This is a genomic window from Marivivens sp. ABH4_498, assembly GCF_056160585.1.
In genome coordinates, this window is sequence record NZ_JBSWXL010000008.1 from 56,356 (window position 1) to 142,164 (window position 85,809).

Sequence of the window (85,809 nt, forward strand, 5' to 3'; positions counted from 1 at the left end):
GATCAGATAACCATTGTTCTAACTGCGGCACGAAACCGTCACTTGCAGGCAATCCGTAGCCTTGGGTCAAACTGTCACCCAGCGCAGCAATCGTTACGGTTTGTGCCTGCGCAGCGCCCGCCAACAAAACGACGCTGGCGATAGCATTGCGAACCAAACGATATGCCCCATATCTGTTTATAACCATTGTACCGAAAGACCTCTTTATGACCGACACAGCCATTTCTTTGGATAATGTTTCATTGCGCCTGCGCGGCAACGCCGGACCCGTAGATATTTTACATGGGATCACATTGGACGTCACGCAAGGTGAGACATTGGGCCTGATTGGGCCCAGTGGATCGGGTAAATCGTCGCTCCTGATGCTTATGGGCGGGTTAGAGACTGCAACTTCGGGCAAAATCACAGCGCTTAGCACTGATATCACGCATTTGAACGAAGACGCATTAGCGCGGTTTCGCCGTGAAAACATGGGGATCGTGTTCCAATCGTTTCACCTGATCCCGACCATGACCGCGCTGGAAAATGTGGCCACACCTTTGGAATTGGCGAATGTGCCCGACGCGTTTGAACGCGCTCAGGCGGAACTGGACGCCGTCGGTTTGGGAACGCGGGCGGGGCATTATCCTTCGCAACTGTCCGGGGGCGAACAACAGCGCGTTGCGCTGGCACGGGCCTCTGCCCCACGTCCGAAACTATTACTAGCGGATGAACCGACGGGAAATTTGGACGAAACAACCGGCGCTGCAATCATGGACCTGCTGTTCAGCCTGCGTGATCGCCACGGCGCGACTTTGATCATGGTCACGCATTCGCCCGAACTGGCGCAGCGCTGCGACCGTACCATTCGCCTGCGTGATGGCCGGATCGAGGCAACAGCATGAGCCTACGCCTATCCTATCAATTTGCCCGCCGCGAACTACGCGGAGGCGTGCGCGGATTTCGCATTTTCATCGCCTGCCTTGCCTTGGGTGTTATGGCGATCGCGGCCGTTGGATCGGTCCGTTCGGCGATCAATGCTGGATTAAAGCGTGAAAGCGCCGCGCTATTGGGCGGTGATGCCGAGGTAGAGCTGACATATCGGTTTGCGAATGAAACCGAAACCGCGTGGATGGACAGCATCGCAACGGCCATATCCGAAACGGTTGATTTTCGATCCATGCTGGTTGTCGACCGCGAAACAACCGAACGCGGACTAACGCAAGTCTTGGCCGTCGATAATGCGTACCCGCTGATCGGCGCGGTGCAATTGGAACCAGACATTCCGCTGGAACAGGCACTTGCAGGATCAAACGGGCGCCCTGGATTGGTCGTTGAACAAATACTGGCCGATCGGCTCGCCATCGGTGTTGGCGACATCGTCAAACTGGGCACACAGGAATTCATCCTATCCGCGATTTTGGCCAAATACCCCGACAATGCGGGCGGCGGTTTCGGATTGGGCCCACGGACAATCGTTCTGACTGACAGTTTGTCAAATTCAGGGTTGTTGGCGGACGGGACGCTGATGGAAACGCAGTACCGATTGCTTTTGCCCGACGGCACTGATCTGGACGCGTTAGAGGCGGAAGCCGAGGAAAAATTCCGCGACACCGGAATGCGATGGACCGACAGCCGAAATGGCGCGCGCGGCGTCGAACGGTTTGTGGATCGTCTGGGATCTTTTTTGGTGTTGATTGGCCTGTCGGGTCTAGCCGTTGGCGGCGTTGGTGTGTCCGCAGCGGTGCGCAGCTATTTGTCCCGCAAAACAGCCACCATCGCGACCTTTAAATCATTGGGCGCGACGCAAAAGACGATCTTTCAAACCTATTTTATTCAAATTGGCATTCTGTCGATCATCGGGATCACGATTGGCGTCATCGCGGGTGCTGCGATCCCCGTTTTATTTGCGCCGATCATTGCAGCGAATTTACCAATACCCGCAGAGTTTTCGATTTACCCCGCCCCATTGTTCGAAGCTGCGATTTATGGCGCTTTGACTGCTGCAATCTTTACACTTTGGCCGCTGGCTAAATCAGAACAGGTCCGCGCAGCTACGTTATTCCGAGGATCATTCGACGATATCGATCAGCGACCCACATGGGGATATCTGATCGTGATTTTCGGGTTGGTTGTTTTGCTGGTTGGCCTATCGGCATGGTTTACGGACGCATTTCGTTTGACCCTCTGGACAGCTGGAGGCATCTGTTTTGCCCTGTCGTTGCTGGTCGTTTCAGCGTGGATCATTCGAAAAACCGCTGGCCGTTTGCGCCTGAAAATCCGCAAACGCCCTGCATTTCGGCTCGCCCTAGCGTCGATCAGTGCGCAGGGCGGCGAAACCACATCGGTGGTGCTGTCGCTTGGTCTGGGGCTGGCCGTACTGGCAGGTGTCGGGCAAATTGACGGAAACCTGCGCAATGCAATTTCGGATGAATTGCCTTCGGTCGCGCCATCCTATTTCTTTGTGGACATCCAGCCCGATCAAATCGACGGATTTATCGCCAGATTAGACCCTGATGCAGGCGTTACAGACTACGAAGCGGCCCCAATGTTGCGGGGGATCATCACGCGGATCAACGGCCAACCCGCATCCGAGGTTTCAGACCACTGGGTCGTCAGGGGCGACCGCGGCATCACCTATGGCGACCAATCCCCAGACGGCACAACCGTGACCCAAGGCGAATGGTGGCCTTTGGGGTATGACGGCCCCCCACAGATCAGCTTTGCCGCCGAAGAGGCAACCGAAATGGGGCTGGTGCTGGGCGACGAAATCACCGTGAATATTCTAGGCCGCGACATCACCGCCACCATCACCAGTTTCCGCGAGGTTGATTTCAGCAACGCGGGCATGGGGTTTGTTATGACGATGAACCCCGCAGCCCTAGCCGGCGCGCCACATAGCTGGATCAGCACCGTTTATGCCGACCCCGCAGCCGAAGCCCAACTGCTGCGCGATTTGGCAGGGGCCTATCCAAACATCACCGCCATCCGCGTGCGTGATGCCATTGATCAGGTCATGACCGTGGTTGCCGGCATCGCCTCGGCCACGCGTTATGGAGCCCTAGCAACCCTAGTCACTGGATTTTTGGTTTTGATCGGCGCCGCAGCATCGGGCGAACGCAGCCGCGCCTATGAAGCCGCAATTCTAAAAACCACGGGCGCGGAACGATCCACGATTTTGTACAGCTTTGCGCTACGGTCGGCGTTGATGGGTTTGGCGGCGGGCGTTGTTGCCCTATGTGCGGGGATTGCAGGCGGGTGGGCAGTAACCCAGTTCGTCATGGACGCGTCATTCACCCCGATTTGGTCGAACGCAGCCATGATTGTTCTGGCAGGCACCATCGTCAATCTGATCGCAGGTCTGGTTTTTGCGGCGCGGCCTCTGTCGGTAAAACCTGCACGACTACTGCGCGCAAACGAATGAAAACGGGGCCCAATCAGGGCCCCGTTTATTATCAACCGATAGGCGTCGGTTTATTTCGTTCTGATTTCTTAATCGAAAGCATCAACATAGCGGGAGTGACGATCAGCGTCAGAATAGTCGCAAACATCAACCCGCCCGCGATGGTGGAACTTAGCTCTAGCCACATTTGCGTTGATGGCGCGCCATAAACGATTTCGCGGTTAAAGAAATCAAGGCTGATACCAAGGACCATGGGCGCAAGGCCCAACGCCGTCGTGCCCGAGGTCAAAATGACAGGGCGCAGACGTTGCGCGCCGGTGCGCAGCGCGGCCTCTAGGGGCGACATACCCATGCGGCGCAAATCATTGAACGTGTCGATCAATACGATGTTGTTGTTCACAACGATCCCCGCCAGCGCGATCACACCGATACCGCCCATGACGATACCAAATGTCCGGCCCGCCAAAGTAAGCCCAAGCAAGACGCCCGCAATCGAAAACACAATCGCGATCATGATGACAAAGGCCTGATAGAAACTGTTGAACTGGATCAATAACACCACCAGCATCAAACCAATCGCAGCGCCAAAAGCCCCGACTAGGAAAATCATCGCATCGGCCTGATCTTCGGCTTCGCCTGCAAAGGACCATGTGACATTGTCCGGCATGTCACTGTCAGCGATCGCTGCGCGCAGCGCGACGATTTGATCATTCACCAACAAACCGGGCGATACATCAGCGGACAACGTTGTTACGCGTTCCTGATCGACCCGCGTGATCGTACCGCTGCGCGGAGCAGGTTCAAACGTCACAAAGTTCGTGATCGGCACCAAACCCGAGGTGGTTGGCACACGGAGATTTTCCAACTCTGCCAAGGACCGTTCATTGGCTGGAAAACGGATACGGATATCAACCGCATCTTCTGCGCTGTCGGGACGATAATCGGCAATCGTGATGCCTTGGGTCAGCAACTGTACCGCCTGCCCCAGCAGGGCAACATCAGCGCCGTACCGTGCGGCTTCGGATCGATTTAGGCGCAGTTCCCATTCAACGCCCGGCAGTGGGGTCGTGTCGGTGACATCCGTAAACCCGCCGATATTATCCATCGCGGTCCGCACGATCGCGATTGCCTCTAGTCGGGCATTCTGATCATTAGAAACCAGTTCTAGGTTTACGGGTTTGCCCGCAGACGGGCCGCCATCCTGCACCTGAACCTGTACGTTGATCCCAGGAATAGTCCGCATTTCTGCGCGGATATCTTCGATGATTTCAACGGCGGGGCGGCGCGTGTCCCATTCTGTCAGCTCTAACTGAACAGAGCCAATCACCTCTTCGCCCGTCATATTGCTGGACCCTGTGCGCGCATAGACGCTGGCCAATTCGGGCATACCTATCAGACGGCTTTCCACCTGACGCACCAATGCATCTTTTTCATAGATCGAAAAATTGTCGCGCGCGCGCACTTCGACCTGAACGAAATCGGGTTCGGATTCAGGGAAAAACGTAATGCCTGTGCCAAACTGACCATAGGCGACGAACGACGAAACCAATGCCAACACCGCAAAGACGACCGTTCTGCGTGGACGCAATAGCGCCCATTGCAACGCACGCACATACAGGCCGCCTGCCCCTGTCATTTTGCGCGGATCACCATATTCGGCCGAATAAATCTGCATCTGCGCTTTGGCCGTTTGCGGCTGGCGTTTGCCAATGATGCCACCCAAAACCGGAATAAAGATCAATGCCATGAACAACGATGCCGTCAGCGTAAAGATCACCGTGATCGGCAAGAATTTCATGAATTGGCCAACCGTCGACGACCAGAACAAAAGCGGGAAAAACACGCTAAGCGTGGTCGCCGTCGATGCGATGATCGGCCACGCCATTCGTTTTGACGCGATTGCATAAGCCTCTTTCGGGGATTTGCCGTCGCTTAGTAAACGGTCTGCCAATTCGACGGTTACAATCGCGCCGTCCACCAACATGCCGACAACCAAGATCAAGCTGAACAGAACAACGATGTTCATGGTGTAACCCATGAAAAACAGGATCGACACACCCGCCAAAAATGCACCCGGAATGGACAAACCAACCAGAATGGATGACCGCAGGCCCAAGGACCAAACAATCACGATCATCACCAACAAAACGGCTGCAATCACATTGGATTCCAAATCCGCCAGCATGGTTTTCACCTGCTTGCTTTCGTCTTGGAGGTAATTGATGCGCACGCTTTCGGGCCATTCAGCCTGAGCCGCTGCAATCGCCTCTTTCACCAGATCAACTGTTTCGATGATGTTTGCACCGCTGCGTTTGGTAATTTCCAACGCAAGCGCCGGTTGGCCATTGATCCGCGCGAAACTGCTGGGGTCTTCGAACGTGTTACGAACTGATGCCACATCGGCAAACGTCACGACGGTATCGCCCGACACTTTGATCGGCATTTCCATTACGTCGGACAGATCTTCGATCAGGCCAGGTACCTTTAACACCATACGGCCTGCGCCGTTTTCAATCGCACCCGCCGCGATCAACAGGTTATTGCGGCTGATCTGGCTGGTCAGTTCACTGAACGACAGATTGTAGGTTTCGAACACCGTGGGGTCGATCAAAACCTCTAACATTTCAACGCGTTCGCCTGCGACGTCGACCTCTAGAACACCGGGCACAGCTTCGATGCGGTCTTTTAGATCGTTGGCCAATGCGTTCAGTGTGCGTTCGGGCACGGCCCCAGAAAGGATACCGGTCAAAACAGGAAACAGCGCTGTGTTCACTTCGGTCACTGTGGGATCGCTGGCATCTGCAGGCAGATTGTTTTTCGCCCGATCGACAGCTTCGCGGACTTTGTCCAGTGCGGTGTCGGGGTCAAACCCCGGATCAAATTCCAATTGAACACTGGCGTGACCTTCGGACCCTGTTCCGGTCATGCTGTTCAAACCCGTCAGGGCCGACAATTCGGTCTCAAGCGGTTTGACCAACAACCGTTCGGCGTCTTCGGGGGAAATACCATCCAACGATGTCGACACATAAACGACAGGGATTTGAACCTCGGGAAAGCTTTCTTTCGGGATCGACCGATAGCTAAGGAACCCGATTAAAAGTGTGCACAGCAGAAATAGGATAACGACCCGAGTTCGGCTAAATGCTGCTTCGATTAAGGCATTCATTCCTGCGCCTCCGCCATGTCGACCGTTACCGGTGCTACAGTTTCACCAGCAGATACAAACCCCTGACCAATCGTGATGATCCGTGCAGTTTCGGGCAAACCACTGACCCAGATGCCGTCTTGTTCAGCCAGTTCGATAACCACTTCGTGGAATTCAACAACGTCGTCTTCGGTCACGGTTTTGATGCCCAAAACGCCTTCTTCGTTTAGCGATAGGATCGCGGGCGATAGGAAATGCGCATTCACATCCCCTGTTGGCACGGTCACTTGGGCCGACAATCCAGATACGATCTGTCCATCAGCGTTCGGCACGGTGATTTCTGCGCGGAAGGTACGCGTATCGGATTCCGCATCGCGGCTGATATAATCAATGGTCCCCGAACGGGTTTCACCAGTGATGAAACTGACCTCTGCGTCGGCACCTTCGCGGATTTGGGCCAACGATTGTTGGGGAATTTGCACCACAACACGCAAGGGATCGGTATCCAGAATATATCCCAATTCGGTCCCTGCCGACACATAGCCGCCCAGTTCCAAATCCAGACTGTCCAACCGCCCGTCAAATGGCGCGCTGACGATCGCATTGTTCAACGCCTCTTCGGCTTGCGCGACGCTTGCTTGGGCCGATGCCAAATCTGCGCGCGCTTGGCGCAATGCGCTGGCCGATGCGATACCGCGATCTGCCAATGATTGCGTGCTGTTAAAATCCTCTTGGACGCGGGCCAAAGTTTCCTGAGCCGATTGCAGAGTCGCCTGTAAATCGCGGGATTCAAATTTGGCAATCACCTCGCCCGCGCTGACCATCGCCCCTTTGGTTAGCGCCAATTCAATCACTTCGCCCGACGTCCGCGCACGCAAAGTGGCACGGCGATCAGGTTCGGTCTGCCCTTCGGCGGTGAATGTTTTTTCGACCACCCCTGCCGTGCTATCGATCACTTGGACAGCGACCAATGGAATATCCGCCGCCCCCGCTGGTTCCGCCGGTTCGGCATCGGGGCCAACCATGCCGCTGCCCATCCAGCCGACCAAACCCAAAGCGAGCAGGCCCGCGACCCATTTCGAACGGGACGATCCGTGTTCGTCGTCAAATTTAATCGGTTGTGGGGTCGTGGTTTCGGTCATTTGAAACTCTCTGGTCTGGGCAAAGGCAAAATTAGGGTGGTCATCAAACAGGGCGTCATATGGTTTCGCTCCGCAAGCTGGACAATATCAATGCGACATGCTGGCGATGCATTTGTTGCACGTCCGGCACCTGAATTCCGTCAAACACTGTACCCCACAGCGACAACATCATCGCAGGCGCCATGATCAGCGTTGGGTCTAGGTCCATTGCTTGGGTTTTCAACTCTCCGCGTTCGACGCCGCGACGTAAAATGCCGCGCACAACGTCAGCGCCGTTTTTGATCACCAAGTCTTCGTATTTTTTCACAAGGTCCGGAAACCGATGTCCTTCGGCTAACAGAACCTTGAGGAATATAAACGAACCGCTATCCACCAGCTGTGCGCGTATGTTTTCAAAATAGCGCAGCAGCATTTCTTCGGAATCGGCGTTGGTGGTGCGCAAGTTGTCAGCGCGTTCCATGGTTTTGGTTGAAATCTGTTCTTCGACCGCTGCTTCGAAAACCGCCTCTTTGGACGGGAAATAACGATAGACGGTGCCTTTTGCGATGCCGGCACCCTTTGCGATGTCCTCTAATCGGGTCGCTGCAAATCCGCGTTCTTTCCACAACTCGACTGCCGCCGCGATGATTTCGGACGGTCTCGCCTCTTTGCGGCGCTGTCTGGGTTTTCGGGTGCATTCAAACACGAGTCGGCCAAAAGCATGGTTAATGACTTTTCGGTCATTAACCATGCAATCGGTCGTATGCAATATTTTAGCGATCAAGGAATCGCGATTTTGACCAATACGTCAGGTCATTTGCATCTAGGCCTTCGATTGGCCGCAAATTCGTGGCCAATAGGTCATTTATTCAGCGTCCGACAAAACAGTTGCCAACCAGCCATAGGCCTCTTGGACATCATAATTGCCGGAATGCGGCGTCATCCAAGGCAAGGTAAAGTTCACGTCCTTCACGCCTTCGGTTCCCGCAACGGCCCGATACAGTGCCAGTTCCACGGCAAAGGACGTATCGCGATCAATCATACCGTGACGAATGTACCAATAGGGCGCGCTGTCCGCGTTGCCCAGTAGGAACGCCTGCGGATCTGTCAGCTTTATTTGGGCAGCAATAGCCTGTCCGGCGTCCGTTTGCAGGAAATCGTCCCATTCCAGACCAGTGTCGTCGGCGCCACTACCGTCACCTGCGACTTCGTTCATGTTCCAGCCAAAGGGCGTGAAATTGCTGTATTCCAGCGCAGCAGCGCCGAACAAACTATTTTCACCGTCAACGCCTTCGTTTCCGGAATTGGCCGTCCGATCAAACGCAGGAACGTCTTTCAATGCGCTTGTCTGGGTCACAAATGTCAGAAAATCCTGCACATCAAATGGCGCAATCACGCCATCAACAATCGATAGCCACGTATTTTCGACCTCAACCGTTTGACCACGGCTGGTGAATTCAAACATCTCACCGATTGCGGGAACGCTGCCGCCTTCGTCGATGTGATCCTGAATTTCTAGGGTCACAATCTGCATCAGAAGATCATTCATATTTTCAGCAGTCAGTGGCGTTCCATCGTCCAACGCAAGGCCCAAGGATTCAAGATACGCAGGGTACTGCGACCGCAAGGTTTGCGAGGCTTCCAGCGACACGCCCGTTAGCTGGTCATCGCGCTGCACCTGATACAGCCATTCATACGCCATATCCGCATACCCCAACGACGTGATCGGGCAGTATGCAATTGTTGCGAAAACATCATCGTTCAGGCTGCTGACGCCATTTGCATCAATACCAGCCGCGCCGATCTCTGCCAGATATGGGAAATAGTCAGCTGCGTTGCCACTGGCAGCGACCGCTGTCGACAGACCGCCACCGCCCGACGTGCCGGTGATGACGATACGTTCTGCCGACCCCGGCAAAAGATCATCGTTCAAACGTAGAAACCGAATAGCCGCTTTGGCGTCCACAATAGCCGCCGGAGCCTTGCCCGCAGCGGTGCCATCAGCAGCGTTAATCCCGCGCCCGCGTGTACCAACATCAACAAATACATAACCAGCCGCAAAAGCCGCGCCGACGTTATCGGTATCCGACGTGGACACGTATTCACCACCGTTTTCCACGCTGGTGCGCAATTCGCTGGCAAACCAACCAGCATTATTCACTGCAAAAATCATCGCTGTCGATTGATCGTCAATCGACGTTTCTGGCACGTAGATCGCCATTTTCTGATAGGTCAATAGATCAGCCAATTCTTGACCTTCGGCAGAGGCAGGGCTGCCGCCCGGACCCATCCGGCGCGCAGGTTGAACCGACGCCATTGCGACGGGATTACCCGCATAAACAGCCTCGTACCGCCGCACGACCAGTGGTTCGCCATCAACAGTTACGGTCAGTGTTTCAAAAACGGCAGGATCGATGCGCAACGCATCGTCATAGGCCCCTTGGGCAACGGCGGTCAGCGCAGTACCGGCCAGCAAAGATGCCGTGCAAAGGATTGGAATAAGTTTCATAGGACTGTCCTTTAGCGTTCAATGCTTATGACGCTAAAACGATCAGCCCTATGACTTCAGTCGCAGCTATACGGTAAATCTATGCAACTTAACAAAAACTTATCGAACGATGGCAGACGCCGCAGCCCTATTTGGGTCTAAACACGCTCTAGCGCCACGGCGATGCCCTGACCAACGCCGATACACATCATCGATAGCGAACGTTGTCCGCCAGTCTTTTGCAATTCGATCGCAGCAGTGCCCGTAATGCGCGCGCCCGACATACCCAACGGGTGCCCCAACGCGATTGCCCCACCATTCGGATTCACACGTGCATCATCATCTGCAATGCCCAAATCACGCAAAGTGGCCAGCCCTTGGGATGCAAACGCTTCATTTAGTTCGATGACATCGAAATCGGTTTGCGACAGACCCAAACGGTTCATCAGCTTTTGGGCCGCAGGCGCGGGGCCAAATCCCATGATACGCGGGGCAACACCTGCGGTCGCGCCACCCGTAACCCGAGCAATCGGCGTAAGCCCATATTTTTTAGCAGCCTCAGCCGACGCGATGATCAAAGCCGCAGCCCCATCATTCACACCAGACGCATTGCCCGCTGTCACTGTGCCATCGGCTTTGACAAAGGTTTTCAGTTTCGACAGCACTTCAATCGTGGTCGCACGCGGATGTTCGTCTGCGTCGACAACGATTGGATCACCTTTGCGCTGCGGGATAACAACTGGCGTAATTTCCGACGCCAACCGCCCATTCGATTGCGCCGCCGCTGCCTTGTCCTGCGACCGAAGGGCAAAGGCATCTTGATCCGCACGATTGATACCGAAATCTTCGGCCACATTTTCCGCAGTTTCAGGCATAGAATCCACGCCGTATTGGGATTTCATCATCGGGTTCACAAAACGCCAACCGATGGTGGTGTCATATACTGCGTTGGATCGGCTAAATGCTGTTTCCGCCTTTGGCATCACGAACGGCGCACGCGACATCGATTCAACACCGCCTGCGATAATAATCTCTGCCTCGCCCGCCATGATCGCGCGCGCGGCCGTGATGACGGCGTCCATACCAGACCCACACAGACGGTTCATCGTCGTTCCCGGAACCTCTATTGGCAGCCCCGCCAACAGGGCCGACATCCGCGCGACGTTGCGATTGTCTTCGCCCGCTTGGTTGGCGCAGCCATAGATCACTTCGTCGATCGCAGCCCAGTCCACACCAGCGTTTCGTTCCATCAGCGCCTTGATCGGAATAGCGCCCAGATCGTCTGCACGCACGGTCGACAGCGCCCCGCCAAACCGCCCAATCGGCGTACGAATGTAATCGCAGATAAATGCTTCGGTCATTTGAAATTCCTTACAGATCTGGAACAATCAGATCGCCCACAGGACCATCCGTATGCAGTACCGCGCCGGTCAATTTTTGCAAATCTTCCATAGAGATAGCGGCGACCTTTTCCCGCAGAACGAAATGTCCGCCTTCGACATCAATAACAGCAAGGGACGTATAAATACGCGTCACGCATCCAACGCCCGTCAAAGGCAAAGAACATTTTTCAACCAACTTTGGCGCGCCCTTTTTGGTGACGTGATCGGTCAGAACAGCAACGCGTTTTGCGCCATGTACCAAATCCATCGCGCCGCCCACTGCGGGCACTCCGCCCGCGCCGGTCGACCAATTCGCCAGATCCCCGTTTTGCGCAATTTCATATGCACCTAGGATCGCGACATCCAAATGGCCGCCACGCACCATAGCAAAGCTATCCGCATGATGGAAAAACGCGGTACCAGGTTTAATGGTGATCGCTTTTTTACCGGCGTTGATACAATCCCAATCTTCTTCGCCCGGCTTTGGTGCCTCGCCAAAGTCCAGCACGCCATTTTCGGTGTGAAAAATCGCCTGACGACCTTTGGGTTGGAATTTGGCGACCATCTCCGGGAAACCAATCCCCAAATTTACATAAGCACCATCTTCGATGTCTTGGGCTGCGCGCCACGCAATTTGCGCGTTAGATAGCTTTATTTCAGTGATATCGATCATGGGTAAACGGCCTCTGCGCGGTTCAGCAGCTCTTCTTGGGCTGGGTTTGGGACCTCGACGATTTGGTTGACGAAAATACCGGGAGTGACGACCTGTTCGGGGTCAATCGACCCGAGCGGCACAACGCGGCTTACTTGCGCAATGGTCGTTTTGGCAGCGGTCGCCATCAACGGGTTAAAGTTCCGCGCCGCCATACGATACGTCAGGTTCCCATGAGCATCACCCTGCTCTGCCTTGATCAGTGCGAAATCGGCCTTTAGCCAACGTTCCTGAACATACATACGGCCATCGAATTCAGCGGTTGGTTTACCGTTGGCCAAATCCGTACCGAAACTGGTCGGTGTGTAAAACGCAGGAATGCCCGCGCCGCCTGCGCGAATACGTTCGGCCAAGGTGCCTTGGGGCACCAATTCCAGTTCGATATCACCCGCCAGATATTGTTCCGTAAACACCCGAGGATCCGCAGAGCGCGGGAACGAACAGATCAATTTGCGAACTTGTTTTTGTTCGATCAGTGCGGCCAGTCCAACATGGCCGTTGCCTGCGTTATTGTTCACAACGGTCAGGTCTTTTGCACCGTGGTCAATCAGCGCGTGTATCAATTCGATTGGCGCACCAGAGCCACCAAAGCCGCCAATCATGACGGTCGCACCGTCAGGAATTTGCGCCACGCCTGCGGCCAATGTTTCGATTTCTTTATCCATGAGGCAGTCCTCCTGCGGCCATCGGTATGCCCGCATCCGATGGTTTGCCAGAAAAACCCTACAGCTGATGAACTTTGTTCAATCTACGAACATCGCTGTTCACAATGCGAACAGATAAGCCAAATTTTCGCCCAAACCGCAAATATAATTGTTTTACATGCGTTCATATATTGAACATATTCCACGCATGGTAAAATCAAAAACCGATATTGTTGGGTCGTTTGTCAAAGGTTTGGCCGTATTGGAATGCTTTGGTGCAGACAAACCAAAACTGACGATTACCGATGTCTCCGAAAAATCAGGGTATGATCGCGCGACGGCGCGGCGTTGTCTTTTAACATTAGAACACGAAGGATACGCCGAATTTGACGGGAAATATTTTACCCTAACGCCGCGCGTTCTACGGCTGGGCATGGCTGCCCTTGCGTCTCTGCCTATGGTGCAAATTGTTCAGCCTTGGTTAGACCAATTATCCGACAATGTTGGCCACAGCTGTTCGGTTGCCATCCTTGACGGTCCTGAAATCGTTTATATCGCCCGCGCAGCACAGCGCCGCGTCGTTGCAATTAACCTGCTTCCAGGATCTCGCCTGCCCGCCCACTGCACGTCACTGGGGCGTGTGTTGCTGGCGAACCTGAACGATACGAACCTATGCCGCGCTATCGAAACTGCGGACCTTAGTCCCAGAACGCCATTTAGCCTGACGGACGCGAACGAACTAATTGAACGCATCCAAAAAGTCCGTGACGATGGCTATGCGATCATCGATCAAGAGGTCGAAGCCGGTCTACGATCAATCGCTGTTCCCCTACAAAACAGCCGCGGAAAAACGGTAGCTGCGTTGAACATTGGCATGGCGGCGACACCAAATCCTGCGTCAGAATTGGCAGAGCTGTATCTGGATCACCTGCGCCGCGTGCAATCAGGGCTGGAACGGCTGCTTTAATCGCGGTCCCATAAAATCCGCCGCTTTTCAGACATACGCATCCGGCGTTCGTTTTCACTGCCTTGCCTAAAAGCGCGTTCGACAAAATCCAAATGGGCTTTGGCTGCTGTTTCAGCTGCAACAGGGTCACCGGCGCATACGGCATCGACCAGATCATGGTGCTGTTTCAACAATTCTTCGCCCGCCGTGTCGATAGACCGCAGAAAATTGCGATTATAAAAAATCCCGCGCCGCGTGAGTTCGTACACAGACCCCATCATATGAATGAGCGTCGAATTATGGCTCGCGTCGACAATGGCCGCGTGCAGGCGCATGTCTGCCTGTTTGGATGCCTCTTGATCACCCGCGTCATGGGCGGCATCCATGCGCGCCAGAATTTTGCGAATTATTTCTTTGTCCGTTTCGGTGGCGCGGGTCGCAGCCAACCGCGCGGCAAAGCTTTCTTGTTCGCGGCGATATTCCAGATAATCGTAAAACGCTTCGGGGTGGCGCGCATACAAATCCAAAAACGCCGGAGTCATCGCGGTGCCTGTCAGCTTTGCCACAAATGATCCTTCGCCGTGGCGCACGATCAGCAAACCGTTCTCTTCTAGCTTTTTCAGGGCCTCGCGCAGTTTTGGGCGCGATACCTCTAACAGCTCCGCCATTTCGCGTTCGGATGGCAGGCGCATTTCCTCTTTTAGGATGCCATTCACGATCATCGCTTCGATCTGATGCACCACAGCATCCGCAACCGAGTCGTGATCGATCGGATCAAAAATCGCCTTCGCCGTCTCCATGACTTCCTCCACGAACCCGAAAATTGGTAATTTTTCTTAGCCAATTGTTGCGCACTTTATGCCCCTGATCACACTGTATTTCAACATTTTATCACGTTTTGTGGCCGACGCATCGCGGCACGACGCTGCAACAGTGGTAAACTTTATTGTTGACTCGATGCAGTGGTTCATTCTTTTTACCACTCCATCAAGGCCCGCGATTGGGAGATCGGGCCGACAGATTGGAGGAGATACCCATGACGAAATTCACGGCCCTAGCAATCGCGACCATCGCGGCGACTGCAACATCCGCCCACGCCGAAGATGACCGCATTTTATTGAAAACACCCGTTGCGTTTTCGACCGAACTGCCCGGACTGGGAACGCCCATTCCACGCGTTGCAGAACAGGTCGAACTGATGTCATCGGGTTCGATCCGCATGCGCGTCTATGAACCAAACGAACTGGTCCCCCCGTTCGAAATCCTAGAGGCCGTATCGACGGGTAAAATCAATTCCGGCTACACCACCGCAGGATATTGGGCAGGCCAAATTCCAGCCGCTCCACTGTTTTCGGCTGTACCGTTCGGTCCCGAAGCCGGCGAATACATGGCGTGGCTGTACTACGGCAACGGCATGGACCTGTATCAGCAGATGTACGACGATGCAGGCTATAACGTCCACGTCCTACCATGCGCTGTCATCGCGCCAGAAACATCCGGCTGGTTCGCCGAAGAAATCAACGCTCCAGAGGACCTGCAAGGGTTGAAAATGCGTTTCTTCGGACTTGGCGGCGAAGTCATGCAGAAACTGGGTGTCGCGACTTCGCTGCTACCGGGCGGAGAGATTTTCTCGGCTCTTGAAAACGGCGCTATCGACGCAACCGAATTTTCGCTGCCCGCCGTTGATACCCGACTGGGGTTCCACAAACTGGTTGAATACAACTATTTCCCTGGCTGGCACCAGCAAGCAACCGTTTTCGAACTGCTGATCAACGGCGACACATGGAACGGCGCATCTGACGCACAGCGCGCAATCATCGAAAACGCGTGCAAGGCATCTATGGCAGACAGTTTCGCCGAAGGTGAATACATGCAGTACAGTGTGATGCTGGACAACGTGGAAAACAATGGCGTCCAAATCCGCAAATGGAACGATGTCATGCTGGATACGTTCCGCGCTGGTTGGGAACAAGTCGCCGAAGAACAAGCCGCTGCCGATCCATTCTTTGCGGCTGTTTTGGCGGACATGAACGAATTCCGCGACGGGTATCAGGTCTGGAAAGAAAACGCGTTCCTGCCGCGTTAATCCCTGATGTCCCAACGGGCGCGCCAGATGTGCGCGCCCGTTTTACATTCATGATCCGCATAAAAGAGTAGTCCCATGTCCAACATCCACGACGATGTGGTTGAAACCTATGAATCCATTTCGGAACATCCCGAACACGACCAACAGACTGCCGCCATCATGTTGGACCGCGTGGTAAAAACGATCGGGTCTGTTGTGATGTGGGCCAATCTTGCCCTTGTGCTTGCGATCGTTTCGCAGGTTTCTTTCCGTTATTTGCTGAACAAAAACTTTCCTCAGCTGGACGAAATCCAGTGGCATTTCTACGGTCTGGTCACGATGATCGGCATTTCCTATGCCATGGTCACCGACAGCCACGTGCGGGTCGATGTTCTGCACATGAACCTTAGCCAGCGGAACAAACGCATCATCGAGGTACTGGGAATTCTGACTCTGTTGTGCCCGTTCATTTATCTGATGATTGATCAGGGATATGACTATTTCTACCAAAGTTTCCGTGTAGATGAACGATCCTCTAGCCCATTGGGCCTGCCCTACCGCTGGGCGTTCAAGGCGATCATTCCGATCAGCTTTGTCTTACTGGGTTTGGCGGCTGTCGCGCGCCTGATACACGATGTACACGCGTTGATGTCCGGCCCCGCCACCGAACGCGCGGGCGGCGGGTTGCGCACGATTTTGATCACAATGGCTGTATTTGTGTGTGTTGCGTACGCGCTGACCTTTGCTGTTCACTATACCGAAGAAAAACTGGTCATCGTGATGTTCCTAACGTTCATCATGCTGCTATTCACAGGATTTCCAGTCGCGTGGACGTTGGCAGGGGTTGGCGTTCTGTTTTGCGGTGTTGCCTATGTATTTGATACCGGCGCGATGGATTGGACGGGTTGGGAATCGACATTCACGGGCCTGGATTATCTGACGTTGGGCGCGACTGTGAACCGTGTCTACGCCACCATGTCGAACCCCGTTTTGGTTGCGCTGCCGATGTTCATTTTCATGGGTCTGATGCTAGACGAAAGCGGGGTGGCAGAGAGATTGATGACATCAATGCAGCGCCTGTTTGGCACTGTGCGCGGCGGCTTGGCGATCACCGTCACCCTAATCGGGATCATCCTTGCAGCCTCAACCGGCATCATTGGCGCGTCTGTTGTTCTGCTGGGCGTTCTGTCGATGCCGACCATGATGCAGCAGAACTATAGCCCGCGTTTGGCGGCCGGCGTTGTCAGCGCATCCGGCACATTGGGCATTCTAATTCCGCCATCGATCATGCTTGTGATAATGGCCGACCAAATGGCCCTATCTGTGGGCGACCTGTTTATGGCGGCGGTGTTTCCGGGCGTCATTATCGGGTGTTTGTACCTGACCTATATCTTTATCATCGCGTTGATCAAACGGGATGTCGCCCCAGTTCCAGAAGGCGCCAAAGCCCCCGATTGGGCCGCTGTCAAAGACGTGTTGATCGCCGTCTTGCCAACACTGGCGCTGATTTTATCGGTTTTGGGGTCTATCTTTGCAGGGCTTACAACCCCGACCGAAGCCTCTGGCGTCGGCGCATTGGGGGCGACTTTGCTGGCGTTGCTTTATCGTAAACTTACCCTGCGAAAATTGGTCAATGTTTTGAAATCGACCTTCAACACGACCGCCTATATCTTTGCCATCTTTTTGGGTGCGACCGTATTTTCCTATGTTCTGCGTGAACTGGGCGGCGATGAATTGATCGAAGACATGATCAAAGGCGCTGGCCTAGGTCCGCAAGGCACGATCATGCTGATCCTGTTCCTTGTGTTCCTGCTGGGCTTTGTTTTGGACTGGATCGAAATCACGCTCATCGTCTTGCCGCTGATGCGCCCGATTATCAATTCTCTGGGGTTGGATATCCCCGGATTTGGCGAAATCGATGAACCTGCGCTTTTGTGGTTTGTCATCATGGTCGCTGTGACGCTGCAAACCAGTTTTCTGACGCCGCCGGTTGGCTTTGCGTTGTTCTATCTCAAAGGCGTCTGCCCACCTCAGATCAAACTCACCGACATTTACAAAGGCATTATTCCCTTTGTCCTTTTGCAGCTTACCGGTCTGGCGCTGGTATATGCATGGCCCGCGCTGGCCACGTGGTTGCCATCGGTCGCCTATTGATTGGGGGCAAGCGCTATGAAACTGAAACACTGCCACAACTATCACGATTTTCGCGAACTTGCCCGTCGCCGCCTGCCCGGCCCGATATTTAACTATATCGACGGCGCGGCTGACGACGAAGTCACTTATCGCGAAAATTCGGCCTCGTTTGATCGGTGCGATCTGTTGCCATCCGTTTTGACTGGCGTGTCCGATGTCGACATGTCGGTCACTGTGATGGGGCAAAAACTGGATATGCCGATCTATTGTTCGCCGACAGCGTTGCAACGGTTGTTTCACCACCGCGGAGAACGCGCCGTCGCGGCGGCTGCGGAAAAATACGGAACGATGTTCGGCGTGTCATCTTTGGGAACCGTCAGCCTAGAGGAGCTGCGCCAGAAACACAAAAATCCGCAGGTTTATCAGTTCTATTTTCACAAAGACCGGGGTCTGAACCGCGCGATGATGCAACGCGCCAAAGACGCCGGAGTCGAAGTGATGATGTTAACTGTAGACAGTATCACAGGCGGCAACCGTGAACGTGATTTGCGTACAGGGTTTTCGATCCCATTTCGCCTGACGTTGCGCGGAATGTATGAATTTGCACGAAAACCTGCTTGGGGTATCAACTACGTCACCCATGAAAAATTCAGCCTACCGCAACTGGATGAATTCGTGAACATGGGCGGCGGCGCATCATCGATCGGCAATTATTTCACCAACATGCTGGACCCATCTATGAATTGGGACGATGTCGCCGAAATGGTGTCAGAATGGGACGGCCAGTTCTGTCTAAAGGGCATCATGACAGCCGCCGACGCGCGGCGCGCTGTTGATATAGGCTGTACGGGAATTATCCTATCGAACCACGGCGGTCGGCAACTGGACGGATCGCGCGCACCGTTTGATCAGCTAAAGGAAATCGTTGATGCTGTGGGCGACGATATCGATGTGATAATGGATAGCGGCATCCAACGCGGCACCCATGTGATCAAAGCGCTATCGCTGGGGGCCAAGGCCGTTGGCGGCGGACGGTTCTATCTGTACCCTCTTGCTGCTGCGGGTCAGGCGGGCGTTGAACGTGCGTTGGGCCTGATACGTGCAGAAATTGAACGCGGGATGAAATTGATGGGCGTCACATCCGTTGACCAACTTGGCCCTGAAAATCTACGGTTTCGGTGATAGGAAACGCAATGAACGACGCAACCTGCATAAACCGCCTGAAATCCATTGTCGGACGGCGCCATACATTCACTGCCGATCGGGCAACGAAACGGTTCCGCAAAGGATTCCGATCGGGCGAAGGCGACGTTTTGGCCGTTGTTCAACCTGCGACCCTGATCGAATATTGGAAGGTATTGGAAACCTGCGTTGCGGCCGACAAAATCGTAATCATGCAGGCGGCCAATACCGGCCTGACCGAAGGGTCGACCCCGAACGGGGTCTATGATCGTGATGTTGTGCTGATCAATACCCGCCGCATGAACAAACTTTGCCTGATAAAAGACGGCAAACAGGTCATCAGTTTCCCAGGCGCTACATTATTTACGTTAGAAAAAATGCTGGCGCCTTTGGGGCGGCAACCCCATTCCGTGATCGGGTCGTCCTGTATTGGCGCATCCGTCGTGGGCGGGGTCTGCAATAATTCGGGCGGGTCTTTGGTTGAACGCGGACCAGCCTATACGGAAATGGCGCTGTTTGCCCAAATTGACGAACAGGGGCAGCTTTCTTTGGTTAATCATTTGGGGATCGACCTAGGGAACGATCCCATTGAGATCCTGAACAATCTGGAAAACGGTCACTATGGGCCCATTGCGGATTCTAACCAAAAAGGGTCGGACAGCGATTACCGCGCGCGAGTCCGCGATGTTGATGCGCCAACCCCTGCCCGATTTAACGCCGACAAACGCCGCCTATACGAAGCATCCGGCTGCGCGGGAAAATTGGCCGTCTTTGCGGTGCGATTGGATACCTTTGAAAAGAACGACACTGAAATGACGTTCTATATCGGCGCGGATACCATTGGGCCGCTGACCGAATTGCGGCGGCGCATTTTGCGCGATTTCAAAAACCTACCCGTCAGCGCCGAATATCTACATGAGGACGTGTTCGATATCTCTGACCAATACGGCAAAGACACGATGGTGATGATCGACAAACTGGGCACTGACCGTTTGCCCACGTTTTTCGCGATCAAAGGCTGGGTCGACGCGCGTTTGGAAAACATCGCGCCTTTACGTCATTTCACTGATCGTTTCATGCAAGTGCTTTCGCGGGTATGGCCCGATGTTCTGCCCCGCCGTTTGCGGGATTATCGCGCACAACATCCACATCATCTGATCCTGAAAATGCACGGCGCAGGAATAGGTGAAGCCCGCGATTTATTGACCGAAATGGCCCAAAATAAAGCGCTATCCTTTTTCGAATGCACACCCCGAGAAGCAAAAATGGCCGGCCTTTTGCGTTTTGCTGCCGCAGGGGCCGCTATTCGCTATGCCGCCGTTCATTCGGACACCTGTCAGGATATCATCGCACTAGATATCGCCTTGCGGCGCAACGACTCTGAATTTCTAGAAACACTACCGAACGAGATTTCCCAGCACCTATCGCACGCGCTATATTACGGGCACTTTATGTGTCACGTTATGCATCAGGATTACATTGTCAAAAAAGGTGCCGACCCCAAAGCGATCAAAGCACAAATGCTAAAACTGCTAGACGCCCGCGGCGCAGAATATCCAGCAGAGCATAACGTCGGCCATCTATATGCGGCAAAACCTGATCTGGCGAATTTTTACAAATCCATTGATCCCACAAACAGTTTGAACCCAGGCATCGGCAAAATGTCCAAGCGCCGCAACTATGGATAACTGTAGACGCACTATTTACATGGCTTGATGCCATTGTCAGGTTAGGCCCAGTTATTTCAGGGCGTTACCATGCGATTTATTCATTGCGCTGACCTTCATCTGGGCAAACCTTTTGGACGGTTCGACGAAGATACCCGTGTCGAATTGCGCGGCGCGCGTTTGCGGGCATTGGACACGATTGGCCAAATCGCAACGACCCATGATGCGCCCTATGTCCTGATCGCAGGCGACACGTTTGATGCCGAAACGCCTCCTACAAAACTGGTGCGTCGCGCATTGGATGCAATGGCAAAATACGACGCTGTTACGTGGATTCTCATGCCGGGAAATCACGATTCACTGGCCGCAAGCGATCTATGGGACCGTATCGCACGGGACTGTCCACATAATGTCATCCTTGCCTTGGACCCCGCCCCGATCGATCTAGGAAACACGGTTGTTTTACCCGCCCCGCCCACGAACCGAAGCGCAGGTTTTGACCTAACAGAATGGATGGTCGCAGCGCAGTCGGATGATAAAATCCGCATCGGTTTGGCACATGGTGGCGTCACAAATTTCGGGTCAGAAGACGGCGGATTAGACACTATTCCACCCGATCGCGCAAAGACGGCTGATCTGGATTACCTTGCTTTGGGTGATTGGCACGGCCAGATGCAGATTTCTGATCGCTGCTGGTATTCAGGGACGCCTGAACCCGATGGATACAAACACACCAATGCGTCCGGTGTATTGTTGGTCGAAATCAATCATCGCGGCGACCAGCCGGTTGTCACCCCGATCCCGACAGGCAAATACATTTGGAAACGGATCGACGTTGATTTTTTCGCGGGCAATGATCCGATCGAGGTTCTTTCCAACACGTTTCCCGACAAAGACCGTTCAAACCATATCCTGCGCTTTATGGGCACTGGGCGATTGCGTCTGCTGGAACTGGCAGACCTTCGAAATGCGCTGTCTGCAATGGTAGACGAATTTCACCATATGGAATTCGACCTGTCGCGCATTGATGTGGAACAGAACATTGATGATCTGAACCTGATCGCGGAAACGGGCGCGCTGCGGGTCGCGGCGGAAACACTTTCCGCGCAGACATCGACGGATGGCCGCACAGCAGAGGACGCACAGATTGCGAAATTGGCTTTGTCCCACCTGTTCCATTTGGCACAAGAGGTGGGATCATGAAACTACGGCACCTCACGCTGACGAACGTTCGCCGCTTTGCTGGCCGAACCGCGACCATCGGGCCGTTCGGCGATGGGCTAACGACCATCACCGCCGAAAACGAAAGCGGCAAAAGCACCTTTTTCGACGCGCTGCATCACCTAATTTTCACCGACCACGGTTCGTCGCGCAAAGATATCCGCGATATGCAGCCCTATTCTGGCGGCCCGATTCAGATCGCAGCCGAAGTTGAAATCGACAATGCGCGGTATCGCATCGAAAAAACCTTTGCTTTGAAAAAGGCGGGATCATCCGCGGTCATAACCGACCTGACTACGGGCACGATCATCAAACAATCGGATGATGCGGAAAAATGGATTTACGACCGCATTATTTCAACACATCAGGGACCTGCGGGATTGCTATGGGTTCGACAAGGCACCGTGACCGTTGATCCCGACAAATCCGAAGCCGCCGGAATTGATACCCGCCGTGACCTGATGTCCAGCGTCAGAGGCCAAATTGATGCCGTCACTGGCGGTCGCCGCATGGACGCTATTTTGCAGAAATGCCATGCCGAATTAGACGAAATCAGCACAAAACAAGGCAAACCCAAAGCTGGCAGTAAATGGAAAGCCGCCGAAGATCGTGTTCAGGAGCTAGACCAGCTTTACACAGATTTGGCAGAAAAGGTGCAGCATCTTAGCCGCGACCTTGATCTGAAAAAGCGTACCAAAAAACGGCTAAAGGATCTGAACGACCCACAGCTGCGCCAAGAACGCAAAGATAAAATCACAGCTACCTTAGCGCAGTTGGACGCGGCCAAAGAACATGACCGCAGACTGCAAGACGCGGCCAAAGACGTGACGATCAATGAAAATCAACTGCGCGAAATTCAGCGCGGGATTTCCGAAATCGAAACAGCCCGCGCAAAACGAACCGCGCTAAAGGCCGAGATCACGCAAACCCTGTCGGCATCCCAAGCGGCCGAAAAACTGATGTCCTACAAGGCCATTAAAATCGAAGAGGTTCAGTCCCGCATCCAGCTGCTGGACCAAGAAAGAAAAACAAAACAAGCCGAAGCGCTAAAAATCAGACAACAAGAACGGCTGTTTCAATCGCACAGACGGTTGTACCAATTGTTCGATTTGATCAGTCAGATTGACCCAATTGAAAAACGTATCAGTGATGCAAAGCAGGCTCTGAATAGGCCCAAAATCACGACAGCGGATGTTAATCAGCTACGTGATTTGGAACGCCGACATGACATTGCGATTGAACGCCGCAAAGCGCGGTTTGGCAGCTATACCATGCGCGCCGATGATGCGTTGGCTACGATCGATGGGGCGACTGTTCCGAACGGAGTCCCCCAGATTGTCGACGCAAAACGGGATATCAAATTACCCGGTTTCGGGCATATCACGTTGGAACCCGCAACGGTTCAATCCCATGACATCGACGATCCAACGCAGTTGGCGGCAGAACTGGAAGCGCAACTAGCGGATTGGGAGCAACCGTCGATCAACGACCTTGAACGCGCATTGACCGTCCAAACCGCGGCCGAAAACGCTCTGGCGGCGGCAACAACCGAACTGCGGACAATTGCCCCTGATGGCGCGTCGACGTTGCGGGATGAATATCGCCAACTTGCCGATCAGTTGAACCATCCAGTTGGTGAAAAGCCTACATTGCCGGATGCAACGGATGTGCGTTCGGACAAGATTGACGCCGATATCGACGCGATTGAACGCCAGATTGATACAGAGCGTGAACTATTGAAAGCAGCGACGCTCGACCACAGCGAAACCTCTAGCACAGCGGCAGAACACCGTGCGATCCTGAACCGTCTTCGGTCCGACCTTGATGCAATCACGATCGCGCCAGATGAAGCCGACGAGTTTGACCGACTGAACGAACAGCTGTCCACACAAACCGCTAATCTAAAATTGGCCGAAAATCGCTATACAGAACTGCAAAGCAAGGCTCCTAATCTGCCGGCTTTGGAAACGGAATATGAACGGGCCAAATCAGCCGACGCAAATGAGATTCAGGAAATTCAGAAACTGGAACACGACCTGATCCGCCTGAATACGGTCATCGAAACCCATGCGGAAAACGCGATCGAAGAAAAGTTAGAGGAAACCGCAGGCCGATTAGAGCGCGCAAAACAACGCGCCCAGCAATTCGAACAACATGCGAAATCGCTGACCTTATTGATCGAACACCTAGAGGCCGCCCGCGCCCAAGCGCAAGACGCCTATTTTGAACCGATCCGCGCAGAACTATTGCCGTTGTTGCGCCAATTGCACGTCAATTCCGATTTTCAGATCAATCCCGACAACCTGCTGGTCGATACGATCACACGCAACGGCGTCGTCGATCACGTAGATAGATTATCGGGCGGCGCCTATGAACAGATCGCTATTCTAACCCGACTGGCATTTGCCAAACTGTTTTCCAAACAGGGTCACCATGTCCCGATCATTCTGGATGACGCATTAATTCATACCGATGACGAACGGATTTCGACCATGTTCAACCTGCTGGCCCAGATCGCATCGGACCAACAGGTCATCGTACTAACTTGCCGAACACGTGCGTTTTCGGATTTGGGCGGCGCACGCGCCTACATCGAAGAAACTGTTTAACCTTTGGCCAACAGGCGTTCGATGTGCGCGGGGCCTTTAGGGCGGATACCGTTGGGGTTTAGCGCCTTGATCGAATAGTAGCCGCGCGTGATGTGATCCATGTTGACGGTTTTCGACACACCCGGCGTTAGGTACATGCGCTCCATCAAATTGGATAGCTTTGGATAATCGGCGATTTGACGAAGGTTGGTTTTGAACAATCCATGATATGCCGCGTCAAACCGAATAAGCGTCACAAACAAACGAATGTCCGCTTCGGTCATGTCGGATCCGAACAGAAAGTCCCCTGTTAGTCTTTGCTCTAGGTCGTCCAGCATGGCGAACACACCATCGACCGCTTCGTCGTAAGCCTCTTGGCTGGTGGCGAACCCCGCTTTGTAAACACCGTTGTTTAATTGGTCATAAATCTGCGCGTTCAGCGCATCGATATCATCACCCAATTCTGTTGGATAAAGACGCACTTCCGAAGGTACGATGTGTTCAAATACAGTGTCTAACATACGCAGAATGTCGGCACTTTCGTTATTGACCATGACATCCTGTTTCATGTCCCACAGCACCGGCACGGTTGCGCGACCCGTAAAATGCGGATCAGCGCGCGTATAAATTTCGTGCATGTATTTTGCACCGAACAGCGGATCATCGTCTGCCTGATCATAACCGCCGAATTGCCACCCCTGATCGGACAAGCTGGGGTTCACGACCGTTACGGAAATGATGTCCTCTAATCCTTTGACGGCCCGCGCGATCAAGGTGCGCGACGCCCACGGACAAATATACGCAACATACAGCCGATAGCGGTTTGGTTCCGCCTTGAAACCTGCCTCTCCGGTTGGACCGGCAGACCCATCTGGAGTAATCCAATTGCGAAAACTGGATACCTGACGGACAAACCGGCCCTTGTCGTCGGATTTCTGAACGGGCTGCCAATTATCAGTCCATTTGCCATCAACTAACATGTCTGGCTCCTACTATCGTGCGTGAAAAACAAAGGACCGCATCGACACGGACCCCAGATCAATCGAATCCGTCATGAACGTCAGATCGTCTCCATCGTTTGCGGCACCAGCGATCGTAAGTGCGGGCAAATAGTGATCGACCGACGGATGGGCCATTGTCAAAAGCGACCCAAGCTTTTTCCGATCCGCCAAAGTCGCAAAATCACGATCAATCAACCGATCCGCAAAGATTTGGTCGAATTCAATTGCGAAATCTTGAGGTCGGCCGTTGAACCGCAGCGCACGAAGGTTGTGAACCACATTACCCGATCCCAAAATCAACACGCCACGATCACGCAAATCGGACAGCAGTTGACCAATCTCTAACTGGTACGACAGGTCTTTGGACATATCGATAGACACCTGAAACACCGGGACATCCGCATTCGGATACAGGTATTTCAGAACCGTCCACGCGCCATGGTCCAATCCCCATGTGTCGTCTTCTTCGGCGTGGTGGCTTGCCAATAGGGTTGTCACCTCTTTGGCTAATTCAGGCGCACCTTGGGCGGGATATTGTTGCGCAAACAATTCGTCAGGAAATCCATAAAAATCGTGAATGGTGCGCGGCAAGGCAGACACGTCAACCAACGTCGTCCCGCGCGTCATCCAGTGGGCGGATACGACCAAGATCGCTTTGGGGCGCGGCAGTTGCGCACCCAGATCAGTCCAAGCGCGGCTATAGCTACTGTCTTCGATTGCATTCATCGGGCTGCCGTGACCCAGAAACACCAAAGGCATCTTATCGGTTTTTTCAAACCGATCGCGCAAGGATTGCAGTGATTGAACCGTTGTCATTGTGACATTCCTTTCGTCTGGGCAAATCAGTGGGCCCGTTGCGATAGGAACCTAATGGCATCTATTTCGAATGATAATGGCGAATAAGCGGAATGACTATGAACATAATGTTCGCAATAAAGTAAATTTGATCATCACGTTTCACGAAAAAAACAGAATTGGTTATCATTCTGACCACAACCCGACGTATCAGATATATCACTGCCGTTTTTAAGAGAGTTCACCTGTCATGTGCCACCTATGTATGATCGCGCTACAACAAACGACCAGCGAAATTTCAGCGGATCAAAACGCGATCTATGGCACAATAGGTAGTTATGTCGATGAAACCAGCGATGCTGCCGCTTCGACCGATACATCGTTTTCCATCGACGATGGTGAATTTTTCTACGGCACTCTTACAACCGGCGATTCAGATTGGATCGAGGTCACCCTGACAGCGGGCGAAACCTATGCTTTCGGCCTGACCGGCCTAGGTGCAGCCGAAGGTGGCGTCGAAGATACCTACCTTCGCCTTTACAACGGCTCTGGCGTTTCGGTCACGCTGGATGACGATAGTGGTCCGGGGCTTTTCAGTGAAATTACCTATACCCCGACAACAACGGGCACCTATTTCATTGCGGCATCGGCTTATTCAGGGTCCGATACGGGCACCTATGGGCTGAGCTTTAGTACCGGAACCATTCCGACCTATTCCGTCGATATGATTGTCGCCACTCTGCTGCGGTCTGAATCGTCATGGGCATCATCCCCTGAAACCGCGGTAGAAGTCACTTGGGCGTTTCGGACAACGGGCGCAGCCGAAGACGGGAATGGGTCGTCTACAACATTCTACCAACTGACCAACGGACAACAGGCCGCTGTCACCGCTGCGATGGGATATCTAGAGGGCATTTCAGGCCTGACCCTGACGCAACAGGGCGTGGGCGGCACGTCCGACGATGCAACGATCCTGTTTGGCGCGTACCAATCCAGCAATGACTACACCGGCGCATACGCATATTTTCCCGGATCTACCGCAAGTTCGAACTACTCTGGCGATGTTTGGCTAAACAACTATTATGTTGACACGGGCGCAATCACATACGGCACATATTCCGATTTTGTTCTATTGCACGAAATCGGACATGCATTGGGCCTGTCGCATCCGGGCGATTACAACGCAGGCACAGGCACAATCACGTATGCAAACAGTGCCCAATTCACTGCAGACAGCCGCCAATATTCCGTGATGAGCTATTTTGACGAAAACGTCACAACCACGAATATGCCCGTCTATCCACAGTCGTTTTTGCTGTATGATATCGCCGCGCTGCACGCGTTATATGGCGCGGATTATACCTATAACAGTGGCGACACCGTTTACGGGTACAATGCGACCGTAACTGGCGCGTTTGATTTCGACGAAAACAGCACCCCTTTGCTATCAATTTGGGATGGTGCTGGGATCGATACGATCGATCTGTCGGGATATAACAGCGATCAAATTCTATCGCTGGTCGAAGGCACATTTTCCAGCGTACTGGGATATGATGGCAATATTTCCGTGGCTTATGGCGCTGAAATTGAAAATGGCATCGGCGGCGGCGGAAACGACACGATAACCGGTAACGATTTGTCGAACGAATTGATCGGCAACACCGGTAACGACCTGATCTATGGTGGCGCAGGCAATGATGTTATCTACGGCAATCTAAACCACGACACCATCGAAGGCGGCGCAGGCGCAGACACCATCCGCGCAGGTTGGGGCAACGACTCTGTCATGGGCGGGTCGGGCAACGATATTATTTACGCCTACCTCGGCCACGATTGGGTTTATGGCGAAGCAGGAAATGACACGATTTATGGCGACCGCGGCCGCGACGTATTAAACGGCGGTACGGGCGATGATTATCTGCATGGCGGCGGGGATAACGATTTTCTTGCTGGCGAAGAAGGCAACGACACAATCATCGGCGGCGACGGAAATGACCAGCTATTTGGCTATATCGGCGACGACATTCTAAGCGGTTGGGCAGGAAATGACACCCTGCGTGGCGGCGATGGCAATGATTTCCTGGCGGGTAACGCGGGCAACGACAAACTCTTCGGTATGGACGGCAACGACCAGCTGTTTGGCGATGTTGGCACCGACACGCTATCGGGCGGGGCCGGTGATGACCTGATGCGCGGCGGCGGAGGCGTTGACGTCTTTATCTTTGACGACGGCAATGATGTCATCGGCGATTTCACAGACAACGTCGACACGATCCAATTGGACCGCTCTGAATTGGGACTAAACGGATATTCCGTTCAGGATGTAATCGACATCGCGGCGGTATCGGGTTCCGATTTGGTGATCGATTTTGGAAATGGGAACACCTTGACCCTGCGCGGCGTGACGGATGCGTCGATCCTGTCAGATGATTTGGCGTTTATTTAATGGGTCAACCTTTGCGCCAAAACTTTCTGGGTTTTGGCGACGTCTAATGGTTCGTCCAGCCATTTGAAAACAGGCTCTAACCCGTGCGGATCGTCGGAAAAATCTGCATAATTTGTCTGTATGGCCCGTTCAGGAAACCGCTGGACGTAATCCGCAAAACGCGCATCCATCTGATCAACCAAATCGAAAACTTGCGCCTGATCCCAATCGCGCCACCACGCAGACTTTACGACTTCGTTTCGGTTTCGACTGTTAAAGATGAACCGCGCATTTTTGAAATGATGGTGCATAAAATCCAACATCATCGGGAAATCATCGCCCAAAGCGTTATAGCGGATTTCTTTGAACCCCATCCATCGCACGCTGGGTGGCGGCACGATGACGTTATCGACAAACGCATCTACCATCGCCGCGCCGAACCGCACTGGACGCATTTCATGCGCGCCGTGCCACGGGTGTTCGGGGCCTTTGGGTTCGGTCCCCCAACTAAACCGCGTTTGCCGAATGCGCCGCGCCGCGCCCCAAATACATTCCATCACGTTATGGTTTTCACCACGGATGACCGTATCAGGCATTGTCATCAGCAGGTTTTGCAGCAACGTCGATCCTGACCGCCCATAAGTCACAATAAACACTGTGCCTTTTAGGTTCGGGTATTTTTTGTCAAACCGATGCGTCATGACACCTGCCTGATCTTTGGACGAAAAAACAACCCAGACACCAAAGCGCGATAGATCGACAAACGCAGTTTTAACGGTCGTCCCTTCATCTGGCGATGGACCCTTAGCCAAAATTCCGCAACGCCTGCGTATCCAAACATGCGCAAACGTGCCGACGTTTCATTGCGGGCACCGTATTTAAATTTCCAGATCGTTTCCGGCCGAATTCGACCGTAGTTGACGCCTTTGTTTTCGGGCAGGTCATGCACAACGATGCTGTTTGGGACGAACAACCCCGGATGCGTTTGCGATAGCCTCAGGGTGTATTCGGCATCATCAAACCAGATAAAATAGTCGGCGATCGGCAGCCCGTGCGCTTTGATTGCCCATCTGGGGATCAGGCACGACACGAACGAACACGACTGAACCAAAAACACCGGGTTTTCAGGGTTATAATGGCGCGGCCAGTCCCAAACGGTATCGGGCGTGTTCATTTCGCAATGGGACCCATCCGTCCATTTCACATGACTACAGGCAAAGGGCGCCGCACGGCCCGTGTCTTGTTTAAAACGAGCCAGCCCCGCCAACAGATTTTGGACGGCATCAGATTGCGGATAGGCATCATCATCACTGACCCAAACCAGATCCGCGCCGTCGTTATAAGCCCGTTCGATCCCCAATGAAAATCCACCTGCACCGCCGATGTTTGCGTCCAGCCGAACATAGATCGCGCTAGGAAAATGATCGCGGACAACGTCAGCTGTCGCATCTGTTGATGCGTTATCAATGATATAAACGACGTCAGGTTTTCGCGTTTGGTCGTTCAACGCGCGCAGCACGCGGCCCAGTTTTTCCGAACGGTTGTAGGTTACGATGACGGCGGCCAGTTTCGTCACGGTTTCGTCCCGAATTCGCGATAATATTCGCTGATCACGCTATGCGCTGTTGGTCCAGAATAAAATCCCTGTAACGACGTTTTCAGACGCGCATAGCAATCTGCTGCAAATTGCCTGTCGCGCCATAGATGTTTCACCACGTTTTCTATTTCACGAATGGCCCGCACGGGCGAAGAGCCGACCAACAGGTCGGGTGGCAGCAATTCAGACATCGCGCCAACGTCAGAACAGATCGGAATGACACCCGTTTCGACAGCCTCGATAGCGACCAAGGCAAGGCCTTCGTTCGCGGACGGCAGGATCAGAACATCACTGCTGCGCAAGATCGCCCGAACATCAGCGGTTTCATCATGAAATTGCAGGTGATCTGCCAATCCCGACTTTGCGGCATAATCTGTGACAAAGGGCATAAACGGTCCCTGCCCTACCCAGCTAAACCGAATATCCACGCCCGCGATTTCGGCCCACCGCAGTAGCCGTTTCATCGCCAATATGACCGTCATCGGGCGTTTTTGGTAAACCGCACGGCCAACGAACACGACGTGCAATCCCCCTGTCGCCGCCAAGTTACAGGTTTCTGGTAAATCAGCCCATGTAACCATGCGCCCCAGATCGACGACACGACCAAATCGATCTTTGTAGAACTCTGCCAACGATTGGCTGATGACATGCGTACGATCAATATGGTTGGACCATACGCCCGAAATACGGACAAAGCCGCCATCAAAATATTCGGGAATATGCAGGCTATCGACAACCCGCACCCATGGCGTTTGCCGACGAATGGCACCCAAGGACGCATACATCGGAACGCAATGATGAATGTGTATTCCCACAACGTTTTCGCGCCGTATGACAGCGACGGTTTTATCGGGCCATTCGCCGCGCGACAGACCAGACAGATCTAAGAACTCTGCACCATCAGGTAATGCGTCGCCGGACGACGCATGTTCAGTAACCACAATGACCCGAAACCCTAACGCCAACGCCCATTCGATTGACTGCAGGGCCAAAGTTTCAGCGCCGCCAACCTTGGTCCAGTGCATCGCTATCAATATGGTTTCGCGGCCCGAATGTGCAGGGCATTTTGCATCACCGCGGACGGGCGCTGCGATGGGCTGCCATTGATGGCGCGTGATACCGCGCGCAAGATACCTTTCCCGCCAAAACAGACCCTGTTCCAGCGCAAGAGGCGCAATTTTATACCCACAGGTCAACGCAGAACGGTATGGTAACGACATATATCAAATCGGCCCTTTTGCTATACCGACCATAACGCGGTGTCCGATCCAACAAAAGCCAAAGGGGTTAACAGAAAATTTTTCTGTGAACGGTCGGCTAATAAAACATTGAAATTTAGCCGCCTAGGTTACGGACAATTTCCATGTCAGAGGCCGCTCATGTCCGATAACACCCCTTCCCTTCAGCTCCCTTATATTTTGCCTGCCCAAGCGCAAAAACACGTCACGCATAACGAAGCGTTGGATCAACTCGACCAATTGGTACAACTGGTCGTCACCGCATACGACGAAACGATTCCGCCCGCAGAGCCGCAAGAGGGCACCGCATACACAATTGGAAACAGCGCAACTGGGGATTGGGCCGGTTTGGACGGAAAAATCGCATGCTGGCAGAACGGTGGTTGGGTATACACAGCACCCAAATCAGGTTGGCGAGCCGCAACCCCCGCAGGCGATTTCCGTATTTTCGACGGTGCCACGTGGAAAGACGCACGTAGTTTCACGGCGCTGAATAACCTACCAGCGCTGGGTATCGGCGCGACTGCTGACGATATGAACCGCTTGATCGTTTCGTCGGATGCTTCGCTTTTGACCCACGCGGGCGCAGGCCATCAGGTCAAAATCAACAAATCGGCCGAAACCGACACCGCCAGCGTCCTGTTCCAATCCAACTGGACCGGCCACGCAGAGATGGGCCTAAGCGGAACCAACAATTTCAATATCAAAGTCAGCGGCGATAGCGGAGCCTGGATCAATGCGATGTCTATCACGCCTGATGACGGGGGCGTGACGCTTGCATCAATGATGACGCTCACGCCGTCCAATGAACCCACGACAGCCTTGGCAGGGACGGTTTATTTCGACAGCACGACCGCCAAACTGCGCTGTTACGATGGCAGTGTTTGGAACGATTTATTTTAATCAAAGGGCCCAATTCGGGACCTTTCACTTTGTTGCGCCGCATTCATCCAAATGCGGCGCATCACTTTAACGTTTGCGCATAGCGGACATCAGCGCATCACCCAATGCGCCATTGCCGCTGGACTGTGGTTTGGAACTGTAATTACCGCCCTTTGGACCTTTGGGTTTCGGGCGCGACGGGCCGCGTTCTGCGCGCGCCTCTTTGGCAGACGCACCGCCATCTTTGCGCATGGTCAGACCGATGCGTTTGCGCGGAACGTCGACTTCAGTCACGGTCACGCGGACAACATCGCCCGTTTTAACGACTTCATGAGGGTCTTTGACAAATCGGTCGGCCAATTGGCTGACGTGCACCAGACCGTCCTGATGGACGCCGATATCCACAAACGCGCCAAAGGCCGCGACGTTGGTCACTGTGCCTTCCAACGCCATTCCAGGTTTCAGGTCTTTGATATCTTCGACGCCGTCGGTAAAGGTCGCCGTTTTGAACGTCGGGCGCGGGTCGCGGCCAGGTTTTTCCAGTTCGGCCAGAATATCGCGAACCGTGGGCAGGCCGAAAGTGTCATCGACAAACTGTTCAGCGCGTAAACCGCGCAACGCCTTTTCATCGCCCATCAGGCTGCGCACGTCGCGCCCGCAGGCCGCCACGATTTTACGCGCAACCCCATAGGCTTCGGGGTGAACCGATGACGCGTCCAAAGGCTCTGACCCGTCGCGAATACGCAAGAAACCTGCGCATTGTTCAAATGCTTTGGGGCCCAAACGCGCGACTTTCAACAAATCTTTGCGCGACTGGAACGCCCCATTGGCGTCACGATGGGAAACGATGGATTCAGCCAATACAGGGCCTAAACCAGACACATGCGACAACAGCGCAGGCGAAGCGGTATTCAGGTCCACGCCCACGGCGTTCACTGCGTCTTCGACCACGGCTTCTAGGGATTTGGCCAGTTTGTGCTGGTCCACGTCGTGCTGATACTGGCCCACGCCGATCGCCTTTGGTTCGATTTTCACCAGTTCGGCCAATGGGTCCTGCAAACGGCGCGCGATCGATACGGCGCCGCGCAGCGACACGTCCAGATCAGGGAATTCGCGGGCGGCCAATTCGGATGCGGAATAAACCGAAGCGCCGGCTTCGCTGACGACAACCTTGGTCGGTGGGGTCACCGATTTGGGCAGCATTTTTATGGTATCCGCGACCAAACGTTCGGTTTCGCGGCTGCCTGTTCCGTTGCCGATCGCGATCAGGTTCACGCCGTGTTTCGCAATCAGCGCCATCAACGAGGCCTGCGATCCTTGAACGTCCATTTTGGGCTGGAACGGATAGATCGTCGTGGTGTCCAACACCTTGCCTGTTGGGTCCACAACCGCGACTTTGACGCCTGTTCGAATGCCTGGGTCCAATCCTAACGTCGCCTTGGCACCCGCAGGGGCGGCCAATAGCAAATCTTTCAGGTTACGGGCGAAGACATTGATTGCTTCGTCATGGGCGCGGCCCCGTAGATCACCCAGCAGGTCAAGCATCATCGACATGGACAGTTTGACCCGCCACGTCCACCCCGCAACCGTTGCCAGCCATTTGTCGCCCGCCGTTCCGTGTCGCACATCTAGATGGTGCGAAATCATCGAAACAGCGCGCTCAACACCGGCTTCGTCCGGAGCGATGTCGATGGTCAGGAAACCTTCGTTCGCGCCGCGCAGCATCGCCAACGCACGGTGCGATGGCGCATCCGCCCATTTTTCGCTGTGATCGAAATAGTCGGCGAATTTGGCGCCTTCGGTTTCTTTGCCTTCGATCACCTTGGCCGTGATCAGCGCATCGCGTTTCAGGAATTCGCGCAGTTCGCCTACTAGAGCCGCGCTTTCGGCCAGACCTTCGACCAGAATGTCACGCGCGCCGTTCAACGCATCACGAGTGGTCGCCACGTTTTCGGTGATGAACCCCGCGGCATGGGTTTCGGGGTCCGTCGCGCGATCCGACAGGATCAAATCGACCAATGGTTCTAGCCCGTTTTCCCGCGCGATCATCGCTTTGGTGCGGCGTTTGGGTTTGAAAGGCAGGTAGATATCTTCCAGCACCGCTTTGGTTTCGGCCTGATGAATGGACAGCGCCAATTCATCGGTCATCTTGCCTTGGGACGAGATTTCTTTGGCAATGGCCGCGCGTCGCGTTTCCAATTCACGCAAATACACCAAACGTTCAGACAGCACCCTCAACTGCGTATCATCCAATCCCCCTGTCACCTCTTTGCGGTAACGCGCGATGAACGGAACGGTCGCGCCTTCGTCTAACAGACCTACGGCCGCGCCAACCTGTTTCGGGGTTGCATTGATGTCTTTCGCAATCGTGTTCGCGATACGGGTAACAGTGTCCACTCGGGCCTCCTCAGGGGAATTGGAGGAACTGTTTAGACCCTGAAACCCGAAACGAAAAGCGGGATTTCAACGGCCTCGTTCGCGCAGGCTCTATTCCGCCAAACGCGCCAGGAACGCCATCAAACGTTCCATGTCCAATGGTTTGGCCATGACCAAATCTGCGCCTGCCGCCTGAAACCTGTCGATGTCGTTTCCAACGGCTGCGGCCGTTAAACCGATGATGGGGAAATCATGTCCCTTTTCGCGCAGACGTTTGATCAATTCGTCGCCTTCTAATTTTGGCATGAACAGGTCAGTGATCAACAAATCAGGCGAATGGTTTTCAAGATGATCCATGGCCAACTGTCCGTCCGAAGCCACGGTCACAGTTTTGAATATCTTCGACAGGCGCGATTTGGTCACCTCGGCGACCAATGCGTTGTCTTCGGCCAGCAGCACATTCATTTTTGACGTATGCGCCATGGGCAGCGATTTTTTAACAGGCTGAGGCGCTGACTGATCGGCGGCAATCGGTTCGGGCAACGAAATGGCGTAGCACGCGCCTTTGGAAATCGGCACATAGACAATCGAACCGCCTAACAATTCCACCGTAGTTTTTGCGATATACAGACCCAGACCACTACCGTCAGCCTGATTTCGCGGGTCCTTTCCGCCGCGTTCGAATGGTTCAAACAGGCGCGGAACTTCGTCTTTGGGAACGCCTACACCGTCATCACGAATAGTCCATTGGGTCCAGGTTTCGCCGGTCGCTTCTTTACGCTCTTCGAAATAGATTTCGACCTTTGTCCCTTTGGAATGGATCAAAGCATTGCGCACCAAATTGCCGATCAGTTGCTTGGCCCGCGTTTGATCGCCGACACGGCGCACATTCGCTCCTGCCCCCAAATTCAGCTCGATCCGCATCGATGATTTATGCGCAAGATCCTGATAGGTGTTGCGAACGGTTTCAGCCAATTGTGCTGGCAAATAACTGGATTTCACAATCGCCATGTTTTGCGCTGGATTCACGGCTTGACGCATGTCGGTCAAAACGCCCAGCAATTGATCGGATGCTTCCTCCATCCGGCTACGGGTTTCGTCCAAATTGGCGTGATCCAAATCCTCGATCAACATGGACAGAACGGATGCCGGAGTTCTGATTTCATGACTGATGATCGAAAACATGCGACGTTGTTTTTCGTCTTTTGCCTCTAGATCGGTCAATGCATGACGCAGCGCAGATTCCTGTTTGTAAGCTTCGGTAATGTCGACCACCAAACCATAGGCCAGGTTAGCGCCGCTTTCGCTGCGCTGTGCCCAGACAAAGATGCGGATCATCACATCGTTGCCGTTTTCATGTGGGACGCGCAAAATACGGTTAAACGACGTCCCCGGTTCAACAACCCCAACGGCGATCAGTTCCTGTTGCGATTCTGGCGCAAAACGGCTGTACACATCCGCCACGTTTGAAAAGACGCGCGGAATTCCCGTGACGCGCATACCTGTGTGATCCAATTGGATAACACCCGTTGATTGGTTCACCACGAAAATACCAACGCCCGCAAAGTCACGCGCCACATCCAATCGCGTAATACTATCAACGGCCGATGTTTCCCGTTCGTGTTGGGCGCCGCTTTTGGCCAGAATGATCGCCGCCAGATTTAGCAGCGCGATGGCGTAGTATTCCAATACACCTTCATTGGGCGATGCATAGACGACATCCGACAAATACACGCCCGTCGCGCTGGCGTATAAACCGACCGACACGACCAGTGCCAAAGTCGCGGCGTTGCTGGGCAACAGCAGGGCAAACATGGCAGCCACAATCGCCGCCTCGATCCCGCTGGGGCTGCCGTATCCCATCGAATACAGAACGGTCATGCCTGCGAAAACCGCGACGGGAAGCGCGATGTAATAGGCGTCTTTCCAGCGTGGGCGATTGAAAAACAGCAGGATGAAAACCAGGAAAACGGCACATCCACGCAAAACCCGCCGGAGCGCTAAATCAACATAATGGCTGTCGTATCCAGCTAAGGCTTGGGTCACATCGGACTGCGCCGACATAAACCAATCAAACCCGAAAACCAAAGATACGTTCAAAACGAGGAACGCAACTTGCCCTGCGAACGCCAAAACCATGTCTGCCGAATATGGCGACATCTTCGCGCGAAACAGGCCAAAGACCCACATAGCAATCGCGCCATTCAAGGCCGCCGCGCCAACGTTCAATGCGAAAATTATGACAACGACATGCGGTGCGGTTTGCAACAATTCGTACCAGTCAGACAAATCCACAAAGGGCAAACAGTACGGAACGAACAGTACGGCAACAAAGGTTAACGCCGGTATCCAAAATCGCTGCGGGGGATAAATCGCCAATCCAATGATCAGCGAATAGAAACCGATGGACGGCGAATACTGGATAATAAACGCGTTAGACCCATAAATCGCCGAACCATATGACAGCAGAATGGTCCAACCCATAACGATGGGCAACAAGAACAACAGAAAACCAAACGGGTGCCGCCTGACAATTCGGCGCAAACCAAACAGACGGGAAACCGCGAACCCGTCGCGCAAAGGCTCTGTGCGATCCTCGGATCGCCTCCGTCCTGTTCCTCCAATAGCACCTGTTACCACTTGCTGTAATGCCCCAAGCGAACGCGTGTTCGCGCCAAACTAACCTATCCTTTACGATGCGCAGGATCATATGCAGGATCAACCCCCTTCGGGGTAAGCATCTGGATAATTATGTTTTCATTTGGGCCAGCTAGCCCGCCACGGCAGCTGCAACCGCATCGGCTATCTGCGGGCTATCGGGGGTGACAATGCTGCCCCAAGTCCCGCCAATTGTGCCGTCGCGCAGAATAAGAACCTTGTTGAAATTCCATTCCGGTTCGAAATTCTGGCTTTCCTTGAACCAGACATACAGGGGATGCGCGCTCTGCCCCACAACATGGGTAATATCGGTCATCGGCATGGTCAGGCCAAAGTTCAATTCGCAGTAGGATTTCACCTCGTCGATGGCCTCCAACTCTTGGTCGAAATCGTCCGATGGGATGGCCAGAACGATCAACCCATCATCTGCGTATTCTTCATGCAAGTCCTGCAAGGCATCGAACTGAGGGGCGAACCCACATCGGCTGGCTGTGTTGACGACCAATACAGGTTTTCCGGCCCAATCGGCGGACCGAATAAAACCGCCATCCGCCGATACGAATTCGACTGACGGCACGGTCATCGTCGCAGCACCGACCTGTGCCGCCGCAATCGCCAGAACGGAAGCCACACCAAATTTACGCCAAAAGGTCATCAGTTCGCACACCGTTAACAAAAATCTGACTTTAACAAATGAACTTGTTCGCCCTAAGGTCAATAGCAAAGCTAGCCCCAAGTCATCACCTAAGCTAAGGAGGCCTCATGGAACAGATGACCTCCTTGCCCTGTTTGCGTCCATCGCGCGCCGCGCGGCTGCTGCATTGCGGGTCGCCGATCGACCACCCCTACATCGAACGATCCACTGGCGGGCGCGTTGCTACGATCCGCCCTACCCCCGTGCGCGCTGCCCTGTTGCGCATTCTGGATTGCCTGTGGTCCGGCGCACCGTTTTGTGTGACCAGCGGCGCCGATGTTGACTGCGACGACGACCCCGATTTCATCCATAGCCAAAGCTCTGGTTCGACGGGCGCACCGAAACGCATCAGGCGCCATGCCTCTAGCTGGACAACCAGCTTTGACCGCAACAAAGACCAGTTCGGAATTGGACCGTCAGACAGGTCTGTGATCTTGGGCAGCTTGGACAGTTCCTTGGCTCTTTATGCGCTATGTGAAGGTTTGTACCAAGGCATCACCGTCGACGTTGTGTCGGGCGAAAAACCAGCCGTTCAGAAAACAACCCTGCAGAACGCGACGATCCTATACGCCACCCCGACCCAAGCCCGCATTACGCTAAATCAGCCTTTGCCAAACCTTCGGATCATTGCGATTGGCGGTGGGCATCTGGACGACAACACCCGCAACGCAATCAAACAGAATGCCCCGAACGCGCGGGTTGTCGAATTTTATGGCGCGGCTGAAACCAGCTTTGTCACTTTGTCCGATGACAACACGCCAGCAGGATCGGTCGGGTCCCCCTACCCTTTGGTTCAAATTGAAATCCGCAATGCGGACGAAAACGGGATCGGTCAGGTGTGGGTGAAATCGCCGTACCTATTCGATGGATACACGTCGCCCGAATTGGGCCAAACGCGGACGGACGGATCGTGGGTGACCGTTGGTGAAATGGGCACCCTGCGTGACGGGTATCTGCACCTACTGGGACGTAGCGACCGAATGTTCACCGTTGCCGACCGCAACTATTTTCCCGAACCGATAGAGGCGAAATTGGCCACAATCCCGGGCGTAGACCACATTATCATTTTGCCACGCGCAAACGACATCCGCGGCGCGGTCCCAATCATCCTGTATCAAGGCAACATTACACCAAATCAGATGCAAGATATCGCGCGAGACCTGTTGAATACCGACGCCCCCAAAAAGGCGTATCGGCTGTCAACCTTTCCCCTGACCCTGTCGGGAAAACCGGACATCGCAGCCCTACGTGGAATGGTAGACCGTTTATGATCGACGCCCATATCATCGCAGCGCGCCGCACGATTGTGGCCCCCAAAGGCGGCGCATTGTCCACGCTGTCATTGCACGACATGGCCGCCCCTGTGATCCGCGCAGCGTTAGACGATGCCATGATCGGCCCTCACCAAGTCGACGAAGTGATCCTATCCAATGCGATTGGCGGCGGCGGCAATCCCGCCCGACTGGCTGCGCTCGCTGCAGGGCTGCCAGAACGCGTTGCAGGTTTGACAATCGACCGCCAGTGTGCGGGCGGTTTAGATGCCATCGGAATGGGCCTTGCAATGGTCAGATCGGGGCTTGCAAAGGTAGTGATAGCAGGCGGATTGGAATCTCATTCTCGTCGTCCTATCAGAATGGCCGTTCCTGTTGACGGCACGCCAGTTGCCTATGACAGACCGCCCTTTTCGCCATGGCCTGACCGTGATCCTGACCTAGCCGTTGCGGCTGACGCGCTGAACGTTCCCCGCGAACGTCAAGACGTCTGGGCGATGGACAGCCACGACAAAGCAATGAAAGCGCGAACTGCGCTGCGTTTTGAAATTGTTCCCCTAGGCGCGGAACTGGATGATCCGTTTACCCGCGATCTATCGCCGCGTTTAGTTGCGCGGGCACCTGTCATCACCGGTCAGTTGACGGCTGTCAACACTGCAGTCTCTGCCGATGCTGCTGCTGTTGTTGTAATAGTGGCAGCGGATTTGATTACCCGCGCGTCGGTCCGCATTGATGATTACGTCAGCATCGGCGGCGACCCCGCACAACCAGCTCTGGCTCCAATCGCAGCAATCAATCACATTGGCGCCGACAACATCGCGCAAGCTGAGATCATGGAAGCTTACGCCGCCCAATGCATCGCTACGGTGGATGCCACCGGCATAGATCCCAAGATCGTAAATCTTAAAGGTGGCGCGCTGGCGCGTGGGCATCCGATCGGAGCGTCGGGTGCCATTCTTGCCGTTCGTCTATTCCATGATTTGGCAGGTACAGAGAAATCTGGCATTGCCGCTATCGCAGCGGCGGGCGGCATTGGATCAGCACTGCGTGTGACAGGTTGACAGCTGTCAACTGTCAAATCCACGGAACGATGTGAACTCTGACAGATCCGCCCGTTCAGTTCTAAAATCATTTACAGCCGCATCCGCCGCGTATCCCAGCGCGACACCGGCGACCACGACCTGATCGTTTGGCAACTCCAAAACCTCATGAACCAAATCACCGTAGTTCGCGATAGCCCCAATCCCACACGCCGCAAGACCCGCGTCATGGACTGCCAGCAAAAAGGTTTGGATCGCCATCCCCATGTCCATCCAACACCCTTTGCCCATATCGCGATCTATCGAAACAACGATCCCCACAGGCGCATCAAAGAAACGATAGTTCCGTTCAAACTGCGCGCGCCGACCGTCTAGATCGCGTTTTTCAATGCCCAACGATTCATACAACGCATACCCCGCCGCACGTTGTCGCGCCTTTAGATGTTTGGGCATTGGATTTGGAAAATAGGAATATTCTGAAACCTGCGGCCGACCAGCGGCAATGCCGGTTGTCAACTGGTCGCTTAGGTCCATCAACGGTTTGCCCGTTAAAACGTGAAACTGGCCCGGCTGTAAATTTGCGCCAGACGGCGCACAGCGGGCCAGTTCCAAAAGACGAGCAATCGTGTGTTTATCGACTGCGCGATCTGTAAAAGCGCGCACCGAACGCCGTTCACGTATGGTGCGCGATGTTTCCATTAGTGACGCGACAACAGGCTTTGAGGACGAGCTTTGGCCAATGCACCGACGATGATTGCTGTCAGCACGACTTTGACCAAGTCACCTGGAATATAGGAGGCCATGATCGAAATCGACGTACCCAACGATTTGTCGGTCAGCATGTAAAATCCAAAGATGCCCATGGCGTACAAAACGACAATTCCGCCGATGAACGACGCGATACCCGATGCGACGGTTGGTTCAAACCGCAGCTTTTCCATGATCAGGCCAGTAACAAGCGCGGCCACAGGAAAGCCGATAATAAAACCTGCAGTAGGGGACGCAAAAACGCCCAAACCGCCGCGACCACCGGCTAACAACGGTAAACCTAGCGCGACAAGGCCGATAAACAGCAAAATCGACAGACCGCCGCGTTTCGCCCCCAGTACAGCGCCGGCAAGCATAACGCCCAAGCTTTGCGCGGTGACGGGAATACCCCAAGGCATCTGGATCGACGGGATCAAACCCAAAACCGCAACCAATGCGGCAAAAAGGGCGATCAGAACCAAATCATTTTCTTTCGATTGCATGTGCTCTCTCCCACGTGATGCTGAGCGTGCATATCAGGGTTTATACGCGCCATCCAGCCCACCTTTGGCGCGTAGAGCCGTCGCAACGTGGTCAGCGTCATCTAGGACGGACATGATCAAGGGCAGAATAATGTAAAATGTTGGAAACTTGGTCGACCTGGCTTTGAACGCGATCTGCATCTGATTGGCGCGTGTCAACAATACGGGCACGAAACGCACAACCAAAGCAATCGCCAACGAAAGAGGTTTGGGCGAGACACCTAAAAATTTCAGCGGCGACATCATGCGGTAGGTGACATCTATCAAATCATCCAATCGCGTTGTCAGCGTCACAAGATTTGCCAAAGCCACCGCAGTTGACAGCCGCAACACGATGGTAATCCCAGTCTGGGTATCTCCTGTGACCATGTGCCAGACAAAAATAAATCCAAGCAAAAACCGAAGAGGCCGCATAAGCCGCAGCCCAGTTCGGGCGAAATAGACACTGAATGACAGGTAAAGCCCTGCGGTCAAAACAGCGGCCAGCGCCAGATAAACGGGCGACTTGAGCCAGAATAGGGTCACAACTGCGACCGACATCAAAGCCAGCTTTAGTCCAGCGGGCCATTTATGCAGTGGGGTAGGGATATCAGAGGTCAAAGCCAGCATCGGCTGCCTCCATCGCGGACATGAAATCAGGTAAGACCGCGTTCGGAGACCCATCAGCCGCGATCTGCCCGCTTTCGATCCAAATCAAACGGTCGTAATCCCGCACCAAATCAGGATCATGCGTAATGTGAATCAGTGTCTGTTCCAGCCCAACAAAGCGTTTTTGCAGTGCGCGTTTCGTTGGAATATCCAGACCGCTGAACGGTTCATCCAAGACGATCACTTTCGGAGCCATCGCTATCACAGACATCAAACAGATCAGCTGACGCTGCCCCTGTGAAAAGCTTGAAACCGGACGATCCGCCCAATCCAAACGATTGAACCGTTTCAAAACCTCTACAGATCGGGTTTTTGCATCTTGTTTCGAGATGCCTAATTGACGGATCCCAAATCCAATTTCTTCGGCAACTGTCGGGAAAATGATCTGATGATCTGGGTTTTGAAAAATAATCCCGACCGTATTCAACGCTGAGGGTCGATCGTTCAAAACATCAACACCATTCACCAGTACCTTGCCGCTATCAGGTTTGATAAGACCGCAAATCGCCTGAGCTAGTGTCGATTTTCCGGACCCATTGCGCCCAACGATCGCGATACGGCGTTCTGTCAGATCCAAGCTGACATTGGATAGAGCAATCCTATCCCCATATTTGTACGTGAGCGATTGAATGTTGATATTGGTCATGGCGTGCAATGGGTATGAACCCTGTCCGGTTGTCAACTTGTTTGCCTTAGCAAGGCTACCATCATGGGCATGGGAGAGAATGATTTCCTCTCAGCTTTCTGCGTTAAGCGTCGTAGGTACCCGCCTGGAGATTTGATTTCTCCCATTCTTTGCAAAATTCCGGCTGCTACAACGGCAGTTGTCTGGGGACCCATGATTTTCATGGCATGGTCCCAAGTTTCTGCTGTGATGCCCATCATTGATTTGATGATCGACATAGATGAAATGAAATCATGCCAATTTCTTAGGGGTCTGTCTGCAAAATCCTGCAAATCGGGGCAAGCTTGAAGAACCATAGGCAGAGGCACGGTGGTCTGTTCAGAGTCAGCAGTATTTTTATTTGAATTAGAATAGTGCCGCTCATTTTGGATGTCATTGCCGCTCATTTTTGGTGTCTGGTTCAGTTCTATCCCCAGCCATTCCTTGATCTTATCAACAAGCACAATCAGTGTCTGTTTAAGCTGAGTTAGAGCCGATACATCCAATTTACGGCGTAAAAATTTCGCCAATTCAGCCAACCGTGATTTTGGTTCGTCTAATTCGTGCTTTAGGCCAATTTCGTGACTGTATTCGATCAGTTTGTCTGCATCACGTTTCAGAATGATGATCTCATTGCGCAGAGCTTTGCGTTCGGCATCTTTTTGTCGCTGTGTTTCGGCGGCGTCGATGATTTCGGACGCACGGACCAGTAGGGGCCGCAGATCAAATCCGTAGGCTTGAACGATATCTCCGTTGCGCGAGGTCATCGCGTAGCGTTTTCCATTCGGGCTATCGTTACGCAGAATTAGACCCGATTTAACCAGTTTTCCGATGTGCCGGCGTAGCGTGCTTTCTGGCATTCCGTGGGCACGATTTGAAAGCGTGGCGTTGGATGGAAACACGACTAACTGGTCTGTCTGATCCAGTTCTTCGGATTTGTGGAAACTGACCAAAGCGTTGAGAACCGCGATGTCACGATCGTTTAAGCCGAATGTTTTTTTCGCGGCGCAAAGTTCGCGTAAAATATCCCATTTGCGGACTCGAGGAAGGGTAGGGGCCTGCTGCCGCATTGCGGCGCGTTTGATTAGGCCAGCCGTTACCGGCCGCTGCCCGAAAGGCGTCGTTGAAATAACGTGCATATGTTTTCACATGGCAAAACTTTTTTGCCCGCCGCGCACGACGCCCGTTGACAGCTGTCAACAAATAGCTCATTTTCGGAGGTGCTAGAACCGAAACGGGCCTTCTGGGGTGTATGCCTTAGGGGGCCTTTTTCTTTTGTTTTGCTCGGTTGTGCCTCCTTGGTTTGTGTTTACTGCTCTTATTCTTCCGTCGACTGTTTCCAGTTACGGTGAATTTGGTCCAGATTGGCCAATAGCCATTCGTCAAATCCGTTGCGCGGCATCGTTAAAACCGTTTTCGACGGTTTGCGTGCGACACGCGCGATTTCTTCGCCTTCGACGCGAATGATGTCAGGCATGGGCGCGGGGGCCTTGGGCGGGGTTAAGGCCCCAAAGACGGCTTCGAAACGCGCGTCGGATGTATCGCCTTTGGCCGCGAAAACCATATCTCGACCGTCCAATTTGTCTGATAGTTTCAACCAACGATCGCGGCCGATGGATGGCGCGGCACCGATGGCCTCGATCAGGTCTAATGGAACGGTGTCTGCAACCGAAAGCATGCGTGAAATCAACGTCTTATCGACATTTAGGGCGTCACAAATCACTTTGCGTTCGTATCCGCCGTCACGCATCTGACGCGCAAAGTTGGCACGTTCGATAAATGACAAATCTTTGCGGGCAGAGTTTTCCTGACCTTGCGCAATGACCAATTCACGGTCATTCAGAACGCGGACCATCGCGTTGACTGGAATGTTCAGTTTTTTCAGCGCAGCGACGCGGCGGCGACCGTAAACAATCTGATAACGCTCTGGATCGTTCGGGTTTGGTCGCAGCAATACAGGAACTTGCTGACCGTATGCTTTAATACTATCGCACAGCGCATCAATATCGTCTTTTTCCAGACGATCTTTCATGCCGGCGTCGTCAATCATGCGCGGATCGACCTGAACGATTGAACGCGATTTCAATTCAGCGATGGATTGGCTGACCGCGCCGATTGCGCCTTTGGCGTAGCGCGGCTTTGCTGGATCTACCCGTGTTTCGGTCTGTGGTGCTGCGGCCTGGTCCATCAGGCCGTTCAGAATGCCTTTACGCGCCATTGTTGCGTCCCCATGCGTCTTGAATCAGTGTTTCGATTTCACTGCAAACGTTGGTGATACTTTCGATTGCACGATCATAAGTCGAACGTGTGAACTGCGATTTTTCGATTTCCCACAAAGTTTGCTTTGTCAGGCCTGCATCGGAAATCGCGGTAGATTTTAGCATTGTGTGGTTCAGCACGTGTTCGCCAAACATGGATCGCATGAACGACACCATTTGGTTCTGCGGACCATCACCGGGTTCATAACGGGTCACCACGTACCGCAGCCAGTCATAGGACATATCGCCACCAGCCTCTGCTACGACACCCAATAGGTTCGATGTCATCAACAAGAATTGGCACATCGACATAACGTCCAGCATCTGAGGGTGAACCGTCACCAATACCGCCGTCGCAGCAGATAGGGCAGACATCGTCAGGAACCCCAACTGCGGTGGGCAGTCGACGATGACCACATCGTAATCAGCCTCTACTTCGGCCAAAGCATCGCCAACGCGGGTAAAGAACAGATTCCCATCCCGTTGCGCCAAGGCCCGCGGCGTGTCGTGTTCAAACTCCATCAGGTCCAGATTGCCTGGAATGATGTCCAGATTGCGGAAATAGGTTTTTTGAATCACATCGCGGATCGACACTGGGTCATCATAGCGGATCGCATCGTATAGCGTGCCGCCATCCAGTAGGTCGAATTCGGGCTGAAAACCGTGCAACGCAGAAAACGATGCCTGAGGGTCAACATCGACCGCCAAAACGCGATAGCCATCCAGCGCCAATTTTTGCGCCAAATGTGCGGATGTTGTGGTTTTACCAGAGCCACCTTTGAAGTTGATGACCGAAATAACCTGCAAATGGTCACCGGGGCGACGTCCAGGCATATAGGTTCCGGGTACCTTGGCGCCTTTTTCCAGATATTCACGCAAGGCAACAATATCGTCGGGCGAATAAAAGCGACGACCGTTGCCGCGAATTTCTGGGTCGGGGCCTTTGGATTCGAGACTAAGCTTGCGCAGGTAGGCATCTTTCACACCCAAAAGATCGGCCACTTCACCACTTGTAAATTTACGCAATTCTTTGCGCGCATGAGGTGGGAATAGCTGTGCGCGATGCGCCTGTAGTCGTTCAGACAGCATTGCAGCATGCTGGCCCACGATGGTATCAATGCGCAAATTCGCCTTTGGGTGTTGGCCCATCTGTCTCTCTTTCTTGCCTCGGCCGTCTAACCGTTTGTTACGGTTTTTGCCGTTATTTCCGCTTTTTGCGTATATACATGCGACAGGATTCAGATTCTGGCAAGAGTTTTCCACAGGTTTGGGTGAAATTGCCTGTTTCGCGAAAGCAGTTGTCTTTTCCCTATTGGTTGCGCCACTCTATAGCCGAGGAGAAATCAGCCCGAATAGTTATGGATATGACGCATCAAAACCATGTGGACCGCGTGATACAAACGCTGTCGTCAGGATCGGCTGCGGCACGGTCGCGACTGGCCGCGAGTTGGCAACGGTCGGCGCGGAACCATGGGCTTGATCCGTCGAACGCGCGGGGGCGTGATGGTTTGATGTGCCAAAACCTGGCTGAACGCAAAGAGCGGGCAGGGGCGTTTCTAAAAGTCGCGAATCCGCAGGTGGATAATCTGTTTCGCATGATTTCGCATTCGGGCTGTGGTGTTTTATTAACAGATGCAGACGGCATCATTTTGGAACAACGCTGCGCTGATGCGGATACCGATGCATTTGCCGATTGGGGCCTCGCTGCCGGTCACGACTGGAGCGAAGCTGCCGAAGGGACAAACGGCATTGGCACCTGCCTAGTTGAACAGCGGGCAGTGACGATTCACCGTGGCGATCATTTCATGGCCCGAAATATCGGAATGAGCTGCATCGATGCGCCAATTTTTGGCCCCGAGGGCGATTTGATCGGAGCATTGGATGTATCATCTGCCCGCGCGGATCAAACCGAAGGCTACAATCGGTTGATGGGGGCGATGGTGCTGCAAACAGCACAAACAATCGAAACCGAAGTGTTTCGCCAAACCTATGCTGGCAAACGTATCATTGTGACCGAAGGCGACGGCGCCGCGTTATTGGCGGTTGACGGCGATGACATCGTTGTGGGCGCAACCAAGGCGGCGCGTCGGGCGTTGGGGCTCGTATCTAGTGGCGCGCTCGCGCCGCGTCCTGCCGTTGATCTGATTGGGCGCGACGGAGATGGCGCTGGTTTAGATCGTGCAGAAAAAGCTGCTTTGGCACGTGCTTTGGCCCGTGCAGACGGCAATGTCACGGCGGCAGCGCGCGCTTTAGGCATCGGTCGGGCAACGATTTACCGATTAATGAAACGGCACGGATTGAATTAGACGGAAAAATTGACCTGATCTGATCAATCATGGCTGGCATGGGGCGTCGAAGCGGCTACCATGAACTGCATTATAGCCGAGTCGTTTGAGGTCAGTTCTTTGATCCGCACAACCCAAGAAGAAGGATACATCCGTCACTATTTCATAGGTGATGTAGATGCAGCGCAGGTGCGAGAGTGGCACGCCACGCTGGATATGTCTGTGGAAACGACGAACGGCGAACTTTACGTGTTCATCGACTATTCAAAGGTTAAATCCGTATCGAAAGAGGCGATGGACCTCATTATTGAAATCCAAAAAGAAGCCAAGAATGCAGGGCTTGTTCGGGTGGCCGTTGTCGTCAATTCGGGGTTCTTACAGCTCCAGACGGAACGGTTGGCACGTACGTCGGCCATTCACAGTGTCGAACGGTATATTTCATCCGATCGTACGCCAAACTGGGAAGACGTGGCAAAGGCGTGGATTCGTCATGGGATCGAACCTGCCGCCTATCGGGCGGAATAACGACGCTTAGAACTGTCTCAGATCTGAGACAAATCCCAAAATTGCGACTTTGGTCCGACTCCACAGGGGCGCGTGCGTTCGTCATGGTGACCCCATCCCCACGAGAGGACGTGGGTTCAGAGGAGGAACTATAATGAACGAGATGACTCAAGTCGTTGACTATTTCGTCAACCCATTCAAAGACCGCTACGACAACTTTATCGGCGGTAAATTTGTGGCCCCTAAAAACGGCAAATATTTCGACAACATCACCCCGATCACTGGCGAAGTTGTTTGCCAGATCGCACGTTCCGACGCAGCAGACGTCGAAGCGGCACTGGATGCAGCACACGCAGCGAAAGACGCTTGGGGTAAAACCTCGGCTGCGGAACGTTCGAACATCCTGCTGAAAATCGCAGATCGTTTGGAAGAAAACCTGCACATCCTGGCGTCGGCTGAAACCTGGGACAACGGTAAACCAATCCGCGAAACCGTAAACGCAGATATCCCGCTGTCGGTTGACCATTTCCGTTACTTTGCTGGCGTTCTGCGTTCGCAAGAAGGCAACATGTCGGAAATCGATCACGACACCGTTGCGTACCACTTCCATGAACCTCTGGGCGTTGTTGGCCAGATCATTCCTTGGAACTTCTCGATCCTGATGGCTGCATGGAAATTGGCACCTGCGCTGGCTGCGGGTAACTGTATCGTGCTGAAACCAGCAGAACAGACCCCAGCTGCGATCATGGTTCTGGCTGACATTATCTCTGACCTACTGCCTGCTGGTGTTCTGAACATCGTAAACGGCATGGGCCCAGAAGTCGGCGGCCCGCTGGCTACATCGTCGCGCATTGCAAAGATCGCGTTCACTGGTTCGACCGAAACCGGCCGCATCATCATGAAAGCTGCGACCGAAAACCTGATCCCAGTAACGCTGGAACTGGGCGGCAAATCGCCAAACATTTTCTTCAAAGACGTTATGGCCGAAGACGATGCATTCCTAGACAAAGCCGTCGAAGGTTTCGTTCTGTTTGCATTCAACCAAGGCGAGGTTTGCACCTGCCCATCGCGCGCACTGATCCAAGAAGACATCTACGATGAATTCATCGCACGTTGTATCGAACGCGTAAAAGCGATCAAACAAGGCGATCCACGTGACATGAACACCATGGTTGGTGCTCAGGCGTCGCAGGAACAAAAAGACAAGATCCTGTCGTACCTGACCATCGGTCGCGAAGAAGGCGCAGAAGTTCTGGTTGGCGGTGACGCCGCACGTTTCAACGGTGATCTGGCAGATGGTTTCTACATCCAGCCGACCATCCTGAAAGGCCACAACAAAATGCGCGTCTTCCAGGAAGAAATCTTTGGCCCTGTTGTGTCGGTAACGACCTTCAAAGACGAAGAAGAAGCCCTGCAGATCGCAAACGACACCATGTATGGTCTGGGCGCTGGCGTCTGGAGCCGTGATGCGAACACCTGCTACCGCTTTGGCCGCGCGATCGAAGCTGGCCGTGTGTGGGTGAACAACTATCACGCATATCCAGCACACGCTGCATTTGGTGGTTACAAGCAGTCGGGTATCGGCCGCGAAACCCACAAAATGATGCTGGATCACTACCAGCAGACCAAAAACATTCTGATGTCGTACAACCCGAACAAACTGGGTTTCTTCTAGGTTTGTATCCTCCAGCTACGGGCCGTGTTTTGGTCCGTAGCATCCCCCTCAAACGGGTCACGATTTTTTCGTGGCCCGTTTATTTTCAGGCGTATGCGTGCGCGATAGCGTAAGTGTTCTTGCCGGCGTCGATGTCTTCGACGCGGTTTAGCGCACCGCGCAGGGCTAGGATTTTCAGCTTGCGATGCGCGCGGTCGACGGTCCAGCCGGAATTGCGCAGCATATGAGCCAGTTCCTGGGACGAGATCGTCCCGCCGCAGGCCGCGATGATTTTCAGACAAACGTCGTCTTCGGTCGAAGGGTCGATATCGAATGAAAATTTACCAACAGTCATAACGGGCCTCTATGCTCCAGCTTACCTTGCGTCATTTACGACCTGTGGCCGCGCGTTTTAGGTTTAGAGGGCAGAGATTTTGAAAAAGTTTACAGCGCACGAGTGCCGACACTACCCACGACCAAAATGACCAAAGGTTGGCAGTGTTGCCAGATGTGCAGAAGGCTGTAAGGACTATCCTGTCGGACAGATTATTTGCGCGTTAGGCCTGCTTCGACTGCGCTGGCGTGTTTGCGGAAATGACGGTTGATCAGCGCGGCGGCCAATTCGCTGTTCCGGTCCATCAAGGCATCAAAAATGGCTTGATGATCGGTTCGGCTATCAATCGGCATGCGGCGCCACGGCGCGGCAATTGTCATATAGCGGATCCAATGAGTGTGATGCAGGTCGCGCATCGCACCCAGCCAACGGTTCCCGTGGGCTGATACGGTTGCATCGTGGAAATCGCGGTTCGCTTGTTCCCAATGCTTTGCCCGCTCTGCGGGAACGGCGGCTTCGATCCGAGCAAGACGATGGTGGGCTGCGACCAGATCAGCCTCCCATTGATCGTCGCCTTTAGCGATTGACTGACGCAGGGCTTGTTCTTCGATCATGCAGCGGGTGTCGACCAATTCGCGAAAATCTGTCAGGGATACATCGGCGGCCCGAAAACCGCGTTGTCCTTCGGATGTAACAAGGTTTTCCGCCATAAGGCGGGACAGCGCCTCACGGACCGTCGAGGCGCCTACGTTATACCGCGTGCGCAGTTCTTCGACTCGGAGGCGGGACGCCGGTGCGATCTCTCCACACAGCAAAGAGTCGCGCAAATCGGCATAGACGCCTTCGATGGCGGTTTTGTACCCGTCTAGGTTGCGTTCGTATGCCACGGTGGAAATTATCCCGTTCGTTCATTGCACCGCAGTATATCGACTGACCGCGCGGTTAAGTCAAAGGGATAGGATCGAATTTGCCAAGTATCGGAAAATCCAAAGAAATTTTTTCAAATTGAAAAGCCGTTTACAGATTTTCAATTTTGAAAGTAAAGGAATTTACAAAAAAACGTTGTTAGCGCCGTCAGTTAGGCGACCTTTGACAGACCTTTGTTGTATATCTTTTGTTAACGTACAGGGCTAATGGGAGTCGGCCTTGTTCAGAAAAGAGAGTTTGGGAGGACGTCATGACTGATAAGCTGTACCCGCCGTCGCAAGAGATTATCGACCGCGCTCATATCGATGCCGCTAAATACGAAGAAATGTATGCTGCATCTGTAAACGACCCTGAAGCGTTTTGGGGCGATGCAGGCAAACGCCTGGATTGGATCAAGCCATACACCAAAGTTAAGAATACCAGCTTTGAACATGGTGCTGTCGACATTAAATGGTTCGAAGACGGCGTAATCAACGTTGCTGAAAACTGCATCGACCGCCATCTGGCGACCCGCGGCGAACAGACCGCGATCATTTTTGAACCCGACAGCCCAGAGGACGAAGCCCAGTACATCACGTACAATCAGCTGTCCGAAAAAGTGAACCGCATGGCGAACGTTCTGCTGTCGCAGGGCGTCATGCGCGGTGACCGCGTTGTTATTTATCTGCCGATGATCCCAGAAGCCGCCTATGCGATGCTGGCTTGTGCGCGTATCGGCGCGATCCATTCGATCGTTTTCGCAGGCTTTTCGCCTGACGCGCTGGCGAACCGTATTAACGACTCGGGTGCGAAGGTTGTTATCACGTCCGACACCGCGCCACGTGGCGGCCGCCGCACTGCGCTGAAATCGAACTGTGATGCGGCGCTGCTGCATTGTTCGGACAAAGTGCGCTGTCTGGTTGTGAAACACACCGGCGATCAGACCACTTGGATCGATGGCCGCGATGTGGACGTGAAATACTTGATGGAGCACGCTTCGCCAGAGTGCCCACCACGTCCGATGAACGCCGAAGATCCGCTGTTCATCCTGTACACTTCGGGTTCGACCGGCAAACCAAAGGGCGTTGTGCATTCGACCGGCGGCTATCTGCTGTATGCTGCGATGACCCACCAGTACACATTCGATTACCACGAAGGTGACGTTTACTGGTGTACCGCTGACGTGGGTTGGGTCACCGGTCACAGTTACATCGTCTACGGTCCGCTGGCCAATGGCGGCACCACGCTGATGTTCGAAGGCGTTCCAACCTACCCAGACGCAGGCCGTTTCTGGGCCGTGTGTGAAAAACACAAAGTGAACCAGTTCTACACTGCGCCAACCGCGATCCGTTCGTTGATGGGGCAGGGCAACGAATACGTTGAAAAATACGACCTGTCGTCCGTCCGTATTCTGGGCACCGTGGGTGAACCAATCAACCCAGAGGCTTGGAACTGGTACAACGACGTGGTCGGCAAAGGGAAATGCCCAATCGTTGATACGTGGTGGCAGACTGAAACCGGTGGTCACATGCTGACACCGCTGCCGGGTGCGACACCAACCAAACCGGGTTCGGCAACGAAACCATTCTTTGGCGTGCAACCCGTTCTGCTGGACAGCGTCACCGGCAAAGAAATCGACGAAACCGCGGCCGAAGGCGTGCTGTGTATCAAAGACAGCTGGCCTGGTCAGATGCGTACCGTTTATGGCGACCATGAACGTTTCATGCAGACCTATTTCAGCGATTTCAAAGGGTACTATTTCACCGGTGACGGCTGCCGCCGTGACGCCGATGGATATTACTGGATCACTGGCCGCGTAGACGATGTGATCAACGTATCGGGTCACCGTATGGGCACCGCCGAGGTGGAAAGCGCATTGGTCGCACACGCCACCGTCGCCGAAGCTGCCGTTGTTGGCTATCCGCACGACATCAAAGGTCAGGGCATCTATTGCTACGTGACTTTGATGAACGGTCAGGAACCTTCGGACGATCTGAAAAAAGAACTGGAAAAATGGGTTCGTACCGAAATCGGTCCGATCGCCAAACCAGACGTGATCCAGTGGGCCCCTGGCCTGCCAAAGACACGTTCGGGCAAGATTATGCGCCGTATTCTGCGCAAGATTGCAGAAAATGACACCGGCAGCTTGGGCGATACGTCGACCTTGGCTGATCCTTCCGTGGTTGATGACCTGATCAAGAACTCGGTGCATAACCAGGCATAAGTCGCCTGAGGTCATAAAAATTTGCTGGTCGCGGGCAACGCGGCCAGTCCCCAAAGTGGGGAAGGGGGACAGACCGCTGTTTTGGGGCTGTCTAACATTTCCTTCGGTTGAGGAGCCGAAGGAGGGGTAAAATGGAGGAAGTCTTATGGCTAATCAAAGCGATAACAACGCTTACTGGGCCGCGAACAAACGGATCATCGGCATCAGCCTCGTGATCTGGTTCATTTGTTCGTTCGGCTTTGGCATTCTGCTACGCCCATTGCTGGCGAGCATTAATGTCGGTGGTACGGACCTAGGTTTCTGGTTCGCACAGCAAGGTTCGATCCTTGTCTTCTTGGTTCTGATTTTTGCCTACGCGGCAAAGATGAACAAGCTCGATAAAGAGCATGGCGTAGACGAATAAGGGGACCGGAAATGGATCAATTTACGCTCAACCTGCTGGTTGTGGGCGCGACGTTTGCGCTTTACATCGGCATCGCGATCTGGGCCCGCGCGGGTTCCACATCTGAATTCTACGCTGCGGGTCGCGGCGTTCACCCTGTCGTCAACGGCATGGCTACCGGCGCTGACTGGATGTCGGCTGCATCGTTCATTTCGATGGCCGGTATCATCGCATTCGGCGGCTATAACACTTCGGCTTATTTGATGGGCTGGACCGGCGGTTACGTTCTGCTGGCGATGCTTTTGGCGCCATATCTGCGCAAATTCGGCAAATTCACCGTGCCTGAATTCGTAGGCGACCGTTTCTACAGCCAAACCGCGCGTACCGTGGCAGTTATCTGTCTGATCGTTGCGTCGATCACCTACGTTATCGGTCAGATGACCGGCGTTGGCGTTGCGTTCTCGCGTTTCTTGGAAGTTGATAACCTGACCGGTCTGTTGATCGGTGCGGCGATCGTTTTCTTCTACGCTGTTATCGGCGGCATGAAAGGCATCACCTACACGCAGGTTGCACAGTACGTCGTTCTGATCATTGCATACACCATTCCTGCAATCTTTATCGCACTACAACTGACTGGTAACCCGATCCCAGCATTGGGTCTGTTCTCGTCGACTGCGACTGATATTGCGGGTGTTCCTGCTGGTGCGCCACTGCTGCAAACACTAGAAGGTCTGGTGACCGATCTGGGCTTTGCGTCCTATCTGGAACAGTCCGACACCACCCTGAACATGTTCCTGTTCACCGTATCGCTGATGATCGGTACCGCAGGTCTGCCACACGTTATCGTACGTTTCTTTACGGTTCCTACCGTGAAAGACGCACGTTCGTCGGCAGGTTGGGCGCTGGTGTTCATTGCTCTGCTGTACCTGACCGCTCCGGCTGTTGGTGCGATGGCGCGTCTGAACCTGATCGATACCTTCTGGCCAAACGGCATCAATGAAACTGCTGTTTCCGTTGAAGAAATCGAAACGTCGGATGAACTGGCTTGGGTCCGTAACTGGGAACAAACTGGTCTGCTGGGCTTTGAGGACAAAAACGGCGACGGCACCATCGAATATCGCGCTGGTGATACGAACGAACTGACCGTGAACCGTGACATCATGGTTCTGGCGAACCCAGAAATCGCTAACCTGCCTGGTTGGGTTATCGCTCTGGTCGCTGCTGGTGGTCTGGCTGCTGCGCTTTCGACTGCTGCGGGTCTGCTGATGGCAATCGCTTCGGCTGTTTCGCACGACTTGATCAAATCGCAGATCAATCCGTCGATCAGCGAAAAAGGCGAACTGTTGGCTGCACGTATCGCGATGGCTGTTGCAATCGTTGTCGCAACCTATCTGGGTGCTAACCCTCCTGGTTTCGCAGCGCAAACCGTTGCTTTGGCATTCGGTCTGGCAGCTTCGTCGATCTTCCCTGCACTGATGATGGGCATCTTCTCGAAGCGTATCAATAACAAGGGCGCTGTGGCTGGTATGCTGGCAGGTCTGGGTGTGACTTTGGTCTACATCTTCTTGCACAAAGGCTGGTTCTTCATCGGCGGAACGAACTCGTTCACTGATGCTGACCCACTGCTGCTGTCGATCAAATCGACTTCGTTCGGCGCGGTTGGTGCTTTGATCAACTTCATCGTTGCATTCGTTGTATCGAACGCAACGGACGAACCACCAGCAGAGATCCAAGATCTGGTCGAAAGCATCCGCATCCCACGTGGTGCAGGCGCTGCGGTTGATCACTGATCTTGACCTCGGTCATTTCTCACCGCCAATGTGAGATGTAATTTAAGGGCGCGGGTTTTGGCTCGCGCCCTTTTCACATCGGGGACCGACCATTGGATAACAACGACATTCAAAAATTTCTGGCCACAACCCATCCCTATGACGGACTGGATTCCGCCGCACGGGCAGGGGTTCAGCAAACGTTGGTTCGATGCGATATTCCAGCCGGAATCGATGTCTATCAGTTTGGCCAAAAATTGGATGGGGTTTGGCTGATCCAAAGCGGCACAGTCGAAGTCACCGATAAATCAGGCGCATTGGTTTCGATTTTGGGATCGCGGAACCATTTTGGTGAACGTGGTTTGTTGCGCGACGGTTTGGCAGCAACGACGGCCAAAGCGGCCACAGACGTCGTTTTGTACCTGTTCCCTGCCGGTCCATTCCTAAAGGCCGTACAAGATTTCCCAACGTTTAATCGCTATTTTTCCCGCGGTGGCACCAGAGGGTTAAGCCAAGACGGGTTGATGACGCTACAAGTGTCCGAAATGCTGGGTCATGAACCTGTGACCTGCAGCCCAGACACGACCATCCGTGACGCTGCGCGCATCATGCGCGACGAACGCATTTCGTCTTTGGGCATCGTGGATCGGGGTTTGCTGGTTGGGCTGGTGACCGTCCGCGACATGAACGGCAAAGTCGTCGCAGATGGATTAGACCCCAATAAACCAATTTCCGAGGTCATGACGAAAAACCCAATTTCCCTTGCGCCATCGGCGTTGGGGTCCGACGTCATGCATAAAATGATCGATCACAAGGTTGGTCATCTGCCAGTGGTCGAAAACGGTCATTTCAAAGGGATGATCACGCAAACCGACCTGACGCGGTTCATGGCAACGTCGCAGGCGCAAATGATTGCGGATCTTGGGCGTGCGACATCCGTTCAGGAAATGTCTGCGGTCACAGCGCGTTTGCCAGAATTTTTGATGCAGTTGGTGGGCAATCATTTGGCCCATGATGTCGTGACGCGCAAAGTGACCGATGTTGCCGATATCGTCACCCAGCGCCTGATCAAAATGGCCGAACATATATTTGGGCCCGCACCTGTCGCGTTTTGTTGGGCTGCGTGCGGTAGCCAAGGACGGCGGGAACAAACAGGCGTTTCGGATCAAGATAACTGTTTGATTATCCACGACAGCGCGACTGACGATGACATGCGATATTTTGAACAGCTTGCGCATTTTGTATGCGATGGTCTGAACGACTGCGGTTATGTGTATTGCCCTGGCGACATGATGGCCACTGCGGATCGGTGGCGGCAACGCGTATCCGTCTGGCAAAGCTATTTTGCGAAATGGATCAATGCGCCTGACGATACGGCGCAGATGCTGGCGTCGGTCATGTTCGATCTGCGGCCAATTGCAGGTGATGAACGGCTGTTTGCATCGATGCGTGATGGTGTTGCCGAAATGGCGGCGAAAAATTCCATTTTCGTCGCGCATATGATTGGTAATTCGCTGAAACACACGCCGCCTTTGTCGCTGTTTCGGGGGTTTGCCACCATCAAATCCGGGGAATACCGCAATAGTTTGGATATGAAACACAATGGCGTCGTACCAATCGTTGATCTGGGGCGTGTTTATGCACTGCGCGGTCAGATTGATGCAGTGAACACGCGCGCGCGGATCGATGCCGCAATCGAGGCCGGCACGATATCCGATACGGGCGGCGCGGATCTGTTGGCTGCGTATGACACCATCGCGACGGTTCGATTGGAACATCAGGCGGCTCAGGTCAGATCGGGTTCGAAACCGGATAACTATCTGGTTCCGTCCAGTTTGCCTGCTTTTGAACGGTCACACTTGCGCGATGCCTTTGTCATCGTGCGCACAATGCAAAGCGCGCTGTCGTCATCATCGGCCGCGCGATAGGGGGAATTTGGGATGTTAATGGAATTTTTGGCCGTGATAGTCGCGGGCGGTGCGATGGCCGGTATTTTTATCGGCCTGCAAAAATTGTTGAAGGGACGGTTGCCAAAATGGACAATCCCCGCTGCGGCGGGTACGGGGATGCTACTGACCAGCATCGCGATCGAATATAGCTGGTATGACAGTTCTCGTGCAAAATTGCCTGTCGGCAGCACAGTAATCGACACGGTCGAAGTTCAGGCATTTTATAAACCGTGGACTTACATTTGGCCCTATACCGAAGGCCTGTTGGCTGTCGGCCCGATCCAGACCGAAGGCGATTTTCGCGAAACAACAATTCACCGCCGCATGCGTTGGCAAACACCCGAAGAGGTCGCGATTCAGTTGGATTGCGCAAACAACACAATTGCGCGCGCATTGGTCAACGGCGGGTACGAAGATCCAGTAGAGTTATCCGAAACAGACCCTATTCTGGCCCAAGTGTGTAGTTTGTGATGAAAGATAAACAGATCATATTGGTCGAGGACGAACAGACCGTCGCCCATGCGGTCTGTGTTCTTATCCGCCAATTGGGCGGCAACGTTGTCCATACGCGCAGCGCCGAAGACGCATTTACATTGATGACCCGCAAAAGGCCCGATGCCTTGGTTATTGATGCAAATTTACCGGGAATGTCGGGGTATGCGCTGTGCCAGTCGATTGCCAACCGCAACGACATCCCGATCCTTTTGATGACATCCCGACGGGGTGAATTTGAAAAACGAAAGGCGACCGCTTTGGGCGCGATGGGTGTGTTGGTCAAACCCTTTACCGCCGAAACATTGCGAAATCGACTGACGCATTTGTTGGAGGAAGTTGATGAAGCTTAGTTCCATGCATCTAAGGCTAAGGGTCTTTTTATTTTTCGCATTCATCGCGATTGCTGGCTTTGTCATTTTTGTGGGCGGCCTTTGGTTGGGTGCAAATCGTGCTGATGGTTTGGTGCTTGCTGGTATTGTCGCGGGTTTCGGACTGACGGGTTTGGTCACGTGGGTTTGGTGGTTGTTTGATAAAAACCTTGCGCAGCCTATGCAGAAATTGGCGGGTACGCTGTCCGCGCGGGCACATGGCGGTAGTGCCGCGATTGATCGGGATGCCATTAAATATCTGGGCGATCTGGGGCCTGCAGCCTATCTGGCGGCCAGCCAAATGACCGAATACCACGGCAGTTTCACCGACAATGTGGCCAAAGAAACCAAGGCGGTCATTCAGGAAAAAGAAAGGCTGGCAGCATTGGCCGACGATGTGGCCTATGGCGTCGTTATGTGCAGTTCCCAGCACAGGATTGTGTTTTACAACGCTGTTGCTGCGTCAATGTTGGATCACGCCGAATGTAACCCTGGTTTAGGGCACAGCATTTTTGATTTTCTAGCGCGGGATACCATCTGCGGTGCCTTCGAACGTCTGCGGTCGGACGGTGGCGATGCGGGAATGCGGTTAAACGTTTCGACAGCAGATGGTGTGGGCAGAGTTTCCGTTCGTATGCGTTTGATACATGGCGGCGGCTACGTTTTGTCGTTGGATCCCGAAACTGCACATATGAACCAAAGCAGTGCGCTGCTTGCGTCTATTTTTACCGATTTGGGGCCGCGCATTATGTCATTGCGAACGGCGTTATCGCTTCGCTCTGAATTGCCAGAATTGCAAAATGATCCCGAAATGGATCAGGCCATGGCGACAGACCTTGGTGAACTGTTGGATCGTTTGTCCGCCATGACCGACGACTACGATCGACTGAGGGAAGATTTAGGAAACAAAGCTGAACCCGTTTCGGCAACACATATCGTGAACGGGGTAAAAGATCAGTTCCCTGATTTGGTCGTTGATGGGGCAGAGCTAACACTGCGAGTGGCGGCAACCGATATCATTGCGTTAATCGGCCATGTTATTCACGCGCTGCAATCGGAAACCACGGCCCGCGCGCTTAGCTTTATCATCGTGCCAGATCAAACGGGTGCGATGGCTGTAATCGGCTGGATGGGGGAGGCCGTTCATTACGATGACCTGACCCGCTGGTTGAACCAGCCCGTGTTGCATAATTTAACGGGTCAACAAATTCTACATGATCAAAACCTAGAGATCTGGCCCGAGGCAGGCCGTGTTGGACGCGCGGTGATAAAACTGCCGTTGCCGGTTGCAAAACCATCCGAGGTTTTGTCGATCCAACGCAAAGGGGCCTATGATTTTGGCCTGATTGAAAAATCGGTGCCTGACATTCTGACAGACACGGATTTGTCTGATTTGACCTATGTTGTGTTTGATACGGAAACAACGGGTCTGCATCCAGAACGTGGGGATGAAATTTGCCAGATCGCGGCGTTGCGCGTCGTAAATGGCCGCGTCATTCCGACCGAAGAATTCGACACCTTGGTAAACCCCGGTCGCGTCATTCCTGCGGCCTCAACCGCGATCCATCATATTACGAATGACATGGTGGACATGGCGCCCAGCATTAAAACTGTTGGTGCACAGTTTCATTCCTTTGCACGTGGGTCCATTCTGGTCGCCCATAACGCACCATTTGATCTGGAGTTCTTGCGCCGCAAGCAAACGATCATCGGTAAAGAGTTTTCAAATCCAGTGATCGATACCGTGTTGCTATCCGCCGTTGTGTTTGGCCAAGACGCTGAACATACTTTGGATGCGGTTTGTGACCGGTTAGGGATTTATATCCCTGATGACGTACGCCACACAGCGATGGGCGATACGATTGCAACGGCCGAAGCGTTTTTGAAAATGTTGGCGATGGCGCGGGCCAGAGGGATCATGACTTTTGGTCAATTGATCGCTCAGACCCGCAAACATCGACGGTTGATCGCAGATTTAAACGCTGATCACCTTTAGGTTGGTTGGTGCTGTTTCATCTGGTTTTTTCGGCGACCAAATGAGGTCGCTAATGTCGCTAGATGGATTGAACCCAGTTGGGGCCGACTGAATAAGATCGCGCAGGCGTTCGACGTCGAACTTTTTACAGGCCAGCATTAACTGATCCAGCAGCAACTCCAATTCAGGTTTGGACAGCTGTTTTTCATGTGCTGTCATGATGCGAGGGTGCGCAGTGCCCGACGGATTATCCCCGATCAGCAATTCTTCGTATAGTTTTTCGCCAGGACGTAGGCCCGTGATGCGGATGGCGATATCGCCGCCTTCGGATGTGTCGTCATCTTCGAAATAGGGGACAAGCCCGTGTAGGCGCGCCATTTGCACCGCCATATCGACGATTTTTACAGGTTGCCCCATGTCCAATACAAACACATCGCCGCCTTTAGCCATCGACCCAGCTTGGATAACCAGTGCGGCCGCTTCGGGGATTGTCATAAAGAAACGGTTGATATCGCGGTGCGTAACAGTGATCGGCCCACCTGCTTCGATCTGTTTGGTAAAGCGGGGGATAACAGAGCCCGAAGAACCCAGTACGTTGCCAAACCGTACCATAGAAAAACGCGTGGTCGATTGGGACGCTGCCATTCCTTGGCAAACCAATTCCGCCAGTCGTTTCGACGCGCCCATAAAGTTCGTTGGGCGGACGGCTTTGTCCGTGGAAATCAAAATGAAATTTTCGACTTTGGCAGCGATCGCTGCATCCGCCAGAGTTTTCGTTCCAAAGACGTTGTTACGGATGCCTTCGACCACGTTCATTTCTACCAGCGGTACGTGTTTGTACGCAGCGGCGTGGTAAATTGTTTGGATGCCAAACGTTTTCAGTGTCGCGGCAACGCGGCCTTCGTTCTGGACAGAACTAATGACGGGTACCAGTTCAATATCCAGGTTTTGATCTGTGATATGTTGGTTCAGTTCGTCGTGGATGGAATAAAGTGCGAATTCCGACACATCCAATAGAACCAGTTTGTTTGGCTTTTGGTCGATGATTTGGCGGCAAAGTTCACTGCCAATCGATCCACCAGCACCGGTCACCAAGACCGATTTGCCGCTAATGTTGCTTTGCATCAGCTGCGGGACAGGCGGAACAGGGTCGCGTCCCAGCAATTCTTCGATGGAAATGTTCCGCAGTTCGGAAAATTGGGCTTTGCCGTTAATCAGGTCGGCCATACCCGGCAGGGTTTTCACCTCTACCGCTTGGGTCGCGAGTTTATCAATAATCACGCGGCGCTCTTTGCGAGTAGAGCTGGGCATAGCAAGAAGCACAGCTTCGATATTGCATTTTTTGAATTGGTCTGCGGCTTCATCGTAGGACAAAACGGGCAGACCAAAAACAGTACGACCCTGCAGCGACGTATCGTCATCAATGAACAGGATCGGGCGGTATTCAGGCGAATGGTTCAGCGCGTTCAACAACTGCCGGCCCGAGTCGCCTGCGCCGTAAATCGCAACTGGGTCGCGATCGTCTTTGGCATTGCGACCGTAGGCCTGCCGAAATGCAAAACGTGTTCCGCCAACAGCCAGAAACAACAAAGAGAAATAAATGACTGGGACCGAGATAGGAACAGGCAGGCCGAATGTCGTGGCCGTGACCAGCATAACGGCGGCAGAAAACACCACGCCGATTGCAACAGCGCGCAAAGCCTGAAGCGAAAAGAACCGCACGACGGCGCGGTACAAACCCTGGCGGGCAAAGACGTAAATGGTCGCCGGCAACACGGTGGCCAAGACGAGCCACGCTTTTGGATCAAAGGCAAAATGTTCAAACCGCAAGGCCATCGCGATCCCAAAACAGGATGCGATCAATAGCGTATCGAACAAGACTTGGATGACGCGTTTTGCTGGGCGGCTAAGGCCCGCAATAGGAGTAAGGATACCAAACAACATTCAAAACCTTAATAATCGTCCTAAGGCCCGACCTCTTACTACTTTTGAACAAAAGAGTCCATCAATCAGGTATGTAACAGCAGGCAGTTATGCAAATAGGTTATCACGAGAAAAGGTAATCGCTTCGTTAACGTTGTCAAAGTGGCGTAGTGTTCCGTTTTCCAAAATGACAGCCCGGTCACATAGTTGGCGCAATTGGTCGGGATTGTGGCTGACGACAATTGCGCTGGCCGATTTGATCCGGTCGGTAAATATCTGATGGCTGGTTTTCCGAAAACTTGCGTCGCCGACGGATGTGACTTCGTCCACTAGATACGTATCGAATGGCAGCGCCATCGATAAGGCAAAAGCCAGTCTGGATCGCATACCGGATGAATAATCGCGCACGGGTTCATGGAAATGCCGTCCCAAACCTGCCGTGGTCCTAACCGTTTCGATTAGACTTTCGCTGTCTGCGCCATGAACGCGGGCGCTGAACCGGCAATTTTGAGCGGCGGTCAAATCGCCGTGGAACGATCCTGCAAATCCAACGGGCCAACTGACCCGCCCATTGCGCAAAACGGTTCCAGCATTCGGGCGTAAGGCTCCGGAAATAATCCGCAGCAGGGTCGTTTTGCCCGCGCCATTTCGCCCAATGAGCGCGGTGGATTTGCCTTTTTCAAAATCATAATTGATTTGCCGCGCGACATGGGTCACGCCGCTTTGGCCGCGAAACCCATGGCTGATGTCGCACAGGCGCACCGCAAAAGTCATGGTCTATCCCGCAAGGAATAATAGACCAAAGTGAACACAGCCCAGCCCATAAGACAGAAAAACAAAACGCCGCCAACGGTCGTCCATTTTTTGGGGTAGGTCGATTTTTCTGCCAGGGTCGGCTGGATATAGGCGGCTAAATACAGCGATTGCCGCTGCGCCTCGGCGACGGCGATATCATAGGCCTGACGCGCCGCAGTATATGCAAGTTCGGCAAATTCACGATCAGCCGCAAGTCGTTCATATTCAGCGATTGTTGCGACATAGGCCGCGTCGCTGCTGTCGCCCATGCCGAATTTGGCCCGTTCTTCGTCGATACGTTTGCCAATAACGTCAATGCGCCGGTTCAGTTGGTCTAGTCGTGGATCGGATGCGGTCACATTACCCAATAGCAGGTCATATTCGATCAGTGTTTCGGCCAATTGTGCCTGTAGCGTGGTTAGAAGGCCCATTTGCCCTTGAACATCTGCTTCGGGGTCGACGATTTGGTTGCGGATGCGAAACTCGGTCATGTCTTCGCGAATATTGCGCAGGCGATCTTCGGCGCGTTCCAGATCGGCCAATGCATAGCGCGTCGCGTCATCGCGCGCTTGTTCAGACAGCGCATTTACCATTTGTGTCGAATGATCATAGATCGCTTGGGCGATGGATTGCGCGTCCATTGGATCAAAAGCGCGCGCGGTAATTTCGATCAGCCCCGAATTGGTATCATAATTGACCATCGACATGCGCTGCCAATATCGCGTCAAATCCTCGATCGTGCCTGCGGGATTATAGCCCAACATCGGATCGCTGGACCGATGGCGGGAATACATTGCCGCAAGGTTGAGGTCCGCGTCGATGCGGGCAACGATATCTTGGCTGCGAATAAAGGCATCTAAAACATCGCTTTCGGTTGATGTGCTTGCGCCCAAACTGCGGCCAAGCCCGCCCAATAGGTCGGTTGAGATGGATTGGTCTTCGACCCGAACGGTAAAGCCCAGGGTCGAGGCATATTGGTCTTTGGCAACAGCGAACATATACCCAGCTGTGGCCAGAACAGGCAGGGCAACCATCACCAAAAATAACAAAGCCAGCCCGCGATGGCGCGGGCGTAGATAGGCTGGTGATGCGATTGTTTGGCTGTCCGTCATATGTCGATCGTTAGCCCAATTCGTTACAATTAGGTTTCACCTTACTGGTTTGCGGGGTTACGGCAACCCGAACCGACTGACCGCGTTTGCCGCGCATGCCGTCCATGATCGCGATGCGAAAAAACCGAAAATATTGGCGGCGTTCGTCACCTATCAAAGACAGGCCTCGGCGCGTCCAAATGGTTAGTAGATAGGCCATCGCAAATGGGGCCAGATATCCTGCCGCCATTTTGGCAACAAAGGTGCCATTGCGGATGGTGTAATAGTTTTTCCAAAGGGGCCGATATGCGCCGCCCAAGCGCAAGGTTTCGCAATCGTGGTGAAATTTGATTACGGGTTCATACCGGATGCGCCAACCCATGCGGCGCATGGACAGGCTGTACAAAATATCGTCCGAATATAAAAATAAATCTGCGTCAGGCGGTCCCATCGACCGTGCGACCTGACCGTTCAGAAAAAAACCGACAAATGTTGCGGCATCAATGTCTTGAGCGCGGTTTACCGTGAATCCTTTGCGGCCATGCCGAACCGCTGTCCAAGCCCGCGAAGATATGCCCCAGAACGGATTGATAAGCGGTTTGTTCATTTCGCACGGCGAGCCGTCCGGTAAATCGACACGCGTGGCAATTGCGCCGATGTTCGCATCCAATTCGCCAACCATTGCGCGAAATTGGTCTATGGACCCTGTGGTCGGTCGGGCGTCATCATCGAACAAGACTAACCAATCTGCATCCTTTGCTGCAGTCACGCCGTGATGAAAACCGCCCGCGCCTCCGGTGTTCGTCGGCAAGGTGATAACTAGCAATCGGTTATCTGATATTTGCGCCAAATAGCCTGCGGTATCATCGGTTGACGCGTTGTCGACGACCACGATCCTGTCGAAACTTTCACCCATTGCTGCGGTGATCGACTGGCGCAGTTTTTCGGCGCGGTTATGGGTTACGATGACGGCTGTGATCGTTGTCATAACGGGTCTGTTGCAAACGTTGGTAGGGGACTGCCCGCAGTGACAGCAGCGCAATAGGCTGCGGCAACGTCGATCGCAGCGCGAATGCAGGTGTCCATGTCCAGATAACGATATGTGCCCAATCGACCCGCAAAGGTGACATGCGGCACGGCGTTGCCCATGTTCACATATGATTTCAGTTGATCCCGCTCTGACAGTTTGCGTGTCGGGTAATATGGAATGTCAGTGGGGCCGCAGTCTTTGGACGTTTCAATCGAAATGATGGTATCGTCGTGGGATTCCCAAGGGCAAAGGTGTTTGTGTTCGGTTATGCGGGTATGAGGGACGGACATATCGCCATAGTTCATAACAGCGCAGCCTTGCCAATCGCCCGATTTACGCGCCATTTCAAAATCCAATGTGCGATATCCTAAACGACCGTGGACAAAGTCAAAGTAGCTGTCGATCGTACCAGTCCAAAAACAATGGTCATAGGCTGATGTGTCCGCGGCGCTGAAGGTCGTGTTTAGACGTAAATCGATCTGCGCGTGGTTCAGAATGTTTTGAATTAGCGCGGTATAACCATCGGCTGGAATGCCGCAGAACGGGTGATCGAAATACGCGTCGTCATAGTTAAATCTAACAGGTAGCCGCGCAAAGACTTGTGCGGGGATTTCGGTCGGATCACAGCCCCATTGTTTGATCGTGTACCCACGAAAAAACGCGTCATACAAACGGCGACCGATCAAGGCTAGCGCCGCCTGTTCGAAATTCTGGGGACGCGAAATGGGTTCGCGCTGATCGGCGATATGGGCGCGCGCTTCGCTGCTGTTAAAGGTTTTTCCAAAAAACTGGTTTATGGTCTGCAAATTGATCGGCAGCGAATAGACCGAAGATTGCACTGTTGTCCGCACGCTGTGGCGATACGGTTTCATCGTCGCGAATTGGTTGACGTATTCCCAAATTTCGCGGTCTGCGGTGTGGAAAATATGGGGGCCATAGCAATGGACCATCACGCCTGTTTGCGCGTCGCGTTCGGTGTGGCAATTTCCACCAACGGTGCTACGGGCATCGCAAATTGTGACCTGATGACCCGCATTCGCCAATTCGCGGGCGATGACCGCGCCTGAAAAACCAGCGCCAACGATGAGAATGTTTTGGGTCATTTTGCGAATTCAGCGGTCTTTGGGTACACCATGACGGGTATCGTGTTTATGGCGGGGATGCTACTAAATCTTGTATTTCCTTGTCGGTCGGCCCCTAGAAATTATTGACCTCTAGGGTGGTCATAGTAATGTACGATTAATTTCTAATTATGGACGTCGGGGTAAGAATGGGGTTTCCACTACGCATGATCGTGGCCGCTGGCCTTTGCTTGGGGCTGACGGCGTGCGTAACGCCGCGTGGGGCTGGCTTCCAATCCGAAGTAATCTCGGCGTCTCGGTCTGAAAACCAAGAGGCGTTGAATTTTCAGGTCGTCCCTGTAACCGAAGAAACCCGCGCTGCGCTGTCGTATTGGCCATCAGTCGGAGACGAAGCGCTGAACTGGATCCGCAACGCAGGTCAACCATCGTCGTTGATCGTCGCGGCAGGCGATGCTGTGTCCGTGACCGTTTGGGATACCGAAGAAAATTCGCTGCTGGCTGGCATGGGTGGACGCATGGCCCAGTTGCAAGATGTGATTGTATCGTCAAACGGCGAAATCAATCTGCCATATATTGGCGATCTACGCGTTGCCGGCATGTCCGTTGATACCCTGCGTGACCGGATCGAAGATCGCTATGCCGAAACCATCCCATCAGCCCAAGTTCAGGTGCAGGTCAAACCGGGGCGTGCAAACCACGTCAATTTGGTATCGGGCGTGTCGTCCCCTGGCGTTTATCCGTTAGAAGGCCGAGACGTTACCGTGATGTCCGTTCTGGCCCAAGCTGGCGGTGCGGCCCCGACGCTAGAAAATCCGCAAATGACGTTGATGCGGGGACACGATATTTACGGCATTTCGCTAGATCGGTTGTTTGATCATCCCGAACTGGATGCAGAGGTACGCGGCGGCGATCGTATCATCGTGACCGAAGATGAACGTAAATTCCTGTCGCTTGGTGCTGCGGGATCGCAGTCTGAATTTGTTTTCCCATCTGACGTCGTGTCAGCGGCGCAAGCGTTGTCCATCATTGGTGGTGTCGATCCATCGCGTGCCAACCCCAAAGGTATTTTGGTGCTGCGTGAATATCCGTTGTCGGCACTGCGTGCAGATGCCAGCGGCCCCAACAAAGAACGCGTTGTGTTCACAATTGACCTCACCTCGGCTGACGGTTTGTTTGCGGCGCGCAACTTTGAACTGATGGATGGCGATTTGGTCTATGCAACCGAAAGCCCTGTTGGTGCAGCGCGTAGCATTCTGGGCCTGATCGGCACGACTTTGGGCGTATCGAACAGCCTATAACGCCCAATCATCATCTTTGACCTGAGTGTCAGCGATCAAAATGGTCCCGCATTGCGGGGCCATTTCTGGTTCTGCGCTGTTCGCATCGATTATGGTCATGTTTGTATAGCGCGAAATCGGAACCATTTCTTCGATTGTGATCATGTCGGGCGTCAGTGTTTCGTCAGACTGGATGTATAAAACCTCGTCTCCATAACTGATGGACAGGCCGTTATCTGTGATATCGAATGTAAGTTGGTCGATGTTCCGAATGATGCCCCATGCGCTGATATCAATTCGATCAACGCCATGGTCATAATCTGTGATGGTGTCCGCCTGACCATCGGCGGCAAAGACAAACACATCGGCCCCTAATCCGCCTGTCAGGTCATCCATGCCTGCGTCATCAAATAATATATCGTCCTGTGTTGATCCCGTTAGGTCATCATCCGCCGCCGTGCCGATGATTTGACTGCCGCTGATCTGATAGGTGATTTTGGCAATTCCGCCTTCGGTCGCAGAGGCGGCATAGATTGTGACCATGTCGCCAGTCGCCTCTATTTCCAAATCCGCAATATCCGCGATGGATAGATCGACGGTGTCGACGATTTGGGCCATAGGTTCCAACTGTCCATTGGGGAGCAAAGTAAACAGCGTAATCCCATCATCCGCGCCGCCAGCGGCCACCCAGATCCGCCCATCTGATTGCGCGACGGCGACAGCTGTGATGCCGGCAAATCGTGTGCCTAACCCATCTATGACGTGGTCAACGGATTGTAGCGTCCCCCCTGATTGCATTTGCAGAACAGAGATCGAGCTGCTTTGCGCGCCAGCAACCAACACAAAGGTATCCGTTGCGGTGCTGATCGTTTCAACGTCTGTCGGTGCGCTAATCCACAACCCGTTATCGGCGTTGTACGACCCTACTTCGTTCAAGAAGCCGTTCCAGCCGATATACCAGACGGACAGGCCGTTGCCTTCTAATGCTGTGGTTAGCAAATAGTCCGCACCATCATAGGTGGCGGTCGTCGCGGCGGTGATGTTTTGGGTAAAGGTGCGGGTTTGGTCGGCATAGGTGCGGTCAAGGGTCAGTTCCGCCTCTGTCGTAATTCGAAGCCGCCCCAAGCCTTCGCCTGTATAGAACCCGCCGTAGATGCCGATTTGTCCGTTCGGCAAAACCGTTGCCGTGGCGACCGATAGATCGTCAGACCAATCGAATTGCCCAAGGTTTGTTGCCTGACCAAATTGGCCATCGGTCACCGATACGATCTGGATATCTCCGTTGACGCCGCCGCCGGTTAGAATTGCGGAGCCAGAGGACAGTTGAAGATACACAAGATTTGGTTCAATCCCCGCCACATCGCTGTTTTGATGCGCGTAGGTGTCGATGATCGTTAGCGTGTCGTCATAGCTGTCGATCTGCCCGCCATAACGGGTTGTTGCAATCAGATACCCATCAACCAAAACCAAATCTGTATAGGCTGTTGATGCGATTTGCCCTGCAAACACAAGGTCCATTTTGTGCCCCCTTCGGCATTCGAATAGGGGCAGGGTGGATCGACGCCATAGGGATTGCGGGGCCAAAAAATGGCGTGAAAGCGTCTATTGGTTTTGTTTTGGTTCAATGTTGTTTCAATTGATCCGATCGTGCGATTTGCGCAGTAACATCAGACCAATCACCAGCATCACCAAACCCGTGCCAAATCCATAAAAATGGGACACGAAATCAGGGTGGTAGCTTTGGTAAAATCCACTGCGGAAAATGGAAACCGCATGTATGATTGGGTTCCACCACAGCCAGCTTTGCAGGGGTTCAGCCAAATTTTCGAACGTGTAAAATACGCCAGATCCGAAAAATATCGGCCGTGCGGCGATGGCCCAAATCCGCGACCAAAATGCAAAACGCCCTGTCAGGTAACAGTTGATTGTCCCAACGCCAATTCCGATCAAAGCGACCATCGTGAGGCCAATAAAAATTGATGCCGGGTCCACCCAGATAGGTAACGGATCAAATAGTAAAATAGTGCCGACAACGATTGTGGATACAACAATGCCCGTTCCCCAATGTAGGATGGTGCGCGCGATCATCGTATCGATCCACAGGACCGCCGGATAAGCAATAAGTGGCCGAAAATACCGCAAGGCATTCATAAGTTTGCCCGCAAGTTCGCTGTAAATATGCAGTGGTAGGAAACCCGTTGCATAGAAAAGCATGAAATTCGTACCCAGCGGCGGCGCATGAAATACCAGCCCAAAACCAACAGCCATCACGACGATAAATCCTAGTGGCTCTAGAATGGCCCAAAGGTATCCTCCGGGGGTGCGCCCGTAAGTCGCTGACATTTCGTGCAAAATGATCGCCCCGATAGAACGGGCCGACCGCATGGATACAGTGTCGGGACGCGGTTGGGTTATGGCCATGCCCTACTGTAGCAGGTTGTTCTAGCCAGTCCAAACCAAAGGCGTTGATCTAATTTCGGTATGAAAAGTAGGGGTTCCGTTACCTTTTCCTAAGGTTCGAAATGCGTCATTTTATATTTACGAACCGTTATGCGTTAATCCGTCCGTCCGTTTGCCACAATGAGTTGAGTGGGTTCTGGGCGAAAACGCATCCTGATTTAAGGCCTAATACGAGTTTATTAATTATAGGTTATTTTGTGTGATGTTGGATTGGGAACTACGATACGTGCCGTCTGGAATAGGGGGTTCCGCTGATATCAATCGACTGGTCGACCTAATGAAAGAAACGTTAGGTGCGACACAGATCAGCATCGATGATGCGACCCCATCTGCGTTTACGCGTCTGAAACATTCCGCATTGCCGCCGCGATCTGCTGGTAATTTGGTGCGGCTTTATATGGCCAACCGTCCATCCGAATTATCGGCGGCGATTGCGGACCCCGATTTCGACAAACCCGCAAAATTTAGGATCGCTTGGATCTTCGAAAGCTTTTGGACGGATGAGATTCCGAAACTCTGTTTGTCAGCGTTCGACCTGATCATCCTTACGCAGTCCAGCGATGTCCCGATGTACCGCGAGGCAGGCGCGCGCGATATCTTGGTTCTGCCGTGGGGAGCCGATGTGTTGCGGTTGGGTGCCGGCAACAGTCATAGGCCCGTTGATGGAATTGCTTTGGGTGATCAGCCAAAGAATTTGTTGCCAGAGGCCGAGTTCAAAAAAGAAGCGGTAGACCTGGGTATTCGTTATGCCAATGCGCCGTCTGCAGAACTGACCGTACCGCAGTATTTCGGAGTCTTGTCGGGCACTAAATATGTGACCCTATTTTCCAACCTAGTGTCACAGCGGGGCGGTGGGCATCCGACCAAGGAATATTTCACAGGTCTTTGGGCAAATGCACTTGCATCAGGTGCGTCGATCATTGGCATGGCCCCACACAGTGATCGGTCGTTTTCCGACATGCTGTGGGACGGCGCGGTGATTGATGTTGGGTCGCCTGATCGCGATAAATTCCAATCGGAATTGCGCCGCGCGATCGCGAATTGGAGCAAAGACCAACCGCGTCGTAATTATTTGCGGTCGTTGGAACGTTTGGATTGGCGGTGGCGGATCAAAACCCTTTGCGAACATTTGGCAACCGATGCGGATGTACTGAAATCGCAGATAGATGAAATTCAAGAATTCATTAGTGGAAATGTCGCGATCAAATAGGTTGGCCGCGACATTTCAAACATTAGGCGCCAGTTAGATCTTGGGCGATCATTAGTGCGTTTTTGTCGGGATCGTGTAGCGTCGCCGTTTTGACCATACCGTCGACGACGTCCGTCGGGCCGTCAAACTGTACACCCGCAGATTCCAGCGCCGCGCGGGCAGAGTCTAAATCAGAAACGCCAAACACAGGAACGCAATTTCCCGGTGCAGGTTCGGTATGTTCGCCCAAACCTAGAGTGACGCCTTTGGTGTTTGTTTGGATTTCGGACCATCCCGCTTCGTCTGCGTGATATAATGTTTCAAAGCCAAACATTTGGTTATACCAATTTGCGCTGGCGTGCCGATCGGCGACGGAAAAGGCGATTGTGATAGTGTCGTTTACAGAAACAAGTGACATGGGTTTACCTGATATAATAAAATATACTAACTATACTTTATGGACGTAAATCTGGTTGTCAATATCACTGCCAAAGCTTGGGCTTTGCCCATTCTATGGAACCTTCATGCGGGGGTGCCAGGGCGTCAGGCGCCATTGTTGGTGGCTACGGGCGCTAGTCGTACGGCCTTTGGTCAGAGTTTGAACCATTTGGTTCAATTGGGGATTATCGAACGTAACCCGGGATATGGTCACCCGCTAAGGCCCGAATTTCGCCTAACAAAACAGGGCGAAACGGCTGCGCGATTGGCCAGTCGTATTCATGCGGCCACTGGTGAGGCCGACACCCAATTGTTGCGCCGCGCGTGGACGGTCCCGATATTGTCGCAGATGGCGGGGCCAAATAATTTTGGCGCTTTCAAACGTCAGCTGCCAATGATCACAGATCGTGCGTTGTCGCAGTCTTTGAAATTATTGGAAACGCATGAATGGGTCGCGCGGGATGTTGATGTCGCGGCGCGGCCCCCGAAACCGATTTACCATGCCATTAATCAAGGCGCTTTGATCAGTCAGGCCGCCGCGCATGCGCTAAATGCGGCGCCCTAATTTGTGCAAAAGGTTCAGGCAGCTTTGCAGCAGTTCAGTCGCCAGAAATTCGTTTGCTTTATAAGCTTGGGCGATGCTGCCGAGGTCGCAAATAACCACATCCATTGCCATTTCCTGAACAATACCCGCCTCTGTTCCAAAAGGAACACCCTGCGCGGAGCTCGCGCCAGTCAGTTCAAACAAATTCGCTTTTCGGCCGCAGCGCGCAATGCCTTTATTGCCAAGATGCCTGATCCATTTTGGATTTTTGTGGCGCGTTGTTAATCAAACTGACGACATCCGCTGCCACAGATAGGATGTTTGCCCGCGGCGGAACAGCGACATAGACGGGTTCCCATTCGGGATCGAATTTGTCTTTGAATGTGCGCAGTCCGGCAAAGTTATAAAACTGGCGTCCATGCTGATAGACCAAAGCGCCCAATCGGGTGGACAGACTGGATCCGCGACGGGCCTCTAGCCCTGATAGCGGCGCATTACCTAACGAGAATTCCGCGTACCCCTGTTCAGCAAAATGCAAGAGCAGAGAGGTAAACAGGAATTCCATCATTCCGCTTGGGGCATCATCGACGTGGCGCATCAGGTCGACATTCACGCTTTGGTTTTGATCGGTGACCCACAGTGTTGCAAAGGCAACGATGCGGCCATCATGGCGGATCAACGCGATAGGGGCGCGACAGATTACTGTCGTGTCAAACGCGCCGACCGAAAAGCCTTTTTCCCCGCCCGATTTTGTTTTGAGCCACGCGTTGGAAATGTCTCGCAGATGCGGCAGTAAATCGTCAGCATAAGGCGGGGATAGGACTTCGAACGTTAGGCCGTCACGTAGGGCCCGATTGTATGTTGTCCGCAATCGTTTCCGCGATGGCCCTTCAAGGGAAAACTGCGGCAAAGGAACGACGGCTTCTTCCCCCATTTTGACCAAAGCCAGTCCCATTTCCAACCAAAGCGGAATCATGGATGTGCCGATGGAATAGAAAACAGGGCGGGCATTTGCAGCATAAGCGGCGTCATGAAACGCCCAGGCCAGTTCCGCCAATTCCGATTTTTTGCCAAAAGGTTCGTGCAAGGCGATCCAGCTTCGGCCTTTGATCCGGTACATCAGGAAACTGTCGCCGCTGTCCGAAAACATTAGGCATTTATCCCCTGTCAGCGCGATGTTTGCTTTTGCGTCTGGCTGAGCCATCGCGATGGCGCGCGCTTTTTCCAATTCGGCATAGGTTGGTAACGCGTGGGTCATTTTGCCGGGACGCAGGGCGAATACCAATAGGGACAGGATCAAAACTACCATGCCAACCAATCCCGCACGCAGGGAACGTGGCGCGGTTTGGTCCGTGGCGAATTTCCACCATAGTTCGTGGTCATAGGGTACGGCTTTGTGCGCGAAAAACAGGACCGATACGGCCGTGATTGCGATGCCGCCAATCAATAGTGTCCAGCGTAGGCTAAAAGCATTTCGCGTCAGCCGCGTTGTGCGGAAAAATTCGCGTTTTGTTGGCCATAGGATGGCAAGCGCGATCCCCAAAAACAGCGCGCGCGGTGCATCCAGTCCGTTCGCCAATGATGCGACGATACCAGCCGCGAGTGTTATGATGGCCAGCCACCACGCGCCTTGAACACGGCGCAGCAATCCATGGGCAATGACCAACATCATCGCGCCCAAAATACTGGCCATAAGCGCGCCACCTTCGATCAGGGCAAGCGGCGTTAGCATGTTCAAATGTTCGGTGATTTCTGATGTCGGCGGGATCAGACTGGACATCATCAAAAACAGTCCCGTTACCAGCATCATGACCGCCATCGCGAGCGGGACCAATGCACTGACAGAACGGGTCAACGGCGATAAAACCGACATCATAGGTGTGATCACGCGGCCGGATGCAGCGCGGGCCTCGGTCAGGGCGATTAGGATCAGCGCGATGCCGAATGGCAGCAGGAAATAGATGGCCCGAAACAGCAAAAGACCTGTCGCGGCCTGTTGCACGGAAACCGAAGACGGCAAGGCGGCAATGATCACCGTTTCCAAAACCCCAACACCGCCGGGCACGTGGCTAATCACGCCCGCCATGATCGCCGCGGCAAAGACCGCTAAAAATGTCGCAAAACTCAGGTCGCTTGGCGGTAGTAATAGATACAGAGTAATCGCGGCCAGCAGCACATCGACAAAGGTAAACCCGAATTGCGCCAACAGCAGTTTTGGGGACGGCGCCTGAAGACGCACCCCGCGCAATGAAATCGATGCGCCGGTCGCGCTGAGCCAGAATAGCGCGCCGCTGGATATGATTGTAATTGCAACCGACCCCCAGCGAATGATTTCGGGCGATAGGTCGACCATGTGCTGCAGCGCATAGGGATTATAGATCAGCGCCGCAAAACCGATAATTGTTGTCCCGAACCCAAAGGCAATCGATGCGAATGCTGCAACCCCTGCAATATCCTGCGCTGACAGCCCAAGCGCAGAATAAATACGGTAACGCACTGCGCCACCTGTGATCGGTCCGGCACCGATTGTGTTGCTCATTGCGTAGCCTAGAAAGCTGCCTAACGAGATGACAGGCAACGGCAACGGTTTGTCTATGTATCGTAGCGCGGACCAGTCGTATCCGATCAACGCGGCATAGCTGCCAACTGTCGTCAGAATGGCCAAAGCAAGGATATACCATGGTGTTTGTCGTGCTTCGGTCAGGACATGGCGCAGGTCGACTGTCGCCAACTGATGATACAGAACCCACGCGCCAATAGAAAACAGGCTCGCCGTCACGATCCATGGCATTAGCGGTTTAATGCGCCGCCATAGATTGGTCGCTTTGCTGGCGGTGTCGCTCAAATTCCCCTCCGACAAAACGGATCCCCTATGGCTTGGTCTGGTGATACAGCTATCAGATAGTGGGGGATAGGTTAAAATCTTGAATACGCCAATAGCGACGTTGTACTGAACTGGCCCGTGCCCGAAAGGAACTGGTTACGCCGTCGCTAGCCAATCAAAGATCAATGATTTAGCCTGTTTGCACGCATGTGGTAGCGCATCGCCTTGGGATAAACCGCATGCAATCGCGGTCGCAAGCGCACAGCCCGTGCCGCGCATGGTTTTGTTTAATCGCGGAGCTGTCAGGGCCGTCATATTTGATCCATGGAGCAAGTAATCTGTGGATGTGTCGCGCACACCGTGCCCACCTTTGATCAACACGGATTTGGCGCCAATGGCCCGTAGGGTTTCCGCCTGTTCGCAAATGTCGGGTAGGTTTTGCGCCACGGGTTTGTTCGTCATCTTTGCCGCTTCGATCAGGTTGGGTGTGATGATGTCAGCCTTTGATAACAGCGATAGCGGCAATGGCCCCGACATCAGGTCCCGCCCCGAGGTGGATTTGAGCACGGGGTCAATGACGACGGGGCAATCTGCGGTGCCAATCGCATCAGCGACGGCAGCTGCGATTTCGGGGGTGCCCAGCATTCCAATTTTAATACCAGCGGGCCGTTCGCTGGTGAACGCAGCAGTGATTTGATCCGCCACAAAACTGGCCGTCATCTTTTGCACAGATATCACGGATTGGTTCGTTTGGGCGGTCACTGCCGTCACAATCGGCAATGTGCCAAAGCCAAAATGCTGGGCGGTAAATGCGTCTTGGGTTAGCCCCGCGCCACCGCTGCTATCGGTGCCGCCAATGATCATGATTTTTTTCATTGGCAGGCTGTTGCCGCCAATAACGCAATGTTTCCAAAACCTTTTTCAGATAGCTGTGTTGCGGCGTGCCACGCGCGCAGGCCCGTTTTACAACCCAAAACAATGCGTTTGTTGGTGGGTAAGGACGCGGTTGGCAGATTATCCGCTGCGCACCTGTGCGCGTTTGGATGGATTGGTTGGGGGGCCTCAATGGGATCACGGAGTTCGATGATGTGGTCGTCGGCTGTCACCATGTCTAACGACACGAATGGCAAAGCGATTGGCGGTTCTGGGCTATTGCTGAAATCAAACGACCCAAACTTCAAATCCGCCAGGTTCGCCGTCACCATTGTGCCTAACGGCGATGGTTGGGCGTTCAATAAAACGCGCAAGGCACATTGCGCCTGCAATGACCCGATCGTTCCAACCGCTGGCCCCAAAACGCCCGCCGATGCACAGGTCGCCCCAGATTGTGGCAAGTCTGGAAAAACGGCGCGTAACGACGGCGCGCTACCGCAAAAACCGCCCACATATCCGCGCTGTCCCAGAACGCTTGCGCTAACCAGCGGGACGTTCAGTTTCAGACATTCATCCGACAGAATATATGACACGGCAAAACTGTCGGCGCAGTCGATTACGATATCAGCGCTCGCCATCAACCGCGCGGCATTTCCCGCACCGATTTGCTGAGTGATGGGCTCCGCAAAGATCCCAGGATTTAGCGCAGTCGCAAATTGACAGGCAACGACCGCTTTGGGTTTGCCGATGTCTGTCGTTCTGTAAATGGGTTGCCGGTGTAGGTTGGTTTCTTCGATAACATCTGGGTCGGCAATGCGGATATGCCCGACCCCAGCGCCAGCCAGATACTGAATGACGGGGCACCCCAATCCACCTGCGCCAACAATGAAAGCTGTAGCTGATCGGAGCCGTTGCTGACTAATTGCCCCAACATCTGGCAGGATCATTTGACGGCTGTAACGGTTCATCACTGGCACACCTGTAACCATTCGCGGGTCCGTTCCAGTGGGTTTTCAGCCGTTTGAATGTCGGTCACAACAGCAACGCTATCAGCGCCCGCTTTTAGGACTTTGGCGCCGCGTTTTGGGGTTAGACCGCCGATCGCGACCAATGGTTTTGGGCCGATTTTGGTTTTCCATTCTGTGACGCGATCCAGCCCCTGAGGCGCCCATTTCATCTGTTTCAAGGATGTTTCATAAATGGGACCCAGCGCGATATAGGCAGGATCTAATGACAATGCGCGATCTAATTCAGTGTGGTCATGTGTAGAAAGGCCGAATTGGATGCCTGCCGCGCGTAAGGCGCTAAAATCTGCGTTGTCCATATCCTCTTGGCCCAAATGGACAAAATCGCAGCCCATATCGATTGCCAATTCCCAGTGGTCATTCACGATCAATTGGGCGGCATGTTTTTCGCATGTCGATTTTGCGATTTCGATTTGGCGTCGTATTTCAGCCTCGGGTGCATCTTTGATCCGCAGTTGAACCAATTTCACGCCCAATGGGACCAATTGTATTAATGGATCGACGCTGCTGGTGATCAGATAAAAACGTTCCATCACACCAGCTCTGCCAATCCTAGGACGGGGGTCGATGGCACGGCGACATCGCGGCGTTCCATCGGTCCGGCGTGATATCCTGACCGTCCTGCACGCACTGCCAACGCCATGGCGCGTGCCATTTGAACGGGGTCCGCTGCCTTGGCGACGGCGGTGTTTAACAAAACCCCGTCCATGCCGATTTCCATGGCGGCGGCGGCATCTGACGGGCGACCAATCCCCGCATCGACGATCAACGGAACGTCTGGAAAATGCGCGCGCATCGCGCGTAAGGCGTCTGGGTTGCGCAGACCCTGACCGGACCCGATTGGCGCGCCCCAGGGCATTAATACGTTGCAACCTGCCTCTAATAGTTTTTCGCCAACAACCAGATCGTCTGTTGAGTAGGGAAAAACTTTGAACCCATCAGCCGATAAAACGCGGGCTGCATGGACCAGTTCAAATACATCCGGTTGCAAATTGTCCGCGTGGCCGATGACCTCTAGTTTGATCCAATCGGTTTCAAAAATGTCGCGGGCCATCTGGGCGGTTGTGATTGCCTCTTTGGCGGTGTGGCAACCGGCAGTGTTGGGCAAAATTTTTGCGCCTGTCTGGCGGATGACGTCCCAAAATCCCGCGCCCGTGCCTTGGGCTGTTTCGCGCCGCAAACTGACGGTTACAATTTCGCAATTTGCGGCCTTTATCGCGTTTTGTAGGATTTTTGGCGAAGGATATTGCGCCGTGCCCAATAGCAATGGGGTGGTTAAATCTGTTTCATAAATACGCATGTTATCCACCCTGCATTGGGGCGACGATTTCGATTTGATCGCCAGTGTTGATCGGTGTCGTATCCCGCAATGTTTTGGGCACAAATTGGCCGTTTACAGCGGTGGCGATTGCTGGGCTGTCCATGCCGACTTCGGTTAGAATGCCCGCTAATGTCTGCGATGCCACGTCAAACGGTTTGGAATTGACGATGATTTTCATGACGTTCCTGCGTTGAAAAATAACGAACAACCTGCGCCGCCATGGCCGGCGCAAGCAAAAACCCATGTCGGTACAGCCCGTTTAGGTGGGCCGGCCCGTTCGATGTGACGAGCCGCGGTAGATTGTCTGGAAATGCTGGCCGTAGGCCGCAACCCGTTTCAATAACGGTCGCCTCGGCAAAACTGGGATGAATGGCGAAAGCCGCGCTAAGTAATTCCGACAACGACCGCACGGAAATAGGGTGGTCCGATGAGTTTTCGATCATCGTCGCGCCGATCATATAAACCCCACCCCCGCGCGGAACGAGGTACAGAGGGATACGCGGATGCAAGAGCCGAACAGTCCGCGTAATGTCCAAATCGGGGCAATGTAGAACAGCCATTTCCCCGCGCACCATGCGCAAATCGGTCAAATTGGATGCGGGCCCAGTGCAGTTCAGATCGACATCTTTGGGCGCTTTGGTCCCCCATAGGATTTCAACGCCCGCTTTGGTTGTCGCCTCTGCCAGATCGTTCAACGCGTTTCGCGGATTTAGAAAAGCCTCTGTTTCGAAAAACAGACCCTTGGCAAACCGGTTGCCCAATGCGGGTTCTAACGTGGCAATCTGGTCGGACTGAACCCAATCATAGTTTGTTGTGCGTTTGGAAAACCGGATCAGTTCGGTTCGGTCGCGGGGCGATGCCACGACTAGTGTGCCGCGCCGGGTGACAGGCGTTATTTGTGCCCACCAATCGGCAACACCCGCGGCCATTTCCACAATGGTTCGATCGGCGCTTTCGCGTTCGCACCATGGGGCAAGCATTCCGCCTGCATAGCGCGAAACACTGCCTGATCCGATGTTTTCGCTGGCCTCGTATATCCGAACGCTGTGCCCCGCACGCGCCAGTTCCAGCGCGGACGCAAGGCCAGCCAGACCCGCGCCTGCGATGGTTATCATTCTGCGTCCTCGTTCACGGGCATGTACAAATCGCCGCCGTTGCGGAATTTGGCGGCCATGGCTTCCATTCCCTCTTTTTGGGCCTCGGCGCGAATGTCATGCGAAATGCGCATCGAACAAAATTTGGGGCCGCACATGGAACAGAAATGCGCGACTTTATGCGCTTCTTTCGGCAGGGTTTGATCGTGAAAATCGCGGGCGGTATCGGGGTCCAGTGATAAGTTGAATTGGTCTTCCCACCGAAATTCAAACCGCGCGCGCGATAGCGCGTCATCACGGCGCTGTGCCCCTGGCAATCCTTTGGCCAGATCGGCAGCATGAGCCGCGATTTTGTAGGTGATAACGCCTGTTTTTACGTCGTCCCGATCTGGCAGGCCCAGATGTTCCTTTGGCGTGACATAACACAGCATGGCGCAGCCAAACCAACCAATCATTGCCGCGCCGATACCGCTGGTGATGTGATCGTATCCAGGCGCAATATCAGTGGTCAGCGGCCCTAATGTGTAGAATGGCGCCTCGTGGCAGCATTCCAGCTGTTTATCCATGTTTTCTTTGATTTTGTGCATCGCCACATGGCCGGGGCCTTCGATCATGACTTGGCAATCTTTGGCCCATGCGATTTTGGTCAATTCGCCCAATGTTTCCAGTTCGGCAAATTGGGCCTGATCGTTTGCATCGGCGATTGATCCGGGGCGCAAACCATCACCTAGGCTGAACGCGACATCGTATTTGCGGCAGATGTCACAGATTTCTTCGAAATGTTCGTACAGAAAACTTTCGCGGTGATGGTGCAAACACCATTTGGCCATGATCGACCCGCCGCGTGACACAATGCCTGTTACGCGTTCTGCGGTCATTGGCACCATATGCAGCCGCACGCCTGCATGGATCGTGAAATAGTCGACGCCCTGTTCCGCTTGTTCAATCAACGTGTCGCGGAAGATTTCCCAAGTCAGATCTTCTGCGATGCCATTCACCTTTTCCAAGGCTTGATAGATCGGCACGGTGCCAATCGGGACGGGACTGTTGCGGATGATCCATTCGCGCGTGTTATGGATGTTTCGGCCAGTGGACAGGTCCATAACGGTATCGGCGCCCCAACGGATCGCCCAAACCAGTTTATCGACTTCTTCGGCCATCGATGACGTCACCGCCGAGGTGCCCATATTGGCATTGATTTTCACAAGGAAATTCCGACCGATAATCATCGGTTCGGATTCAGGGTGGTTGATATTGTTCGGAATGATTGCGCGACCAGCGGCGATTTCTGAACGGACAAATTCGGCTGTGACGTAGTCGGGAATATTCGCGCCGAAATCATTGCCGTCCCGATGGCAGGGTGCCGTTTCACGCAGCTGGTTTTCGCGGATTGCAACAAATTCCATTTCTGGCGTGATGATACCCGCACGTGCATAGGCCAGCTGCGTTGGCGATTTTCCTGATTTCGCACGTAGTGGGTTCGATTTGATTGGAAACTCGGGCGTCAGCCGGTCGCCATCGACAAACCCATTGTCGGCGGGGGTAATGTCGCGGCCTTCGTATTCTTCGACGTCGCCGCGGGCCGTGATCCAATCGGCGCGCAGTTTTTTCAGACCTTGGGAAATATCCGTCAGGATGTTCGGGTCTGTATATGGGCCGGAACTGTCATAAACGGGCAGGGGTGGTTCCCCCGCAGTGGGATGGGTCGAAATTTCCCGCATAGGGACCATCAGATCGCTATGGATGTCACCTTTGACATAGATCTTACGCGATCCGGGCAATGCGCCCGTTGTGATTTTGGGATTAGGTACATTCATTTTGGCGCTCCTCAAGCTCAAGTCTTAAAAAGACACCAGATGCAAAAGGAGAGGAGGCGAAGGCGCAATTCGCCTTCTTTTTCGGGTGAGAATATCAATGGTGATATGCCACCCTCAGCTTCCTACGCCAGTGTCAACTGGGTCAGGTTCAAAGGGTCGCGTCACCGGGCAATTGCCCACTCAGCCTCTCAGTCCCCTAGGCGGGACTCCCCTGCGTGGGTATGTGTTAGCAATGAGTTCCCGCATTTGTAAATAGATATTTTATAAATTCTATCCTAAGGTGAATTCCCGTGTAGGCCTCTGTTTTTGTTTCACAAAATTGCGGCCCCTTAGGGTCGACGACCTAGGCGTCGGTCAAAAAATGAATGACCCGTTGCGCAATGTCGGCGTGAATATCCGCGCGCGATCTGCCGCCTGCGTCATCACACAGCGGATCTGGTTCGCCCTCTTTGGCCAGAATATCGCCACCCCGATCCGTGCATTCGGCCAGAAAACTGAAATGCGTCGCATCCGGAACAAATGCGTGTTCGGCATTGGGGATCAACCGCGCTGCAGGCAAGGCGTAAACGCCGATGGGAACGGTGCCGTCTTCGCCCAAATTTAGAACCAGCATTGGGATGTCGATTGTTGCCAAACTTTCAGGTGTGATCGTTTCGATAATGCCCGGATCAATTGCGATGGTGCGTGTGATACGGGGATCAATCAACGACTGTGCGGCTGGTGACAAATCAAAGGTATGCAGATCAACGCCGTATCTGGAAAGAAAGGCACAATCAGACATGCCATGATCGCCATTGTCGCAGTAGCGTTGCAGTTTATCGGGGTCGACTTGGGCACCTGATACCGCCAATGCAGTATACCCGCCCGCCGAAAATCCGATCATCGAAATGCGGGACGTATCGATAAACGGATAAAGGTCCGGATTTGCGGTGATGGCATCAATGACGGCTGTAATATCTGCGGGCCGTTCCCACACGCGCACGGCAGCTTCGGCGGATGCGTTGCCGGAGGTTGTGCCCGGATGGTTCGGGATCACAACAACGTAGCCGGCGTTGGCCAGTTCGGACGCGATCCAACCAAATTGGCCTGCGTTTCCGCCTGCGCCATGCGACAGGATAACCAGCGGGAATTGGCCGTCTTGTTTGGGTGCTTTGCTGCCTGCGGGCGTTCCGTAAAAAACTCCATTTCCCCCAACAGTAACCTTGCGGCCACCCGATTGCGCGGGATACCAAATCGCAAACTTTACGTTGTCGTCGCGGGCTGGCGCATAGGCCGAGCCATAGTCGATTCCAATCGATCCTTGATATGCGGGGCGCGTCAATTCATACCCTGCCCAGGCGGCAGAGCCGATCACAGCGGTTGCGGCAGCGATTTTAAAGAGTGTCTGTGCTTTTGGCATTCGTCCGTTCCTTTCTTGATCACGGGATGCCGAAAAGATGCCTGCACTAGGTTCGACGTTCGTCCTAAAACGCGATTTAGGTCGTCCTGTAACGCGTTCTGGTTTATGTAGGCGGCGTATTAGTGTGGGCGATACTGATGATTTCTGTTCCCTTGCCGCTCTTTGCGACGTTTGTTTTGATGTATGTTTGTGCGCGCTTTGTCGCGGCGCGGGACATGGCACTGTTGGCCCACCGTTTGTTTGCGCTGCTCATTGCGGCCTATTGCGTGCAGTCGTTTCTGTTGGTTTTGCGGTGGGGGTATGAACAGCCGTCGGCTGCAGGTCCGATTGCGATAATCGCGCCCGTTTTGCCGATGCTGGCGTATTTGTCATTCATCGCGCTTATGAACGACCAAAAATTGGCTTTTGTCTGGTCCATTGCCATCGTCGCGTTAACGTGGGCGTCATACGCGATATTTCCGACGATTTACGACCTTATCATCATTCTGACCTACGTGGTGTACGGCGGTCTGTTGTTGTTTCGTGCGGCGCACGGGGCTGATGTTTTGTCGCTATCCCCCATCGTCGAAACCCGCGCAATTTTGCGGGCGATGCGACTGATTGGTGGGGGATTGATTGCGTCTGCCATGGCGGATGTTTTCATCATCGCAGACTTTGTGCGCACGGGCGGCGATCACGTTGGGTTGGTGATTACTTTTGTCCAAACGGGGTTCATCCTGTTGATCGGCATAGCGTCAAGCGTCGCACGATCCGTTTCAACGGATGACGATGGTCCGTCCCCTGCGCCGATCGATAGCACAGACGCCGACGAAGCGATCATCAAACGGATAGAGACGATTTTCACGACCGAAGGTTTGCACAAATCCGAAGACTTAAGCTTGCGAAAATTAGCGCGCCGCCTTGGTGTTCCAGACCGTCAGGTATCCAATGCGATAAACCGTTTTTGCGGCGCAAATGTTTCGCAATTCGTCAATGATTTCAGGATCAAAGCCGCCTGCGATATGCTGCGCCAAACAGATGCCAATATCCTAGAGGTCTCGCTTGCCGCCGGCTTTGCATCGAAATCGAATTTCAATCGCGAATTCCAGCGGGTGATGGGGCAAACACCGTCTTCGTGGCGTAAATCAAACGGCGAAATCATGTAGGCGAAACCTGCGGACTGTATTGCGGACATGGGCTGTGTGATTTCGAATTCGGCCACTGCGGTTGAGTATTCTGCCTGCCATTCCGTCATGGGTGGTGTGATGTTTAATTCCCGCGATTTCCCCGCACGACTGTCGATCTTTTCCACCCTTATGACGCTACGTACATTTTGGGTGAAAATACGTGCTGGCAAAGGCAGTTTTGACCGAGTTTGCAAACTTGATCGGTCGTGTCTCATTTGTGATTTCTTAGAGACTTTTGATCACGTGTTTAAAGTTTATCCAAATGGTAAGGCGCTGAATATTTGACATTTTTTGACATAATTAGACCAAAGTTTAGGGGGAAATACACTTTGGTTTACACCTTTTTTCAGGTGGTGTTATGAAACAGAAAAATGGGCAGCGCGAATCTGCATAAGAATTAAGAGCAATACAGAAAAGTTTAGAAACACAGGCAACCAATCAGCTTTCATACACGTAACGTTCGCAACCAAATGCAAGGCGCGTTTGGGCTTTGAATACATGTGACTGCGATCAATGGCGTTGTTGTTTCGGATTTTTCGAATTGTGACGGATCGCACACGACAGATGACAGCCTCTGCAAGGCGGCACTAGGAGAATACAGAATGGCACACAGTGTGTTGAAGCAATTGTTCCGACAGGCAAAGGCGCCTGCTGGTTTATTGACTGTTGTGGCCACCGTTTTGGCAGTTTCATCGATTGTGCTATTCCCGACCAGCGTGGTCGCGCAACGTATTCTTTTGAATGGTAGCTTCGAAGATGGCGCCCCGCCTCTTGATGGAGGAGGCAACTATTTTGATACCTGTGGGTCGCCACGAGTGGTCTTGTCCGGTACTTGGGGTGCTTATGTTGTGGCCGATGATGTGTTGGGCTGGGATACGGCAGCGACATTTGACACAACGACCTGTTCGCCAGACGGTAATCCCGTCACCTACAAAGTAATCGAATTTTCCAAAAAACCGTTTGATGGGTCTGCTGCCCCGCAAGATGGTTTGCACTTTATTGAGCTGAACTCTTCCGCGCCTGCAGGTGTGACACAGCCGATCTGCGTTCAGAACGGTGAAACCGTGGGTTATTCATTCTGGCATCGTGCATCAAACACAACGGGCGGCGTTCCTGAAACGGTTGAAATGATCGTTGGTGGTTCGGTTATTGTGTCCAACACTGCGACGAACGCTTGGACAAACGTAACGGGTACGACAACATACACAGGCCCTACCGGTCTGGTCGATTTCCAGTTTCTTGCGACATCGCCGGCTGGCGGCGTCGAAGGCAACCTGTTGGACAATATTTCCTTGACACTGGTTCCATATTTCCAATTTGAATCAGGGACTTGGTCAGACAGCGAAACCGTTGGGGCACCATCTGGCCCTTCAATCATTATTGACGGTACTGTTCCTGCTGGCGGTATCTCTGTGCCAATCAATATTGGCGCGGCCAGCACTGCGACTGAAGGCGTGGATTTCACGTACACAAACACGATCACTATTCCAGAAGGCGCATATTCCAATGCAGCCTTCCCCGTAGCATTTACCATCCTTCGCGATGACCTAGCCGAAGCAGACGAAACTATCGTGTTTGAGATCGGGAATTTGGGCTCCGACGGTCAAGTTGCATCTGCGACCTGTTCCGGTACTGTACCGGCAACCGCGACCTACACAATCCAAGACGCCCCTCCTCCAGTTGCCAACGACGACACGTTGATCAGCCCGGTCTATGGGGCTGCAACGATCTCTCCTTTGGGCAATGACACGGATGCGGATAACGCGCTGGATGCCACGTCGGTTGTTCTGACGAACGCGCCGGCTGGTGCGACGCTTGCGGCGGATGGCAAAACGCTGACCGTTCCTGGCGAAGGCGTCTGGACCGTGGATGCGGTGACGGGCGATATCACCTTTACGCCCGAGGCCGGATTCCTAAGCGATCCAACCCCTGTGGGCTATACGGTGGACGATGCAGACGGCAACACGTCGAATGTGGCGGCGCTGGCGATTGACTATGGCGATGTGCCTGTGGCGACGGATGATACGTTGATCAGCCCTGTCTATGGCGCTGCAACGATCTCTCCTTTGGGCAATGACACGGATGCGGATAACGCGCTGGATGC

Annotated in this window: 71 protein-coding genes and 1 pseudogene (1 of these 72 only partly in view); 28 read left to right on the forward strand and 44 right to left on the reverse strand. The window is 53.5% G+C overall.

Going from position 1 to position 85,809, the window contains the following annotated elements; all coding sequences use genetic code 11:
* On the reverse strand, nt 1-187 hold the beginning of the coding sequence (locus ACXAGA_RS14500; protein ID WP_475118191.1) for an arylesterase. It extends 476 nt beyond the left edge of the window; 187 of the gene's 663 nt are visible here — the first part of the coding sequence; the start codon lies at nt 185-187; the stop codon falls past the left edge of the window.
* Nucleotides 188-206: 19 nt separating this feature from the next.
* On the opposite strand from ACXAGA_RS14500, the gene ACXAGA_RS14505 reads away from it, so the two are divergent.
* Complete coding sequence (locus ACXAGA_RS14505) at nt 207-884, forward strand: ABC transporter ATP-binding protein (protein ID WP_475118192.1); 678 nt, start codon at nt 207-209, stop codon at nt 882-884.
* Nucleotides 881-3,403, forward strand: a complete 2,523-nt coding sequence (locus ACXAGA_RS14510; protein ID WP_475118193.1) for an ABC transporter permease — start codon at nt 881-883, stop codon at nt 3,401-3,403. Before ACXAGA_RS14505 ends, ACXAGA_RS14510 begins: the two co-directional genes overlap by 4 nt.
* Before the next feature lie 31 nt (nt 3,404-3,434).
* Here the strand turns inward: ACXAGA_RS14510 and ACXAGA_RS14515 are convergent, their stop codons facing one another.
* From ACXAGA_RS14515 to ACXAGA_RS14545, 7 genes are all read right to left on the reverse strand, one after another.
* Entirely contained in the window at nt 3,435-6,548 is a 3,114-nt protein-coding gene (locus ACXAGA_RS14515) for an efflux RND transporter permease subunit (protein WP_475118194.1), read from the reverse strand.
* The gene (locus tag ACXAGA_RS14520) at nt 6,545-7,669 is read right to left on the reverse strand and encodes an efflux RND transporter periplasmic adaptor subunit (protein WP_475118195.1); all 1,125 of its coding nucleotides are present in this window, start codon (nt 7,667-7,669) and stop codon (nt 6,545-6,547) included. The genes ACXAGA_RS14515 and ACXAGA_RS14520 overlap by 4 nt, the downstream gene beginning before the upstream one ends.
* A gap of 55 nt (nt 7,670-7,724) precedes the next feature.
* Complete coding sequence (locus ACXAGA_RS14525; protein ID WP_475118196.1) at nt 7,725-8,399, reverse strand: TetR/AcrR family transcriptional regulator; 675 nt, start codon at nt 8,397-8,399, stop codon at nt 7,725-7,727.
* A 114-nt stretch (nt 8,400-8,513) separates the two neighbouring features.
* Nucleotides 8,514-10,157 carry a subtype B tannase gene (locus ACXAGA_RS14530; protein ID WP_475118197.1) on the reverse strand — a complete coding sequence of 548 codons (1,644 nt, stop codon included), beginning with the start codon at nt 10,155-10,157 and terminating at the stop codon, nt 8,514-8,516.
* 137 nt (nt 10,158-10,294) lie between these two features.
* Entirely contained in the window at nt 10,295-11,497 is a 1,203-nt protein-coding gene (pcaF, locus tag ACXAGA_RS14535) for a 3-oxoadipyl-CoA thiolase (RefSeq protein ID WP_475118198.1), read from the reverse strand.
* Nucleotides 11,498-11,507: 10 nt separating this feature from the next.
* The gene (locus ACXAGA_RS14540; protein ID WP_475118199.1) at nt 11,508-12,191 is read right to left on the reverse strand and encodes a 3-oxoacid CoA-transferase subunit B; all 684 of its coding nucleotides are present in this window, start codon (nt 12,189-12,191) and stop codon (nt 11,508-11,510) included.
* Nucleotides 12,188-12,895 carry a 3-oxoacid CoA-transferase subunit A gene (locus ACXAGA_RS14545; RefSeq protein WP_475118200.1) on the reverse strand — a complete coding sequence of 236 codons (708 nt, stop codon included), beginning with the start codon at nt 12,893-12,895 and terminating at the stop codon, nt 12,188-12,190. The genes ACXAGA_RS14540 and ACXAGA_RS14545 overlap by 4 nt, the downstream gene beginning before the upstream one ends.
* A 187-nt stretch (nt 12,896-13,082) precedes the next feature.
* Between ACXAGA_RS14545 and ACXAGA_RS14550 the strand changes: the two genes are divergently transcribed.
* Nucleotides 13,083-13,841 (forward strand): IclR family transcriptional regulator domain-containing protein, encoded by a 759-nt coding sequence (locus tag ACXAGA_RS14550; RefSeq protein ID WP_475118201.1) that lies wholly within the window; start codon nt 13,083-13,085, stop codon nt 13,839-13,841.
* On the opposite strand, the gene ACXAGA_RS14555 is transcribed toward ACXAGA_RS14550, so the two are convergent.
* Nucleotides 13,838-14,620 carry a FadR/GntR family transcriptional regulator gene (locus ACXAGA_RS14555; protein WP_475118202.1) on the reverse strand — a complete coding sequence of 261 codons (783 nt, stop codon included), beginning with the start codon at nt 14,618-14,620 and terminating at the stop codon, nt 13,838-13,840. The two genes, ACXAGA_RS14550 and ACXAGA_RS14555, sit on opposite strands and share 4 nt — an antisense overlap.
* A gap of 236 nt (nt 14,621-14,856) precedes the next feature.
* Between ACXAGA_RS14555 and ACXAGA_RS14560 the strand changes: the two genes are divergently transcribed.
* From ACXAGA_RS14560 to ACXAGA_RS14585, 6 genes are all read left to right on the forward strand, one after another.
* The gene (locus ACXAGA_RS14560) at nt 14,857-15,906 is read left to right on the forward strand and encodes a TRAP transporter substrate-binding protein (protein WP_475118203.1); all 1,050 of its coding nucleotides are present in this window, start codon (nt 14,857-14,859) and stop codon (nt 15,904-15,906) included.
* A 75-nt stretch (nt 15,907-15,981) separates the two neighbouring features.
* Nucleotides 15,982-18,039: a TRAP transporter large permease subunit gene (locus ACXAGA_RS14565; protein WP_475118204.1), complete on the forward strand. Its 2,058-nt coding sequence runs from the start codon at nt 15,982-15,984 to the stop codon at nt 18,037-18,039.
* 15 nt (nt 18,040-18,054) lie between these two features.
* Nucleotides 18,055-19,200, forward strand: coding sequence for an alpha-hydroxy acid oxidase (locus tag ACXAGA_RS14570; RefSeq protein WP_475118205.1), 1,146 nt, complete (start codon nt 18,055-18,057; stop codon nt 19,198-19,200).
* An 11-nt stretch (nt 19,201-19,211) separates the two neighbouring features.
* Nucleotides 19,212-20,888: a D-lactate dehydrogenase gene (gene dld, locus ACXAGA_RS14575; RefSeq protein ID WP_475118206.1), complete on the forward strand. Its 1,677-nt coding sequence runs from the start codon at nt 19,212-19,214 to the stop codon at nt 20,886-20,888.
* 69 nt (nt 20,889-20,957) lie between these two features.
* Nucleotides 20,958-22,070 (forward strand): metallophosphoesterase family protein, encoded by a 1,113-nt coding sequence (locus ACXAGA_RS14580; RefSeq protein WP_475118207.1) that lies wholly within the window; start codon nt 20,958-20,960, stop codon nt 22,068-22,070.
* The gene (locus ACXAGA_RS14585) at nt 22,067-24,697 is read left to right on the forward strand and encodes an AAA family ATPase (protein ID WP_475118208.1); all 2,631 of its coding nucleotides are present in this window, start codon (nt 22,067-22,069) and stop codon (nt 24,695-24,697) included. Before ACXAGA_RS14580 ends, ACXAGA_RS14585 begins: the two co-directional genes overlap by 4 nt.
* Here ACXAGA_RS14585 and ACXAGA_RS14590 read toward each other — a convergent pair.
* Both ACXAGA_RS14590 and ygiD read right to left on the reverse strand, forming a co-directional pair.
* Nucleotides 24,694-25,656, reverse strand: coding sequence for a glutathione S-transferase family protein (locus ACXAGA_RS14590; RefSeq protein WP_475118209.1), 963 nt, complete (start codon nt 25,654-25,656; stop codon nt 24,694-24,696). The genes ACXAGA_RS14585 and ACXAGA_RS14590 overlap by 4 nt on opposite strands.
* Before the next feature lie 12 nt (nt 25,657-25,668).
* Nucleotides 25,669-26,493 carry a 4,5-DOPA-extradiol-dioxygenase gene (ygiD, locus tag ACXAGA_RS14595; RefSeq protein WP_475118210.1) on the reverse strand — a complete coding sequence of 275 codons (825 nt, stop codon included), beginning with the start codon at nt 26,491-26,493 and terminating at the stop codon, nt 25,669-25,671.
* A gap of 229 nt (nt 26,494-26,722) precedes the next feature.
* Between ygiD and ACXAGA_RS14600 the strand changes: the two genes are divergently transcribed.
* Nucleotides 26,723-28,918, forward strand: a complete 2,196-nt coding sequence (locus tag ACXAGA_RS14600) for a M10 family metallopeptidase C-terminal domain-containing protein (RefSeq protein WP_475118211.1) — start codon at nt 26,723-26,725, stop codon at nt 28,916-28,918.
* On the opposite strand, the gene ACXAGA_RS14605 is transcribed toward ACXAGA_RS14600, so the two are convergent.
* Genes ACXAGA_RS14605 through ACXAGA_RS14615 form a run of 3 tightly spaced genes read right to left on the reverse strand, consistent with a single transcriptional unit; the run spans nt 28,915 to nt 31,714 of the window.
* Nucleotides 28,915-29,598 carry a sulfotransferase gene (locus tag ACXAGA_RS14605; RefSeq protein WP_475118212.1) on the reverse strand — a complete coding sequence of 228 codons (684 nt, stop codon included), beginning with the start codon at nt 29,596-29,598 and terminating at the stop codon, nt 28,915-28,917. The two genes, ACXAGA_RS14600 and ACXAGA_RS14605, sit on opposite strands and share 4 nt — an antisense overlap.
* Nucleotides 29,595-30,473: a glycosyltransferase family 2 protein gene (locus ACXAGA_RS14610; RefSeq protein ID WP_475118213.1), complete on the reverse strand. Its 879-nt coding sequence runs from the start codon at nt 30,471-30,473 to the stop codon at nt 29,595-29,597. The genes ACXAGA_RS14605 and ACXAGA_RS14610 overlap by 4 nt, the downstream gene beginning before the upstream one ends.
* A complete protein-coding gene (locus ACXAGA_RS14615; protein ID WP_475118214.1) occupies nt 30,470-31,714 on the reverse strand; it encodes a glycosyltransferase in 1,245 nt (414 codons plus the stop codon). Before ACXAGA_RS14615 ends, ACXAGA_RS14610 begins: the two co-directional genes overlap by 4 nt.
* A 159-nt stretch (nt 31,715-31,873) precedes the next feature.
* On the opposite strand from ACXAGA_RS14615, the gene ACXAGA_RS14620 reads away from it, so the two are divergent.
* Nucleotides 31,874-32,635: a DUF2793 domain-containing protein gene (locus ACXAGA_RS14620; RefSeq protein ID WP_475118215.1), complete on the forward strand. Its 762-nt coding sequence runs from the start codon at nt 31,874-31,876 to the stop codon at nt 32,633-32,635.
* A 66-nt stretch (nt 32,636-32,701) separates the two neighbouring features.
* Here the strand turns inward: ACXAGA_RS14620 and ACXAGA_RS14625 are convergent, their stop codons facing one another.
* The 3 genes from ACXAGA_RS14625 to ACXAGA_RS14635 all read right to left on the reverse strand — a co-directional run bounded on the left by ACXAGA_RS14625 (nt 32,702) and on the right by ACXAGA_RS14635 (nt 38,303).
* On the reverse strand, nt 32,702-35,011 hold the full coding sequence (locus ACXAGA_RS14625; RefSeq protein WP_475118216.1) for a Tex family protein: 2,310 nt from the start codon (nt 35,009-35,011) through the stop codon (nt 32,702-32,704).
* A 90-nt stretch (nt 35,012-35,101) separates the two neighbouring features.
* Nucleotides 35,102-37,474 carry a hybrid sensor histidine kinase/response regulator gene (locus ACXAGA_RS14630; RefSeq protein WP_475118217.1) on the reverse strand — a complete coding sequence of 791 codons (2,373 nt, stop codon included), beginning with the start codon at nt 37,472-37,474 and terminating at the stop codon, nt 35,102-35,104.
* 286 nt (nt 37,475-37,760) lie between these two features.
* Nucleotides 37,761-38,303, reverse strand: coding sequence for a glutathione peroxidase (locus tag ACXAGA_RS14635; protein ID WP_475118218.1), 543 nt, complete (start codon nt 38,301-38,303; stop codon nt 37,761-37,763).
* A gap of 107 nt (nt 38,304-38,410) precedes the next feature.
* Here ACXAGA_RS14635 and ACXAGA_RS14640 point away from each other — a divergent pair, with 107 nt between their 5' ends.
* On the forward strand, nt 38,411-39,613 hold the full coding sequence (locus ACXAGA_RS14640) for an AMP-binding protein (RefSeq protein ID WP_475118219.1): 1,203 nt from the start codon (nt 38,411-38,413) through the stop codon (nt 39,611-39,613).
* A complete protein-coding gene (locus tag ACXAGA_RS14645) occupies nt 39,610-40,674 on the forward strand; it encodes a thiolase family protein (protein ID WP_475118220.1) in 1,065 nt (354 codons plus the stop codon). Before ACXAGA_RS14640 ends, ACXAGA_RS14645 begins: the two co-directional genes overlap by 4 nt.
* A 6-nt stretch (nt 40,675-40,680) precedes the next feature.
* On the opposite strand, the gene ACXAGA_RS14650 is transcribed toward ACXAGA_RS14645, so the two are convergent.
* The 7 genes from ACXAGA_RS14650 to repA all read right to left on the reverse strand — a co-directional run bounded on the left by ACXAGA_RS14650 (nt 40,681) and on the right by repA (nt 46,661).
* Entirely contained in the window at nt 40,681-41,352 is a 672-nt protein-coding gene (locus ACXAGA_RS14650) for a nitroreductase (RefSeq protein WP_475118221.1), read from the reverse strand.
* Nucleotides 41,352-41,903 carry a biotin transporter BioY gene (locus ACXAGA_RS14655; RefSeq protein WP_475118222.1) on the reverse strand — a complete coding sequence of 184 codons (552 nt, stop codon included), beginning with the start codon at nt 41,901-41,903 and terminating at the stop codon, nt 41,352-41,354. The genes ACXAGA_RS14650 and ACXAGA_RS14655 overlap by 1 nt, the downstream gene beginning before the upstream one ends.
* Before the next feature lie 33 nt (nt 41,904-41,936).
* Complete coding sequence (locus tag ACXAGA_RS14660; protein WP_475118223.1) at nt 41,937-42,551, reverse strand: energy-coupling factor transporter transmembrane component T family protein; 615 nt, start codon at nt 42,549-42,551, stop codon at nt 41,937-41,939.
* Nucleotides 42,532-43,272, reverse strand: a complete 741-nt coding sequence (locus tag ACXAGA_RS14665) for an energy-coupling factor ABC transporter ATP-binding protein (protein ID WP_475118224.1) — start codon at nt 43,270-43,272, stop codon at nt 42,532-42,534. The genes ACXAGA_RS14660 and ACXAGA_RS14665 overlap by 20 nt, the downstream gene beginning before the upstream one ends.
* Entirely contained in the window at nt 43,269-44,393 is a 1,125-nt protein-coding gene (gene repC / locus ACXAGA_RS14670; protein ID WP_475118225.1) for a plasmid replication protein RepC, read from the reverse strand. Before repC ends, ACXAGA_RS14665 begins: the two co-directional genes overlap by 4 nt.
* A 179-nt stretch (nt 44,394-44,572) precedes the next feature.
* Nucleotides 44,573-45,472 (reverse strand): plasmid partitioning protein RepB, encoded by a 900-nt coding sequence (gene repB, locus ACXAGA_RS14675; RefSeq protein ID WP_475118226.1) that lies wholly within the window; start codon nt 45,470-45,472, stop codon nt 44,573-44,575.
* Nucleotides 45,462-46,661, reverse strand: a complete 1,200-nt coding sequence (repA, locus tag ACXAGA_RS14680; protein ID WP_475118227.1) for a plasmid partitioning protein RepA — start codon at nt 46,659-46,661, stop codon at nt 45,462-45,464. The genes repB and repA overlap by 11 nt, the downstream gene beginning before the upstream one ends.
* A gap of 215 nt (nt 46,662-46,876) precedes the next feature.
* On the opposite strand from repA, the gene ACXAGA_RS14685 reads away from it, so the two are divergent.
* The 3 genes from ACXAGA_RS14685 (at nt 46,877) to adh (ending at nt 49,976) form a co-directional block, all read left to right on the forward strand.
* Nucleotides 46,877-47,818: a GAF domain-containing protein gene (locus ACXAGA_RS14685; RefSeq protein WP_475118228.1), complete on the forward strand. Its 942-nt coding sequence runs from the start codon at nt 46,877-46,879 to the stop codon at nt 47,816-47,818.
* 99 nt (nt 47,819-47,917) lie between these two features.
* Nucleotides 47,918-48,322, forward strand: a complete 405-nt coding sequence (locus tag ACXAGA_RS14690) for a hypothetical protein (RefSeq protein ID WP_475118229.1) — start codon at nt 47,918-47,920, stop codon at nt 48,320-48,322.
* A 133-nt stretch (nt 48,323-48,455) separates the two neighbouring features.
* On the forward strand, nt 48,456-49,976 hold the full coding sequence (gene adh, locus ACXAGA_RS14695) for an aldehyde dehydrogenase (protein WP_086452314.1): 1,521 nt from the start codon (nt 48,456-48,458) through the stop codon (nt 49,974-49,976).
* Nucleotides 49,977-50,061: 85 nt separating this feature from the next.
* Here the strand turns inward: adh and ACXAGA_RS14700 are convergent, their stop codons facing one another.
* Nucleotides 50,062-50,310, reverse strand: a complete 249-nt coding sequence (locus ACXAGA_RS14700) for a hypothetical protein (protein WP_475118230.1) — start codon at nt 50,308-50,310, stop codon at nt 50,062-50,064.
* A gap of 191 nt (nt 50,311-50,501) precedes the next feature.
* Nucleotides 50,502-51,176 (reverse strand): GntR family transcriptional regulator, encoded by a 675-nt coding sequence (locus tag ACXAGA_RS14705; RefSeq protein WP_475118231.1) that lies wholly within the window; start codon nt 51,174-51,176, stop codon nt 50,502-50,504.
* A gap of 290 nt (nt 51,177-51,466) precedes the next feature.
* On the opposite strand from ACXAGA_RS14705, the gene acs reads away from it, so the two are divergent.
* The 7 genes from acs to ACXAGA_RS14740 all read left to right on the forward strand — a co-directional run bounded on the left by acs (nt 51,467) and on the right by ACXAGA_RS14740 (nt 60,378).
* Nucleotides 51,467-53,419: an acetate--CoA ligase gene (gene acs, locus ACXAGA_RS14710; protein ID WP_475118232.1), complete on the forward strand. Its 1,953-nt coding sequence runs from the start codon at nt 51,467-51,469 to the stop codon at nt 53,417-53,419.
* Between the two features lie 145 nt (nt 53,420-53,564).
* Nucleotides 53,565-53,822 (forward strand): DUF4212 domain-containing protein, encoded by a 258-nt coding sequence (locus tag ACXAGA_RS14715; RefSeq protein ID WP_086452310.1) that lies wholly within the window; start codon nt 53,565-53,567, stop codon nt 53,820-53,822.
* An 11-nt stretch (nt 53,823-53,833) separates the two neighbouring features.
* Nucleotides 53,834-55,591, forward strand: coding sequence for a sodium:solute symporter family protein (locus ACXAGA_RS14720; protein ID WP_475118233.1), 1,758 nt, complete (start codon nt 53,834-53,836; stop codon nt 55,589-55,591).
* 92 nt (nt 55,592-55,683) lie between these two features.
* Entirely contained in the window at nt 55,684-57,498 is a 1,815-nt protein-coding gene (locus tag ACXAGA_RS14725) for a DUF294 nucleotidyltransferase-like domain-containing protein (RefSeq protein ID WP_475118234.1), read from the forward strand.
* 12 nt (nt 57,499-57,510) lie between these two features.
* Nucleotides 57,511-57,990, forward strand: a complete 480-nt coding sequence (locus tag ACXAGA_RS14730) for a hypothetical protein (protein ID WP_475118235.1) — start codon at nt 57,511-57,513, stop codon at nt 57,988-57,990.
* Nucleotides 57,990-58,364, forward strand: a complete 375-nt coding sequence (locus tag ACXAGA_RS14735) for a response regulator transcription factor (protein ID WP_475118236.1) — start codon at nt 57,990-57,992, stop codon at nt 58,362-58,364. The genes ACXAGA_RS14730 and ACXAGA_RS14735 overlap by 1 nt, the downstream gene beginning before the upstream one ends.
* Nucleotides 58,354-60,378: a 3'-5' exonuclease gene (locus tag ACXAGA_RS14740; protein WP_475118237.1), complete on the forward strand. Its 2,025-nt coding sequence runs from the start codon at nt 58,354-58,356 to the stop codon at nt 60,376-60,378. The genes ACXAGA_RS14735 and ACXAGA_RS14740 overlap by 11 nt, the downstream gene beginning before the upstream one ends.
* Here the strand turns inward: ACXAGA_RS14740 and ACXAGA_RS14745 are convergent.
* The 5 genes from ACXAGA_RS14745 to ACXAGA_RS14765 form a co-directional block, all read right to left on the reverse strand.
* Nucleotides 60,358-62,301 (reverse strand): polysaccharide biosynthesis protein, encoded by a 1,944-nt coding sequence (locus ACXAGA_RS14745; protein WP_475118238.1) that lies wholly within the window; start codon nt 62,299-62,301, stop codon nt 60,358-60,360. The two genes, ACXAGA_RS14740 and ACXAGA_RS14745, sit on opposite strands and share 21 nt — an antisense overlap.
* A gap of 87 nt (nt 62,302-62,388) precedes the next feature.
* Nucleotides 62,389-63,054, reverse strand: a complete 666-nt coding sequence (locus tag ACXAGA_RS14750) for an ABC transporter ATP-binding protein (protein ID WP_475118239.1) — start codon at nt 63,052-63,054, stop codon at nt 62,389-62,391.
* The gene (locus ACXAGA_RS14755; protein WP_475118240.1) at nt 63,051-64,187 is read right to left on the reverse strand and encodes a KpsE/RkpR family capsule polysaccharide export protein; all 1,137 of its coding nucleotides are present in this window, start codon (nt 64,185-64,187) and stop codon (nt 63,051-63,053) included. The genes ACXAGA_RS14750 and ACXAGA_RS14755 overlap by 4 nt, the downstream gene beginning before the upstream one ends.
* A 10-nt stretch (nt 64,188-64,197) precedes the next feature.
* A complete protein-coding gene (locus ACXAGA_RS14760) occupies nt 64,198-65,154 on the reverse strand; it encodes a glycosyltransferase (protein WP_475118241.1) in 957 nt (318 codons plus the stop codon).
* On the reverse strand, nt 65,151-66,299 hold the full coding sequence (locus ACXAGA_RS14765; RefSeq protein WP_475118242.1) for a UDP-galactopyranose/dTDP-fucopyranose mutase family protein: 1,149 nt from the start codon (nt 66,297-66,299) through the stop codon (nt 65,151-65,153). The genes ACXAGA_RS14760 and ACXAGA_RS14765 overlap by 4 nt, the downstream gene beginning before the upstream one ends.
* Nucleotides 66,300-66,466: 167 nt before the next feature.
* On the opposite strand from ACXAGA_RS14765, the gene ACXAGA_RS14770 reads away from it, so the two are divergent.
* Nucleotides 66,467-67,576, forward strand: a complete 1,110-nt coding sequence (locus ACXAGA_RS14770; protein ID WP_475118243.1) for a polysaccharide biosynthesis/export family protein — start codon at nt 66,467-66,469, stop codon at nt 67,574-67,576.
* Here the strand turns inward: ACXAGA_RS14770 and ACXAGA_RS14775 are convergent.
* Complete coding sequence (locus ACXAGA_RS14775; RefSeq protein WP_475118244.1) at nt 67,571-69,073, reverse strand: M10 family metallopeptidase C-terminal domain-containing protein; 1,503 nt, start codon at nt 69,071-69,073, stop codon at nt 67,571-67,573. The two genes, ACXAGA_RS14770 and ACXAGA_RS14775, sit on opposite strands and share 6 nt — an antisense overlap.
* A 114-nt stretch (nt 69,074-69,187) precedes the next feature.
* Nucleotides 69,188-69,976: an ABC transporter permease gene (locus ACXAGA_RS14780; RefSeq protein WP_475118245.1), complete on the reverse strand. Its 789-nt coding sequence runs from the start codon at nt 69,974-69,976 to the stop codon at nt 69,188-69,190.
* 316 nt (nt 69,977-70,292) lie between these two features.
* Here ACXAGA_RS14780 and ACXAGA_RS14785 point away from each other — a divergent pair, with 316 nt between their 5' ends.
* Nucleotides 70,293-71,225: a hypothetical protein gene (locus tag ACXAGA_RS14785; RefSeq protein WP_475118246.1), complete on the forward strand. Its 933-nt coding sequence runs from the start codon at nt 70,293-70,295 to the stop codon at nt 71,223-71,225.
* 22 nt (nt 71,226-71,247) lie between these two features.
* Here ACXAGA_RS14785 and ACXAGA_RS14790 read toward each other — a convergent pair whose 3' ends face one another.
* A complete protein-coding gene (locus ACXAGA_RS14790) occupies nt 71,248-71,622 on the reverse strand; it encodes a VOC family protein (RefSeq protein ID WP_475118247.1) in 375 nt (124 codons plus the stop codon).
* A gap of 39 nt (nt 71,623-71,661) precedes the next feature.
* Between ACXAGA_RS14790 and ACXAGA_RS14795 the strand changes: the two genes are divergently transcribed.
* A complete protein-coding gene (locus ACXAGA_RS14795; protein ID WP_475118248.1) occupies nt 71,662-72,207 on the forward strand; it encodes a winged helix-turn-helix transcriptional regulator in 546 nt (181 codons plus the stop codon).
* On the opposite strand, the gene ACXAGA_RS14800 is transcribed toward ACXAGA_RS14795, so the two are convergent.
* From ACXAGA_RS14800 to ACXAGA_RS14845, 10 genes are all read right to left on the reverse strand, one after another.
* Nucleotides 72,190-72,390, reverse strand: coding sequence for a hypothetical protein (locus tag ACXAGA_RS14800; RefSeq protein ID WP_475118249.1), 201 nt, complete (start codon nt 72,388-72,390; stop codon nt 72,190-72,192). The genes ACXAGA_RS14795 and ACXAGA_RS14800 overlap by 18 nt on opposite strands.
* Before the next feature lie 31 nt (nt 72,391-72,421).
* Complete coding sequence (mprF, locus tag ACXAGA_RS14805; protein ID WP_475118250.1) at nt 72,422-75,031, reverse strand: bifunctional lysylphosphatidylglycerol flippase/synthetase MprF; 2,610 nt, start codon at nt 75,029-75,031, stop codon at nt 72,422-72,424.
* A 135-nt stretch (nt 75,032-75,166) separates the two neighbouring features.
* Nucleotides 75,167-75,886 (reverse strand): bifunctional hydroxymethylpyrimidine kinase/phosphomethylpyrimidine kinase, encoded by a 720-nt coding sequence (gene thiD, locus ACXAGA_RS14810; protein ID WP_475118251.1) that lies wholly within the window; start codon nt 75,884-75,886, stop codon nt 75,167-75,169.
* A complete protein-coding gene (locus tag ACXAGA_RS14815) occupies nt 75,883-76,872 on the reverse strand; it encodes a ThiF family adenylyltransferase (RefSeq protein WP_475118252.1) in 990 nt (329 codons plus the stop codon). Before ACXAGA_RS14815 ends, thiD begins: the two co-directional genes overlap by 4 nt.
* Nucleotides 76,851-77,441, reverse strand: a complete 591-nt coding sequence (locus tag ACXAGA_RS14820; protein ID WP_475118253.1) for a thiamine phosphate synthase — start codon at nt 77,439-77,441, stop codon at nt 76,851-76,853. Before ACXAGA_RS14820 ends, ACXAGA_RS14815 begins: the two co-directional genes overlap by 22 nt.
* Nucleotides 77,441-78,208: a thiazole synthase gene (locus tag ACXAGA_RS14825; RefSeq protein ID WP_475118254.1), complete on the reverse strand. Its 768-nt coding sequence runs from the start codon at nt 78,206-78,208 to the stop codon at nt 77,441-77,443. Before ACXAGA_RS14825 ends, ACXAGA_RS14820 begins: the two co-directional genes overlap by 1 nt.
* A gap of 1 nt (nt 78,209) precedes the next feature.
* Nucleotides 78,210-78,407 carry a sulfur carrier protein ThiS gene (gene thiS, locus ACXAGA_RS14830; RefSeq protein WP_475118255.1) on the reverse strand — a complete coding sequence of 66 codons (198 nt, stop codon included), beginning with the start codon at nt 78,405-78,407 and terminating at the stop codon, nt 78,210-78,212.
* Nucleotides 78,376-79,344 carry an FAD-dependent oxidoreductase gene (locus tag ACXAGA_RS14835; protein ID WP_475118256.1) on the reverse strand — a complete coding sequence of 323 codons (969 nt, stop codon included), beginning with the start codon at nt 79,342-79,344 and terminating at the stop codon, nt 78,376-78,378. The genes thiS and ACXAGA_RS14835 overlap by 32 nt, the downstream gene beginning before the upstream one ends.
* A complete protein-coding gene (thiC, locus tag ACXAGA_RS14840) occupies nt 79,341-81,140 on the reverse strand; it encodes a phosphomethylpyrimidine synthase ThiC (RefSeq protein WP_475118257.1) in 1,800 nt (599 codons plus the stop codon). The genes ACXAGA_RS14835 and thiC overlap by 4 nt, the downstream gene beginning before the upstream one ends.
* Nucleotides 81,141-81,483: 343 nt before the next feature.
* Nucleotides 81,484-82,539 (reverse strand): alpha/beta hydrolase family protein, encoded by a 1,056-nt coding sequence (locus tag ACXAGA_RS14845; protein WP_475118258.1) that lies wholly within the window; start codon nt 82,537-82,539, stop codon nt 81,484-81,486.
* A 137-nt stretch (nt 82,540-82,676) separates the two neighbouring features.
* On the opposite strand from ACXAGA_RS14845, the gene ACXAGA_RS14850 reads away from it, so the two are divergent.
* Nucleotides 82,677-83,684, forward strand: coding sequence for a helix-turn-helix domain-containing protein (locus ACXAGA_RS14850; protein WP_475118259.1), 1,008 nt, complete (start codon nt 82,677-82,679; stop codon nt 83,682-83,684).
* 842 nt (nt 83,685-84,526) lie between these two features.
* A pseudogene (locus tag ACXAGA_RS14855) lies at nt 84,527-85,809 on the forward strand (hypothetical protein); the annotation flags it as partial.

Excerpts from the sequence above, each read along its gene's own strand:
- ACXAGA_RS14505 (WP_475118192.1), top strand. The coding sequence starts at position 207 with ATGACCGACACAGCCATTTCTTTGGATAATGTTTCATTGCGCCTGCGC.
- ACXAGA_RS14510 (WP_475118193.1), top strand. The coding sequence starts at position 881 with ATGAGCCTACGCCTATCCTATCAATTTGCCCGCCGCGAACTACGCGGA.
- ACXAGA_RS14515 (WP_475118194.1), bottom strand. The coding sequence starts at position 6,548 with ATGAATGCCTTAATCGAAGCAGCATTTAGCCGAACTCGGGTCGTTATC.
- ACXAGA_RS14520 (WP_475118195.1), bottom strand. The coding sequence starts at position 7,669 with ATGACCGAAACCACGACCCCACAACCGATTAAATTTGACGACGAACAC.
- ACXAGA_RS14525 (WP_475118196.1), bottom strand. The coding sequence starts at position 8,399 with ATGGTTAATGACCGAAAAGTCATTAACCATGCTTTTGGCCGACTCGTG.
- ACXAGA_RS14530 (WP_475118197.1), bottom strand. The coding sequence starts at position 10,157 with ATGAAACTTATTCCAATCCTTTGCACGGCATCTTTGCTGGCCGGTACT.
- pcaF (WP_475118198.1), bottom strand. The coding sequence starts at position 11,497 with ATGACCGAAGCATTTATCTGCGATTACATTCGTACGCCGATTGGGCGG.
- ACXAGA_RS14540 (WP_475118199.1), bottom strand. The coding sequence starts at position 12,191 with ATGATCGATATCACTGAAATAAAGCTATCTAACGCGCAAATTGCGTGG.
- ACXAGA_RS14545 (WP_475118200.1), bottom strand. The coding sequence starts at position 12,895 with ATGGATAAAGAAATCGAAACATTGGCCGCAGGCGTGGCGCAAATTCCT.
- ACXAGA_RS14550 (WP_475118201.1), top strand. The coding sequence starts at position 13,083 with ATGGTAAAATCAAAAACCGATATTGTTGGGTCGTTTGTCAAAGGTTTG.
- ACXAGA_RS14555 (WP_475118202.1), bottom strand. The coding sequence starts at position 14,620 with ATGGAGACGGCGAAGGCGATTTTTGATCCGATCGATCACGACTCGGTT.
- ACXAGA_RS14560 (WP_475118203.1), top strand. The coding sequence starts at position 14,857 with ATGACGAAATTCACGGCCCTAGCAATCGCGACCATCGCGGCGACTGCA.
- ACXAGA_RS14565 (WP_475118204.1), top strand. The coding sequence starts at position 15,982 with ATGTCCAACATCCACGACGATGTGGTTGAAACCTATGAATCCATTTCG.
- ACXAGA_RS14570 (WP_475118205.1), top strand. The coding sequence starts at position 18,055 with ATGAAACTGAAACACTGCCACAACTATCACGATTTTCGCGAACTTGCC.
- dld (WP_475118206.1), top strand. The coding sequence starts at position 19,212 with ATGAACGACGCAACCTGCATAAACCGCCTGAAATCCATTGTCGGACGG.
- ACXAGA_RS14580 (WP_475118207.1), top strand. The coding sequence starts at position 20,958 with ATGCGATTTATTCATTGCGCTGACCTTCATCTGGGCAAACCTTTTGGA.
- ACXAGA_RS14585 (WP_475118208.1), top strand. The coding sequence starts at position 22,067 with ATGAAACTACGGCACCTCACGCTGACGAACGTTCGCCGCTTTGCTGGC.
- ACXAGA_RS14590 (WP_475118209.1), bottom strand. The coding sequence starts at position 25,656 with ATGTTAGTTGATGGCAAATGGACTGATAATTGGCAGCCCGTTCAGAAA.
- ygiD (WP_475118210.1), bottom strand. The coding sequence starts at position 26,493 with ATGACAACGGTTCAATCACTGCAATCCTTGCGCGATCGGTTTGAAAAA.
- ACXAGA_RS14600 (WP_475118211.1), top strand. The coding sequence starts at position 26,723 with ATGTGCCACCTATGTATGATCGCGCTACAACAAACGACCAGCGAAATT.
- ACXAGA_RS14605 (WP_475118212.1), bottom strand. The coding sequence starts at position 29,598 with ATGACGCATCGGTTTGACAAAAAATACCCGAACCTAAAAGGCACAGTG.
- ACXAGA_RS14615 (WP_475118214.1), bottom strand. The coding sequence starts at position 31,714 with ATGTCGTTACCATACCGTTCTGCGTTGACCTGTGGGTATAAAATTGCG.
- ACXAGA_RS14620 (WP_475118215.1), top strand. The coding sequence starts at position 31,874 with ATGTCCGATAACACCCCTTCCCTTCAGCTCCCTTATATTTTGCCTGCC.
- ACXAGA_RS14630 (WP_475118217.1), bottom strand. The coding sequence starts at position 37,474 with ATGGGTTGGACCATTCTGCTGTCATATGGTTCGGCGATTTATGGGTCT.
- ACXAGA_RS14635 (WP_475118218.1), bottom strand. The coding sequence starts at position 38,303 with ATGACCTTTTGGCGTAAATTTGGTGTGGCTTCCGTTCTGGCGATTGCG.
- ACXAGA_RS14640 (WP_475118219.1), top strand. The coding sequence starts at position 38,411 with ATGGAACAGATGACCTCCTTGCCCTGTTTGCGTCCATCGCGCGCCGCG.
- ACXAGA_RS14645 (WP_475118220.1), top strand. The coding sequence starts at position 39,610 with ATGATCGACGCCCATATCATCGCAGCGCGCCGCACGATTGTGGCCCCC.
- ACXAGA_RS14650 (WP_475118221.1), bottom strand. The coding sequence starts at position 41,352 with ATGGAAACATCGCGCACCATACGTGAACGGCGTTCGGTGCGCGCTTTT.
- ACXAGA_RS14655 (WP_475118222.1), bottom strand. The coding sequence starts at position 41,903 with ATGCAATCGAAAGAAAATGATTTGGTTCTGATCGCCCTTTTTGCCGCA.
- ACXAGA_RS14660 (WP_475118223.1), bottom strand. The coding sequence starts at position 42,551 with ATGCTGGCTTTGACCTCTGATATCCCTACCCCACTGCATAAATGGCCC.
- repC (WP_475118225.1), bottom strand. The coding sequence starts at position 44,393 with ATGCACGTTATTTCAACGACGCCTTTCGGGCAGCGGCCGGTAACGGCT.
- repB (WP_475118226.1), bottom strand. The coding sequence starts at position 45,472 with ATGGCGCGTAAAGGCATTCTGAACGGCCTGATGGACCAGGCCGCAGCA.
- repA (WP_475118227.1), bottom strand. The coding sequence starts at position 46,661 with ATGGGCCAACACCCAAAGGCGAATTTGCGCATTGATACCATCGTGGGC.
- ACXAGA_RS14685 (WP_475118228.1), top strand. The coding sequence starts at position 46,877 with ATGACGCATCAAAACCATGTGGACCGCGTGATACAAACGCTGTCGTCA.
- adh (WP_086452314.1), top strand. The coding sequence starts at position 48,456 with ATGAACGAGATGACTCAAGTCGTTGACTATTTCGTCAACCCATTCAAA.
- ACXAGA_RS14700 (WP_475118230.1), bottom strand. The coding sequence starts at position 50,310 with ATGACTGTTGGTAAATTTTCATTCGATATCGACCCTTCGACCGAAGAC.
- acs (WP_475118232.1), top strand. The coding sequence starts at position 51,467 with ATGACTGATAAGCTGTACCCGCCGTCGCAAGAGATTATCGACCGCGCT.
- ACXAGA_RS14715 (WP_086452310.1), top strand. The coding sequence starts at position 53,565 with ATGGCTAATCAAAGCGATAACAACGCTTACTGGGCCGCGAACAAACGG.
- ACXAGA_RS14720 (WP_475118233.1), top strand. The coding sequence starts at position 53,834 with ATGGATCAATTTACGCTCAACCTGCTGGTTGTGGGCGCGACGTTTGCG.
- ACXAGA_RS14730 (WP_475118235.1), top strand. The coding sequence starts at position 57,511 with ATGTTAATGGAATTTTTGGCCGTGATAGTCGCGGGCGGTGCGATGGCC.
- ACXAGA_RS14735 (WP_475118236.1), top strand. The coding sequence starts at position 57,990 with ATGAAAGATAAACAGATCATATTGGTCGAGGACGAACAGACCGTCGCC.
- ACXAGA_RS14740 (WP_475118237.1), top strand. The coding sequence starts at position 58,354 with ATGAAGCTTAGTTCCATGCATCTAAGGCTAAGGGTCTTTTTATTTTTC.
- ACXAGA_RS14745 (WP_475118238.1), bottom strand. The coding sequence starts at position 62,301 with ATGTTGTTTGGTATCCTTACTCCTATTGCGGGCCTTAGCCGCCCAGCA.
- ACXAGA_RS14750 (WP_475118239.1), bottom strand. The coding sequence starts at position 63,054 with ATGACTTTTGCGGTGCGCCTGTGCGACATCAGCCATGGGTTTCGCGGC.
- ACXAGA_RS14755 (WP_475118240.1), bottom strand. The coding sequence starts at position 64,187 with ATGACGGACAGCCAAACAATCGCATCACCAGCCTATCTACGCCCGCGC.
- ACXAGA_RS14760 (WP_475118241.1), bottom strand. The coding sequence starts at position 65,154 with ATGACAACGATCACAGCCGTCATCGTAACCCATAACCGCGCCGAAAAA.
- ACXAGA_RS14765 (WP_475118242.1), bottom strand. The coding sequence starts at position 66,299 with ATGACCCAAAACATTCTCATCGTTGGCGCTGGTTTTTCAGGCGCGGTC.
- ACXAGA_RS14770 (WP_475118243.1), top strand. The coding sequence starts at position 66,467 with ATGGGGTTTCCACTACGCATGATCGTGGCCGCTGGCCTTTGCTTGGGG.
- ACXAGA_RS14775 (WP_475118244.1), bottom strand. The coding sequence starts at position 69,073 with ATGGACCTTGTGTTTGCAGGGCAAATCGCATCAACAGCCTATACAGAT.
- ACXAGA_RS14780 (WP_475118245.1), bottom strand. The coding sequence starts at position 69,976 with ATGGCCATAACCCAACCGCGTCCCGACACTGTATCCATGCGGTCGGCC.
- ACXAGA_RS14785 (WP_475118246.1), top strand. The coding sequence starts at position 70,293 with ATGAAAGAAACGTTAGGTGCGACACAGATCAGCATCGATGATGCGACC.
- ACXAGA_RS14790 (WP_475118247.1), bottom strand. The coding sequence starts at position 71,622 with ATGTCACTTGTTTCTGTAAACGACACTATCACAATCGCCTTTTCCGTC.
- ACXAGA_RS14795 (WP_475118248.1), top strand. The coding sequence starts at position 71,662 with ATGGACGTAAATCTGGTTGTCAATATCACTGCCAAAGCTTGGGCTTTG.
- thiD (WP_475118251.1), bottom strand. The coding sequence starts at position 75,886 with ATGAAAAAAATCATGATCATTGGCGGCACCGATAGCAGCGGTGGCGCG.
- ACXAGA_RS14815 (WP_475118252.1), bottom strand. The coding sequence starts at position 76,872 with ATGGTTACAGGTGTGCCAGTGATGAACCGTTACAGCCGTCAAATGATC.
- ACXAGA_RS14820 (WP_475118253.1), bottom strand. The coding sequence starts at position 77,441 with ATGGAACGTTTTTATCTGATCACCAGCAGCGTCGATCCATTAATACAA.
- ACXAGA_RS14825 (WP_475118254.1), bottom strand. The coding sequence starts at position 78,208 with ATGCGTATTTATGAAACAGATTTAACCACCCCATTGCTATTGGGCACG.
- thiS (WP_475118255.1), bottom strand. The coding sequence starts at position 78,407 with ATGAAAATCATCGTCAATTCCAAACCGTTTGACGTGGCATCGCAGACA.
- ACXAGA_RS14835 (WP_475118256.1), bottom strand. The coding sequence starts at position 79,344 with ATGATAACCATCGCAGGCGCGGGTCTGGCTGGCCTTGCGTCCGCGCTG.
- thiC (WP_475118257.1), bottom strand. The coding sequence starts at position 81,140 with ATGAATGTACCTAATCCCAAAATCACAACGGGCGCATTGCCCGGATCG.
- ACXAGA_RS14845 (WP_475118258.1), bottom strand. The coding sequence starts at position 82,539 with ATGCCAAAAGCACAGACACTCTTTAAAATCGCTGCCGCAACCGCTGTG.
- ACXAGA_RS14850 (WP_475118259.1), top strand. The coding sequence starts at position 82,677 with ATGATTTCTGTTCCCTTGCCGCTCTTTGCGACGTTTGTTTTGATGTAT.